The organism is Enterococcus sp. AZ063, assembly GCF_051715045.1.
In the GTDB taxonomy this organism is placed as follows: Bacteria; Bacillota; Bacilli; order Lactobacillales; family Enterococcaceae; genus Enterococcus_D; species Enterococcus_D casseliflavus.
In genome coordinates, this window is the sequence record NZ_JBIOTA010000001.1 from 1990001 (window position 1) to 2105343 (window position 115343).

Consider the following 115343-nt stretch of genomic DNA (forward strand, 5'->3'; position numbering starts at 1 on the left):
CCCCCGAAGGGGAAGCTCTATCTCTAGAGTGGTCAAAGGATGTCAAGACCTGGTAAGGTTCTTCGCGTTGCTTCGAATTAAACCACATGCTCCACCGCTTGTGCGGGCCCCCGTCAATTCCTTTGAGTTTCAACCTTGCGGTCGTACTCCCCAGGCGGAGTGCTTAATGCGTTTGCTGCAGCACTGAAGGGCGGAAACCCTCCAACACTTAGCACTCATCGTTTACGGCGTGGACTACCAGGGTATCTAATCCTGTTCGCTCCCCACGCTTTCGAGCCTCAGCGTCAGTTACAGACCAGAGAGCCGCCTTCGCCACTGGTGTTCCTCCATATATCTACGCATTTCACCGCTACACATGGAATTCCACTCTCCTCTTCTGCACTCAAGTCTCCCAGTTTCCAATGACCCTCCCCGGTTGAGCCGGGGGCTTTCACATCAGACTTAAGAAACCGCCTGCGCTCGCTTTACGCCCAATAAATCCGGACAACGCTTGCCACCTACGTATTACCGCGGCTGCTGGCACGTAGTTAGCCGTGGCTTTCTGGTTAGATACCGTCAAGGGATGAACATTTCACTCTCATCCTTGTTCTTCTCTAACAACAGAGTTTTACGATCCGAAAACCTTCTTCACTCACGCGGCGTTGCTCGGTCAGACTTTCGTCCATTGCCGAAGATTCCCTACTGCTGCCTCCCGTAGGAGTCTGGGCCGTGTCTCAGTCCCAGTGTGGCCGATCACCCTCTCAGGTCGGCTATGCATCGTTGCCTTGGTGAGCCGTTACCTCACCAACTAGCTAATGCACCGCGGGTCCATCCATCAGTGACGCAAAAGCGCCTTTCAACTTTCTTCCATGCGGAAAATAGTGTTATACGGTATTAGCACCTGTTTCCAAGTGTTATCCCCTTCTGATGGGCAGGTTACCCACGTGTTACTCACCCGTTCGCCACTCTTTTTCTTTCGGTGGAGCAAGCTCCGGTGAAAGAAAAAGCGTTCGACTTGCATGTATTAGGCACGCCGCCAGCGTTCGTCCTGAGCCAGGATCAAACTCTCATAATGATTTGTTTGAATGACCATACGGTCATTAAGCTCATAAAAATTAACTTTGCTAGCTATTGCTTGCATGTATTTGTTTCAATAAATTGAAACGTCCTACACATTGGTTCGTTTGCTTGCTTTGTTCAGTTTTCAAAGGTCTACCGTGCTGTGTTAGCAACTTTTATATCATATCAGAGCGACATTTGATTGTCAACTCTTTTTTAAAAGTTTTTTTCGCTCGTTGTTTTTCAACTTCGTAGCGGCTGTCTCAGCGACTTAATTAGAATAACAAATGATTTGTTATTTGTCAACAACTTTTTTCAATTAATTTTGTTGATGTATCAACATTGATTAACTGTTTTATTATTGCGACTTCGTTATAATATCATCTGTTTCATTTTTGGTCAAGTCTTTTTTGAAGATTTTTCAACTGTTGTTTTGACCCGCTGGCTCAATTGCCAACGTTGAATACTTTATCACTCTATGAATGAAAGAGCAAGCTTTTTTTCTGAAATTTTTCCAATTAACAAAAACAAAGAAAAAAACTACCCAAAAGGTAGTTTAATCAATATCGATCGTACGGAAACGGATTTGATTTTGATCGTCTCGTTTTAAGGTTGTTTCTTCTTTCAAATAAGAGAACTTCTTCTCATCGATCGCTGGATTTTCAAGCATTTCTTCATAACCTGCAAAAATATCATGGATGTATTTTTTATAAGCTTTTTTCTTTTTGATTCTTTTCTTCATTTGGCACCGTCCTTTACGTGCTTATCTTAGCAAGCCGAAAGGATTCTGACAACCATTATCCACATTTTCATACCAAAAATTCACTTTGACACACCTTTTCCATTCTTTCAGCCAAGTGACAAGAATGGAAAAAGAATGTTTAGTTTGTGATCAAACGTTTTTGAAACGCCAATCGCTCTCCATTCGGAAAAGGAAATGTTACCTCTCCTTTATATTGATAGCCAGCTGCTTGGATATTCTTTTGCATCCCAATATTGGCTTTATACGTATCGATACGCAAATCAACGATTCCTTGCTCTAATGCAACCACTTCAAGAGCTTGCAGCAATTTGGCACTTAACTTTTGCCCTTTAAAATGAGAACTGACAACGACGCGATGAATGGATAGATACGGACCGTTTCCATCCCACCCTGCGCCGGTAATTGCGTTGTAGACAGGATCATCACCAGAAACCAGTGCCGCAGACGTTGCGATTTTCCCATCTTTCACTAACACATAGCTTTCGCCTTTTGCAATATCTTCTTTGATTTGAGTTTCTTTTGGGCCATAGCCATTTTGCCATTGTGGTGATCCTTGAGCTTTTAAAAAAGCAATTCCTTCCTCAATCAGCGCCATTAACTCCGTTAAATCGTCCTCAGTTGTTTTACGAAATTTCTCCATTTAACCCCACCTTTCTTCTATCACTTTCTTCTATAAAAAGAAACAGAGGATGATAGAAAGTCGTTTTAATCAATCGTTTTTAGTTTGCCTTGAAATTCACTGATTGATTGATATCCTTTTTCTTTCATGATCGTTTCTAATTCTTTCGTCAATCGTTCAAAGATCGCCGGCCCTTCTTTTTGCAACTCTGTGCCGATCTGCAACATAGAGGCACCACACAACAAATGCTCATACGCATCTTGACCATTACGAATCCCACCTGTACCAATAATTTTGATTTCTGGCTTGAGACGTGTATAGAAAGCCCGCACATTGGCTAATGCCGTTGGTTTCACATATTCGCCTCCGAGACCACCAAAACCACCTTTTGGTTTGATGACTACCGAGTCAGTAGCAGGATCGATGAATAAAGCATTCCCAATACTATTGATTGAATTGATGTAGGTTAACGGATACTTGTTTAATATCTTAGCCATCTCATCAAAGTGAGCCAAATCAAAGTATGGCGGCAATTTGACACCTAAAGGTTTTGTGAAAAAACCAAAGACTGTTTCAAGAATTTGATCGGTCAAAGGAAAATCATAGGCAACTTGTGGTTTTCCTGGCACGTTTGGACAAGAAAGATTCAACTCAGTGATTCCTTCAAAATCACTTTCTTGGATCTTCTTCAATAACTCAATGTTTTCAGCCACACTCATACCAGCGACAGAGAAAAAGAAAGGCGCTTGCTGAGTCATTTCCTGCTGTTTTTTGATGGCATAATCTAAGTAGTAGTCCACCCCTAGATTTGGTAATCCCATCGAATTGATGCTTCCTAAGGGTAAATCGGTATAACGTGGTTCTGGATTTCCGGCACGTGCTTCTAGCGTTGCACTCTTTGTGATAAATGATCCAGCTGCTGATACCGCTAATTCATCTAATTCCTCGATCGTCATACAATGGACTCCTGAGGCGTTCATAAACGGATTTTCGTATGTAAATTTCCCAAAATTCGTAGCTAACATTGATTCATTCCTCCAATCTTTTCAACTAGTTTACCGTTTCATTTCTGAAAATGCAACGGTCCTTTTACAAAGCTCCTCTTTCAATATAATTGTTCATTTTTCGGGATGCTCAGATTGAATGCCTATTTGCAATTCTATTAGTTACACGAGTCGGGTACAGTATCAAACTGTCCGTTAAAAAATTAAAAACACTTTACTTTTGAGAGTACTTCCATAAATTTGTCTGGTTCATCAATAAATGGCATATGAGCGGAATGAGAAAATGTATAGAAATTTTTTTCATTTGCATCGACACTGTGAAAGAATCGTTTTGCCTCTTTATACGATGTTGAACTATCCAATTCTCCATGAATGATATGAATCGGGATTTCAATATTTCTAACTACCTCTTGAAGTGGTGTATCTAGGATTTGACTGATGAGTTTTTCAGAAGCTTGAAACATTCCTTTAAAGAAGCAGATTTTTTCATTAACAGTATAATACGGAAATAGAAAGACCGCTTTTAACAGCTTACTATTTTGATAGCCTTCACGTGTCACTCCAAATCCATACTTTTCTGTATATTTCATACTGGCACTTCCATAAAGCATACTTTCTTTATTGATTTTATATGTATCGAAAAAGTTGTCTGGCAGATCAAGTTTTTCAAATCGGCGTAACGCTATTTTGTCATTTCTTCTACAAGCCTCTTTTAAAATTGCCTGATATTTTTCTTTTTCTGAATTCCTCATACAATTTATTTGTCCCACACCAATATATGCATAATAATATTCTGGTTTTTCTTGAACAGCGAGACTCGCTATGTAAGATCCCCAAGAATGGCCCAAGACATAAATTTTGTCTTGATTAAACATATACCTCAATTGTTCTGTCACTTTGAGGACATCTGTTGTAAGTATTTCAATATTAAAAGCCGCTTCATCAGGCAAACTACAAGACATCCCTACCCATCTCTGGTCCCAATAGCAAGTATGGAAATCTTGATTGAATTTTACTTGCCGCTTCCATATAAAGGGTAAAATTGGTGCAGTTCCATGAACGAATAATAAAACTGGAGCATTTTTGTTCATATTTCTTTCTACAATTAAGCCTTGCTTCACTCCGTTTATTTCTAAATATATTTTTTCAATCATTAGAACCCCATTTCTCTTTTTCATTTATGAGTACGCTATTTTCGTTTTGATTTTTCCACGCCTTGAATTAAAGTTCTATAAGAACTTATTATAACTGCCTTAGTTCCTACTTTATCATAATTCTAACTATAATATCATTACTTTTTATAAAGTTTAAATACCATAAAATAACTACTAAATTTTCCGATATCCAACTATTCTCTTTTTCATTTTCGTTTATTCACCTTTTTCTGAATAAAAAAAGACACTCAATTTCTTGAGCATCTTCAATGGTTCTTTATTATTTCTATCATTATCATGCTTATTAACGAATCCCCAAAGCAATCCGTGCGTAACGACTCATTTTATCGGTCGTCCAAGCGGGATACCAGACTAGTTTTACTTCTGGATTTTTGACTTCTGGAATATCGCTTAATGCTTCGTGTATCGATTCAGTCAATACGTCGGCTAAGGGACAGCCCATTGTTGTTAAGGTCAAGTGCTGTTATATCAGCATTTCTATCGCTTTTTCCTGCGTTAAAGCGATAGTATCTCATCGATTCCAGTGCATCTTAGAAACCAAAATTCTGTTCTTTTTATTAACTTTTATAGATTCATTATACCTCAAAAAATGGTTGAAATGTCCCTTAAAATGGCTTGGACTACATACTCAATGAGGATTTTTTTACGCATCTCGTCTGTAGTCCAATTAAATTTCTTCAAAAAAACAAACAATTCATAATCTCAAATACTTTCAGAAATATGTCCTTAAATACAGCTCAAAACCATCGCTAATTTTTCATTTTTTTATAACAAAGAGACAGATTTAAAATTGATAAATTTTATTTTAATGGATGAACTTTCTTTTGTCTTTAGGGATTAATTCTATCAATAAAATTGCTGAAGGATAGTATTTTTGCATATATTCCTTTGCACCTAATATATTGGCATCTTCAGAAGCGTATAGTTCTTCTTTTAATTGTCTCATATCTATTGCAATACTACTCAGTAAATCAACTGCATCTGCAAATTCTTTATCTTCATGATAAGCATCGTAAAAGTCGTCAAGCTGTTTACAAATAATTACTCCACTTGCAACAAAATTTAATAGAGATTTATTGATGTCCATATCTACTTACTCCAGTCTGTTTTCGGAAATACTTCTTTTAATTCCTCTACAATTTTTACTCTTTTAGACAAATTTTCATTCATACCAGAATATATAATCTTCTCTACTTCTTTATTTTTATTATTATTCAGATTCTTTCTCCCAGTATTTATGCTGAATTATGTCATAACAATTCTGTTTTTAGCTCTTCAGGCACTTTTCTTCGCATGTTCACCTTTATAACGGAACCTTCTTTTACGTAAAAAGTAGATACTATACCAATGTTATCTAGATTATTCACTAGCTCTACATTTTGAGGCGTATTTTCTATTTCAACTGATTTATTTTTTCCATTTTCATCAATAGTCAATTCAGAGATTGGTTTGTTTTGTGTTCCGAGCCAATATGTTACATTTTTTATAGAAATCTCATTCAACTTTTTATTTTTGAAAAGATTATTAAGTAAATCAACGAATAATTGTGTGTTTGATAAACTTTCAAAAATACAATTATAATCTTCTACTGTAAAATCAGTAATATTATTTACTAAAAACGAACTTAAGGTTTGTTCAATTGTTGATTTATTTAATGTCATCTCTTGTAAGTTAAAGATAAAATATTCTTTTAAGTATTCAACATCTATATTCTCAAACAATTTTACAAACAATGTATCATTAGAAGAAACTCCTCTTTCGAACATAATATCCACTAATCTAGTATTTTGGAAAAAGTCATCTGATTCTTCATTAACAATAGTACTTAGCAACTCTTTAATTGATTCAAGTTTCCAATTCTTTATGAGAGAAAACACTTCTTCTTCTGATAAATCAATCTCAGAATAATTTTCAAGCAACTCATTTGGGTGATTAAGTACTACCTCGACAATTATACCATCTTCCTTAAATTTACTAACGTTTTCCATATTAAAATCAATTAAATTATTTTTAGCTAAGATGTGAGTGCTTTGACTTGAAAGCTTTCCTGCATCATATGTTGTAATCCCTAGTAGCTCAACATTATTCTCTGTAATAACTATCGCTTGATTATCAACCATCTTTTTAAGCAATACTTTTAACTTATCTTTTGAATCAGATTTATCATATTGTTCTTTAAGTGAATTCACTTCATTCTGATTAGTGAATATTGAGTTCATTACAGACAAATCAATTTCTACTTCTTCATAATAATCTTCTATATTTTCCCATGTGATACTACATTTTCTCTTCGCTAATAATGTTGACCAAAGCGAAGAATCCGTTACTTGTCTAATTTTTTCTACTGTAACATTTGATTTATCTATTAGGTCTGTCCTTATAGCTAGTTTATTAAGTTTTTGAGAATTTAATATACTTAAAAAACTTTCCTCTGTTTCAGACAATTCGTCTAATGAAAAGAGAACTTCATCTACAAAATGATATAAGTTCGTATTCGTATTTCTGATTAAATTATCTATCTTAGAATTTAATATATTTGCGTAAGAGACCGCTTTTAATTCATCTGAATTTTTGTAGTTTAAAATTTTTGAATACATATCTTTATCATATCTATACAAATTATATTGAATAAATTTATTGTATTGTTCTTCAGACAAGTTATTTAATTCTAAATCATCAAAATAGATTTTCGCATAATCAAATGCCTCTTTATTATGTTCAGATAAGACTTCCATAATGGTATTAGACTCTACATAATCTTCTATTTCTATAAAGAAATTAGGTCTATTTAAAATGTTCTCACTTATTAAGAATTCATAGTCAGTTGCATCTTCATTGTCTTCAAACTCTTCATTACCTTCATAAACTGGTTTTTGCTTATTTAATACTTGCATTAATAGTTTTTTCCTATTATCTTCACCATAATATAGGGTTATGTTCCCTAAACAGACATAAAAAATCAAGTCAATCAATCGGTTCTTTTCTGAAGCATTGCATTTTTCTATAAAATCATTCGTATATTTTCTTAATAATTCAAAAACTAAATTAGCGATATTCAATTTATTTTCATTTAAAATTATTTTCAAATTTTCTAAATAAGTACCTTCTTCTTGAATAAAAAATTTTTCTAAAACTATATCACGAATCTTATATTGGTCTTTATAGCTATTAGCAAATAGGTACTTTAAAATATTGATGTTAAGTATTCCCTGCTTTTCAAAATCTTGTGGTAAAAGTTCACTAACAAATCCTTCTGGATTATCAAGTTTTTCGTTAAATTCAACACTTTGATTAGATTTCAATTTAACTAATAGATTCTTATCATCAATAGTCATACTTTTTTCATAAAAAATAGAAAGATACGATGAGTAGTCTTCCGCTAAATAACCATTAGATAAAATATACAAAATAAAATCCTTATCTTTATTGTCGTATTTTTCTTTTGTCATTTCTGCATCTATTAATTCCACTAAATCAGAATACTTTTTTAATTTTTGTTCCAAAGATGCTCTGTTGAAACTATTTAACTCATTTCTCTTTAAATCGTACTCTTCCTTTTTCTTCTCTCTTCTTTCTTTTAAAACAGAATCTTTTTCTTTTAATATGTTAATAAAACTGCTTTTTGAAATTGTTTTTATTCCTCGATACGGGGAATTGAAATCAATATTCTCTTCATCGTTATCTAAAATGTAATCAATAATTGTCATATCTAAAGCTGTTAGATTTCTATAATCTCCGTTGATTATAATCTTGTCATTCCTAGAAAGTCCTTGTTCAAATAGAAATTTCTTTATTTCAGATAACTTATCGATACTTAATTGTTGCTCTATTTCTTGAAATCCAGTTTCAATTATTGTTAGCTCTTCATTTACTCCTTCAATTAATTCATCATCAAATTTTCCCTGAACAATTATTTCATAGATAAAGCCTTGTGACTTTTGTAATCCTGTAAATGCAGAAGGAACTAGATTTTTTAATGCTATTATTGAAAATAGGGCTTCTTTATTCATACTCCCAGATAAACTTCCATGTATATCTAAATAAGTAAAAAACTCATTAACGATATTTGTCAATAATCTCAAATCTGAAATATATAAGGAAATGTCTTTTAAAAAGCTCTCAAAGTTTTCATCTAATTTTCCCACTGATTTCTCTTTCATCATAGGTACTAGATATTCCCTAGAATTAAATGTATCTACAACTGGTATTATCGGAATAATCAGCTCAAAAAACTTCGTTCTAATTTCTGATTCATGTTCCTCAATTTTTTCTTTTGAATTTGAAAATATATCCTCTTTCACAGCATATATAAATGTAATTTCCCGACTGATTTGTTTTGAATTATTCAAAAGTAAATTAAGTTCCTTTAAATGTTCAAATACTCTAATGCTTTTAAATCTGTCAACATCTTCAATAACCACTACATCGAATTTATTCGTTTCAAAATAATATAAAATCTCATCAATATACTTATTAAAATAAGAAAAATTATTTTCGTCCTCTTCAAGTGATACATTCGCAAAGTTTAGTTTAGAAAGTTTGAATTGTTTCAAAACTGTCTGAAAAAATTGAAAAAATAAAATACTAGTACTAACTATTAGGACACAATACAAAATCAAATCAAGAAGCTTTGTGTTACTGGCGATATCTTCAACATTACTCAATACTATTTCTTTAAAATTTAGATAATCGTTTAAATAAAAAAAACTTATTAGTGATGAAAGAAAAAGTAAGTATAATGCAACCTTTCTTCTATTCGAAATATGATTTATTTTTTTGAAACGTGAGTATGGTAATTTAGAATTTTTTTCTCTATAAATCATTTGTTTTACCAAACTATTTTCTAATTTTTCATTCAAATCATCAATCTCATCATTTTCCCCATTATCCTTGACCTGTTTTTCCAATTCCTGTTTAGAATATGAACCTAACGATAAATTCAAAACCTTATATTCAGGATGCTTACATTCAAAATTCTTTATTATCGTACTCTTTCCTGAACCATAACTACCCATCAAAGCGATATTAGTAATGTCTGGATTTTTGACCCCATCATCTATTCTTTTAATATATGGATTTATTTTATTTAATTCTTCACCCGTTAAGAGTTTGGGTGACAGACTATCTTGAATAAAACTACTATCACCCAATCTATTCTCAATTTTATTTGAACCTATACGTAACAACACGTTTAATCGATTAAGTATTCTACTCCAAAAATTATTTATTTTATTGATTACTGTATCGGTCTTACTTTTGAAAATTCGAAAAATCTTTTGATGAAAAACCAAGAGAATAATAATTATCATAACAACCATAAAAAAACCATAGACCACTGTTCTCACTTCTTCCATATCTAATTTTAATAATATTATAGCTTATAGTTACGCTTCAGAACAAACATACTATTATTTTACTACAGTGTTTTTTAAAAAGTATGTTCAATAAGATAATTTTTATATTCTTATAAAAGAAAAAGTATCATTCAAAATATTCAGTTCTCTGCTAAATTGATAGGTTTCAAAAAAACTTCACCCTACAATCATGAAAATATTAGCAACAACTACTTCTCTTTTCCAAGCACCACAAAAATTGGTGAAAATGAATCATAGAAATTAATCTAAATTCTGTAATCAAAAATGATGATTTATTTTATCTCGAATTTCATGATAAAAATCATTTGAAAAAAGACCTTAAAAAAAGACAGTATTATCAATGGTTTTATACTTGTTGACAGGAATACAATATTATTGTAGCATCAACGATTTTTACGTCTATTTTTGAAAAAAAACCTCTCAGATTCATGAAAGAAATTTTTATGGGGAATTATCCACTTGAAGATATCTGAGAGATGTTTTGTGTATTAGATGTAAAATGCAAATGCTATGAAATACTGATATACCAACCTTTTTAAATATTCTTGTTTGAAATCTGTCATTGACGATATTTAGTTGAGTCTTTTTACTTTCTTCAATAAAATTTGTTGCATGCTCATTGTTGTAAAGAAAAAAAGTCTATCTATTTATTATTTTCATTAAATTCATTTGGTACAGAACTGCTGTTCAAGTGATAAAATAGATAATATCAATTTCATAATTCGGGAGGCACTCTGTAAATGATTACACCTGAAGTTAGTTCTACAAAAAGATTAAATTACGAGTTTCTATTAACATTATCTTACAAAGAAGCTACTCAACACCTCTTAAATAAGCACGGAGAAGTTTCTGATGATTATTTCAGAGAAAGTTCGTATGAAAGGTTTTTAAAAGGAGAGATTAAGTCAATAACTAAAGGGAAATACAGCAAAACATCTGACGGCTTATATTGTCATCATATAGACGAAAACAAATATTCAAATATGTCTAAACTACCCGTCATAAAAAGATATAAGTACCCTTTTGAATCTCAGAAAAAAGAAAGTTTGACTTACTGTGACTTATTTGAACACTTAATATTACACGCACTTATCATTAAAGAAACTAAAAGTACCTATGGAGTTTCTGGGTACAAGGGATATCTTTATCCAGATGCTGAAAATTGGTATGTGAAAAATAATGAGCCTACGTTAGAATGGATGAGAGTTTGTAAAAATCGTGCATTTTTAGCCCAAAGTGATGCTAAAGAGTTATTAATTAAAGTGGATGAATTTATTGAACCTTTTGTTTCCAAATTTGTTATAACTGAAGATGAGTTAGCTAAAAGAAAAGAACTTTTTAATAAATTGCTTATTGAAAGGAAACAAGAGGAAAAAGAGAAAAAAGAACAGGAAAAAATTGAAGAGATTGCTAGATTAAATGATTTCAACATGAAATACCCTAAACTCAGCGAAATAGGTATTACTGTCGGAACGTCTCGAAAAAAGATATTGAATACATTGTATGAATATAGTTACAGTAATCAATTTCCAAAGAGAAAAGACTTTTACGAATCGAAAATTACTATTATACGGAATGAATTATTAGAGGAACTGAATGATTTACTTTAGAAACTTCCCCTTCAATATACTTAGATTTCTTATAAAAAAATTTAAAATCAAAAATACCAAATAAACGAAATTCTTTTAGTTTCGTTTATTTGGTACATACTATTTATTTGAAATAACTTTTAAAACTTTTTCTTTTTCCATATACATAATATATAGTAAAAAGGTAATCCATGCGAGTATAAAAAATGGATGAATAATAGCAAAGACTCCCATTTATAATCTAAAAGAAAGAACCACTCTGTAAAGTCTTTGTTACTATAAAAATCAGAAAATAGTTCGACTAAAAAATATATCATTTAATTCTGAATTTTATAGGTTTCTATAAAATTCAGAAGTTATACCTTTTGTTGTGTCATTACTATCAAATAGTATGTTTCTTTGTTTGTAGTATTCTTGCCAGACACTGTTAAGATTATAATTATTCCTTTGTCCATGTCGATAAAGTTCAATCCTGTTGAATTGTTCATAAGATTCAAAAGAACCAACATAATCAAAATAATTCAACAGTCCTAAAGAATTGTCAGCCAAAACACCGGATAAAAATGAAATTGCATTGCTTTTAAACAACTTATCCATTTTCTGTATCAACTCGTATTGCAACTTACTTAAGTTAAACCAGTCTCTTTCTAAATCTGCAACGGTACCTAATGCGATTTCTTCATTTTCTCTTCTATTTATTTTCATTGAATTAGAATAAGACCTTAAGAGTTTTCCAAAAAATGTTGCCATCCAGTCAACAAACCTTAAAATCTCGTCTTCCTTAGAATCGGAGTCCTTGACTATCCCAATAGATTTATTACCTTTGACTTTTTCCTTAAAAACCTTAGTAGCTTTTGTTCCTTTATCAAATACGATGTTATACTTTTTCGAGTTTTTTTGATTATCCAAATATTCAATCATCAAATTTGTTTCTAAATTATAGTTCCATGAATAACTTTCTTTGGCATTAAAGCTGATGAATTGTTGTTCAATCATTTTCCCCATCGTTCTACCTACCAAAAATTCATTTTTCTTGAGAGGATACTTTTTCAACATTTTATTAATCCTTAAAATCTCTCTTTTAATCTTGTAATTAGTCTGGCTATTTTTTTCAGAAAAAAGAATTTCTAATAGGTTATCAGTATAATGATTTTGTATGTATTTTGCATAGGAGTATTTCACAGACTCTTCATTATATAATCTATCTATTTTTTTTAATCTCTTAATATCTATAACTAGTGATTGTTCGATAATATATTCTATCTTATTATAATTCACAATTATAAGTTTCATGCTAAATTCTCTTATCATATCTAGGCAGTTCATCAAATGATTGATATATTTATCCTCTACCTGAGTAACCCCCATTTTACCAGTTATTTTTAAACAATCAGTAGCTTTTATTTCATACGATTTATTTGTAGCCAATGGATTTCGTAATGTGTTCTCACTTTCAATAAATCTTTTTTTTAGATTTTGGTTTATCCCAGATGATATCACACAATATGACCGAACATATTCTCTAGATTGATTCTTCTTATCTATATTCAATACAGAAAATGTTTCTTCATTCTTTTTGGTAATTGAACGGTCGTGGTTAGACTCATCTGAATATATTAAATATTCCATCTAACATCCGTATCCCTTTCATAATTTTCAAATGAATATTAATCTATAATTATTGTTGATGTTGTTTACTATGAATTTCCTGTTTATATTGCTTCATATAACAGTTAAATTAGCATATAAATTTTCTTTAACTAGTAGATATATAGACATCATCAAGAAAATCTTTACAAAAATTATAAATTATTTAACACCTCGCATTAAACTACTTATTAAGTATTTACTTCAAAATTCACATCAATAACGATGTTTCACTTGTAGTATCTAAGGTATTGACATTCAAATCCTCAATAAATAAACTCTCAGGATTAAGTAACGCTTTCACCCCTCTGGTAATTGAAATAGAATCTAATACATTTCTTGAGAATCGACTAATACTTTTCACCATAATCAAATCAATCTTATTTATTCGGCAATCATTCAACATACAATTGAATTGTTCTCTATTTTTATAGTGGTACCCGATGCTCCTCTATCGGCATAAATACCGATAAACTCCCACGCTGGATTTAACAATATCTTTTCTTTATACGATTGAATTTGCAATTCAAAACTACCAGATTAAGCTTCGGCATAAGTACTTACTCTGCAATATGCAGCTACCCTTTTTTTCTGTATAGAAGAATTAGTTATTTTTGCAGGAACAACTTCTACTTCACGCTTATTATCAAACGCATCGTTTATTTCCTTTTGTTGCTTAGTTACTTTCTTCTTCTTTCCAGAATCATTCTTATTCATCAGTATCACACCTTAAATTGAAAAAACTACATTTCCATTATATTATGATAGTCTTTTAATACCAAGTAAAATTAATAAAAAGACAAGTAGATTAAATTTACTTGTAATCTACTTGTCTTTTTATTGTAGTCACAAAAATCCCTTTGCTTTTTTGATGGGGAAGTAAAGGAATTTAAACAGATATGTCTAAAGAGATTTTCATTAGATGACATCGGTTTCGTCAAGATACTTTTATTAAAGCCACCCTTTTTAAGGCTTATCTAGTAAAACAATCGTCGTTATTTGTTTTCATTATACTGAAAATGAACCTCAGTTTTTAGAAGTGTTTCCAGTATGCTGAAAACTATTTCTACTTCTTAAAAATCAAAATTATCATACATGGATTTTTTAGTTCCTATTATTTCTAAAAACACCATAAAAATTTATCTCAAAACTTATGATAAAAACCACTTAAAAAATGACCCTTAAAAAAGCCAGTAAAATCAAGGGTTTTATACTTGTTGACAGAAATACAAACTTACTGTAACATCAACGATTTTTCAATGTATTTTTCAAAAAACACCTCTCAGATGCAACGAAACTTTTTTTATGGGTAATTCTACGCTTATTTTTGTCTGATAGGTATTTTTTATTATAGATTTAAACTGGAAAACCAATAAATCGTTGACATATCAATATTTTACTAAATATTTCAGAAGATATTAGTTGGATGTAACTTTCTATAAAAATCTAAAAAATATTCATACTTAAAAATCTGGCATGGACTGCTTTTCTATTTCTGAAGATTTATCTTTTACTTTTTTTAATAGAATTTTTTCTCTTTCTTCAATAGAACTCGTTACATTTTCTAGAAATTCTTCTATTTCAGTTTTATTTTTTGGAAGGGAGCCTGCCTTACCGTATAAGTGACCATCCCATAATGAAATCGGAGAGTATTTTTCACTCTGATTTTCATCTAAATTTAAGAACGACTCTAAATGAAACTTGGTTACATAATCTTCCCAAGCATTAAATGAATCCAAAAATGTCCTTAAACTTTTTAATGCAAAATCTCCATAGTCATTCGCTCCTCGACCAGTATTAAACCCTTTAGGAACAACAATAATATTTCCGATGCTATGAGTTAATTTTGCAAAATCTTTTAGTTTAGGATACTTGTCATATACTTCACTAAATTTATCATTGTTGTATAGTAGAAAATCTATCCATGTGTATTTTTTAGGAACTTCATTGGGTAAATACTCTGGAAAATAATGCTGATAGTATTCAATATATTTTTTGTGAATAACTGAATACTTATCGGAAGCATGTGGTGGAAATCCATTATCAATTTTAGGTAAATTCCTTTTATCTGGTTTTTCTAAAGGTATAAAATTGTCCTTTTTTAAAGAACCTGAAGGTCTAAATAAATCTGGTCTTTCTAATTGCATCATTGTTTTATATGTATGCCAGAAAGAGTGCAATACATCAGTATGTTCGATAGGTTTTCCGTCAGTTAATTTTTCGAATGCCTTATCAACTACTCCATATTTTTCTATATGACCTTTTATTACTTTTCCTTCTTTATCCTGATAATATTTTCCTTCCTTTGCCATTAGTATATTTTTGATAGAATTATTCTTTCCAGTAATATAATTGCTACCTAATAGTTTTTTCTTCAAATCTTTGAGGCAATCTAAATTTTGTTTATTCATTTTCCGACTCCTTTTTAAAATTTTAGCCATTACAAATTTCATTATTAAGGATAGCACTTAACATCTAAAATATTTTTAAATTGTATATAACGTTATTTATTAAGCACTAATACATAAAAATTTCATGATGCTGTTAACGTTTTAAATTCTAATTTAGAATTTAAAGTCGTTATTACTTCAAAGTATTTAGAGAGCAATTAATTGGTTATATTTACAGGTAATTTGATAATATTTGAGTTTTTCATGTTAGTATTGTAGTAACGATAAAAAATAGAAAGTTGGGACTCAAAATGAACACTCACCAGATGCAATTTGGATGGACTATCGAAGCACCTAAGTATTTGTCTATACTAACGAACAAAAATGGCTTAGTTGCTATTGTCTCGGAATATGCTACTTTTGGCGACAATCAATCATTATTAATTACGTTATCAGAAACATCTGCTGAAGTGGCAGTAACTCCTCACTATATTTCATCTTTAACGATTTCAACAGAGAAAAAGATTAAAATAGCTACCTCGCCATTTTATGAACAACAAATGGTTGAAATTGAAAAAATGAACTCTGATAGTCAAATCACAGATTAATACTTCTAAAATCTTATTGACTACTAAAATCAATGGTACTTTCTTTGCTAAAATTCAAAATAAATTCTATGCTGCTTAAATTGCGTTCTAAGCGATTATAAATTTTTAAGTATAATTCATCGAAAATCATTCCCAAGACACTCAGGGATGAAGATAGACTGTTCAAAACACTTTTGTCGTTATTTATACACATGGATATTTAATACACAATAAAATATATCATTAAAGATATATTATTGGTTTGATGATGTTTAGGGATGCTTTCCTCAAAATATATTCAGACTTGAATTCATGATTAAAAATCGCTAACTTGTTATACTAATAAATATAAAGAACAATATTGCTGGAACTCAAAAATACGAACACTGGTATATCAACGTTTTATAGCTATGTCAATCACACTACTACCAAGTGTAAAGTTAGTTTTGCGTAAAGATATATGTGAAAACAGGTAAATCCCCCTAGATTCTATTGACTTTTTTTGACCTTCCCATTATACACATCTAGAGGGAATATCCTTATAGATGTGTATACTGATTTCTATCAATTATGCCAGTATTTTCTAGGGAAAAATATACGTATTTTTCTTTTTCAATACGCAGTTTTGAAGTGATATAAAAAGAGATAATATTCTTAATACATAGAAGTAATCCTTTACTATCATAGGTTATTAACAAAAAAGACAGATAGAAATACTACCTGTCTAATATACTAACTTAATTTATATATAACATTCTTAGATGAATACTTCTCCTTGATTCCTAACTGATTATACAGTTCTTTATTTAGTCTACACGTGTTTAATCCATATTTATTATATATATCAGCTCTTAGTTTCTTGAACCTTTCTGTATTATCACGAACCTTTAATCTCCTTGCTTTATCTACCTTAGAAATAACATCCTTTTCGTATACATAACCCTTTTCTTCAATCTCTCTCATAATTATACTAACTGCTGATTTTTCTAACTTCTCACTTGCTTGACTTAGGTTATTGTCTGTTTTACTCATCTTTATTTTTTTCTGTTCAACAAGTGGTTTATAGGATTGTGGAAAATCCTGATTAGCTTTTTCTTCTCCGAATAGTCAGCGAACCAACGCATTGCGAATTGGTTCTCAAACAAGAACGATGGCTGGTCGAAACGGTCTTTCGCTAAAATGTTACGACTGGAGCTCATACGCTCATCCAAGTCTTTCGTAGTAAATATATTGATTTAACAGTATTTAAATGAATATATTGGTTAAAAAATTAGAATTACTTCGGATTTGAATTCCTTTTTTATAGGTCCCCATCTTACACAGTTAAATTTGTTTATCAACAACTTTTTTTAGACAAACCAACGTATTATTGATATAGTTTTTCTCCAGTTTAACCTAATACCCCTGTCAATATCTTTTTGTAAAAAGATTTATTCTTCCAGAAACGCATATTATAAATTCGATATCCGTTTGTTATTAAATCAAATCATATTTATTGGATAAAGAATATAAAATTTATTGGGCATAAGTTGCTAAATGTCCATTTTCTCGATAAACGTGAAATCTTTTATTATTACTATTATGTTTATTATCCATAAGTTCATTTTGAAGTTTTGGCATACGTAACAACAAAGTGATAGTTCTTGAATAATGTTTAGATAGGTATTCATCTACTGTGATAAACCCTTCTTTTATATAGTTCTGTTCATATTCATCACTTAATTGAACAATATCAATTGCTTTATCAGAAAACGCAGAATCAATCATTTCATCTGAGCATTCCGATAATTTAGACTCCCATTCGTTCAATTCCTCAAATGTTAAACATGAATTGATTTGAAAAATAAAGTCAATTAAATGCTTATCATTTATAGAAACCATAAAATATCTCCTATATATTTTTTCAAAGTGCTTCCAATATATACAATAATAACTATACCAATTCAATTTTCTAAATCAAAAAATTTTACAGATTAAAAGCTACTGCAATTATGCCTACATAAATTCATATTCTATTGATAAGTAAAATTTCTTACGGTCTTTTAACCCAGCAATCTCTATATTCATATATATTAACAACTTCAAAACTCTCATTAAGATTATTTACCGCAGTAATCAAGTCATTATTATCGCAATCAATGTTTGCTACTAGACATAGCTCATCCGTAAATCCAAAACAATCTTTGTATTCTATAACGTAGGATATCACATCCCCCCAGTAATGTTCCAATTTAACATAATCATGAATGTCTTCTAATTCTGAAATATTTACAATACTGTATATATCCTTTGTTGTATAGTGGATAATATTTATATTGTCTATAGACTCTTCTAAGTAATTCAATACATCTTCTATTTTCTCATCCACATCTATTATCAACGCTCGTTCTAAAGTATTTCCAGCTTTATCACTAAAAAATCTTACATTAACCATTCTAGCTTTTCTGATTTTTTCTAATGTTTGTTTGTTTGTTTTCAAATTTAACATCTCCTATATAGTTTCTATTATTTCAATATTTATTCTTGATTTTACTTTCCAATCATTGTTAGATTTTTATATATACATTTTTCCATGATAAGAGATTGGATTAGTAAATTTAATCTCTCCCAATTCTCTTTTTTTTGTATACAATCCATAAAAACAACATTTACTTCTTTTGATGTATTTCCTATAGCACAATCTGATATTACGATATCAGCTTTTACAACATTAGTCGTGAATTGGATAAAATTATGAGAGTACATTTTAGACAAAATATTCTTAACAACGTTGATATATTCTGGCTGATTAATTCCAGTCACTGCTATATAAATTAAATCATCCTCTTGAAACAAAATATTGGATGCAATAATTTGTGTTAGTTTCTTAATATAAATCATATCTTTTTCATCAAGGATACCTGTTTCATTTGCTGATTCTAAGACTATTTGTTCTATATCCGTCATTCTTTTTTGAGTACTGCTTAGAATTTCTCTTGACAAAAAATTCTCTGTAAATAAATGAGTGTAACTCCATGTATTTATAACAATCTCATAAAAGATAATATTTAGCGTTTTAGTGTCTACAAAATATTTATTACGAAGTTTGTTAGTTACTTTTTCAGAAAAGTCAACAATGGTAATATGATTAAGCGATTTTAACTTTTTTCCTCTGTTACATTTTTCATCATCACTAATGAACTCAGGAATAAATATATATCCCCAGAAACTGTAATACACTAGCTCTTTTTTAATTGTATCTGTATTTTTCAGAGGTAACTTTTCTATAATGGGAAGACTATCATCTACATTTTCCATACAGCTTAAAAGCTCCAAATCATGATTTTCCACATTCTCCACAAAATACCCCTGAGATATTGCATTTTCCATTATAGAAAACATTAGTTGGTGATTTGCTCTTGTTGTATCCATCGCGTCATAATTTTCAGAAACAGGGTCTTTAATTGAAATAAAACTGTTGTTCAAATAAGTATCGCAAGCCATCAATTCAAACAGATAGTGATACATTCTTATGCATGCTTCAGCCCCTGAAATATGTATCCAATCTGCATTCTTCTTTATGAAAATAGGAATCTTTTGTGTAGTAAATACCCTTTTTATATATTCGAGCAATTTGTAACAATACGAAACACTGAACATCAAATCTTCTGATATATCTACAATCTTTGTTTTACGATGTTTAAATAAGTAATTTATCAACTGATAATATTGAGAGTATTTAAAATAAATTTTTTTTATTTTTCCGAAAACCTCAATTTTTTTCATATTATCTGAAGCTAATTCAAAGTATAATTTGCCATCATTTTCTTTCAAAAAGAAAATATCTTCCTCAATAAATCTATCAGCATCATGATTTATTTCTAAAACTAGGTGTTTAATTTGTGTGGTACTCTTATTCAGTTCTTCACATAAGCTTTTGACAGAAACCTCATCATTAATAAGTGTTTTCTTCAATATGATTAATTTGTTTACTTGCTTCTTTGTTATGAACAAGCTATAGACTTTTTCAATGTAATACATTTCAAATCCTCCGATTATTGTAATTTCCTTATCAAAAAAGAACTTAAAGCTTGTAAGGAATATAAGATTCAAATAATTATTAGATTTGTCATCTTAGGCACATACACTCCACTACTAAAAAAAAGCAGCTATACAATTAAATTTCAACAATCCATATATCTTTATCATCCAATCTATAAAAATTATCTTCTTAAATACTATAACACTATAAACAACCTATGGATTATCCTCATTTTTATGATTTTAAACAAAACATAATAAAATAAAAAGTTGACAAAAAAAAGTCTGAATATTTATTATTCAGACTTTTTTTGTTTGCGATACAGCAAAATAATGGTGATAATAAGAAGAGCAACGATTGCTGTTAATAAAACAATTACCCATATGTTTGAGTCTTGACTTACAACTACATTATTTGAATCTTCTGCTTGCTTTGATATTTCTTCCAATTCTTCCTTTGTGTAATTAAATTTAGTAATTTTTTCTTCACCATCAACAGTTATTTTGAACTGATATTCTCCAGACATTAATTCCGCATCACTAACTAAGGGAATGTTTAATTTCGTTTTTGTAACAGGAGTTAAAGTAAGTACTTCTTCTTCAAATTCACCTTCTGAAATTATATCTCCTTTTGGGTTAATGACTTTGTAGGGACCACTTTCTGCATATTCCACTATGGGATTATTATTAATTACAGAGAAACTTAAAACTATAGAATTCTGTGAATTGATAAATTCAAATTCACCATAGTCTTGCTCTTTTTCAGAATCTAACTCATTCATTTTGAGGCGAAACAAGACTACCTTTTCATAAACATGGACAATATCTGCAGAATTCTCGTTTTTTTGCTCACTCAGTGTTTGAGAAAAATTTAAACCACCTAGAATTTCTCCATCAAGTTCTTTGTTTAAGTTAACAACAACGGATATATCTTCACTTTGATTAGCCTTGACTTGGACTATACCATCTTTTAATTCACCGTTATCATTAGTTATCTTCACATACTTACTAAAGTCATAATCTTTATCCATTAGATTTTCTGTATTTTCCACATAAGTTATTCCAGCCATCGTCGATATAGCAACTGATGTATATACATTAACGTCTAAATCTTTATTACCAATATTGGTAATCGTCGCTGTAAACTCATAATTGTTGTTAAGTTCAGGAGTAAATTGCATATAGCTATCTCTATACTCATATTCTTTAGGATGAACATCTACTAATATTGATGCATCAGTATCCTCCGAAGCAACAACTTCCTGTATGTAAAATAAACTACCTATTACTAAAACGAATATAAGAGAAAACACGTTAACAAAAACGCGTTTTCTCATTTTACTTTTATTTTCCATCATGACTCCTGTTTTCTTATATCTTTGTTGTATTAATCATTTCAATCCTCAGGGCGTTACTGTGGTTGAATCAATTAAACTTACTGTAATCTTATACAATTCTTTCTGCTCGTCATTATACAATGTTGGGTCAAGAGTAGCTTCAATAGTAACATCACCTGTATTTTTAGTTCCGCTATTTGTTTCAGAAATATTTGAATCACCTGCATTCACAAAGGTTGCATCTAAACCAGCACCATCAGTTGATACTGCTATTGCGAAACGCTCTGCAATATTAGCAAAAGTTCTATTTTCAATATTATACGTAACAGAAAATGGTTCAGGGTTAAGTTTTCCGTTAGGCTGTTCTGACTCGAAATCAATTTGTCCAAAATCGAAATCTACAGAAGTAACATCTGGATTAGTTAATGCAAGACTTGCACTTACATTACCTTCTTTAACGTCTACTGTCTTTGTTGACTCCTCAGTCGCGTGAGCTGTATTCGTAAATCCGATTGCAGATAGAGCAAGTATTGCTGTTGATGCTAAAAGAGTTTTTTTCATAATAATATCCTCCTATTTTTGTAATTGTGAAATCTATTACAATTAAAATTATACAGGAAATCTCTAAGCTATCTTATCTAATATTTTCGCAATCTCAAAAAAAAGGGATAATAACCTCTCATAGCGTTATTCATTAATACATTTACTTCTTTTGATTCATTTTATAATGATAAAATTCAAGAAACCTATCTTATGAATTTTCACCAGAATTATCTTGGTCTGATATATTTTGATTGTCATTGTTATCTTCTTCATCTAAGTTACTTTCATCATTTTCACTTTCGCTCATATCCTTAACATCTGAATCATCTGGTTTTTCATCAATAATTTCCCCAGATGAACTAGTTGAGTTATCGTCCTTTTTATTATTGCTCAAAGTGTTTTCATCAAGAGAGCTACTTGTTTTGTCATTTTCAAACTCTGAAATATCATCAAAACTATCTACATTTTTTTTCACAAAAGTAAATGTAATGGCAGTTTCATTCTCTGGTGAATGTTCATATTCATCCATGCTCAAAACGACTTCATAATTTAAATTTACTTCTCCTTGGTTTGATGTTGGTAAAAGGATTCCAGAATAGGTATTGCTTAAAGTATCTATAAACCTAGCAGTAAGCCCCTTACCTTCAGTAGATATTACCAATGAATAATCTAAAGAAGAATTTACATCATATTTTATCTTCACAGTTTCAATTTGTTTTACTGTTCTAGTTGAAAAGTCTAAATCGTTCAATGATAAAGTAACTTCATCAGCCTCAATGTTTATCTCATCTTTAATTTCATTAGCTAAACTTTGTTTGCCGAAAATTATTAACACAAATAGTATACAGCAATTAAGAAATATTATTTTACTTTTTTGTAAAAACATAAAAATAGTATTCATATTGTTTCTCCTTTACCAATACTACTATCTAATTAATGGGACGATTTTCTATATTGTTTGCTATTATCTCACAGGTTTTTTCTAATAAAATAAAATCCGCTCTATTTTTCCTAGCTATTTTCACTTTTTTCATAAAGACTGATTTTTTCTTAGATTCATTCACTGTTTCACGAATATTATTTTCAACTAGATATTTCAAGCTATTCAAGTCACATTCCCTGAGTAAATTTTCACTTGTATTGTCATTTATTGTCTGAAAATGATACTCGAGAAATCTACTATTATTCATGACTTTTCTATATCTGTTTCTACTTACTAACAATTTCCCCCAACTTTCTTTTGGTAACCCAGATTTAAAATATAAAATTTGTTTTAATGAAAAAATATTTTAATATGATTAATAGAAGCTATTTTCTTAATCTCTGCACATAATTATTCCCCATGCTTTTCACATTAACCACATCTCCAATTTATACTTTTAAGTAATTCACATCCTTCTAACTTGGTAGAATCTATATTCTATAGTTTAAATGACAAATGTTAACTAAAACCACTTTAATCTCCTTTGGGAATTATCTCACATTTATAATACTCCACCTTTATATTGGACACTTATCTTCTTTTATTTATAATATTTAAATATTAGAGAATTATAATCTTTTTTGCGTACTCTTAAATAGAAAATTGTAAGTTGTCAGTATTTAATGTAAAAACAAAGTTATTCTTCCATGTCTTTTGAACTCAATGAATTCTTCAAATTTTAGATTTTTTTCAGATATATGAGTTTGTACCATAAAGATGTTATTTCCTAATCCTGCACATATTTTTAAGTTTGTATTTAGTCTAAATATATTATCCTAGTTTTGATATAATTCTTGCTTGAACCACTGAATTTAAATTATCCCAATGGTCCTTATTATGTATATCCCTAAAAAAAGCAAAATCCTGCGAATTGTCATGGTTTAGAATACCATCCGAGACTAATATATCTGCTTCATTATGATTAGAACTAAATTTAATGATTTTCTCATTGAAAATTGCAAGCAATTTATTTTGAATAACAGGTACATATTCAGGATGATGTAACATAGATATGGCAATAACCACAGTTTCTTTATTTTGAACAGGTAAAAAATAAGATAAGATGTGGGATAATTTATTTGCAAAAAGTTCTTTATCTCCAACTTGTAATTCGAAATTTAAGACTGTATTTAAAATAATATTTTGAACTTCATGAATTCTGTTATCATTACTATATTGACTAGTGGTGCCATTTAGATTTTCAAAATAAATATTTTGATAAGCCCAAGTATTAATAATACATTCATATAAAATAATATTTTCAACGTCATATTTTATATGAAACTTCTCCGACAATGCCTCTAAAACAGCAACTGAGAAATCAACTATTTTGTTACCTTTTATAGATTTAAATTTCTCCCCTAAAAAAACTTTGTCTCTTTTACTTGTAGTTTCTGGAATTAAAAGCTGTCTGCAAAAATAAAAAAAAGCAAGCTCGTTTTCTTTTTCTTCCATATTATTAATTGGAATTAATTTTGTTAATGAAATATCTTCATATAATTCTTTCATAATATTAAATATTTCGAGGGATTTTTTATCTAGGTCTTGAACTAAATACCCACGAGAAACGGCATTTTCTAGGATTGATAAAAGAATTTCATGTTTCACTTTAGTAGTTTGTAGACTTTTATAATTTTCACCAACTAAGTCGATATTCACCCTTGTTTGTCTATCTGCAAAAACATTATATGCCATCACTTGTACTAAATAATGATAAGTTCTTATATACTTCTCATTACCTTCCAAGGAAATTGATTCGAAATCGCTGTTTATAGTGATTGGAATTCTTTGTGATTCAAAAATATCTCTTAAACGGCTAATCAATTTATAGCTATATGATTTACTAAACATTAATTTTTCTGAAATATCTACCACACGTGTCTTGCGATATTTTAATAAATAGAGCAATAAACGAAAAAAAGGTGATTCATCAAAAAACTTTTTCTTAAGATTAACAAACACATTCAGTAAAAGTTCTTGACTAAATCCTTCGATTAATCCTATAGTATTTTTTTCTTGAAAAAACAATGATGAAAAATCATACTCCAATTGTCCAACATTCTCTTCTAATTCAACCAATAATATTTTTGTTTGATACATTGTTATGTTTAATATTTCACTTAATTTATTCAATGAAATATATTTTTCTGTTACTACAACCGTAAATAATTTCAACTTTTCATTTTGCTTTCTTGTTAGATAGTGACTGCTAAAAGTATTCATTATATATTCCATTCATTTTACCAACCTTTATTTAAAAGAGACTGTATTATTAAGCTTTTGTTTAATTATCTGTATACTTATTTCACGATTTTACATAACGATTTCACAGCGTTAAAATCACATTAGTTATATTTAAGAATGCAATATATTACAAACCATTTGAAAATAAGGAATCATTATAATCATTATCATATAAATCTTATTATTTTTATTAAATGTATTATTTATCACGTTACACTATGTGATTTTTTCAGCAAATCTTTTTAGCTATTCATAATTGTGTTTAATATTAGAAATACTATTATCAAACATCAGACGTTGTAGAAATTTCGTTTAACTCTAGAATTCACAAAGATAGTGACCAGATTAATGGCTAATTTTTTCATCTAAATGAAAAGAACAAAAGAAGGAACACTAATTCAATAACCAAAAACAGAAATTGTTATTGATTCGATTAGTGTTACTTCTTCTTCAATATTCTATGTGCTGTCCAATTAAACTACATTCGTTTTCATTCACTGTATAGCAATCTAACTCATTTTGTAAAAATTTGCAAACTTAAACTTTTTTCTATTGAAGATAGACCAAAGTCTATAAATTTACTTTTTAACTATTTCTCAATTGCAATTAAAATTATATTACCAAGGATTGGGTACTTCTTGAGCAGACAAAATAATTCTCACACTGCTATCTCTATTTCCTCTCCAAACATAAGCATCAGCATCAAGGATAACATCGAAGTCTTTCTCAATTTGCTTAGAGGTCATTCTTTGTACCATGTCTGCTTGCAGGTATGGATTTGAAGGTTGAACATCAATACCGTTTCCATATTGGTCAACCCTGGCAAAAATATTTACATACGCGTCATCTGATTTTGTATTATTTACGGTAGCTACTGCTTTCAAAACTTGAGTCTGTTTTCGAACGTCTGAATTTAAGTCAAATTCAGATAATTGGAAATCAACTCTACTAGTTGTTTCCCCATTAAAACTTATATCTACTATACCTTCTTGAATCTCTACAGGAACTTCTTTTTCACTACTTAATTCTGTTGCATTTGATAAAAGCGGGTTACTACCTACTAACAACAAAGTTGATAAAAAAGTTGTCGCTAATATATTTTTTTTCATTGTTCTAATACCCTCCAAATTTAAATAGTATTGTTACAAAAATAGTTTACAATATAATATTGGCGAGTGATTATCCGAACATTCGATTTTATTTCGAAAAAAGGGATAACGATTGTATTAATTTGTTGTTTTATGACTTAAAAGCATCTGATTATTTAAATATCTATTGTTTTAAAAAGTCTCCAAGACTCAATTAAATATTGATGATTCAAATTCATTGTCTAAGATGATGTTAAAATCCATCGTATTATTTTATACAAATAAAGCTTAGAAAAATCAAAGGTTTAAAGCACTACTGTCAAAATCCCTATAAAAACAAATGCCATTGCAACTAATATTTTAATAATTTAAATAAAGATTAGTTTTGAACAAATAAGAACAATAAGCATCTTTCATATAAATATATGTACTAAGCCTTGTACACCATAAAAAATATCTACTAATCAATATTGAAAAAACATACGGAAGAATCAAGTTTTATCCAGTTAAATAAATAGTAAAGTGCTTTCAAATTAAGAGAAAATTAATGTTAAATAATAATTTAAAGTATGATTTGCACTCCAAATAACGAACTTTTCTATAATTACTAACAAAGGAAAACGACTTATAAACGATTGTTCTATTTTCTTGAAACATTGGTATAGTCAATTTTTGTAGAATTAGATTAATGATTACACAAGTATAGGCTAGTATCGTTCAACAATATATTTCCATGAATTTTAATACCGACAGTATTTTTTTATTTATTAGAAAAAAATAGTCATTTAGATAAAATCCTAATAAGTGGAATGATTTTATCTGAATGACATAATTCATGAATTTTTAGTTATTTCCAAGACTCTCAATTTGCTATTTGTTTTAAAAATAAGCGTAAGTACTTCAACATTTTAAATTTTATCAACCTTTGAATTAGAAGACAAATGTGAATTCTGCTCCTGATTCAACTCTAAGATAATTTTAGATACCACTTCTATTAGTTCCGCTCTATCCCGAAATTATCGTCAAGAATCACTTAAAAAATGACCTTAAAAAAAGCCAGTAAAATCAGTAGTTTTATACTTGTTGACAATAATACAAGATTATTGTAACATCAACGATTTTTATATCTATTTTTCAAAAAACACCTATCAGATGCAATGAAAAAATTTTTGTGGGGAATTAACCACTATCTTTCATCTGAGAGATGTTTTTTGCATTTACAATTTACATGAATACTGATTGAGCACTTATTTATCAATGGTTATATGTAAATTCTCAAATCTAAATCTAGCACAACTAAAATCTATTAGTTTCCAATTTAACAATGAATAAAAATAATTTTAGTATTTAAAGGCTTTGAAGTATTTACTCTATAATTAAAATCAATCCTACGCTGCCTAGAATGCGTTCTAAGCGATTTTAATTTTTTGTGTATAATTTATCAAAAATAATTTTCAACACTCTATGGGAATAAAACAGGCTAATCAAAACGAATCACAAGTTATTTTAATATAAGAATTATAGTTTGGAATAAATTATATAGTTTATGATATATTCTTGTTTTGATGATGTTTATAGATTATTTTCTCAAAAGATATTTAAATTACAATCCATGAATAATTATCACTGTTTTGTTATATGTTAAATTCTAAGCAGCAAATTTTAGCTATTTTACTGAACCTATAATTCTCTGTTTAATACGGTGGTAAACCACCGATTTATCAATGCTTAATAGTAAAAATTCAAAAAAATGAAAATAAAGTCGCTCAAAAGTCGCTTTCTTCTAGGGAAAAATTGCAGTTCGTTTTAGCGGTATATAATATTATAGAAAAAAATAGAATTTTTTTGAAAAAGACCTTTAAAAACATCCCCTTTTTCTAGGAGAAAATCGAGATTCATTTTAGGTGTATAAAATAGAATATACTAATATATACCCCTATAATGAATTGATAAAAACCTATTGATTTTATTGACTTTTATTAACCTATTTTTTCAAAAATTAAAAAAATTAGATGAAATTCAAGAGAATATTATTCCTAATTCTCTCTATTAATTAAGCAAGATGTAATCTTGCTGGCACCAAAAGATAAATATTAATATATCAACGTTTTACAGCTGTTTTTATCACACAATTATCAAATGTAAATAGGTTTTTGCGTAAAGATATGTGTGAAAATAGGTAGATTACCCTAGATTTTATTGACTTTTTTTAACCCCATCGTTTTGAAGAATAAGTATAATAAAATTTTTTACACGATTTTTAGAAAAAACATTCAAATTTATCAGGAAAAAAGGGGCAAAATTAAGGGTCGCGTTTTATAACAATAGAATAGAATATATATATCTATTATTATAAAACGTTTTGGTCAATAAAAGTTAGATTTTATAGGGACTTTCTTTATGTATCATATTAGTTTTTATGTAAATAATCTATTGACAATAAGGAATTGTCTGATAATACTTAACTAAAAAATAGAAAAAACAGGTATCAATTCCTACCTGTTTCATTAATACCTATTCTCTTCTAAATAATATTACTTTCGGTGAATACTTCTCAACAACACTTAAATCTCTGTATAAATCCTTGGTTAATCGTTCTCTACTAATATCATATTTATTATAAATATCAGCTCTAATTTTCTCATACCTTTTTTTGGTATCCATCACTTTCATCCTTCTATTCTTAGCTAATTTAGAAATAAGCTCTGATTCAAAAAAGTAGCCTTTAGTTTCCAATTCTGTTACAAGAATTTTTACAGCTGCTTTTTCTAATGCAATACTTGACTTAGGTAAATTCTTATTCTGTTTACTCATGGTTATTAACCCCTTTTCTTCTAAAGGAGTGTATGCCTGTGGAAAGTCACGCTTAGCTTTTTCTTCCCCGAACAATCTATAAATCAATTCATAACCTAGTCCAGAAATCGTTACTCTATTTTGAACCATTTTTTTAGCTATCGCTTGGGCATTTTGAATATCTATAGTTGGAACATAAACATTACTAGTTCTAATTTGTTCTGAATCTTTTTTTTGTTTATCTATCAAATCATCAAATATATCTTTAGGAATCTTATTAGTTTCAACTTTATGAATTAGTTCTGTAACAGTGACAACATTTAAAATATTCCACATTTTCCCCTCGGAAATATTATATCCTAAATTATCTTTCACTAGTTTTGTATATGACTTTATCGAAAGAAAATTCATATATTTTACTTCTCTTGTCTGTTTATCAATATATGTGTAATCAAATATTAAATCTAACAGGATGCTAATTTCTTTTCTATATCTACTCAGATATGTATTCAATTCAGGAAAATTTAAAATTAATGTATTTTTTTCTAATGCTTTTTGAAGTTCCAAAGCATTAAGCCTTGCTTCACCTATTTCACTACTCCAAGAAATGGTGCTACTAGTGATATTGATTAAAATTTCAACAATTTTCGTATATGATTTGATTCCTAATAGTTTTCCAACAACCCTAATAATATCTCCCTGAAAAGGAGAAGTGTTACTAAAGCATTTGTATAAATAAGTATCATATTCTTTGTTTAAGAAAACACTCGCACTAGGACTTTCCTCTTCATGAAAAATATCCATAAAGGGATTTCCTTCAGGCAATTCTAATAGTTCCTGCATATCTAAAGATTTAAAATAATTCCCTGCAACAATAGCATCAGGAAAATCTCCTGCAAAATTATTCCCTAATTTTTCTTTTACTAAGTCATACTTGCCTTTTTTCAGTAGTTCATAATTTGGTAAAGACTCCTCGATTACATCACCACTTATAGTTTCTACAACCTCAGACACTTCTGTATTTGCTGTCTGTAACAGTGCAACAGTATCTAATCGATTATCCCAATCAATCACTTCATATCCACTATTACTTCCAAAGAACATTCTACTTGTTTGCCCAACACTACTGTCTGCTTGAGGATATAATTTAAATAGTTCTTGATATATTTGTTCAATTTCTTTATTAGAAGTAACCACTTTATCTAATCGAAAAACCACACGAAATTTATCTAGGTTAGAATTTTTATCACTAAACGTTTTATATATAAAACAAGCATATTCTTGCATCAACGAATCAGATTCCAAGTCTTCCAATGTATACAAATTATTTTCATCTTTATTATCAAAATCGAGCATTATTAATTCTTGACCAATAATCTCTGTATACTTAGACAACTTAGGCTCTTTTAATTCAGCTAATACAACAGTTTTACCGTCCACAGCGAGTTCTTCTGCAAATTCCTGCATTGAAATATCTACTAATGTATTCATTACAGTGTTAGATATTTTGCGGATGGTTATTGGATTGGGTTTTTCTTTATTCGGAATATTACTTAGATATACTTTCATACTCTCTGTCCTCCAACATTAGTAATCTACCGTATTTTAAAACGATTACTTTCTCTAATAATATCGTTTTTTCTTCTGTCAATCCACGTTTTCCTTTTCGAAAATTATGTAGATTTTGATTGTGAATACCAATGGCTTTAGAAAAAACGTTCATTTTTACCCCATAAATTTTGTCCAATATATGTAGCCAAGCCTTTACTTTTTCTTGTTTCTCAGTCAATTCCTCTGCTGTTAATTTTTTTGAATTCATTTAATTTATCCTCCGAAATTATTTTATTAATCAATTTAGGTCCGGACTATATCATCAATTATCAACTGAAGTCAAGAATGGATATCATTTTCGGACAACAAAAAATAATTAGTGTATTTTTATTAAAAGAATGCTCTTATTTTCTTGTTCCGTTCTTAGATATATCGAAACCATTAAAAACATTGATATATCAACGTTTATTTTATTTTCCATCTTAAATTCGACCTAAAAAACACCTTAAATTGAACATGAAGTGGATAATTCCCCATAAAAATTTTTTCGTGAAGTCTGAGAGGTATATTTTCAAAAAATCCATTGAAAAATCGTTTATATTACAATAATCTTGTATTTCTGTCAACAAGTAGAAAACCCTTGATTTTACTGGCTTTTTAAAGGGTCATTTTTTAAGTGGTTTTTGACAATATTTTTGAGATAGATTTTTGAAAAAAAAGAAGAGACATGACTTTACTCACATCTCTTCTAACAATTCTTTTTCAACTTTATCCATGTGCTTATTCCACAATTCCAGCACTAAATCCTTGGAAAATAACAATTCTTCCTGCTCTTTATCGGATAATTTTTCAAATTCACTATATAATTCAACTGATAATCTGTTTAAAACAACTTGAGGTATAATTACGTGGGCTGTCACAAACGTTCGTTTCACCTTATTTTTCACATATTTTTTTATTGACAACTGATTCAAATTACCTCTATCCTTCTTTGAAATTAATCTGCTTTCTTATAAGTCATGTAACCATTTTGATAGACAATTGCTGTGCCTGCTCGATTTGTAACTTCTTCACTGCCTTCAGAATTAATACGTATATTAAATTCATACATTTCCTTTTCTTCAGTAATAAATTCATAAGAAACTTTCTCTGGAAGTCCTATCGAATCTTTAAATTTGCTGAAATAGATTGTCGCATCATCTTTAGAAGCTATTTCCATTGCTGATGTATCAAATGCTATTTTTTTCATTGCATCTACTTTCGCACTTGGCTTATTTTGGAATACGTTATATGCTTCAACCTGTTCAGGGTCATACATGGCTATTTGATTATTAATAGAAATCGTATCTTTATCTATTAGGGTGATAGGCGTGATTGTGGTATCGTAAACTGTCTTATCCATGCTGATAAGGGGTGTGACAATATAATAAACTTTATTTTTCATATCATACTTTACTGCATTCATATATCCAGTCATACCACTTCCTTGAAAAGCACCCCAACTTAATTGATTTTCAGGATAATTAAAGTGATAGATATCACCTAATTTATTATCTGAAAGATTAAAATGCCAGCCAACATGCTCATTAAAGTAATCTTCAAAATCCGTTTTTATCGTCACGATATCTTTTGCCAATTCATTGGCTTTATCATTTAATTTTGTATCATTGATGCTTTGAATAGAGTTTTCTAGTGTGTCAATGTCCGTTAAATCAATCATAGCGATATTCCAACTATTGATTGTTTCTTCCACACTTTCAAGCATATCAAATTGTCGGTTATAATAATTAACGATTGAACGTAATCCTTTGGAAAAAGTATCATCTCCTTTAATTTCAGGTGTTTCTTCACGAGTACCTGATTTAATGGTCAAATACGTAGAATCGAAATTATCTGGAATAGCTTCATCAAATAGTTGATTGACTTTATCCCGAATATTTACTTTTTCTCTTACTTCAGCCAATTGCCTTTTATACTCTAACTTATCTCCTGATACTGCCCAAAGACTTTTCCCCATTTTCTTTACTTTTTGTTCATCTAAATCCATATTTGGAACCGACTTTGTGCTATCAGAATATAGATTATTGTAATTATCAATAAATTCACTTTCTACATGTTTTTTATAAAACCAAAAACTGCAACAAATAATAATAATGCCAACTAAACTAATTAACACAGATTTTCTGTTAAAAAATCTTTTTGATGGATTTTCTTTACATTTCGGGCATTGATTATCTACTAATTTCTCTCCGCATTTACTACAAAATTTCATTTATCATACTCCTTAATCACATTCCATGTAGGCGTTACTATCATCAGAATGATTCCAATCACTACAAATAAAATCCCAAATCCGATAGAATTTGAACCACTTATATCCAAATACTCTGAGGAAACTGAATAAGTTTTTATTTCAGAAATTATTTTAAACAAAAATAAGCCATTCGCTATGAGTAGTAACATTTGGAAAAATTTACTAACTACATGGTTGATGAACAACAGAACAAATGAAATCATCGGAATTATCAGAATAACAATTAATAAAAACTGATAGCCACCATCCATCTTAGAAAGAAACGTTAGATAATCATACAAAGTAATGGTAGTGTCTATCCCATACCCAAAACCATTAATCTCACCTTGAAGTATTGGTGCTAAGAAAACGCCTGTATAATAGCACACTATGCCGATTAACGAGACGACCCAGCTATAATAAATCTTACTTGATTCATTATCCACTTGTGTCTCACCTGATTCGCCCTGATATTCATTTTCATCATCTGAAACTTCACTCTTACTATTTAATAGTGGTTCTATATTTTCCTTTGTAACCGTTAGATTTTTAGTAGCGGTTTGAATCAGACCATTGGCAAACTCTCGTATTTCTTCCTTATCAATTGTTTTTACGGTTTCTTTCACTTTCTTGTTCCATGAATGTTCTGAACTATTTTTGCTATTGGCATACCAGTAACTAAAAATGATAGCTAAAAAAAACAATAGCCATCCTAATATTAGTTGTATAGATAATATCAACATAATAATCACTATAAAAGCAAAGACAATAACAAGATTATTTTGAATAAAAGATTCTAAATACTGAGCTTTTTTTTGATTCAAGCGAAAAATATTTAATTGTGTCTCAAACTGTCTTCCAATTTGTTCGCCTTTCAAGCTCTTGCCACATTCTTCACAAAAATTCGAACCTTTCGCTAACTTCTCTCCACACTGACTACAATAATTCATTTCTGACACTTCCTTATTTTTTACTTGTTTGAATGATTATTTTTATCCCATCTTTTAAAGCCATAAAATCCACCTTTTTTTCATGTAGTAAGAGGTAAATAATCAAGGTTTTTGCCACGTCAAAAAAAGCCTGCTTTATCAACTTCAAATCATTGATAAGACAGCCTTTACCTGTTCGTTATTTTTTTATTTGTTCATCGGTAAAAAACCTTGATTTATTACCGGTCATAATCTTGCTTCCCTTTTCTATGTTACCTTCAGTCGAAAAATTAATCAAGGGTTATTTTCTGGATAAACCCTCATTTTTAGCTACATTATAAACTGTTTTCACGCTAACATTACATTTCATAGCAATTTCATTTAGTGATAGCTCTTTTTTATCATACAATTTAATAATTCTCTTTTTTACGTTATTTTTAATAGGTGGTCTGCCCAATCGTTTATCTGTATTCGCTAGTGCTTCTTTTGTTCGAATGCTGATGTTCTCTGCTTCAAATTCAGCTATTGCTGCAAGCATCGTATAAAATAATCTACCTTGAGCAGTTTTAGTATCTACATTTTCCTGAATACTTTTTAAGTAAACACCCCTTTCGTTCAATTCCGACATTAAATTAACTAATTGTCTTGATGACCTGCTCAATCTTGATAGATTATATACAAGTAACGTATCTCCTTCACCCAAACTATCTAGAGCTTTTTGAAATTCACTTCGATTCTCTTTTCTTCCAGATATTTGTTCTGCATAAATAATGGACGGTGAAAACTTTTCTATCGCTTTCTTTTGGACTTCCAATCCAAGTTCTTGTCTATTTGTTGACGTTCGAATATAGCCGATAATTCTATTATTCATATATATACCTCCTTTTTTGTTCTTAGTTTAGTTCAAATTAGCTACTTTATATACGAAAATACCCTAACTTCAGGGAAAGTTAGGGCAATTGAAAAACATTTAAAGATTTAGAGGTCATTATAAATGGTTTTTCGTCAAGGTAACTATATTATCTCATCAAATATAACGATTGTCCACAAAATGAATCATGCCTTTACTTTTCTATTATATCCCCTTAACCAAAGCATTATTTGCTTATTTATCAACTTATACACAGCATTTCTATACTCTGGAAATTTGTAATAAAAACTCAGATTCGATATAATAAAGAGGTGATAAAATAACACAAATGAGGTATTTTTAATGACAAATGGAAGCTCACAAGGACTATTTGTAGTTGTAGCAATCGTAATATTCGGTATTTTTGTATTCTTGAGTTATTTACTGTTTAGGGACATTATGAGTCCTAGTTTATCAGGGATTTTCAAGGATGGTTTAGAGCAAGCTGAAAATAATTTGATAAATACGGCAACTGACAATCCCATAATAAATTCTGAAATATCCATTGAAATCAGCGACTTGAATTTCAATTTTAACAAATTGGATTTTGATAGCCCTACTTTCCCGAGGCTATCAGAGAATATCAATGTGACAATCAAAAATCTAACAGACAAGGAATTATCATATAAAGTAAAATTTTCAGCTGAGGGTAAAGGTTTATTTATCGGAGATATAGATACAACTGATATTAATTCAATTTATGCAACCGAATTAGAAAAAACAATAAAATTAAAGCCAAACGAAGTACATCAATTTGATTTTATTGGCATATTAAATGCTCATGAATATGAGTCTAGTAGACCTGAAACTTATAGTATCAACTCCTCAGCAACCAAAATATAAATTATTAAATTTTTTTTGGCTAGTAAAGAGCCGTTATGCTAGACAAACTCCAAAATCATCATGTCGGTCAATTTTTATAAATAGGAATAAAATAATCAACACATTTTTTTTATACAGAGAAAGGAGGTTAATAATGTCAGATGGGAGTTCACAAGGACTATTTGTAGTTGTAGCAATCGTAATATTTGGTATTTTTGTTTTCATAAGTTACCTATTATTTAAAGATACTCTTAAGCCAAGTTTGGCAAATATTTACTGTGATAGTTTTGAACAAGTTGGTGAAGATACTAATTTATTAGATGGTAGTGAAGGTAACTGTGTAGGGAAATTTCATAATTCATTTGAAGTTAAAGGTTATATAGGTGTTTGGTTTCAAAACGTATATGCCGGTCCAGATATTTGGACACCTGATAATACAGGTATGAGAACAATTAATTTGAAGAAATTGAGTAGTGTTAGTATGCCTATTATAGAAGATGGTTATGTATTGATAGATGCTATTTCAGACAATAACGTTGGCGTTAAACAGGAAGCCATAGACAAAGGTTTTGGAAACAACCAAAATAGAAGCACCACTATTGACATAAACGGTGTTAGTTATAGATTTAGTGAGGTATCTTACGGTAATGGTTATTATAAATTGAGTGAAGGTGCTAGGATGAAGGTTAATGCAATAAATCATATTAAAATTACTTATACAAATGTTCATGGTGGAAAAACTACCTATAACATTCAAGTTAGAATAATAAATGAGTAAAGTCTATTAATAAGCTAAGACGAGCAAATAATGTGTATAGGGGTATGAATTATTTGTTCGTCTTTCTTGTCCCCAAAGTCAAATACCTTTCTTTCATATCACCATTTTCTTTGTCAACAATTCTAACTATGTCATTCAAATTTCCATCATTAGTTTCAGGATGGTATAATTTAGATATATAGTAAATTGAAAATGGATAATTACGAGATGGATACTTAAGAGAAATTTCTCTTTTTTCTCTCAAGTTTTCTCCCCCTACATTATCCTTACATCAGCAATTTTCATACCTTACATTATCCCTGCATCAACCCTACATAAAGTGCTTTTTCGATTTTATGGATGATAACTTTTAGATAACTTTCGTGATAACTTTTTGAAAACTCGGTGATTTTTGATGAAGTTTTACAAATTTTGAATGGAAACCTCCGTGAATTTTTCGAAACAGCAGCTACCTAAAAAAATTTCTAAAATTTGAACAAGAGATTCCTTACTATGTAGGGGTCACAAAATTGGATTATTTCGACCTTTCCCAACTATGTAAAAATGGATACTTTTGAGAATGAAAATTATTGAAAAAAATATGCAAAAAATTATTGGAGGGAGTGAATTTGAAAAAAATATTGTCAACAAAAGAGCGATTGATAGTGATGAATTATTACAACTAATTGTCGAATCTAACGGAATTTATGAATCCGCCTTGGAAAAACTACTACAATGCAATAGAATCAGCTTAGAAGCTCGTTTAAGCACTTTAAAGAAGCATAAATGGATTTCTAAGGAAAAGTTGTCCAAGCACTTCTATTATTCTAAGAAGTTTGATTTAGACAATTTAAAGCACTTGGACTTACAAGCCAATGCCTTACAAAAAATGTTAGCACTAGGATTTAGAACAGCTAATCTTTCAATAGCTACGAATCAACAAAAACAAGTGACTGCTTCTTTTTATAGTTCTGTAAGAAATATCTATAATCATAAAAATTTCAGTCAGAAGCCACAAGCTTCCCAATTGTTTAATCAATGCTTATCCAATGAGAATAAAGAATTTTATATGAAATTCACAGAATATCAACACGTTCAAATACCGATTCAATTTTCTAGTGCTATTGATGAGAATCAATTACCCCACACTCATTCTTTAGATACTTTAGATATTATTGCAATCCCTACTAAAGAACAATTACCTGCTATTAGAAGTAAACTCAGAGATTTTAATATGTATAAAGTGCAGAATAATACAGAATTTATTCGTGATGACATCCTAATCTATATTCAAAGCGAAGACTGCTTCTTTTTCTATGCGAAAAACGAACAACGACAATGGATATTATATAGAATTGAAAGACTATTTGCATTCATTTATTATTTGTCTAATTATTTTAAATCCAATGAGAAAATTACTTTTTCAAATGATGTAGAAAAATATACCAAGTTAGAAACTTTATATGCAAAAAGCAGTGAAAATAGAAAACAATATAATACAATTGCTAAAAAGAAAGCAAAAAAGAAGCACAGTCTTAGTTGACTGTGCTTTTACTTTTATAACAATACTTATTGAAATGGATTAAAATTATCAAGACTAGATTGAAGTTCTTCTTCCTCTATACCAATATATCGGAGAGTAACACTCTGAGAGCTATGGTTCAAAATCTTCATTAAGCTTGTTAAATCCTTTGTTTTTTTATAGTAACTATATCCAAACGTTTTCCTTAAGCTATGCGTTCCGATATAATCTAGATTGAGTAATTCAGCAGTCTTTTGCATAATCTTATAGAACTGATGTGTAGCTAAATGTTTCGTATTATCCCTAGGAGATGGAAATAACCACTCGCTTTGTCCATCGTGCTCTTCATCTAGATATATAATGATTTGATTAGTCAACTGCATCAAGTTAAGTGTTCGCTTCTTTCCTGTCTTTTTCTCAATAATATCAGTCTTGAGCTTTCCTTTCACGTCATTAACTTTTAGATTGAGTATATCCGAAATTCTTAATCCTGTAAAAACACCAAACACAAAAATCGTATAATCTCTTTGTCCATGTTTATTTCTTAGTAATTCAGATGCAAAATTCTTCAATACCTCTTTATCTTTAATTGGTTTGACATTAATTTTTCTTTGTGCCATTTTCCTCCCTCCATAATTTAATAAATATGGATACTTTCACCATCATACACCCTTAAACCATCCAAATTTACAAAATCACAGTCTTAACTATTGGTAGAATAGGATTTACAATGGATAGAAATTACAAAAGTATCCCTTTAAGGTCCTTTATAACATCGTTACTAGTAAGTTGCAAATTTGTGGAACAAAAAAGAGTAGCTATTAGAGCTACTCTATATAAATATTTCCTAATATATATTCAATCATAAATTCATACTGATTTTTAATATCAAAATTAGTTGATTTAATATTAATAAACCTTACGTTTGTTGTCTTCAATAGTTCATCTTTTTTCTGTCTATCTCCATTAATCATTACATAATAATTTGTGCAATACCCCTTATTAGACTCACAGATTTTCCCAAATTCATCACTAAAGTATGTGTCATCCATAGAAAAGCCTAAAAATAACATAGAATGTTTATTTATCAGACCAGAAAGGATTCTTTTTTTCTCTTCAGAATCATATAAATTATTATAATCTTCATTAGTAACCACCATTGAATCATAATTTTTAATAGTACCATGGATATGGAATATATATTGTGTTTCATCCAAAGATTCAAATCCTTGGAATGAAGAAATGTCTCTTGATTCTTCATATCCTGAACATAGTAATAAACTCGTTTTTTCTAGTAAATCATCATAATTTGTTGTAATAATATATTCTGCATCCAATTTTAATATATCAGGTATTATTGAATTCAGTAAGATTTCATTAGGAATAGTTTTTTTTATTTCAGGAGCTATTATTTCTTTTTTTAAATCTTTATCATCCTGAATCAAAGGATGCACTCTTTTGACCATTTCTATAATTTTATCAATATTTTTTGATTCATATTCTAAATCAAAGTAAGGTATATACTCATCAGATATCTTATCTTTAGCTTTTTTAAAAAGCTCTAACCATAATGGCATCCCTACATTTTTACTTATACCAGAACCAACAAATGGAATGACTCTATCAATATTACTTCTTACATCCTCCATAACAATTTTAGAATCTGAATCATAATAATCTTTAATTAATTGAATATTATTTTTCGAGAGTTCACTTAAATAATTTGGGGAATATAGCTCAAAATATTCATGTTCTATAACTTTAAATCCACATATTTCACACTTTTTTTCTAACAGTTCAGCATCATAAATATCATCATCACATTCATATGAAAATTTTCTTTTAAACATTTTTTTTCCCAATAATTCTTTAAAAATTTCTACAGAATCTTCTTCTGGCATATATTTTTTTATCAAGTCCAAATAATGTTTTTCCCGAAAGTATTTATCTCCATTCAAAGCAGTCATATTTAACAACTTGTTCCATTTTTGATTATTAATAAATAGCGTTTCTAATTTCTCTTTCAATATGCTCGGTCATCCCTTTATTCTTATATTTTGAATTTTTTAAAGTTAATGAAAATATTTCCTCAGTTATTTTAATTGTTGTTTGACTTACCTCTAATTCTGAACGTTCGGCAAAAAAATCAGTATCAAACCAAGCTAAAGTAAATTCATCTAGTTCTCCCGCAATTTCTATATCAGTATTTAAGCTATAAAAAATTGATTCAAATGTTAATGGGAACTTTCTACCTCTTGTTGTTGCTTTTCCACGGGCTAACTGCTGTCCTCTGAAGCTAATCTTAGTAGGATAGCATACTGCACCTGCTTCTTTCGCTTTTTTTACCAAATCACGTTCATTGTAGCCAGTTGTAATAAATTCTCCTAAATAATTAGAAAAAATTCGTTTAATTAACATTTCAGTTTTCTCAGTGTCTAACTTTACTTTACTATTCATTTTATTCATTTCACTAAATATTTTTCGAATTTGTCTTTTTAAAATAGGAGATAAAGAAGCATTCAACTCTTCAGAATAATCACCTATCATTAGGCTATTCATTTTATTACAAAAGTTAAACATTTTAGCTCTATTTATACAACAACTATTCTTATAAGAAACAAAATCAAAAGAAAAAAAGCTATTTATTAATGTTCTAATGTGCTTAAAAAAAGCAATACTTGAGGATATAGAGACGTTGTTATCATTCTTAATTTTAAATCCTCCCACCTTTCCATTAACATAGAAAGTAGTATATCCAGTTTTTCTATCCAAATATATGATACAAACTCTTAATGAAGAATTTTCATCCTTATCTAAAAATTTTACACTTGCCATTATGTGAACACTATTTTCATCATAATCTATTACAGGAAAATATAACTCGTTCAAATTTTTTGAAGAAATTCTATCCAAAAGATTGTATCCTGAGTCAGAAAAATCATCATGATAATTAGTTGGTGTGTTATTCAAACTATATTTGCTAGAAATATTTCTAATTCCTGATTTAATATTTTCATCTGTAATATTTATAGACGACCTCTCTAAGAAAATATTGCTACAGTTAAATTTAATATTTTCTATAATAAGTTTGTTAAGTTCTATAACTGATAACAACTTTTTTTCTAATATATAATAAAATATATTATGCAATGTGTTTAACTCATCAAATAAATTATCATCTAAAGTTTTTCCTTTTTGTTCAATAGCCTTCAGCAAAACTTGTTTTAATTCTTTTTCATGGATTACATTTACATAAGATGAAGCCCGATAATCAATACTTTGATTAATTACTTCAAAAACTTCTTCCATAAGAAATAACTCCCTACTATAATATGAGATTTTAATTTAATTATATCATATTATGTAAGTAAACGCTTAAATTCTATTGATTTAAATAACACCACTAAAAATTCACATTAATTATTAAACAACGTTTTGTACTTTTTCCGTTAAGTATAGGTAATTCATCGCAGATATTTAATTTTAATTCTATACAAAAATATACACGAGAAGTTAGACAATCAATCTATCTTCTCGTGTATATTTAATTTCCTCTCTATTACTTATTATTAAATAAATAAATCGCCCAAACCTAGTAAATCCGCAGCAGGAATAGCTGATTCATCAGCTACTGCAGTATTTTCTTTTACAGGTTTTTCATCTGGAACTGTTACTGTTTCAGTAGCTTCTTTTACTTCAGTTCCTGAAGTATTACCATCTTCATCTTTTTTGAATTGGTTATTTCCTTTGGCAGTTTCTAACACTTTACGAGCAAATTCAACATCGTTTTGAGTTAGATATTGTTCTTTCAATGAAGTAAAGTAAGCTCCTTTATCTTCCATATAAGATTGGTATTCATCATTTGTAAACTCTTGTAAGTTTGCATGTGATTTTTCCCAAGCCAAGTCTGCTTTTTCGATTAAATCTTTAGATTTTCCTAAGATTTCATCTACAAATGCTTGTGTAATACAAGATTTTTCAGTAGACATCGCACGAATTTCTAAGTCTGCTGCTGAATTCATTTTTTCATTACGGACAGGGAAGTCTAATTCAAAGTCAATAAACGCTGTTTTAACTTCTTGACCAGTAGCATCAGTAAATGAATGAATCATTTCAGGTGCTAATTGACGATTACGTCCTGCATCTTGTAATGCTTTGGTGAATTTTTCAATACGTTTTTGAGATACTTTCATTAATAGTGGTTTCCAAATTGGTAAACCGTTTGTTCCTAATTTTACAGTAGAAACTTTTTCTATACCGAAATCTCCTGCAACTTCTTTTGTTTCAGATTCAAAACGCAACACTAACATGTATGTTTCATAGTTTGTTTCTTTACGTTGGTTGTTGTAAGAAGCACGAACTCGGTCACCTTCATTTAAAGAATCAATGAATGCTTTTTTCTCAGCATTATCTTTAGGAATTGCTTTAAACTCTTCCAAAGAACCATATTTTTCTTCAATTTTAGCGAAACGAGCAGTTGTTTGCAAACTTGCTAGGGTACACAATGCACAATATTGACCACGTTCAGCAATTTCTTTCCCTTTTTCAAAGTCAACTTGAGATAGTGGGTTCATACAGCGGATAGAGTATGGAGAATAAGTTCCACCTTTAGGTCCTTGTAATTTAATAAATCCACGTTTTTCAATGTAATGAATTGGTGCTGAATAAATCAACATTTTGGGTTGACCGTTTTCATCCAACACATAAGGAATTGTTAAACGTTGTAAATCACCCATTTCATAATCTAAATCTCCACGAACAAAAAATCCTCCACCAGTTCCACCTGAACCAGTTCCTTTAGCACGTTTGTTACTTGCAACTTCTCCCCAAGACCATGTTTTAGCCATGTTGTGTGTCCTATAAAAATATGAATTTAAAATTCTTACATAATCTGATTCTATATTTACTTTAGATTTCTATTAGTTGATATTAAAACTACCAACAACACTTTTAAATCGTCTGCAATGGTGAATAATTGACCGCTTTACTAATTTCATCCTCAATATTTAAACTTCTCAGATACACCTCAGTCGTTTTTATTGAAGCATGCCCTAGTAGTTTTTGAATTCTATAGATATCAGTACCATTCCGAACCAATTTTTGGGCAAAATAATGCCGAAAACTGTGTGGACTTACCCGAATAGATTTTCTAATCTTGCATTGATTCCCAATTTTTATGATTGCTCGTTCAGCTAAGATATAGTTGTATTGTTTACCTTCTCTTGTTAAAAATACATAATTCTCTATATTCTCTATTTCATTATATTCAAAAAAGGAATTTGCTACTCGCTTGTATTTTATATATTCTTTATAAATCAATGGTGAACAATGAACAATCCTATCTTTCTTCCCTTTCCCATTTTTAACAAATAACTCTTTATTAGTGATGTGAACAACTTTTAAGTTCATTACCTCACTGATTCTTAGTCCTGTATCTATAAGAATTAGTAAGAGCAAATAATCTCTTTGATTCGTGAATTTTGTTTGATAGCCAGTGTGTTGCTTATCCATTTTCTGAGGTTTAAAGAAAGTTAACTTCTTCGCTACTTTCAACATTTCTTTGATTTCCATATCATTAAATGTCTGAATAATTACCTTACGCTCTTTTACCCACTTAACACGCATACAGGGGTTTCTATCGTATCGGACATAATCTTCATCCACACAATACTTAAAATACGCTCTGATGCTTCTTAGATGACTATTCACATATGTTTCAGCACAGCCCTCCTCTAATTTCATCAACATGAATTGCCGAATGCTTTTTGGTGTCACGTCTTCAATAAAGTATATCTGCTCTTTTTTCAAAAATTCAAAAAACAGTTTCAAAAACTTCTGATGCTTCTTTATCGTCTTTTGTGAGATTCCTCTGGCTTTTTCGTTGAATAACATTTCTTCTAATAGTTCCTCTAACCTGTAATTTTGCAAAACAAAAACTCCTTTACCAACTTTTTCTAAAAGTTAATAAAAGAGTTCAGAAATTATCGTCTCATTAAGTATGGTATCCGTATCGAAAATACCCTCATTTTATCTGGTATCCGAAGTCCGAAAAATCGGCTTAGACTACATACTAAACGAGTGAGAAACGTTGTTAAATCAACACAAATCCTTAACGAATCCCCAAAGCAATCCGTGCGTAACGACTCATTTTATCGGTCGTCCAAGCGGGATACCAGACTAATTTTACCTCTGGATTTTTGACTTCTGGAATATCGCTTAGTGCTTCGTGTATCGATTCAGTCAATACGTCGGCTAAGGGACAGCCCATTGTTGTTGTTGTTAAGGTCATTTTGATTACGGTATTGCCTGTTTCTGCATCAAATTCGACTTCATAAACTAAGCCTAGATTGACAAGTCGATAACTAGTTCTGTACTTTCCAATTATCTTTTATAGGTGAATTATATCTTATAAAATAGCTAAATCGTCTCGTAAAAAAGGCTTGAAATACATACTAAATGAGTTTTTTCGCATCTTGTCTGTAACCTAATTGAATTTTATAAAATATAATTTCTAGAATATTTAATTGAATCAGTATCTTTTACTAGAGCCAAAACTATACTAGAAAAAAGATCTGCTTTCTGGCGCTTGTTAAATATAAGTATAAAAACAAAACTTGGATTGAACTAGCACTAGAAAAAAGAAATCTAAAAATGGATATCTAAATTTTTTCACAATTTTATTTTAATAGAGTTAACGGTCAAAATTTCTAAATAAGTCAATATTATTTTTCTAATTTTCTATAATCCTCGAATAAATCATCATAGTCATACATTCAAATAATAAGAAATGTAATCACTAACTAAGTCGCTCAATATAAGTACCCCTTTAAAATTCTAGAAAACTATTTATCTTTTTCGTTACGTTTTCTGTTAGAGAATGTACAAAAAAAGTTTTAAATAACTCACTTAACATAATATTTCGCATAATTATCTCAAAAAACAAATAAATACATCGAAAAAGAGAACCCTATAATTTCCTTTTAACAACATTATTCGCTAGAGCAGAAACACCCATGAGTATTGCGCTACCTAGAGCTGCTGTTACAATTTTCCCTTTTCCTTTCAAATCCCTATCATGTTCTATACAAAATAATGATTTTTCTGATGGTACTTCTTTCAAACATTTAGGATATTTACAAGTCTTTATTATCGATTTTTTCATTTTCAAACACCTCAATCTTATCTTTATTATATGATTCAAATATCAGTTCGATTGTATTAGATATATTGTTTGATAACTCAACTATTCTTCCGTCATTACCAATATGTCCATTGTCAAGCAACCATGCAACGGTTCTTCCATCATTGTTTTCTTTTATAAGTTCCTGTTGAATAAAGGAATGATAATTTGCTAATGTAGCGTACAAAGACTTTTGCTCCGTTAACACTGTATAAGCTATCAGATTTAATTGAACACAAGAGTTTAAATATCCTAAAGAATTCTGCAATAATTCATCAATTCTTTTAGCATCTCTCGATTTTAGTTTGGTATCTATTAGTGCTAGAACATCCTCATGAATAGAATACATTAATTTACCAACTGTCTCATTACTTAGTTTGATTGCTCCTAATAATAATTCATATTTAATTGATTCATTTTCGGATGCCATCCCCTCTATTACTAATTGTCTTGCAGAGAAAAAGCCAGCAAATCTATCGTTATATTGCCCTTTTTCTATACGTTGAATATTACGGTTTAATACTTCAATCTGTTCAGATAACGAAGCTAGTTGCCCTTGGATAGCTGACAATTCTGGTAGTATCCCTAAGTCCTTCACTACTTTTTTATCGATAGTTAGAAAGCTTTTATTTTTCCCAGTCAACGTATCTTTTATAACCGCATAAGTTTCACCCGTTTTCTTTCTCACTCCAAGTGACCATTCTCCCGAAGCCAATTTCTCTTTAGCAATATCTGATAAATTTGCTACATATTCTTTCTCGCTTTGATTAGATAACTTATTGACTAAGCTAATTTTTGAAACACTCGAAAATAAATCAGCTCTTAATGTTTTGTTCGACATTACTTTCTCTCTAATATTTTGATTAATTGATTGAGATGCTAGCTTTTGTAGAGGCAATAATGAAAATGCATTAAAATCGTATCTATACAAACTATAATCAGTTACATTTATTGATAGTATTCTTTCATTTGGTAAATCAATTTCGAAATTATCCACAGTAGTATCCCCCAAATAAAAATATGTTTACTAACGTTTTAAACTTTTTATTTAAATTATACCTTTTCTAAAATATTTCTAGGATGCTTTATAGTTTTTTTCAAATTCATCCCTTGTAAAAAATAGACAACCTAGAGTTAAAAAAGTTTTTTTATCTTTTTCATTTTTTCACAAACGTTTAATTAATGATGATCAATAGATTCTGATTCCAAATTCATTAAAATTTGAGTACTTTTTATTAATTTGTAGGAATCGTACTCATGCTTTCTTTTAAAAGAATTTTAAATATGTCAAAGTTTTAAAGATTCTTTGATATGAAATAAAAACAAGAAATAACGTTCCCAATTTTAAAGTAAACAACTACAAATTTTATCTTTAGTGACAACTCTAATATTATTTACCTATCAAGTGAATTAAACCTTTTTCTTTGATACCTCAACACTCCAGTATCTCCGATGACGTATAATTTGTATTTTCCATACCCTACTTTAAATTCTAATCTTTCGCCACTTGCGATTTCAAATAAAAGATAATAGGTAATGGATTGATTCGTAAAGCCGTTTGCAGCAATATTCGTGCTACTAGTCATTCGTTTGTCTACTAGCGTGGCAAGTACTGCCACTTCTGGCGTAGATTGATCCTTTAAGAATTCGACAATATGATATAAGATAACTGCGACGAAAATAAAAGCAAATAAAGTAAATAGAAAATCCACAAAACACACTCCTTTTTTGTTTTTATGATCAAGGGAATCAACCAAATCATTTTTACAACTTAACTATAATTATACATTAATTCAATTAATTAATCTCGAATCTCTAATAAAAATATGTAACTCGCTAAATGATTGACCGAAACTGTAGTTTGGCTATCGTTTTCCTATATGTATGGTTGCATAGAACACATTTGTATATTTGTTAACCAAGAGTCAGTTGCTAGGATGAAATCACATGACCTTTGAAAAAACATTCCTAGAATCATCCTTCTTCATTCTACATTGACTCCTTAAGGAAAATTCATCGTATCCCAAAGTCTCTGACTAAATTCAGTAACTTTTCTTTAGACATGTTTTCTGGGATGCACCTTAAGGTTATCAATGTGGATGAATAAGAATTTATTCTGTGCTCTTTTTTTGTCAAAATGATCGAAGGTTTATAGAAAGTATTACTATTTCGGCAAAGTTAAATACTAACTCACTTTGAGTTGTCATATGAATGGAAAATACGTTGAGCTTTCAGGTTTAAAAATATATGATTTTCTTTAATGCTTTTAGTAAAAAAGTATAACTTTTTCACCAAGTAACTGTTTATTTAAGAAAGTATTCTAAAAAAAAACTCTTCTACCAACTTTTTCAAAGTTAATAAAAGAGTTCTGTGTTTATATCCTCATTTTGCCAACTGTCCGACACCTAAGAAAACAGCTTGTTCCATCTAGTTAACAAATATGAAACAACTTTCTATGATTGAAAATCCTTAACGAATCCCCAAAGCAATCCGTGCATAACGACTCATTTTATCGGTCGTCCAAGCGGGATACCAGACTAATTTCACCTCTGGATTTTTGACTTCTGGAATATCGCTTAGTGCTTCGTGTATCGATTCAGTCAATACGTCGGCTAAGGGACAGCCCATTGTTGTTAAGGTCATTTTGATTACGGTATTGCCTGTTTCTGCATCAAATTCGACTTCATAAACTAAGCCTAGATTCACTATATCAATCCCCAACTCAGGGTCAATCACGGTTTCCAAGGCAGCCAAGACACGCTCTTTGATTGCTTCTGCTTCTACTTCAGTATATGCCACGGTTGAAGACCTCCTTTAATTCTTGTTTCAAATAATACCTTCTTTTGCAAGATTTGTAAATGGACGATCCTTGATTATGGCCGGCTTTTCTTGTGTATTTTCAGTTCTGGGAAGACCCCTGTCGTTTTAAAGGTCCGTTGTTCATCATCTGTCGCAAAACGGCCTGTAATCGATTGGGTCGGCACAAAATTAATAAACGCATTGCCGTCAGCTTCTAAAACGGCTTGTTCTAAATCGTAGATCTCGTAGCGCGTCACGACCATCATGATCATATTGCCAGGTACGCCTGAATACCCTCCGACTGAGGGGAACAAAGTCATGCCGCGAAACACATGCTTAGAAATATTTTTCCCAACAGCTTCCGCATTGGTCGTAATAATCATTGCCGTTACCTTTTGATGACTTGTGTGCAGCATGTCCACAACGTAGCTCATTGCGAAAATCGAAATGATCGTGTACAACGCACTTTCCCAAGAAAAGACGAAACCTGAGACCATGACAATGATGCCGTTTAAAATAAACATATATTTACCGACCGTTTTTCCAGTCGTTTTTGATAATATCAACGAAAGGATGTCCATTCCGCCGGTGGTAAAACCCATTTTCAGTGAAAACGCAACGCCGACGCCTAACAGTACGCCACCTAGCAAAGCGTTAACCAAAATATTGTCAGTGATCGCTCCTTGCGGAAGGATCATCGTTAAGACGGAAACGACAACGACATTGATAAAGCTCAATAGTGTCGATGATTTCCCGAGTTTGATGAACCCGAGAACAAAGATAGGCAAGTTTAAGAGGAAAATAAACAGCCCTGTACTAAGGTGAACGCCAAAATGTTCCAAGGCAAGTGCCACGATCAATTGGGCGACCCCGTTCATCCCAGCAGAAAGAACGTTTGCGGGAATCAAAAAGAAATTTAAAGCAATGGCTGCAGTGATACCTGACAGCAAAATAACCCCTATTTTTTTCAATCGTTCTGATTGTTCGTGCTTCGTTAATAACTTACTCACAATGATCTAGCTCCTTCACTAAAAATCTCCTTCCAAAGAATAGCAGTTTGTGTGAAAAAATGAAACAATTATTTGCAAAAATTTACTTTTCATTCCCGCATCGTTCGCCTCCATGTTAAAATCATAGGTAAGAGATGAGAGGAGTGATTGATTTTGGCAAAAGAAGCAAGTTTTGATGTCGTATCTGAGATCAACACAGAAGAAGTGAAAAACGCCATTCAACAGGCGGAAAAAGAATTGAAAAACCGATTTGATTTTAAAGGCTCCACGGTAGAAATCAAGATGACTGAGGGCAAACTGACGATCGTTGGAGATGACGAATTTAAGTTGGAGCAAATCAAAGATGTGCTCTTTGCGAAGCTGATCAAACGGAATGTACCAACGAAAAATATTCAATTTGGCGAAACGGAGCATGCCTTGGGGGCAAAAGCTCGTCAAACGGCAGAATTGATCAATGGCATCGATAAAGAAAACGCAAAAAAAATAACGACAGCGATCAAAAACGCCAAGCTAAAAGTTAAAACCCAAATTCAAGACAATCAAATTCGGGTAACAGGCAAAAGTCGTGACGATCTGCAAGAGGTGATCCAATTGTTGCGTAAACTGCCCCTGACGATCGATTTACAATTTACAAATTATCGCTAATCAAAAAAACTAGAACAGAGTCTAACGTGATGGTTAGGCAAAATCAGCTTTATCTACTGATTTTGCGCAACCGCTCTTGAAAGCTCTGCTTCTAGTTTTTTTCTTGCCAAAAATGAGTCAATGCCTTTGATAACTCTTGCGACCGACGAATCTGCAAGGCATGCTGCCAATGTAGTGGGAAAAGTTCTTGGTAACGCGGTGTCCGAAAGCGCTGATCCAGCAATAACACCACGCCACGATCGCTGACATCCCGAATCACTCGACCGGCTGCTTGCAGGACTTTATTCATCCCTGGCAGCTGATAGGCATACGCAAAGCCAGCTGCCTTTTTCTCATCGTAATATTCCCGAATCAATTCTTGCTCGTGATTGATTTGCGGCAGTCCGACTCCTACCACTGCTGCACCGATCAAGCGATCGCCTTTTAGGTCGATCCCTTCAGAAAAAATTCCTCCAAGGACACAAAATGCCACCAATGTTTTTGGTTGACTCTTTGGTTCGTCTTGACTTTTATCCACCAAGGATGATTGTTGCGGGTCAAAAGATTGAAACTGCGCAAGAAACGCCTCGCGCTCTGCTTCGTTCATAGCAGTCCCCTGAATCAAGACCTCCACCTTTGGCGCCTGTTGAGAAAATGCTGCCGCCACATCATCCAAGTAACGATAAGATGGGAAAAAGACCATATAGTTTCCCGCTTTCGCTGCCGTCATTTGCTGGATCGCATCAACGATCGCAGGAATGCTGGCTTCACGTTGGCGATACGTCGTTTGGATATAGTCCGCAATAAAAATCCCCTGATTTTTCGGATCAAAAGGACTTGGCAAGCGATAGCGCAAAGCTTCATCACCGCCACCTAATACTTCTTGATAATACGACAAAGGGGTAAAGCTCGCAGAAAACAACAGGCTGGCGTTGCCCTTATCTAACACGGATTCCAAAAACGGCGCTGGTTCGATGCAAAATTGCCGTAGTTTGATATCATAGCGGTCGATCTCCACCGTCGTTTCGTAGTGATCATCATAAAATTCACTGATCTTCAAATAATGGTTAGCTTCAAAATACACTTGCAGCACTTCTTCTTGCAATTCATGCTCAGGATTTGCCGGCAACCATTCCTTCATCAATTCAGCTAATTTGTATAGCTGATTGACCATTGTTTCATGGGGAGCTGCTTGATGGTGGTATGACCATCCTTCCTCTTTTGCTAATTGAGCTAAAGCCGCAAATTCTTTATCAACTCTGTTTAGTGCGCGTTTTAATTTCTGTTGATCCTTCGGCAGCTTCTTCTTTAATTCCTTAAATGGTTGTCGGGAGATCGTTGCGGAATACATTTCTTTCGAACGATTAACTAAGTTATGGGCTTCATCCACTAAAAAGAAATACTCTTCGTCTGGCTCTTCAAAAAATCTCCGTAAATAAACGGTTGGATCAAACAAATAATTATAATCACCAATAATGACATCGCAAAAGACACTGACATCCAGTGAAAGCTCAAAGGGACAAACCGTATGCTTCATTCCATAAGTCTCGATCACTTCTCGAGTTATTTGGTTTTCGTGATGCAACAGATCCCACAAAGCTTCGTTGATTCGATTGTAATAGCCTTGTGCATAAGGACAATGCTCTGGCGTACAGTTTCGTTCATCTAGAAAGCAAATTTTATCTTTGGCAGTGATCGTGACACTCTTGGTTTCACTACCGTTGTCTGCTAACTTGCTCAACGCATCTTCAGCCACTTGTCTGGTGATCGTCTTCGCCGTCAGATAAAAGACCCGATCTGCCCCTTCTTCCCCGAGAACTTTTAATGCGGGAAACAGCGTTGACATGGTTTTTCCAGTTCCCGTTGGCGCTTCCGCAAAAAGTCGCTTGCCATTTTTTAGTGTTTTATACGCCGCTGCTGCTAACTCTCGCTGCCCTTTGCGAAAGGTTTCAAAGGGAAAAGACAGCAGCTGCAAAGACGTATTGCGGACACGGCGCCAATTCTCTTGAAAAACTAACCATTTATGATATTCCTGAAGTAATTCTTCATAAAAAACAGCTAATTCTGAGAACTGAAATGTTCTTCTCGTACGGGTGGTCAGCTTTTCAGTGGTTTGATAATAAGTCAATTGTACGGCGATCCGATCGATGGGTCTCCTCGGATCATTTTCTCCATCAGCAGTAGCTTCTGCTTCTGCTTCTGCTTCTGGTTTCTCTTGTTTTTCACTGTCATTAAGCGCTGCTTGTTCATTTTCTTGTAGTAAAAACAAATAAGCATAAACCATTCCCTGGGCAAAAAACAAATCGATTTGATCTTCAGGGATATCTTCGAAAGCTGGTTCTGAAGTTTTGATCTCATCGATCACCCAAGAATTAACAGCTGCATCAAAAAAGAGACCATCGGCACGTCCTTCGACAGTGATCGAATCTTTCTCAATTTGGCTTTCTCGTTTGAAAAAGACTTCTTTTTGATACGCATCCCCAGCCTCTTTTTGTAGTTGGCGATGGATACGGGCGCCTTCTTGTGCGGTATGATTACTGACTTTGCGGCTATCAATATCGCCTCTGCGCAAAATAAATTCTACGATTTTTCTAACCGCAACTTTTCCTTTATACACGTGTTCACCTTCTCGTTTGCCATTATAGCGGATAGATCACTTTTGGAAAAGCGAACAGAAACAGCTTTTCATCCTCTGCGGAGAGTATCCTATCCAAACAGGTTTGATCTCTAAAAAAACCACTTGCGGCAAAATGCCTTCTCATCAAGAAATCAACGCCATTTCCACTTCCAGAGAATGGGTTTGACGAAAGGTTACCAAAAAAACCTACTCTACTCACCTAAGCAAGTAAAGCAGGAATATTTTTTTAAGAAAATTTATTGATCGACCTGAATGTCATAGCTAACACCATTTTGATCATAGGCCTTCTGATTATGGGGATCTAAGGTGAACTCAAAGGTTCGCCCATCTGCCATGATCGTCAAACGTTTTCCTTCGACGATGTATGAGGCATCTTGATAGGTGATCTCATAAATTTGATAAGGATCGTTGGACAACTGTACCTCTGAATGGGAAAAATGACGCTGAAAATCACTTTCGATTTGTCCTTTATACAAGGCAACATCACTAGAGCTGGCTGAACTATCTTCTAAGTCTGCCATCGGCAAATACTGCTTAACGATCGTCAACTCATTCTCATGGAAATCATAAACCCCTTGGCTTTGCGGAAAGATGACACTCTCATCTTGGATCAACATCAAATCAAGGTCGCCATTTTCAACCGCTTTTGAGGCGGAAGTAACGGTTTCAGAAACTTCTTTCGAATCATCGATGGATAGCTCTTCCTCACCACAGCTCGCTAAAAGAAGCACAGCAAAGCATACAGTGAAAAAGAATTGGAGCGATTTTTTCATAAAAAACACCTTCTTACAAAAAGTTGATGTATACCAATCAAAACGAACACAAGGTCCTGAACACTTACTTTCCCCGAACTTAGTCACGACGAAGGTTTCTGCTGCAGGAAAAAATTAGACCAGTTTCAGACGAAACACGCGCTTTCTTATTTTAATTAGTATAACAGCAGTTTTTTGCTAATGCGGTTTCTTAGAAAAATTTTCGAATTCCCACAATAATTCTGAGCTTTTCTCTCATCAAACTATTGGTTAGCCTTATCCCCCGCCTGCCAAAGGGTGGTCACAGCATCTTCACGAAATAAAGCCTATCCGTGCCAAGTACAGGTGTGTCAGAAAGCACAGCAAATTGTTCGAAGCCGACTGCTTGATAGAACTGTGGCGCTTGGTAGTCTTGGGTGGTAACTGTCACGGAACGACACCCCGCTTTTTTACCGTGATCGAAAAGTGCTTGCATTAATTGTTTCCCCACCCCTTGATTCTGATGGTTTGGATCAACTGCAAACAATTGAATATGAATCGTATTACCTGTCCGTTTCCCAATCAACCCACCAAGTTGATCGTGATTGTCAAAAAATGCAAATGAAAGCTGCTCTTGATCGGAAAAGGCACTCACTGCCTCTGTTTTTTTCGTTGAATAATTGAGCCATTGACAGATCGCCTGACGATTGTCTTCTGTGTTCATCGTTTCTATCATTAATTTTTCACTCCTAAAAACCTTTCTTTGTTTCCTCTTATACTTTAAGCTATACTTATAGTCAGACACAAGTATTTGTGATCCTAGGAGGTTTTAGCATGAAAATCATTGGTTTAGTGACAGGACCCGTTCAAGAAAATTGTTACCTTATTTGGAAAGAAGATTTTTTGTTGATTATTGATCCTGGAGCAGAAGCAGCGAGATTGATCGCTGAGATCGAAAAAACAGGCGCAAAACCAGCAGCGATTTTATTGACTCACACTCATTATGACCATATCGGCGCAGTTGACCATTTGCGGGATTATTATCAGATCCCCGTTTACGTTAGTCCACTTGAGCAAGAATGGCTAAGTGATCCTATGAAAAACCTTTCTGGTCGTCATCCTGAATTAGGAACCATCACCGCACGTCCAGCAGAATTCGAGCTAGAATTGAAAGAGTACGAGATAGCTGGCATGTCCTTTAAGGTTGTTGCAACCCCAGGTCATTCCATCGGCAGCGTCAGTTTTATTTTTGACAAGTTTGTCGTTTCTGGAGACGCCTTATTTAAAGGCAGCATCGGTCGGACCGATCTACCAACTGGCAACCTTGAGCAATTGCTGACCAGCATCCAAACGCAACTTTTTGTTTTACCGAATCAGATGGCCGTTTATCCTGGCCACGGGGAACCAACAACGATCGAGATTGAGAAACGGACCAATCCGTTTTTTAACGCATAAACGAATTACGAACCAAAGGAGGAATTACTACTCATGGCAAAAACGGAATTGTATGTCGTGCGTCACGGAAAAACCATGTTCAACACATTGCAGCGTGTACAAGGCTGGTGCGACACCCCATTGACTCGTACTGGTGAACAAGGCATCCATTATTTAGGACTCGGGTTACGAGATGTGGATTTTGTGGAAGCAGTATCCAGTGACAGCGGCCGCGCAATCGAAACGATGCGTCTGATACTGGGTGAACATGTCAGAGGACCAGAGATCCCTTATCATATCGACAAACGGATTCGTGAATGGTGCTTTGGCTCACTTGAAGGTGCCTATGATGCAGAAATGTGGGGCGTTCTGCCACGGATTCTTGATTTTCCTGATTACGATGATATGATTGCCAATCATGTCTCGTTTGAGGCGATCGCCAATGCGATCTATCACGCAGATACAGCCAATTGGGCGGAAACCTTTGATGTGTTGACCGAACGTGTCAAAACAGGGTTTGAAGATATCGCCTACCGCGTTGAGAAAAAAGGCGGCGGCAATGCGCTAGTTGTGTCTCACGGCTTAACGATCGCTTTTCTTTTGCATCTGATCAATGATGAGAACAATGTTCGCATGGATATTGAAAATGGCTCGGTCACTCGACTGATCTACGAAGATGGCAGCTTTACGATTGCTGAAGTGGGCAATACCGATTACATCAAAAAAGGCTTAGCACTCTCTCAAGAACTTTTATCCTAAGAGAAACCTTTGGCAGTTGATCAATTTCTTTAAGAAAGGAGCAGTTTTTGTTTTAAAAACTGCCCCCTTTTTTTAGGAAAAAGATTGGTATTCGAATCAGGAAACGGTATACTAAGAGTTGTATTTTGTCATAGAAAGGACTGAACCAATGTTTTTTACAAATTTCATAAAAGCGATTTTATTTGGGATCATTGAAGGGATCACGGAATGGCTGCCAATCAGCAGCACGGGTCACTTGATTCTAGCCGACGAATTTATCGGATTGAATGTAACTCCCGAGTTTATGACGATGTTCAATGTTGTCATACAACTGGGTGCGATTTTAGCAGTCGTCTACTTATATTTCCATAAACTAAACCCTTTTTCACCGCAGAAAAATGAGTTAGAGAAAAAAGATACATGGACGTTATGGTTTAAAGTCGTCGTGGCGGTCTTGCCATCGGTTATTATCGGATTACCGTTAGATGATTGGTTAGATGCGCACTTCTACAACTTTTTCTCCGTTTCGATCGTCTTGATCGTTTATGGGATCGGCTTTATCGTGGTAGAAAAACGCAACAAAAATAAAGCACCAAAATGTACCGATTTGAACAAGTTCACCTACAAAGCGGCATTGATTGTCGGCATGTTCCAGGTATTGGCATTGATCCCAGGAACTTCTCGTTCTGGTGCTACTATCTTAGGTGCTATCATGATCGGCGCTTCTCGTTATGTTGCTGCTGAATTTTCATTTTTCTTAGGTATTCCCACCATGTTTGGTGCCAGTGCCTTGAAAATCTTCAAGTTTTTGAAAGATGGCAATGCCTTTGATTTCCAAGGAACCGTCATCTTATTGACAGGAACCATCGTGTCATTCATCGTTTCGATCATCGCGATCCGTTTCTTGATGAACTACATCAAACGGAATGATTTTACCGTATTTGGATGGTATCGCATCGTTTTAGGAATCATTTTGATCGGCTATTGGCTGATCCAATTATAAGCAAAAAGAGCAACTCTTGCGCAGGTAACTGCCACAAGAGTTGCTCTTTTTTTTCGTTTGAAAGCTCTCTAGTTCCTCACGTGTTTTTGATCACCATACCATCGATGATATCAACCGCACTTTCGGTGTCGTTGATAATCGATTCAAAGCGATCATAAATATCTTTCCATTTAATGATTTCCAGCACTTCTTTTTCATCCGTAAACAACGCTTTTTTCATTTTTGAATACAAAAGATCTGCTTCTGATTCAATCGTATTTACATCGTTGATCATTTGACGCAATGTTTTTGAATTTTTGAACTTCGGAAACTCTTTTAAGGCCGTTTCAACGCCTTGTGTCGCTTGAACGATCATTTCAGCAAATAAGTTCGTCTCAGGGCGGATCTTCGTAATGACCAAATTCTCAAATAAATATGTCAGTCCCATAATGCCATCCAAAATATCATCTAAGCGCTCAGAGATGACCAGGATGTCTTCGCGATCGATCGGTGTGATAAATGAGTCGTACAACTCATTCGTTAGCTCAGCGATCACCTGATCACCTTCCTTTTCTAATCCATGAATCTCAGCTGCCGCTTCACTTAACGCTGTTTCAGAGTAATCATTGATCAACAGCGAAAAACGTTTCGCAGCTAGATGGCCATTTGTTGCCAACTGCTCCATTGCCGCAAAATAATCAAATCCTTTTTTTCGTGCCATTACTTTCTCTCCTCACAAAATTAGCAATAAAATTTTCACCATTAGAAACGCAATCAACCCACAACCAGGAAACGTTAAAATCCAAGCATAGATCATTTCTTTAACGAGGCGCCAATCAACGCTAGAAAAACGTCGAGAAGCCCCTACCCCCATGATGGCAGTCGTTTTTGTATGGGTCGTTGAAACTGGGATACCAAATACGGAAGACAAGAACAAACAGATCGCAGCGGTAACATCTGCAGAAAAGCCCTGGTATTTTTCCAGTTTTACCATATCCATCCCTACTGATTTGATGATTTTCATCCCACCGACAGAAGTACCGATCCCCATGGTCAAGGAACAAAGAACCATCACCCAGAGTGGGATCGAAAAGCCATTGCCGGTCTTTTCAGCAAGATTGTTGTAGAAAAGCCCTAACATGAAGACACCCATAAATTTTTGGCCATCTTGTGCACCATGTAAGAACGCATTGGCACCAGCCGCAATGGCTTGACCAACTGTAAAAATTTTGTTGGCTTTTCGCCGTTGGGTATCGCGAAAGAGCCATACGATCAGTTTCGTGATCAGAAAGCCGCCAATGAAGCCCATCAACGTAGAAACGACAAGACCGATCAAAACTTTCAGCCACTCCTCGCCATTGACTGCATGTAACCCACCAAGGGCCATGGCTGCACCAGTCAGTCCTGCGATCAACGCGTGGGATTCACTAGTTGGGATCCCAAAATACCAAGCTGCGACCGTCCAAACAACAATTGAAAACAAGGCAGCGGCTAATGCGATCTGTGAGACCCGAAAACTCCCGCCTGAATCAAAAGTCACAATGTTGCTGATGGTTTCTGCAACTTGCGCATTAAAATACGTCATCACTAGCACACCTAAGAAATTCATGACGACTGCCATGCCAATGGCGATATTCGGGCGTAAGACTCTCGTGGAGACAGCGGTTGCAATAGCATTCGGCGCATCCGTCCAGCCGTTGACGAAAATCACCCCTAATGACAACACAATCGTTAGAAACAAAGCGATATTCACATAGATTCCCCCATTTAAAAATTCCGAAGTAATCATAGCATAGAAAGCTGTTTCTGTGTAAACTTTTTATAACTATTCAGTAAAAAATGTGTAAAGAAGCATTTTTAAAATCCATAAAGCAAAAAATAGCACGGCCAAAAAACAAATTTTTGTGTTAAGTAAAATTTCTTTACAACTTTTATTGCAATCACTCTTGGCATTAGGTATAATGACTAGTGTTGATTTATACGTTTTCTAAACGTAATTGAACTTTTTTTTCGGAGGTGAAATACATGCCAAACATTGAATCTGCAATCAAACGTGTTCGCACAAGCGAAGCGGCTAATGCTAAGAATTCATCTCAAGTAAGCACAATGCGTACAGCAATCAAAAAATTTGATCAAGCTGTTGAAGCTGGTGCTGATAACGTAGATGCGTTATATAAAGATGCTGTTAAAGCAATCGATATGGCTGAGACTAAAGGATTGATCCACAAGAACAAAGCTAGTCGCGACAAATCTCGTTTAAGTAAAAAAATTGCAAAATAAGCAAATTAAGAAAGGCGCAGCAATCGATGATTGCTGCGCCTTTCTTTTTGACTTACTGTTTGCCATGTTTTAAAACAAATAGCTGGAACAAATACTCTTTGTCCATCTGACCACTTTTTACTAAGTAATCATTTTCGATCAATTCACTATATAGTGCCGCTAATTGCTTTTCTCCAAACCCCCGAGCTTGCTGCATCGCTAACTTCACTCGGTACGGATGAATCCCCAACGTTTCTGCGATATTGGCTTGCTGGTAGCCAATTTTCATCAAAATCGCCGCCTGTAACAGCAGACGGACTTGGCTGATCAAGATAGCATTGATCTTGATCGTCTCTTCCCCTTGCAATAATAGATCGTCATACAAGCGCAACGCATCCGATACGTTCCCCTTTAAGACATCGCTGGTTAATTCAAAGACATTGTGTTCCAACGTCTTAGGGATCAACTGCAAGACGATCTCTTTCGTAATTTTATTACCATTTCCTGCATACAGCCGTAGTTTCTGTAACTCCTGCATCGCTTTTGATAGGTGCAAATCCGTTAACCGTAAAAACAAATCAAACGCCTCTCGGCTCATCTCGATGCCATCATTGGCCAACGACTGTTGGAGATACTGACGCACGTCGGCTTCTTTCATAGGTGCGACATCAATCACAACTGCGGCTTTCTTCAATTGCTTAGTAATTTTTTTCCGTTCATCTAATTTATCGACATCTGCAAAAATCACCATTACCGATGATTCCAATGGTTCTTTGATATAATTCAAAAAATCATCTAAGTCATGCTCAGGTGCATGGCTCTTTTTTTCAGCCGTTAAGAAAAATGGCCGCTCAACAAACAGTAATCGCTGATCGCCAAAAAAAGGCAACGATTGAGCTTCTTGGATCACCATATCAAGGGGATCTTTCTCCATGTCAAAGGAAGCAAAATTCAGATCATCTTTCCCAACGGAAAAACGCTCCAAAAAGGCCGTGCGAACTTGCTCTTGTAAAAACATTTCACTGCCGATGACTAGATAAATCGATTGCAACTCCTTGGTTCGAATTGCTTGCAACGCTTTTTGTAATTCCATCGTTCCCCCCGCTTTCATTCTTATCCTACCATTAGTCAATCGGATAGTCTAGCAGCGTTTTTATCAAAAATGATTGTTGTTTTTCAGACCAAATAAATTGGATCATGCCTTGCTGATCGGTTCGCAAAACGGTCTGATTTACCAACGTTTCAAGCACCTCTTCATGAGGATGCCCGTACCGATTGTTCCGTCCACTTGAAATGATCCCGAATTGGGGATCGATTGCCGCAACAAACTCAGGTGCCGTCGAGGTTCGACTGCCATGATGCCCTAGTTTCAATACATCAACTTTAAGATTCGGATAATCATGAATCAACTTTTTTTCCCCTGCTTGTTCGAGATCGCCAGTAAATAAAAATGTTTTATCCCCTACCTTGGTTTTAATCACCAGCGAATCTTCGTTTTGTCCTGCACCTGATTCTGGTGCCAATACTTGCAACTGAAGGAAATCACCCACTACTTGGCCAACCGTCGTCCAAACAACGCTTGTCTGCTTAGGCAGTTCATTTAAAAGCTTGGCGATGCGGTGATCTTGTTCACTTCCTGGTACGAGATATAACGTTTCAACGGGGATCGCCTTCATCAATGCTAGCGCATCTCCCATATGGTCCGTGTCGCCATGAGTTAGAAACAAACCGGTGATCTTCCTGACTCCCTCCCCTTTCAAAAAAGGAATCAATGTAGATTCCGCGGCAGCTTGTCGTTTGCGCTCTTGCCAGTTTTCTTTCGGAAAAGACAGAGAACCTCCAGTATCGATCACATAAACTTCGCGATTTTTTTCTGCCTGTAAAACGATACTATCGCCTTGACCAACGTCGACATAACTAATGGTGGGTAAAACGCGATTCTTCTGAAAGACGATTGGTACAACAAGCGAAAAACAGATCACCAGCAGCCACCGTTTCTTTTGGTAACAGAGCAAGCTGAGCAAACAACAACTAGCAGCCAATCCTGCAGGAACGGCACCCACCGTTATCGACACGCCTCCTACAGCGCCCACGACAACTTCCATAAGCAGCAAAAGCCCTTCAAAAAGGGCAATCAGCCCACTGATGGTTGGGAAAAGCGTCCCAGCAATGAACATTACGAAACAGGCTGGTAGCAAAACCAATTGAAAAAACGGTAAAAAGACAAACGTCAAAAAGCCCCCAAATAATGGGAATTCATAAAAGAGCGAGACAATGACAGGCGCAGCCAGCACCGTGAGGAACTGACAGCGCCAAAACCACGTCAATCCGATTGGTCGCTGCATTACTATCAAGAAGGTCATCAAAAGACTTAGTTGCCCCGATGTTTGAAGCAATACTTTGGGATCAACGAATAAAAGAGCCGTTAAGACGATCCCATAATGATCACTTGCCGATAGCCGTTGTTGATAAAGAGTGGTCACTTGAGTAACCGACAATGCCAAGACAGCACGCCAGACACTAATGCCGCCACAAATCCCAATTACGACCAAGAAAAAGACCCCCATTGGCAACAGCATTTCTTTTTGCGTAAACCCCAATCGGCAGAAGCATTCGCGAAACCATTTGAAAAATAAGACAACATGCATTCCTGAGATCGTAAAAAAATGCAATAAGCCACTCGCACGATACATTTGACGTACTTCTTGAAAGTCATGGTCTTTAAAACCAAAGAGCAACGCATTGATATAGGCTGCTGAGCGTTCAGGAAAGATTCGTTGCACAGAAGAAATAACCTCTGCTCGAACTTTTGCAAGCGAAAAGCCTGAGTCTGCTTCTTCCATTCCTACAATTTTCTCAATATGGACTGTGCCAATAATCGATCGACTGGCCAAATAGGCAGAATAGTCAAAGCTGTGGCGATTTCGTGGTTTTTCAGGAAGAGAAAAAAATCCATTCACCAGCAGCTTTCTTCCCCAATCGGATCGATCCTGCCATTGCTGTTTTTCAGTCTCTGAAGAAATCGTGTAACGACCAATCACTTTACCTGTCGAAGATTTTGCTTCAAACGTAAGCAGATCACCATTGATTTTGATCGTGTCTGGCAACACATTGACTACCCCTTGATACTCACCTTCTTGTATGTTTCCAGTCCGAGAAAGACAGACGCGGACACTTAACAGCAACAGTCCGACAAAACAAATCATGCACAAAAATGCTTGTCGTTTTAAGACAAGCATTCCGAAATAATAAAGTGCAATGAGTCCCAGTAAGATGGACTGCACATAGTAAGCAGTCACCGAACAAGCAAAAATAATACTAAGAAATAAAAATGAATCAGTTCTCTTTTGTTGGTTGTGCATCATTCAGCACACCAAATGAAAGTTTTTCAAAATACACCGGATCAAGTTCAACTTGGTGGACGGAAGCACCTACTTGTTGAATCAATTCTAGTGCATACTGATTGTTACGATAATCATTCAAATAATGGATCTTTTTAACCCCTGCTTGCAAAATTGCTTTCGTACAGGGAAGGCAAGGAAAATGCGTCACATAGATTTCCGCATTGTCTGTTGACACCCCTAATTTTGCACATTGCAATAAGGCATTCATTTCTGCATGAATCGTCCGAATACAATGGTCATCGACAACATAACAGCCATCGTCGATGCAGTGTACATCGCCACTGACTGACCCATTGTAGCCTCCAGCGATGATTCGGCGATCTTTGACTAATGTAGCGCCGACTTCAAGTCGGGAACACGTACTGCGTAAAGAAAGTAAAACAGCTTGCGCCATAAAATACTGGTCCCATGGGATTCTCGTATTGCTCATTCGTTTGCTCCTTTGCCATTGATTAGTTCTATTCTAATCGAATTTCTTGAATTTTCAACCGTCATTTCTTAGTATTTCTTACTTTTGTTTGGTTCAGTCCGTCACTGTAATCATCTCTTTCAAGGACTCAAAGGTCTTCTCTCCGATGCCTGTGATGTTTTTTAGGTCATCAATCTGTTTAAAAAAGCCATATTCTTCGCGGTAAGCGATGATTGCTTCTGCTTTTTTGGCACCCACGCCTGGCAGTTCTTGCAGTTGCTGCGCATTGGCTTGATTCAGATTGATTTGTGTCACTGCTGTCTGGCTGCTACCTACTCCTGAAGCATTCATCTCCATAAACGCTTGATCCTCTTTATGAGGGACGATCACCATCTGTTGATCTTGCAGCACTTGTGCTAAGTTTATCGCTGTTTCTAACGCCTCTTCTGTCAGACCACCTGCTTGTTCGATCAATTCATACATCCGCGCACCTGATTTTAAACGATAAATGCCCGGTTGGTGCACTTCTCCTTTGACATCGATAACGATCTCATACTCTTCATCGTGAAGACCATCTTCTTGAAGGGTTCCACCTTCCCCCATTTTAGACGATTGACCTGCTGCATCTGCCATTGATTGCCAGTTTGTTTCTTTGTTTTGCGAGAACGGTACAAACCAGATGATCAGCAAAACCATCAAAACAGCACCACCAACTGCAAATCGCCAATAGTCTTTGAGCAGCTTCCATTGATCCATTTTCACCACCTCATAGATGAAATACGCAAAAAGTAATCAAGGACAGAAAAAAAGTCAACACTTTCCACGTGTCGACTTTTTCACCAGCTAAGAAGTAATCGTATAGTGACAGGTAACTTTCTTTCGGCTCCCCTCATCCTCTATTTTCTCGCTGACTTTTCTAAAACCTTTCATCTGACTGATTTCATAGCCACATGTTCGTGGCAACTCCACCGTTAAGCGAACGGTACGATCAGTCTTTTCCCAGCTTAAAGTTACTAATCCAAACGTACTTTGTAAGGAGCCTTTGACATGGGCTACAGGTACATCGAAGGCTGGTTGTATCAGTATCCCAGCGCTTGTCATCTGAATGCCTAATAAATGACGGACAAACCAATACCCATAAGAAGCAAACATGGCATGATTCAACGAACCCTCGTAAGTGGCTGAATGTTGCGGCGTTGGAAAATGTTCCATCAAAGTGCCGTTTCCGCTTGCCAGCATTGCAGCATAACTAGGCGCAGATTTCCTCGTTAACCAATCAAAAATAATATCATTATAGCCAGCTTCAGCCAGCAACTGATAACTCCATGCCATCCCGAAGATGCCGAATGAGAAAATACCCTCTTGCTGCTTGATCCTTTGTACTAATTTTGGCAAGATTTGTTTTTTTTCACTGAGTCCTGTTTTCATTGCAAAGATCATGCTAGACAAGGTATCCGCACCGTATTTCTCCTTTCCTTTAGAAAACTGCTGTTTGATTTGCTGTGTCGTGTACTGGATCGCTGCTGTCACTCGCTGACAATAGTCCTCGTTACCAATGATCCTCAAGTCGATCAATTCTTGGTAACGCTGTAGTAAAAGCAGATACATGCAGGCAGAGCAAAAGGACTGATCTGGCGAAGTAATGACCCCGTTTTGCTGAGTTTCATCAATTGCTCCCCAATCACCGAGGCAGCACTGGGCGATATAATCAAAATCAAAAGCGAGTAAATAGTTGAGATGCCGTTCCAAGTGTGGACGCAGCTTGGCAACCGCTGCTTGTTTCCCATAGGTCTTCACCAATGCCAAAGCAAGCTCTGGAACTACCAATTGCCACCCTAACGCACCACCACCATTTGATGGACCATTTGTCATGATTCCTACAAATGGCGCAGTTGCAGTCATTGCACCATCCGGTCGTTGGTCGTTGGCAAAATCCCACAACACTTTTTCCAACAACGGCTCAATCGCCAGATCTGCCATCTGTGTTGGCAATAAAGCGACGATGTCTCCGCCATATCCGAACCGCTCACGGGTGCAGTCCTCAAAATACGAGTGGATGTTGTTCAACCGCGTGGCTTGGCCAACCGCCCATAACTGATTCAAGAAGGGATCGGAGGTTTCAAGGGTTACCAACGATTTCACATCCGTATGCAGGCGATAGGCTTTGATTGCGCCCACAATCGCTTGAAGGTTGTCAGTAGGTTTCGTCTCGATCAACGCATAGCGAAAGGAATGATACGTGTAGCGGTTTTCAAAAACGAACGTCTTCGCTGCCGTTTTCTCAATGATGTCTCGTTGAACGATGGGATCATCTGGCTGCTTCCCTTCATAGGGATCGTAGACGCCATAAGTTCCACTGATCGTAGATGTATAATCAGGGTTGCCTTGCTCATCTAATCTTTCTGCATAGCTGATTCTGATCTGACCAATGAAATCTTTCTCAAGTGTACAAGCAAATTGACCGCTGATGATTTGACCGAAGTCAATAAGCAGTCCCGCTGCAGTTTCGGTCATTTTTTGGGGAACGATCGATTGTGTGCGCTTGATTTTAGGAATAAAGCTTGGCTTAAAACGTCCCGCGGGACCAGCAATTTGTACCGTTTTTCCTTCTGGACGAGGATCAGGTACATCGGTAACGATTTCTCCTATATAAAGATTGTTTTGCAAATAAGGCCCAAAACTACTTTGCCACTGATTGTCTGAGTAAATGTAGCGATTCTCTCCTCCGTCATTTAACTGAAGCTCCCCCCAGAAACAGGGTTTACCGATCGCTAGTTGTTTGCGGATGTTATACCGACCTAAAATCTCAATCGGAGCTGGGTTGTACCAGCCATTCGCAAGTTCAACTTCGATCCGATTGTCTCCCTCCTGTAAAAAATCAGTTAATTCATAAGTATCATAGTAGACGACTTGATCATAGTTCGTTACATCACTGTTTAAATAAACATCTGATACCGTTTTACCATTAACAGACAAGCGATAAAAACCAAGCCCGCAGCAATCGATCACTGCATAGGAAGGACACTTTTCCAGTGTGAAGGAGCGGGACAAGCAGCTATTTTTCTCTTCTGAAAAGTAAAACCGTTCTTTTTTAATTGGATCATCTAAGCGAGTAATCCACTTGCCCATGGTTTCTTTAGGTTGCTCACGCTTTTCTATCGTGAAAAACACACTGCTGTAAACGGTGACATCGTTTCCTGCTCCTGCTGTCAATTTGACTTGATATTTTTTTCGCTGCGGATGCTGTGGCAAGTGGACCGCCAGTTTATTCTCAGAAGCGGCTATGTTGGAAACGTCATACACTGCTTGCTGCTGTTCATTGAAAAGTTGCAATCGATAGCCTTGGTGATTGGTCATCGACCACTCAATAAGGACCGGATCATTTAAATCCACTGTTAATGGCTTTGTCTTACCGTTGATGGTTATCGTTTCTTTCATACGCTGCTCCTTTCGTGGGTTATTGTGCTTCTTCAATACAGATCTGCTTATCAGCAACTTTGATAAATGGCAACCAAATCATTGTTGCGATCACGATCAAGACGATTTGTAACAATGCGCCCATGATACTACCAGTGACGAAATAGCCGCTAATGATCGGTGGCGTCGTCCACGGAATTTGCGCAAGCCCTGTTGGGATCGGGACTAGCCCGAAATAAAAGGCAAAGTAAGCGACGGTCGTTGTGACGGCATTCGCAAAAACAAAGGGAATGAGAAAACTGAAATTCAACATCAACGGTATCCCGAACAAAGCTGGTTCACCAATATTGAAAATATAAGGAACACTAGCAATTTTTCCAACCTCTTTGTACTGTTTGCTTTTTGCTACGATCAAAATAGCAATGATTGCACCAACGACGCCAATCGAAGCAAAATGATTCCGAAAACTCATACTGATAATATTCGTTGGAATCTCTCCCGCCACTGATGCCACACGATTTTGGTCTTCAAGGACTTGATGGATTGGGTCCATCACTGCTTGAATGATCGAGGTTCCATGAAGGCCAAAAAACCACAAGAATTGCTCGAAAATTTTCACAACGACCATTCCAACTAGGGAGCCACCTAACATAGTTAATGGAATCCCAAGGGTCCCATTGATCAGCGTCATGGCATCACTGTTAAATAAGGCTTCGATGATGAGTCGGATGACCCAAATCGTCGTGATGACAAGAAAAGATGGAATCACCGATTCGAATGGACCAGAAACAGCTGGTGGTACCGCTGCTGGCATTTTGATTTTGATTCCTTTGCCCTCAATTTTTTTATAAAGAACTGTACTAAAAATACCGACAATAATCGCTAAAAACATCGATTGCGCGCTAACACGGGTGATATCTAAAAAAGTCCCTGCTTCCATTGCATCCAACGGTGTTAATAGTAAAAAGGAAACAAAAGCAGTTAAGACACATTGCAAAATGTTTGTTTCAAGTTTTTCTGCCAGTGATTTTGCGAGGGAAATGACAACTAGCAAACCACCGATTGCGAGTGTGGCATTGTTGACATAGAGCAATTTCTCTTGCCAGACACTAGCATCTTCTGTTCGCAACACCATAGTAATAAAATCGGTCACTTGTTGGATCGGAAAAAAAGCAATAATTAAAAAGATCGACGCAATAAAGGTGAATGGCATGTAAGCTAACATTGCATCCCTAACTGAAGTAATATAAATATTCCCATTGACTTTACTTGCAAATGGACCAAGGGTACTTTGGATCTTATCCCCTAATGATGGTTTGTCGTGGTTCATGGTGATTCCCCATTTCTTTCGAATTTGCTGGTACTATTGACTATTATTATCATCCGGATTATGATAATTGATAACGCTACCATACAAGTATTATATACTATCTCTACCTGTCTTCAATGACGATACTCTACTATTTCATTGACTATTTTTTACCTAAGGAGAAAGCGATGGATAAACAAAACATTCTGCAGCAGTTACAACAATTGACGACTACTGAAGAAATAGCCCTTAAAAAGACGCAAACCCTTCCATACAATTATGAGGATTTCAAGAAAGTCTACACTGAGAAAAATGAGCCAATTTACCAATATACCTTCGACAAACACCTTTCTCGTCTCATACGAAAACGACCGCAGGATAGCGGATTTCTTAAGACAAGCCAGCTCTTGATTTTAAAACATGCACGCTTTTCTTCTACACCACTACATCAGCATGATTTTATCGAAATGAATTATGTTTTTTCTGGAACAGTCACGATCATGATCAATGAGAAAAAAGTGATCCTAAAGGCAGGTGACTTTTGCTTACTAGATACTGGGGTGATCCACCAAATTATCGAAACAAATCAAGACGACATTGTTATTAACTTTTTGATCAGCAAAGAGTACTTTTCCACGCAGATGCTCAGTCGGTTAGCATCCAATAGCATGATCGCCGATTTTGCCATCAATGCGTTATCTGAAAGTCAAAAGCACAATCAATACTTAGTGTTTGAAACGAGTAACAACGACTATTTGATTGATGCGATTTTCGGGGTCTTGGCCCAGTTCTTCAATCCCTCCTTCGGTTCTCATGAGGTCATCCATTCCTATATGATCATTATTTTTTCCGAACTCGTTCGTAACTTCCAGGAAAAACAACGGATCGAATCGCAAAAAAGTGACCAACTGTACCTCGGAGAAGTGTTGGACTATCTGGAGAAACATTTCGCTACTTGCACACTAGCTTCGGTTGCGGAGACATTTGGATACAACCCGAGCTATTTGAGTCGCCGTATCAGTCAGCAGCTTGGTCGATCCTTTGTGACGATCCTTCAAGAATTAAAACTCAATCAAGCCAGTTTATTGTTGAGAAACTCTTCCCTACCTGTGGAACAAATCGCACACCAAGTCGGCTATAAAAATGTCTCATTCTTCTATAAGCTGTTTCAAAAGAAGTATCAGTGCTCTCCTCATGCCTACCGTCAAAACTAAACAATACTGCTGCACACCATTTTATCGACAAAAAAACACTGCTCACTTGATGCTGCTAACGCAGCAATCTCAAATGAGCAGTGTTTTTTAACTAATCAGTTTCACGCAATTCAGGAATTTACGACGCCGATCCTCGGTGATACAACGTTGTATAATATGGCTGTTCGCTGGTATCGATCGCAATACCGATCCCGAGAAATTGATACTCATCGTTTAGAATCGTTGCCCGATGTCCCTCTGAATTCATTAAACCTTGATGGGCGTAAATACTACTGGCTTGGCCAAATGCCAAATTTTCCCCTGCAGCAGTGAAGCTGATCCCGTCTTCTTGCATCCGATCAAATGGAGTTGATCCATCTAACCCGATATGGTCAAAGTATCGATGTTCTGCCATATCTTGGCTATGCTTCACGGCAGTCTCACTGGTTGCTTCGCTGAAACCAAGGGGTGACAAACCAAATTTCACTCGGGTGGCATTCGTTAATTCAAATAACTGTGTTCGTAAACCGCTTAAAATGGCGGCTTGATTTTGGCGAAAATCATTCGCATGGCGTGTTTCTAGGGAGCGATTGATGATTTGGATCGCAGTCACTGTATCTTCAGCATGAACATCATAGAAAAAAGTAATCAATTGATCGTCTTGCAAGAACAGATCATAGTCAGCATCCGAATCGATCCGATACCGTCGTGATCCTCGTTGTAGACTTTCTTGACGCGTCCCCATCTGATTACGAACGCTTGCTTTTGAAGACCCAATACCTAGTGTGTCATCGATAAGAATCGTGTCTTGATTCGTATAGATCCCTTGCGCAATATCATGTTCATCATACATCACCATCATGAAGTTACGAAAATCATCGTGATAGGAAGTCCAGTTCAGTCCATACCGATTCGCTGATTCATTGATCGCTTCCCCAAAGGTTTCTTCGATCACTTGTCGTGATTCATTATATAAATATGTCTGGGCAGGCGTTTCTGCCGCTGGCCTTGCTGAAGTGTCTTGTGAAAGAGAAAATTGGGACGAGAGAGATTGAGTGATCTCGTTGAGTCGGGCATCCCGAAATGTCAAGCGCCCGTCTTGCCATGTGATCATCTGGCTTGCAAAATAAAGAAGCCCGATGAGAAAAATACTTTTGATTAAAAATTTTATTTTTTTCATATGACACCTCCGTCAATGAATCTTTATGTGTTAGCTTTAGCACGATCGTTTATCCATTCATTCATCCCTAGATTGGATCGCTGATGCACTCTTCTTGTCTTTTCTAAAGACTATCATTCCTGTGGGAAGTTGACCAGCTGCATCATGAAATTTCTTAGATGATCTAGGTCTTTTTAAGCTCCTGTTAAGAAACTTTTTTTACTCACGAAAACTTTGCAGCGCCATCGAACGCTCCATCAAGGGATTGGCGATTTTAGCTAATGTATGTCGATCGTATTCTTCTGGTCGCTTGATAGTGAGGTAAAGAATAAACTGTGGATCATCCGTTGGGTAGATGGAGACCGCCGAATAAATATAATCAAACTCTCCCGTCATGTAGCCTTGACCATTCTCATTGGCGATCTGAGCAGTCCCAGTTTTGACAGAAATCTCATGGTTCGTCAGTTGGTATACATCATAAGCGGTGCCATAACGTTCATCCGTCACTACATCGGTCATGTATTCCAATACAGCATCAGCTGCTGCTTGTGAAATAGGCTGGGAAACGACTTCTGGAAAAACTTGGGTCTCTTCCCCTACTCGCCGAATCAATTGCGGACGTATCATCTCGCCACCATTGGCAAATGCACTAAATAGCTGCATCATCTGCATCTGATTGACGCCGATCGCATGGCCATAGGAACTCATGGCATAATCCACCCGATTTCTTGAAGGTAAGATCCCAGGCACTTCCCCAGGAAGCTCACTTCCGGTAACTTTCCCTAATCCAAAATCAGTTAAATACTGTGCCCAATTATCAAAACCGATCCGTTGCTGAAGTCGAACCATCCCAGTGTTGCTTGACCAAGCTAACGCTTGCCGCATCGTCAACTCACCATTTGCTCCGGAGTCGTGGTCATTGATGACTCGATCTTCAATCTGCATACTCACAGGATTGTAGCGTTCCGTCGGATCAAAAACACCTTCATCTATAGCTGCCGCAACGGTTGCCAGCTTCAAGGTCGAACCAGGTTCATACATCTCTTCCGTAAAAAGATTACGCCAAATAAAGTGTTCATCCGTAATCCCTTCTTGGGTCTCTGGATGAAAACTAGGTCTTTGAGCCATCGTTAAAATCTCCCCAGTTTTCGCATCCATCAATAAAGCCGTTAGATTTTCTGGTCGTGTTTGTTCCATAACTTCATCCATCACTGATTCAGTGAATAACTGAAGATGAGCATCTAATGTCGTCCAAACATCATTCCCATCTACTCCTTCTTCTACGGTTTGATTGGTTGCGGGAACAGGATTCCCTGAAGCATTGACTTGAAAGGACTCTCGCCCATTTTGATTCTTCAAAAAGTCGTTCAGTACATATTCTAATCCAGAAACACCGACTCGAATCTCTTCATCATCTGACGTTGTCCCTATCAAATGTGAAGAAAAGATACCATTCGGATAACTGCGACTTGAACGAGCATCGAAATAGATACCGTTGATTCCAGCTGCATCAAACGCCGCTTCGATTTGATTTCGAGTAGTCACACTTAGACCACTGCCAACATTGCCAAATTCCACTTGAAAGACAGGCGGATCTGTTTGATTCGCACCATCTGACAAGATTGACAAAACTTGCTCGTTAGAAATAGGTAAATACTCCGAAAGAATCGTTGCGGTCTCCTCAAAGCGCGCTCTGTCTAGATACATGGGTCGTCCATTGTCAATGTAATCTTCAGAAAGAACCGCTCGAACAGTATAGGAAAGAATATCTTGTGCGATCACTGTCCCCTGCCGATCAAAAATCGCCCCTCGACTTGTTTCGATCGATCTTGAACTATAATACAAATTTTCTATTCTTTCAGACAAAGAGACGCCTGCAATCACGCCGACTTGAACAATGTAAATCAAACGTGCAGAAAACCCCATAAAAAGCGCAAGACTGATTATGTATAACCAATGACCGACTAGCTTACGATTTTTCTTTGCTTTTTTCTTTCTGACCATATGATAGTCATACATCGCCAAAGCGCTCCTTTCGATTGAATATACCTCTATAGTATTGGGTATTTGTGATGATCTTGTGAGGGAAAGAACAATTATTTTTCAAAGAGTCATTTTCCTATTAAATCAGCGATTATGCTGTGATATACTTTAAAAAATATAAATTATTTTTAAGGATGTGAATAAATTTGCAAAAAATATTGATCGTTGATGATGATACTCATATGCGTGCCTTAGTGAAAACTTATGCGGAGATCGAAGGGTATCTATGTTTTGAGGCAGCGGATGGAAAAGAAACTTTGGAAAAATTAACCAATCATTCATTCGATTTGATCCTCCTAGATGTCATGATGCCGGGAAAAGATGGCTTTCAGACGCTTTCGGAAATCAGAGGCAGCTGTAACACGCCAGTCATTATGATTACCGCTCGAAAGGAAGAGTATGACAAACTCTTTGGCTTCAATCTTGGTGCCGATGATTATATTGCCAAGCCATTTAGCCCTAAAGAGCTGATGGCTCGCATCAAAGCTGTGTTGAAACGAAGCAGTCAGTTTCAGTTCGAAAAGATCGTTTTTGGTGATCTCGAAGTCAATGTTTTTTCTCATACTGTAACGATCAATGGGAATCCTCTGCCGCTTACGCCAAAAGAATTCGATCTGCTGGTCTATTTGACGAAAAATAATCATATCGCTTTGAGCCGAGAATCAATTTTAGAAGGTGTCTGGGGCTTTGATTATTTTGGAGATACCAGAACAGTGGATACACACATCAAGTCCTTGCGAGAGCGTCTAGGGGATTACCGTGAGTTGATCCAAACGGTATGGGGAGTTGGGTATAAATTTGATTATGAAGACTAGTCGGTTAGGTTTTACTTACATCAAAAGTAAATTACTCGTGCGGCTTTGGTCCGCCAATATGCTGCTGGTCATCATTGGCATCGCTTTTTTGTGGACTGTTCAAATTTTGCTCTTTGAACCAAATTATATCAATGTAACGAAAGAATCACTTTTAGAAACAGTTCAGGAAACAGCTGCCGCTATTGAAGAAATGGCAGTAGATCCAGATGATTTACCAGAAGAGCCATTACTTTTCCTCAGTAAAACGATCGTTGGGACTCTTTTCTTAGTCGACGCGGATGGCGAAATTCTGGCGGCATTTAACAATGGCCAACAATTAAACATAGATGGGTTGAGCAACGAATACAACTGGTTGTTATCTCACGCACCAACTGTCCTTGATGGTGAGAGCTTGAGTGCTGTAGAAGACTTTGAAAAGTCTTCTGCCATTCTTATTGGCGTTCCTACCACTCTTTTCCAACGCCCAGCTGCCCTTTTGCTCTCCAATACGATCACTCAAATCGAAGCGCTTCAAAGCTTAAATCGACAGCAACTCTTTCTATTCACCATCATATTAACTATTTTTGCGTCAACGATCTCCTTTTTTTTAGCACAGCATTTTATTCGCCCGATCAAAACCATCAAAGAAGCCATCATCCGCTTAACCAACGGCGAGCTTTATTCCGTACCCAAACTTAACCGTAGTGATGAATTAGGTACACTTTCTGAATCAGTTGCGGACTTAAGCACAGAACTTCAGCGAGTAGACGTGTTGCGCAAAGAAGTGATTGCCAATGTTTCTCATGAACTACGCTCCCCCCTCGCGTTGATCACTGGCTATGGGGAGATGGTACGTGATGTATCTGGAAGCGACGAACGCCTTCGAAAAGAACATATGAACCTAATTATCAGCGAAGCCCACCGCATGAGTGCTATGGTCGATGACATCATGGATTTCTCTATCATGCAAGCAGGCTACACACATCTTAAAAATGAAATCTGGAATACATACGAGGTGGTTTCCTCCGTCGTTGCTTACGCAAGAGGGATCGCCAATCAATATGACATCACTGTAGATTTTGAAGCAGATAGTAAGAATGGAAATGCTCTTTTTGATCGCATCAAAATGGAACAGGTTTTGCGTAATTTAATAAACAACGGCATCAACCATACACCTAAAAATGAACGACTCTTAATCAAATTAACGAATACATCTGCAGGAACAAAAGTTGCTGTCATCAATCCTGGAAAAGATATCCCTCCAGAACAACTCGAACTTATTTGGGAAAGATACCAACGCGTCCAACATCAAGCAGGACATAAAGAAGGAACCGGCATCGGCTTAGCGATCGTAAAAACCATTTTGACTTCTCATGCCTTCGAATATGGTGCTGAGTCGAAAAATGGCGTGACTTGTTTTTGGTTTGTTGTGCCGAGACTAGAAGATCATGCAGTTCTTTAATAAATGCAGCTCTTATATTTTCAGGCACATCTAAAAACCTCTTACAACTCATTTCCTGTAAGAGGTTTTTATAATTCGCTGATTTTCACTGAGTTTCAAGGACCTAACCATGAATAAGAGGTCAGAGTTAAGAATTAAAAGACATCCAACGCTTCCCAGAAATCTTGGGATTTTTTAAACAGATTTTTTGATTACTTATTTTTTCTATGTTCTTCCAGACGAAAGACATTCAACAATGACACAGAAACGGGAGAAGAATCAGGATTTGTTTCCATGATATCCTCCATAAATGCCCACCATTTTTGATTGACCTTCGTCCTTGATGCTTGTGCCCAAAGCTTCTCATCAGTTATTTCTAAAATACCAAACAAATCATTTGTCTTAGGATCTAAGTAGATTTCATAGCTTTGAACACCATGCTGGGAAAGCATATCTACCATTTCAGGCCATAACTCGTCATGACGTTTTTTATAAAGTTCTTGATACCCATCAAGCAATTTCATTCGGATCGCTTTTTTGATCATCACATCTTCACTCCTTCACTATTACCTGTCAATTTTATAATATATGATTCTCATATTCTTTTCGACCATACTTCTTTTTGGGGGATTTTAGCCTCTTGATAACCCTTACATTATCCGTTTACTCTTAAAATAGAAAAAATTAGGAGGAAACTTATGTCCTACTGGCAAAATGATCACCGAAATTGGTCACCAGATTCGCTTTATTTAATAGAAACACCTAGCCAGATGTGTAAAGAACTGCTTTTCTACGTTCAAGAAACTGGTCATTTCAAGGCGTCTAAACCTTATTTTACTGAAAGAGAAAATTACCCTTCCTACCTATTGAAATTTACCCATAGTGGGCAAGGAACGCTTTTTTATGAAGGAAGTACTTATACTCTTGAAAAAAATAGTTTCTTTTTGATCGATTGCAAAAGATACCAGCATTATTTCACCTCCAGTAATGAGCCATGGGAGATGGATTGGATTCACTTTTATGGTCTTGGTACAGAAACTTTTTACAACTATTTTCTTCGATCAGGATCAAATAAATGTCAGTCTGCAAATTCAAAAATTCCAGCCATCATACAAAAAATACAAAACCAGCTCTTGCAAAAAAGTGGTAAGAGCGAATTCAAAGTATCTTTGTTGATCCACGAACTCTTAAATGAGGTTATCCTCAACAAGTATCATTCCAATGATTTTGAGGATGACATTCCTTACCATATAAAAGAGATTCGTGCATATTTAGAAGCAAATCTCACTAGAACCGTTACCCTTGACGAACTAGCCACAGCTTTCAATCGTGATAAATTTCATCTCAGCAAAGAATTTACGAAATTTCAAGGAGTACCGCCAATCGAATACCATCTCTTAGCTAAAATATCTTATGCAAAAGAACTGCTGCGATTTACCTCACTCAGTATGAAAGAAATCAGTGAGGTAATCGGCATCAAAAACTCATCTTACTTCAGTCGTCTCTTCAAAAAAAGAACTGGTATGACTCCATTAAACTACCGTAAATCAGATTAAGATGCAAAAAGGTGCTTGTTTCCCTCAAGCACTCTTTTTGCTATTTTTTTAATAGACTTCTTTCCATTCGTCGATGTTGCTGCTATCAAATCGGAACGGCTCTCCTAGGAAGGACTCTGTGCCGCCATCAGGTGCTTCGGTGATTTCTTTCGTTCCTAAATCTCCTGCTTCAAATGTTTCCCCTACGGAACCGCTAATGTCTTCTTGTGCCAATGCTGTCAACAAATAACCGGTCATATAGCCAATATCGATAGGATTCCAAAGATACATATATGGGCAGACATCATTGTCAATGTATGCTGCCATTTCAGAAGGAAGCCCCAGTCCTGTGACTTTAATATTGTCCGAAACGCCTTTGTCTTGAACAACTTTAGCGGCAGCTGCGATACCGACGGTAGAAGGTGACATGATCACCCTTAAATCAGGAAAAGATTGCAATAATGCCTCTGTTTCAGAAGTAGATTTATCTCTCAGGTCATCTCCATAAGCAATTTTTACAAGCTCAAGTCCGGCATATTTTTCATCTTCTGCCATCAGTTCTTCCATCCCAGCAATCCAAGTATTTTGATTCGTGGCAGTACTGGTGGCGGAAAGAATTGCAAATTGTCCCTCTCCTCCTGCCAGATCTAAGACAGCATCCATCATTGCAACAGCAATCGCTTTCGGGTCGGCTTGATTTACATGAGCCTGTCTTGATTCTTGGTTGACTGCAGAGTCAAAGCTCGTGACAGCAATGCCTTGATCCATTGCTTGCTTTAATGCAGGCTGCAATGCGTTCTCATCGTTTGCTGCGATGGCGATTCCATCCACGCCTTGTGTGATCAACTCTTGAATTATATTGATCTGCTGCTCTGCCGTGGGCTGATCTGGTGTTTTTTCAATGACTTGATACCCTTGCTCTTCAATCGCCATCTTGAAGCCCTCAATCTGTTTCTCATTAAACGGGTTGCCAGCACTTTTAGCCACGATTGCGTAAGTTCCTGATGAATTCTCTACATTTCCAGCACTTTCCTGCCCATCGCCGCAAGCAGCTAAAAACATGACAGCTGTGGCGATTGATAAACCGATCCATTTACTTAGTTTCATTGATTGTCCCTCTTTTCATCCATTTAGTTGAGATTTTTGATAGATCAAACCTAGTAATTAAAACGCTGATAATCAGCAATACACCTAAAATCATCGTAATCGTCTGCGCTCGCAGATTGATGATTCCCAAACCATACCTTAAGAAACCAATGATAAAGGTTCCTAAAATCGGCCCAAAAACTTTTCCTTTGCCTCCACTAGTACTGATTCCGCCAAGGACACACATGGAAATCACTTCCAACTCGTAACCAGAGGCAATATCTGCCCGAACGCTAGACATTCTTGAAGACAAAAATAAAGCGGTGATTCCAGCCATAGCCCCCATTAGTGTATAGACGATTAAAAGATTCTTTTTCGTTTTGATTCCTGAAAACAAACTTGCTTTTTTGTTGCTTCCCATCGCATATAGTTCTCTTCCAAAAGCTGTCTTCGTCATAATCAAACAAAAAACAATTGCTGTAAAACCAAAGGCAAGAGCAATCAGCGGTATCTCCCCTAATTTTCCCCATCCCAATTGTTGGAACCAATCCGGAAAGCCTGAGATCGACTGATTCTCCAATAATATATAAGCAAGCCCTCGGTAAATCGTTAGCGTTGCCAAAGTGATGATCATCGTTGGCAACTCAGGAAATAAATTGACGAGGATCCCGTTAAGCAAACCACAGACAGATGCCAGTATAAGACAGGCAACGATGGCAATTACCATAGATCCGGTCTGCTGATAAACCAGTCCCATGCCGACCGCTGATAAAGCAACGGTTGAACCGATAGAGATATCGATCTCCCCCAGAAGTAAAATCATCGTCATAGGAAAAATCATAAAAGATTTATCAAGGAAATTCATCATCGCTGTACTTATGGAACCTGCGTTTAAATAATTTGGTGAAATCATACTGTTCATTATCTGGATCCCCACCAGTATCAAAAGCAGAATAAATTCCCAAGAAAAAAGAAATCTCATCCATGGGGATTTTTCATAATCTGGAACGGTCTCTTTTCTTTTAGCCATTACAATTCTCTCCTTTTCAGTGCGGCAGCATCCGACCGGCGTTTCATTAATACATTCATTACAATAGCAGCAACGATGACCACTCCTTGAATCGCATCCTCCCAAAAGGTTGACGCATTTAACAACGGCAAAGCATTATTCAAGATACCGAAAAGTAATGCCCCCGTAATCAAGCCAGAAATTTTCCCTACGCCTCCATTAACACTAACACCCCCTAATACGCAAGCTGCAATCACGTTTAATTCATACCCAGAAGCAGTATCTCCTTGTGCAGAAGCAAACTTACTGACCCATAAAACACCCGCTAAGCCAGCAAGCAAACCATTGAGCATGTATACAAGAATCAACGTTCTTTCTTTACTGATCCCTGTGATCGCCGTAGCCTCTTCATTGGATCCCACAGCATACATGCGACGTCCACTTCTAGTAAAATTCAAAATATAATAGAAGACTGCCAGAACGATGAAAGCTGCCCAAATCAAATGATTTATACCTAAAAATGAACCTGTTGCGATCTCTTTAAAAGCATCAGTCATTTGAAAAGCACTGACCCATTGATTATCACCAACGATGTAGGTTAAACCGCGATAGACATTCATCATCCCCAGTGAGGCAATAATCGGCAGGATCCTTCCTTTGGCAATCAAAAGGCCTAAGACCAGTCCTGAGAAAAGCCCCACGAAAAGCCCCACGAGCACGGCAACTATAACCGGGATGTTCGGAAAATCTCGGATAAAAACCGCTGAGGACATCCCAGATAAAGCAACGACTGCCCCCACAGAAAGATCGATTCCGCCTGTGATCAAAACCATCATCATTCCCACAGCCAAAATAGCCAAAATAGAAGTGTTGGTCAACATATCGGTCAAATTGACCATTGTCAGAAAACTGCTGTTTTGAGTTTGGATAAATACTGATGCTACTAAAATAAATAAGATCAATCCAAGTTCCCGTGAATTAGGAAGTTTATCTTTTAATCGCTTGATACCAAATCCGTTTTGCTTTTGCAACTCATTAAGTTCCATTACAAAACCTCCTTTATTTTTTCAGAGTTGCTGGACACCTTCTCAACATCCTGGGCGATCATCGCAAGGGCCAGAATACGTTCTTGTGTGGCTTCTTCCACTGACATCTCGCCAGTGATTTTCCCTTCCTTCATGACATAGATACGATCAGCCATGCCCAAAACTTCAGGCATCTCCGAAGAGATCATTAGAACTGCATAACCTTTAGAAGCAAGATCGCTAACAATTTCATAGATAGCCGCTTTAGCTCCGACATCTACTCCTTTCGTCGGTTCATCGAGAATGATCAGCTTCAAAGAAGAGGTAAGCATTTTTGCAACAACGATTTTCTGCTGATTCCCTCCTGACAACGTGGAAGCTTTATCTGAGATACTTCGACACTTAATTCCCAGCTTATTCGATAACTCCTGAGCCAACTGATTTTCTTTTTTGGGCGCTAGCCAAATTGAATTGCTAATTTTTCGCATGTTGGAAAGAGTAATATTATCACCGATCGAAAAATCTAAAATCAGCCCTTCTTTTTGACGGTCTTCCGGTAGCAGACCGATTCCATGAGAGAGCGCATGGTTTGGATTTTTCGGAACGAATTTTTCCCCATCCAGATAAATCGTTCCCTGATCCGCTTGGCTGATTCCAATAATCGATTCCACTACTTCAGTTCTTCCAGCCCCTACTAAACCGGTCAGAGCTACGATTTCTCCTGCTCGAACACTGAGATTAATATTTTTGTAATAGCCAATCTTCGACAGCTGCTCCACACGAAGTACTTCTTCTTTGGGAGTCAGCGTTTGTTTTGGAAAGAGTTGGTTGATTTCTCTGCCAACCATCGCCACGATTAAATCATGGTTGGCGATTCCGTTCACATCCCAACATCCAATATATTGTGAATCCCGAAAAACGGTGACTTTTGAAGCAAGGCGATACATGTCTTCAAAACGATGAGAGATAAAAATGATCGACTTACCCTCATCTCGCAAGCGTTCCGCCAATTGATAAAGCTCTTCACTTTCAGAAGCAGTCAAAGCTGCAGTAGGCTCATCCATGATAATGATATTGGCCTTCTGCGAGAGCGCTTTTGCTATTTCAACGATCTGCTGCTGGGCGATTGAGAGCTCTCCCATCCGATCTTTTGCAGAAAAATTAGCTTTCAGTCTTTTGAGAAGACGATCCGCCTGCTCATTCATTGCCTTCCAGTTAAGTGTTTTTAGTAAACCGTTCGTCACCTCATGCCCCAAGAAAATATTTTCTGCAGCAGTCAAATCAGGATATGCGACGATGTGTTGGTAAATGGCAGCAATTCCCGCTTCTCTTGACTCGGTGGTATTTTTAAAACATACTTTCTTGCCGTTAAGATAGATATCACCTTCATCCGGCTGGTGGACGCCAGTAATTACTTTGATAAAGGTTGATTTTCCTGCACCATTTTCTCCCATCAGTGCATGAATCTCGCCTTTGCCTAATTTGAAATGGACATTATCAAGTGCTTTGACACCAGGGAATGTCTTAGTGATACCTTTAAGCTCTAAAACTGTTTCTGACATCTTCTTTCATGACCTCCTTTGAAATCGTTTTCTATAACGAAAAGTATAGACTGTATATGGTGAGGAAACGAGGGGGATTCTTTGGTTCAGTGAGTGTTTTTTTTTCGAAAAATCAGCATAAATGACACTTTCTTGGCATCATATGTTCCAATATTGTCAAAGCGCTTTCAACGAAAATTATCCTTTCTAAAATTTGCTATAATTTCACCTGTACTGAGTGGGAGAGATTAGCAAAGGGGTGCATATAATGAACGAGGAGAAAAAAAATCAGCCACAAACCCTTAAAGGCGAACAGTCCTTTAAAATGACTAAATTGAAGGGTTCCCCTACAGTGATTCAAAGAAAATACTACGAGGAGGCCATTTTTATTTATGTAAGAAGTGGTCAGGGTTCGTTATTTATTGAAAATACTTGTATTAAAATCAATCGGTATGACTTCGTAATGATCTCGCCTTCCATTCCTTTTCATATCGATCAGTCAGACAATGATGTGATCATGATTATTCAAGCACCACCTAAATTTATTAAAAAAGATCTTTTTCCAGCCTTAAAAAATAACGAACAAGTAAGTCCTTTTTTCTTTCCATTCGTTTACGAGACACCAATGAAAACACCTTACATATATTTTAAAAGCCGAGACACCTCACCGTTAAACTCTTTCAACAATTTTTACTACGAGTGGCAAAAAAAAGACAAAAACCCTCGAATCATTACTTTGTTTTTGGCAATCATGATTGAAGACATCAGCCAGTCCTACGAGATGATTACATCCTGCAATCTTTTCAAAAAAGAATCGGTGGATATTCAAGGAATCATTGATTATATTGAGCTACACTTAAATTCGATCACACTAAAAAAATTGGCACGTCATTTTCATTACAATCCCACTTATCTATCCACATTTTTCAAAAAGAATACATCCATGAAATTTTCTGATTATGTCAAGATGCAAAAAATGAAAAAAGCTAAGGAATACTTGTTGCATACTGATCATTCGATCGATCAAATTGCTATCTTGTTAGGTTACTCTGATCGCAGTCAATTCTTTCAAGTCTTTAAAGCCTATTATGGTATTTCACCCAGCGATTTTAAAAAAAGTCGACGTTCTCATACCTTTTGTGACAAGTAACTTCATGATCGTTATCAATGAACAGGAAAGAACATTTTTACCACAAAAAAAGCCTTGATTTCTCAAGACTTAATGATTTCTTGTATTTCAGCCATTGATTGGACGGTATGGTCGGCAGATACATCTTTTAAGAGACCTTCTATATCATAAAATATCGTCTTGACACCTGCTCCTTGTCCTGCAAAAACATCCATCGTGCGATCGCCGATCATGACAGTCTGATCTTTATCTAGTTGATACTTTTCAACAAGATAAATCAGGGAAGTTGGATCCGGTTTGCGGGGGAAGTTGTTTTCTGGGCCAACGATCTCAACGATCAGGTCTGCCATCTGTTCTTTTTCTAACAACTCTTTCGTTGAGACGACATCGCGGTGGGTCAAAATGTAGTTCTTGCCCCCAGCAGCAACCACGGCTTCTAATGTTTCTTTGGTTCCTGCAAAGGAAAGCGGCAAACGATCATCCAGCGCTTCATTTGCTTTGAATGCTTTAGTGAACTCTTGAAAATCTAAGTTGTATTTTTCAGCAACTTTTTTGGAAGATGAATCTTTCAATATATAATAAATCTCCGCTGGATCTGGATCGAAGCCATACTCCTTCAATGTCTTGATAAAAGCTTTTAACATGATTGGGTAGCTGTCGTAAAGTGTTCCGTCAAAATCCCATATGTAAGATTGGTACATGATATCCCTCGTTTTCTCCCTTTTTCAAATGAATGAAAGTTCCATTCATTTTCAGTAACTCTAAAAAGTTTACCACACTTTGTTTGGTTTGTCTTATTTATCAAGGGATTTCCTCTACAAGAAAAAACGCCATTGACCATACAATCCTTCCGCTTGCACAAACCTACATGCAAGCGAATGTATTGCAGAACAATGAACGTTCTTCCTTACGAAAAATTACCAGCTACCAGAAACACCGCCACCGCTGCTGCTTCCTCCGCTAAAGCCGCCAAAATCATTCGAAGAACTTTGCGTATCGGCAATGACTTGTTCTTGATGGGTCACATGATTATTCATCATCACAAAGAACAACGCCATATTCATACCATGGGGGTCATACTCTTGGCGAGCATTATTCAAAACGGCTGCTCGATCAGAAGCATCAAATGAGGATAATTTGTTCGCTAAATCTGGGTGATTTTGATAAACCTGTTTCAAGTCAACTTGGAACAAGGCATCTGTTTTCACTTCCGCTAGAACATCAGAAACTTCTTTTGGAATGGCTTGTACCATCTCAGGATAGGTCGCTTTTTCCGTCACAAGTTGAGCTAAGTATCGCCCTTGCTCATTGCGTCTTCTGATCTCTTCTTTGGCTTGCTTGGCTATTTCTGCTCGATAAGCATCTGCTAAAGGCAGATTTTCGGGTAACACCGCATCAGTCAAATCGTAGTCTGCCATCCGTTCAGTCACTTCCCTGCCTAATTGGGCTTCATAGGTTTTTAAGGTGTCATGTTGGGTAAGGATCACCTGACCGAAATGTTTGACCGTGGTTTGTTTCTTCATCAGCAAGTTTGAAAAATAGGCGCCAATTGCTGGATTCGTCAAGCCGTGTTGGATGACTCGTTTATCCGCTGTCGACAATCCAGTGACCGAAGTCAATTTCGCTGGCACATAAGTCCTCGTCACATACTGCGTAAATGCTTGTTGACAATCTTTTGCTGTCTGATACTGATGGTAACGCTGATAGTTCTTTCTATTGCTAGCCCATTTCAAGAAATCTTTCTGTTGGAAGTGACTATCTTCTAACAGATGTTTCGGCAATGGCAGGTGCTCTTCAAAACGCCGTTTGGTTTTAAGATGGCGAAAACTGATGAACCCGACAAGGCCTGCAGCTGCTGCCGCTACGACACCACTGACGATTTTACCAATAGTGAACCACATCTGCTTAGTGGCTTCTGCTTCTTGTGCCTGTTTTTCTGCTAACATTTGCTTGCCATCTTGATAGATCGTCCCTAAACCAATCGTTTCATCCGCTTCTTTCATTCGCTGATAGACTTCATTAGAAGCTGCCAATATCGCTGTATCATAATCTTCATCTCGTAATGCGTCTTTGGCATCTTCATCCACTAAATCATCTTCCGATAGATCACTGAAGACATAGGATAGTCCATCGCCATAACCCAGACGAAATTCACGATCGTCAATGGCAAAGAGAAACAATAGTCCATTATTGTCCTCTGGATTTCCTAAACCATACTCATTGAACAGTTCCAAATTACGCTCTTCAATCGATTGCCCATCTAAAGAAGGGATCGTGATCACAGCATATTCTGGCGCTCCAGTCAATGATTGGAAGCCCTCTTTATTCAAAGCATCGATCTGTTTGATCGTCTCTTGTGAAAGGACCCCGGCATCATCACGAACAAATGTCTGTCCAAAGGCAATTGATGGTTGAAGGACAAAAAATCCCATCAAACCAACAAAAACCAACATCCCAAGTTGGAAGATTTTCTTCATTTTACCACCCCTTTTCATCGTGTTATCTTTCATTGTATTCGATTTCAAATGATAAAACATCCGCCTTAAGCATGAAAAAAATAGTTAGATGACTAAAAAACCTTTAAAAGACAGCATTTTGGTCGGTCTTTTAAAGGTCATTTTATCATATTTTCCTAGTAAAGGAGTACAAATTAATTTTTGAATGAATGGATCGGAGCAGGAATACGTCCCCCACGTAAAATGAAATCAGTAGACTGCGCAGGATTGGTTTTCATCACTGGCGCCGTTCCTAATAATCCACCAAATTCAATGCGGTCGCCGATTTTTTTGTCTTTCGCTGGAATGATTCGGACAGCTGTCGTCTTGTGGTTGATGACACCGATCGCTGCTTCATCCGCAATCATTGCGGCGATCGTCTCAGCAGAAGTATCTCCTGGAATCGCAATCATATCCAAACCGACAGAACAGATCGCCGTCATGGCTTCAAGTTTTTCTAAATTCAATAAACCAGCTTCTACTGCTTTGATCATCCCTGCATCTTCAGAAACGGGGATAAAGGCACCCGACAGACCTCCAACATGGTTACATGCCATTACGCCGCCTTTTTTTACTGCATCATTTAACAAGGCCAAAGCCGCTGTCGTTCCGTGGGTACCGACAGATTCTAGACCCATTTCTTCTAAAATCAATGCCACACTATCGCCGACTGCAGGAGTTGGCGCCAGCGAAAGATCGACGATCCCGAATGGAACGCCCAAGCGCTCTGAAGCCACGCGCCCGACCAATTGCCCCATCCGCGTGATCTTGAAAGCTGTTTTTTTGACTGTTTCCGCCACAACATCAAAGGACTCGCCTTTGACTTTTTCCAAGGCACGTTTGACGACACCAGGTCCGCTGACACCAACGTTGATTTCCACATCAGCTTCACCGACCCCATGAAAAGCCCCTGCCATAAAGGGATTGTCTTCCACTGCATTGGCAAAGACGACGAGCTTCGCACAGCCCATATCTGATGCCTCAGCCGTTTTCTTGACTGTTTCTCCCATCAGACGTACTGCATCCATGTTGATCCCAGCTTTCGTTGATCCAATATTGACCGACGAACAGACAAAATTGGTTTGAGCCAAGGCTTCTGGAATCGATTCGATCAATGCAAGGTCGCCGCCTTGATAGCCTTTTTCTACTAGTGCGCTATAGCCGCCGATGAAATTGACTCCAACTTCTTGCGCCGCTCGATCCAAGGTCTTCGCAACTTTGATACAGTCTGCGGGTGTCGGCTGGCAAGCTGCCACTACGATCGCTACAGGGGTAACCGAAATCCGCTTGTTAATAATCGGAATGCCATATTCACTTTCGATCTCTTCGCCGACTTTGACAAGATCTTTCGCTTTTGTTGTAATTTTTTGAAAAATTTTCTCACAAGTACGATCAATGTCGGCGTCAATACAATCCAATAATGAGATCCCCATTGTGATGGTACGAATATCTAAGTTTTCTTCTTCCACCATGCGAATGGTTTCAAGTATTTGATTTGTCTCCATAGTGCCTCCTATAATTTGTGCATGGTATCAAAAATCTCTTGATTTTGAATGCTGATTTTTACACCTAATGTACGACCAATTTGGTGAAGCTCCTCACGAACACCATCAAAATCCTGATTGGCATCCATGTTTAAAAGCATCATCATCGTGAAGTAATCTTCCATGATCGTTTGGGACACATCTAAAATATTGATTTCTAGTTCTGCTAATTTCTGGCTAACACCAGCAATGATCCCAACCTTGTCTTTTCCAATAACGGTTAATACGGCTTTCATATCCTCCCGCCTTTCATAAAATTTTTCTTATTATAGCACAACAAAACCACATTTTCGATGTAACATCAAACGAAAATGTGGTTTATTCTTTAAATGTTCGTTATTACGCCCGTTCAATCAAGTTTGCTTGGCTATCAAACTCATAAATGATCGGCTGTGCGTTAGGAATATCGATCGTATCCATGGCATCTTTTGGCACGTCTTCCAAGTATTTGACTAACGCCCGCAAGCTGTTCCCATGACCAGTAATGAGAATATTCTTATGATCTTTAAGTAACGGAACCACCTGGTCTTGCCAAAATGGGACTACTCGCGCCACCACCATCCCCAGATTTTCTCCCTTAGGTATCAAGCGAGGGTCTAAAGAATCATAGCGTCGGTCTAAATCATTTTCCTCCACATATAAAGGCGGTTCATCATATCCACGTCGCCATTTTTGCACCTGTTCTTTTCCATACTTTGCCACCATCTCATCTTTATTGACCCCTACTAATTGGCCATAATGACGTTCATTTAGGCGCCATGTTTTTTTCACAGGGACCCAAAGCTGATCGCTGGCTTCCAGAACGGCATCGCAGGTGATGATCGTTCGCTGCAGCACAGATGCAAAGGCAAAATCAAAGGAAATCCCTAATTCTTTGATCTGTTCCCCCGCATCCCAAGCTTGTTGTCGGCCTTTTTCGGTCAGAGAAACATCTAGCCAGCCTGTCCAGTAATTTTCAAAATTTGCTTCGCTTTCACCATGTCGAATCAATACGACCTTCACTCTATCGCCTCCTCTTCTCTTTTATTATCGCAAGAAATCCAAAAAATGTCTTATGTTTCGTTTTTGCCGCTTTGTTTCAGACAACTTTTTATTTTGTCATTGCAGATCCTGTTTCTCGTTTAAGCGAAGCTGCTTTCTTTCTTCACTATCCGTTATTTTCTAAGCATCCTTTCAAATAGATGTGTATAGAAAATGGCTGCTGTTCCTTCTCCACTTTGTTCTTCCTTGGATTGCAAATAATTTGAATAAATGGTTTTACGCTCTACAACAATTTTTGACTTTTTTTCTCTGACTTATTGACTTCAACTGATGTTATGCTATGATAGTTTCTATCACTTATATGTATTTTTATACATTTATTAGTTATTATTTGCATTTTTAATAGATGCACAGAAAAAGTTAAAGGGGCGTTTACATGAAAAGGTTTAGTAAGGGTACTGTTTTATTGGGGATCATCACAGCGTTGCTGCCGTTTTTCTTTGTCGGACAAGCACATGCAGAAGAAACCGATCCAATCTATGAAAAAGTCAAAGAAAATGGTGTATTGGTCGTGGGTTTATCTGCCGATTATGCACCATATGAATTCCGTGCCAATGTTGATGGAAAAAATGAAATCGTGGGGATCGATATCTCGATTGCCCAAAAAATTGCAGATGACTTAGGGGTCGATCTGAAAATTGAGGAGCTTGGGTTCGACGCGCTGTTAGGGGCTCTAAAAACGGGTAAAATCGATGTCGTCATCTCTGGGATGGCTGCTACGGATGAGCGCCGTAAAGAAGTCAATTTCACTGATACCTATATGGAAGTCCAACAGACCGTCCTGGTTCGAGCAGAAGATGCGGATCGTTTCCAATCGACGGCTGATTTTGATGGTGTAGCTGTCGGTGCACAACGACAAACCACACAAGAAGAGCTGGCAAATACAGAATTGACTGGCTCGACCGTCACCTCTTTGCAAAGGGTGCCTGATTTGATCACCAATCTAAAATCACGCAAGATCGATGCGATCGTGATGGAAGGTCCCGTCGCCGAAGCTTATGTGACGGCGAATGATACCTTGGCATTAGCCGAAAATGTCACGTTTGAAAACGGCGTGAAGGAGACCGCGATCGCCATCTCGAAAGAAGCGCCAGTTTTACTGGAAAAACTCAATTCCTCCATTGAAACTATCATTAGTAATGATCTTTTAAGCCAATACAAAGAAGATGCCTATCGATTGATGTTTACCGAAGAAGGCACGATCGATGAAGAGCAAAGCTTTTGGGAAAAATATCTGCCTTTTTACATCACTGGAACTGGCTATACGATCTTCCTAGCCTTGGTTGGGGTATTATTCGGCTCTATCGGTGGCAGCTTGTTAGCCTTTATGAAGCTTTCTAAGTCAAAAGCATTGAAAGTCATTGCCGCTGTCTATATTGAATATGTTCGGGGAACACCTTTGTTAGTACAAATATTTATTGTATACTTTGGAACAGGCGTGTTAGGCTTAGAGCTTTCGAAGTTAGCTGCTGGCTGTATTGCCTTAGCACTAAACAGTGCCGCCTATGTGGCAGAAATCATTCGTGCTGGGATCAATGCCGTCAATAAAGGACAGCTGGAAGCCGCTCGTTCATTAGGCATGAATCAGATCCAAGCGATGCGCTTCATCATTTTCCCGCAAGCCATCAAAAACATCTTGCCTGCTTTAGGAAATGAATTTGTCACGGTCATCAAAGAGTCTTCGGTCGTATCGGTAATCGGTGTGTCTGAACTGATTTTCCAAACAGGCGTCGTTCAAGGGGCCAGCTTCAAACCATTTTTACCATACGTTATCGTATCATTGATCTACTTTGTATTGACCTTCGCCCTCTCACGTCTATTGGGTGTTGCTGAAAGGAGAATGAAAACTAGTGATTAAAGTTGAAAAATTAGTGAAAACATTTGGCGAGAATACCGTCTTAAAAGAAATCGATCTTGAAGTGACACCTGGTGAAGTCGTTGTGATCATCGGACCCTCAGGAAGTGGGAAAAGTACTTTCTTACGCTGCTTGAATCTACTTGAACAGCCGACTGGTGGGAAAATCACCTTCGAAGGCAATGATTTATTGGCAAAAGGGGTGAAAATCGATCAGATTCGTCAAAAAATGGGAATGGTCTTTCAAAGCTTCAATTTATTCCCTCATAAAACGGTGTTAGAAAATCTGACTATCAGCCCGATCAAAGTCAAACAGCAAGAGCAAGCTGCTGCCGAAGAGACAGCGAAAGGATTGCTGGAGCAAGTTGGCTTAGCTGAAAAAGCGGATAGTTACCCCTCTAGCCTTTCTGGCGGGCAGCAGCAACGGGTGGCGATTGCTAGAGCGTTGGCAATGGATCCTGATGTAATGCTCTTTGACGAACCAACCTCAGCATTGGACCCAGAAATGGTTGGAGAAGTGTTGACGGTCATGCAAGCTTTGGCAGAAAAAGGCATGACGATGGTCGTCGTTACCCACGAAATGGGCTTCGCAAAAGAAGTCGCCGATCGTGTCATCTTTATGGCTGACGGTATCATTCAAGAACAAGGAACACCAGAACAGATCTTTGAGCATCCGCAAAATGCGCGGACACAGGATTTTTTAAGCAAAGTTTTATAGAAATTGGAGATGACAAAATGAACCGTCCGTTGATTGCAGAACGTTTTTTACAACCAGAAGAAAATCTTTTAATGGAGATCGCCACTCTTGCGAAGAAAACCCCAAATTTGATTGATTTGTCGATTGGTGATCCTGATTTGATTACAGATGCGACAATCATTGATGCAGCTTTTGCTGACGTCAAAGCGGGTCATACAAAATACACCGCTTCAGACGGCAGTGCTGATTTTATCCAAACCGTCGTTGATTTTTATCAAAAGCAATACCAGCTTACTTTTTCTCCTAGCCAAGTACGAGGAACTGTCGGTGCATTGCATGGCATGTACTTAGCTTTGGCTGCCATCATTGATCCCGGTGATGAAGTGATTATTCACGAACCGTACTTTTCGCCTTACAAACAACAAGTCGAACTAGTCGGTGGTGTGCCAGTCTTTATTCCGACCTTTGAAAAAGATGGCTTTCAAATCGACGTCGAGGTTTTAAAGGCCGCTATCACTGAGAAAACCCGGGCAATCATTATCAATTCACCCAACAATCCTACTGGTGCTGTTTTTTCTCCAGAAACTTTTGAAAAAATCGCAGCAGTTGCCATTGAACATGACTTACTAATCCTCTCAGATGAAGTCTATGAAGCCTTTTGCTTTGATGACACCTTTGTACCGATGGCAGCCTTCGCACCTGAGAACACCATCACATTCAGCAGTTTCTCAAAAGCCTTTGCCATGACAGGCTGGCGGATCGGTTACATGATCGCACCTGAATCGATCAATCTTACGGCAAAACTGATCAATGAGTCGATCGCCTATTCGGCACCAACTCCTTCACAACGGGCAGGTATTTACGCATTGAATCACTATGATACCCTCGTGCCGCAAGTGGTTGCTGTCTTTAAGGAACGACTGACCTACATTGAACAACGGGTTGCTGAGATCCCCTTCCTTTCCTTATCCCCAGTCAAAGGAAGCATGTATGCCTTCATCAACATTAAACAAACGGGGTTGGACTCTGTCAGCTTTGTCGAGAAATTATTAAAGGAAACCAGTGTGCTGATGATCCCTGGGAAAGCCTTTGGAGAAACGACCGGCGATGGCTATGTTCGCTTAGCTGCCACCCAATCGTTGGACTTGTTAAAAGAAGCTTTCGACCGCATTGCCGCGTGCTCATTTGACTAAAGAAAATCCCACTCACTTCTAGTGTGTGGGATTTTTTTTGGTGGTAGCCGTTTTTCAAAAGTATCACGTTCCATATAAAAAGGGACAGAAGAATCCGATTTGATTCTTCCATCCCCTGACTATCTGCTCGTTTTTACTTTTTTGCTTCTTCTAGTAATTTTGCCATCGCTTCTTTTTGATAAGCTTCTGTCAATTCAGCGATTTTTGCTTTTTGGGCTGCCTCATCCATAGTTGGATCAGCCATTAATGCAGCTTGCATTTTTTCTTGGACATAGGCTTGTCCTTGTGTTTTCATAGTGTCTGCTTGTTCTTTCGCTAAAGAAGCCAGTTTTTTTGCTTGATCCACACTCAAGACTTCCCATGAATCTGGCAATGAGAACGTATTGGTACGGCTGACATATTGGCCATCGTTATCAGCGATCCCGAACAAGAAGCGTGATAGGTCACTTTTATAAACCCAGCGCGTCGTTTTTGTTTCTAATTGAGCTGAATCAGCCCCTGTTTCCACAACATTAGTCACTTTATCAGTACCGGTTTGTTTTGGTTCCTCTTGATCAGCATCCGTTTTATATAGGTAGATTTTTTCCGTACCATCTCCTAATGGCTGATACAATAGCAAATCAAAATTCTCGTTATCGGCACTAGAAACCAGTGGGGTTGTTTTAGCAGTCGTTTCTTTTTCCATTCCAAAATGATAGGTCAAATTGGCCATCAGTGCGACGACACTTGCCACGAAGACTAGACCTAAGACCAATGATAAACCTGTTTGCAGCTTGTTTTTGGCAAAGACATTCAGTACCGCAAACCCTAACACGCTAAGAACGATCAAAAGCAAGATCATTTGTCCGCACCTCCTTCAAGAACCGTCAATCGCGGTTCTTTTTTCTTTAAGGAGAAGGCGATCAAGAATCCTAAGAAGCTAAAGACCGCTGCCACATAAAAGGCGGCATGGTAGCCAGATAAAGTCGCTTCGATTGCTTTTTCTTTGTATGCCAAAGGCGTTGCATCCAGCAAAGAATCACTTGGCAAGTTGCCCTTAGTGACGTTTGTCAAGACACTGATCAAGATAGCCGTACCAATTGAGCTGGCTACTTGACGGAACGTATTGTTTACCGCGGTACCGTGACTGATCAAATGACCAGGTAAGGCATTCATTCCTGAAGTCGTTACTGGCATCATCACCATTGAGATCCCGAACATCCGAATCCCATAAAGAATGATGATATGCAAAATCGGTGTATCTTTTGTTAAGAAAGCAAATGGTAAGGTTGCGGCAGTCAAGATAAACATCCCGGTGATAGCTAAACGTTTTGCACCATACTTATCAAAGATCGCACCAGTGATCGGCATCATGATCCCCATGATCAACGCACCTGGCAATAACATCAATCCTGAATGAAACGCTGACTCACCACGAATGTTTTGGATATACAATGGGAGAACCATTTCAGCACCGATCATCGCCATATTCGTGACCCCTGAAAGGATCGACGCCAAGGTAAAGGTCGTTGATTTGAACACGCGCAACTCTAAGAACGGATGCTCAATGTGCAATTGACGCCATGCAAAGAAAGCAATGAAAAAGACACCGGCTGCTAGAAAACCGATTACTTCCATACTGCCCCACCCTTTGTCGCCGACGCTTGAAAAGCCATAGAGCAATGTACCAAAACCAAGGGTTGATAAAATCGCTGAGAACAGATCGATTTTCGGATGCGACAATTCAATCACACTCTTCATTAGAAAGAGCGCTAAGACTAAGACTAAAACGACGATCGGAATGACCATTCCGAACAAATAGCGCCAGTCATAATGATCAATGATCCAACCAGATAACGTTGGGCCTAAGGCTGGTGCTAACCCAATAACGATTCCTGACATGCCCATGGCTGAACCGCGTTTTTCTGGTGGGAAGATCGACAACATGATATTTTGCAAAAGCGGCATCGAGATCCCTACACCGGCAGCTTGCACTAAGCGGCCAATCAATAATGTAGAAAAGTTCGGTGCAGCAAAACAAGCGATCGTTCCTGCAAGGAAGATGCTCATTGCCGTTAAGTAAAGACTTCTCGAGCTGAACTTGTTGATCAGCCATGCGGTGATCGGGATCATGATCCCATTGACCAGCAAGAAACCAGTGGTCAGCCATTGAACATCAGATGCTGAGATGTCAAAGGCATCCATCAAAGTTGGAAAAGCCGTTGTTAACAATGTTTGGTTCAAAACAGTACAAAACGTACCGATCAGCAAAACCATGACCAGTAAGGAACGGTTGTAAGGTTTGCCGTAGATATCTAAAGGACGACTCGTTGACATATTTCACACTCTTTTCAGTATATTTTTCATAAAACCTTCTTTACTTTAAATCTTTCCCTGAAATTTGTCAACCTACTTGACATAAAAGTAAAACAAGTTACAATATTAACAAATACCTTTACAAGAATGGAGTCCGTATGTCTCATCTTTTTCGAAAACTCGTTGATAATGAAAACTTGTTGGTCGGCATCAGCGAACTTAGCCAAATGTGTGATATCTCCCCTCGCCAATTGCGTTATTGGGAACAAAAAGGATTTATTCAATCGGTCCCACAAGAAGAAAATGCCCCACGAAAATACCGACTGCCCACGGTCGTCAAAGTGGAAATGATCAAAACGTTTTTAGATGAAGGCTTTACGTTGGCCAAGGCTGTTGAAAAAGCGGACAAAAAAATCAAAACCGCCCATCATATTCGCAAAGTGTTTTCTGGGGTTTTACAAAATTTAGAAGTCATCAATGAACGCTTTACGATCATCAGTCTGGGACCAGTAGATGACGAAGGAAAAATCCTCCATATCATTCACGATGAAGAAACAGAACGATTGCAATACGAAGTGCTGCCTGCTAATCAAACGATCGATTTTGAAAAGTTCAAGCAATGCACGTCAAAACAAGCAGAATAAAAAATCTGCCTAGCCTATTCGTTACGTGCAGCAAGTATCCATGACAATGATGCTTGCTGCACGTTTTTTGAATGTCTTGCCTTTGATTCAAAGAGGTGTTGATTCATTTACAAGCAAAAAACCTCATGATATAGTCGAAGGGAGAAACGAACCTTTAGTAGAATGGGAAGTGTCATATAAATGGAAAAAGAAGTCTTTACCCAACAAATCAAGGGCGGGTTGATTGTTTCTTGTCAAGCATTGCCTGGAGAACCCTTGTATACCGAAAACGGCGGTGTCATGCCCCTATTGGCAAAAGCAGCTCAAGAAGCTGGAGCTGTTGGCATCCGTGCCAATTCCGTTCGCGATATTCGCGAAATCCAAGCCGCTGTTGATCTGCCGATCATCGGAATCATCAAAAAAGACTATCCACCTGAAGAACCATTTATCACAGCGACCATCAAAGAGGTGCACGAATTAGCAGCTTTACAGATTGCGGTGATCGCTTTGGACTGCACCTTGCGCAAACGTCACGATGGCTTGACGGTCAATGCCTTTATCAAACAAATCAAAACTCTTTATCCCCATCAACTACTCATGGCAGATATCGCCACCTATGAGGAAGGCATCAATGCCTTTGAAGCGGGCGTCGATTTTGTTGGTACAACTTTGTCCGGCTATACGGCGAATAGTCCCACCATTGACGAACCAGATTATCATTTGATCCAGCAATTGGTTGCGGCAAAGGTTCCAGTGATAGCCGAAGGCAAGATCCACACCCCGAAACAAGCAAAGAAAATCCAAGATATGGGTGTGACGGGTATCGTGGTTGGTGGTGCCATCACCCGACCAAAAGAGATCGCCAGCCGATTCGTGCAAGAGCTGCGCAACTGAGTCGTTCATTTCCTAAAATAAGTCTTTCACTGCGCCTTGTGACAGAAGGCGCATTCTTTGTTGTCTTTTTGAGAAACGTTTATACTTAAAAGAGAACGAATGACAACAGAGAAAGCGAGTGAAGAAAATGACAAAAATCAATGCTGGTATAGCAATGATCAAGGTTTTTGAAGCTTGGGGCATCGACCATATCTATGGAATCCCCGGTGGCTCTTTCAACTCAACGATGGATGCTTTGTACCATGAACGGCAATCGGTCAAGTATATTCAAGTACGTCATGAAGAAGCAGGTGCGCTGGCAGCAGCGGCTGATGCCAAGCTAACGGGAAAAGTCGGTGCGGTTTTTGGTTCTGCTGGTCCGGGTGCCACCCATTTGATCAATGGCTTATATGATGCTCAAATGGATAACGTGCCCGTCGTTGCCTTGTTAGGACAAGTAGCTTCGAGCTCGATGAACTACAATGATTTTCAAGAAATGAATGAAAATCCGATGTTCGCTGATGTCAGTATCTACAATCGCACGGTCATGTCCCCTGAAAGTTTGCCCCACGTGGTGGACGAAGCCATTAAAGCAGCCTACAAATTTAAAGGAGTCGCTGTGGTAACGATCCCGGTCGATTACGGGTTTGCAGAAATCGACAAACAGGAGATTGCAACCGCAAAAAATCATAAGACAGGTGTTCTCCAGCCTGATGAAGAGGATTTACAGGCTGCCCTTCCTTATTTTGAACAAGCAAAAAAACCCGTCCTTTATATCGGACAAGGTCTCTTTGGTCATTTTGATGCCATCGATGCTTTTTCTAAGCATTTCTCGATGCCTATCGCATCTTCTGTCTTAGCCAAAGGCATCGTGCCTGATCTTTATGAAAACTTTCTTGGATTTGCTGGACGGGTGGCGACAAAACCTGCCAATGAAGCTTTGGCAGAAGCCGATCTCATCGTTTTTGTCGGCAGTGACTTCCCTTTTGGCCGCCGCTTTTTCAATCCTGGTGCCAACTTTGTCCAAGTTGATATCGACGCCTCGAAATTTGGTCGTCGTCATCAGACGGATGTCTCCGTTTTAGGAGATGGTGCGACCGCTCTTAGAAAATGGACAGAGATGGCAGCCCCTCGTCCTGCAGATGCTTGGTTAAAAGCCAATCAAGAAAACTGTCGCAATTGGCATGAATGGCGCCATCGTTTTTACCATGATTCGCAAGTTCCTTTGCGTCCTGAACCTGTCTATCGAGAAATCAACCGGATTGCAGCTCCTGATGCCCTGTTTGTCACGGATGTCGGTAATGTGACGATTCACAGTATCCGTCATTTAGAAATGACGGGTGAACAGCGTTTCACAACGTCTGGCTGGTTTGCGACAATGGGCAATGGTGTACCTGGTGGGATCGCAGCTCAATTGAGCTATCCGAATCGCCAAGTATTTACCTTTAGTGGGGATGGCGGTTTTGCGATGCAAATGCAAGACATCATCACCCAAGTGAAATATGATTTGCCAATCATCAACGTGGTCTTTTCCAATGACTCATTCGGCTTCATCGAAGCGGAGCAAGAAGATACCGAGCAAACCAAGTTCGGTGTCCAATTAGCCGGTGCTGATTTTGGTAAAGTTGGGGAAGCATTGGGTGCGAAAGGCTTCACGGTAACGAAGGAAGAAGAATTAGCATCCGTCTTTACACAAGCTAAAGAAAGCCACGGACCTGTGGTGATCGATGTCAAGATCGCTAACGAACGCCCTCTTCCTGTCGAAGAACTGAAACTTGATCCGAACCGCTTCAGCGCTGAAGAAATCGCAGCTTTTAAAGCAAAATACCAAGTCCATGATCTGCCAGCTTTGAGTGAGTTGTACGTGGATTCTCAAGAGTAAATAAAAAAGAGAGAAAGACAGAAATCCTGTCCTTCTCTCTTTTTTTCATCAACCATTTCATGTTTCTAATGCATCGCCTTACTTATTATAAATTTTCGGGCCTTTACGCATGTTTTTTCGATCGTTTTTTGGGGATTCCATTTTTTTTGAACGGCCGCCGCCTTGTTTTTTCTTGATTAGTTCTAACATTTTTTCTTTTTGATCCATCGATTCCACCTCTATTTCTTAGCAATACTGTCGGTTGAAAAGAAGTGTTCCTGACTTCTTTTATGTTTGCGAACAACTACCTTCGATCTATGGTAATAGAAAATAAAAGCTGCCTCTTACGATTCAAATCATCTGCAGCTAATTTTGCCTTTTTCTAGTACCCTGATTTAATCTACTTGGATTTTCCTGGTTTGTCAATGGCTGATGAAAAAAAGCTGATTTTTGATTGGCTCTTTCAAAAAAATAAACCTCCCTTTGTTGTACTATTTGTTCAATTTTACTATTTTATTTAATTTTTTTTATTATTTATTGGTATAATTATAACAGAACACCTATTCCGTTCTTTTCCTTCCCTCGTTCTTCTTTCGATTGTTTCTTAGCTTTCATTGTTCTTACAAATCACTCTATTTGAAAGGAGGTGGATACGTGCTGCACACTTACGCACCTGATCAGATTTATTTGTATGTATTGATTGGCTGTGCCATTTTAGCCTTTTTGCTGCTTCTGTTTGGCGATATCTTCGATTTTGATGGTCCAATTGATCCGATGTTGATCATCCCCTGGTTTGCCTTTACGAGTCTTTTCGGTTACTTAGGGGAAACTATTTTCCCAGGCTATTCGATGATGCTTTTCATTGGTAGCGGTTGTCTTTCTACAGGGCTCGTTTTTCTCTTGAATTTTTACGTGCTGATTCCCATGAGGAATGCTGAAGCGACGCTTTCGAGTTCCGAGAAAGACTTTGAAGGTCGAATCGCAACGGTGCTGACGCCGATTCCTTGTGAAGGAATGGGTGAAATTCAACTCACAAGTGTCACTGGTTCAAGTAATCGTCCAGCCTCGGCTTTTCAACCTATCGATGAACCATTAGCAGCAGGATCAAAAGTGTTGATTATTGAAGTCAAAGAGCGTATTTGCTACGTCGTTCCCTATACAGAAAAATTTTTGGGCAACTAAAATAAATCACTAAAGAGGTGCATCTATGGATATTTTCTTATCACCAATTGTCTTTCCGATCGCAATCGTGGCGTTCATTTTACTGATGCTTTTGATCATCTTTGTCACGAAATATCAAACAGCCAAGCCCGATGAAGCGTTGATTATCAGCGGAAGTTACCTTGGCAACAAAAATGTTCATGCGGATGAGAGCAATAACAAAATCAAAATCGTGCGTGGTGGCGGAGCCTTTGTTTTGCCAGTGTTCCAACGATCAAACCGAATCAGCTTACTTTCCAGCAAGCTGGATGTTTCAACACCAGAAGTATATACGGAACAAGGAGTTCCCGTTATGTGTGATGGAACTTCCATTATCAAGATTGGCTCATCCGTAGAAGAAATCGCAACGGCAGCGGAACAGTTTCTAGGAAAAACCCGTGAAGAATTAGAAAATGAGGCACGAGAAGTCTTGGAAGGTCACCTGCGTTCGATCCTTGGTTCGATGACCGTCGAAGAAATCTATCAAAATCGCGACAAATTCAGCCAAAGCGTGCAAGAAGTGGCCTCTGTCGATCTAGCGAAAATGGGCTTGATCATTGTCTCCTTTACGATCAAAGAAGTACGAGACAAAAATGGCTATTTAGATTCTCTTGGAAAACCTAGAATCGCCCAAGTCAAACGGGATGCTGAAATTGCGGAAGCCGAAGCGCTGAAAGAAACCCGCATCAAAAAAGCCCAATCGGAACAAGAATCGCAAACAGCGGAATCAAAACGCATGACCGAAATCGCTGAAGCATTGAAGGAAAAAGAATTGAAGTTGGCGCTTTATAAGAAAGAACAAGACATCGCCAAAGCCGATGCCGATCAAGCCTATCATCTGCAAAGTGCCATCATGAAACAAAAAGTCCGAGAACAAGAGATTGAAGTCGAAGTCGTTGAACGACAAAAACAAATCGAATTGGAAGAAAAAGAAATCTTGCGTCGAGAACGCCAATTTGATTCTGAGATCAAGAAAAAAGCCGATGCCGATCGTTATGCGCTTGAACAAGAAGCATTAGCGAAAAAAGCGTCTGCGTTAGCAACCACTGAAGCTGAGCAGTTTCGAACAGAGTCGTTGGCAAAAGCTGAAGCCGATAAAATTCGTCTGATTGGTTTGGCAGAAGCCGAGACGACCTTGGCGAAAGGAACGGCGGAAGCTGAAACGAAGGAAAAAATCGCTGAAGCCTTCAAGAAATATGATGAAGCAGCGATCCTTAGCATGATCGTTGAGATCATGCCGCAATTAGTCAAAGAGGCTGCCGCCCCATTAGGCAATATCGATAAAATTTCGGTCGTTGATACAGGATCAGGTGAAGGCGGTGGTGCCAATCGTGTCACCAATTACGCCACCAATCTCTTATCGACCACACAAGAGACTTTGAAAGAAACCCTTGGTCTTGATGTGAAATCGTTGATCGAAAACTTCGCCGGTTCCAATACGAGCGAGCCGCCTCAAGAATAAGAAAACTGCTGTTCGTCTTCATCGCTTCAAAAGCGACAAGGCGAACAGCAGTTTTTTTCTTACTCATTGCTATTGTGCTTACTCAGTGACCTCTTTGACATAGTTTGCAGGTACACCAGCCACGATCGTGCGTTCAGCGACATCTTTGGTCACCACTGCCCCAGCAGCAATGATCGCATGGTCACCGACGGTCACACCCGCAACGATCGTTGCATTTGAGCCAATCCAGACATTCTTCCCAATCGTAATGGGTGCTGGATAAAGCGTGCTACGATCTTCAGGGTGAAGGCCATGATTCAAGGTAGCTAGAACAACGTTATGCCCAATTAGGGTACCATCACCGATCGTGATCCCTCCTTGGTCTTGAAAATGACAACCGGCGTTAAGAAACACCCCTTTACCAATTTGGATGTTTTTGCCATAATCTGTATAAAAAGGCGGAAAAAGCGAAAATGTCGGTTCAACTGCTTTCCCAGTCAATTGGGCAAAAAGTTCTTGTAATTCATGAGGTTCATGATAAACCGTATTGATTTTCATGGTCAATTTTCTCGCCTCAGCACTCAAAGCCACCATTTGTTTTGAAGCTTGCGAACCGGCAAGTAAGGGTTCACCACTTGCCATAAGTTTGTTTAATTGATCGATCGTCATTTGTTTTTCTCCTAATCATTCGTTACTCACGAGTATTTTCTAGCGAAAAGACAACCTCCACGTCCTCTTCCCCCATTGCTTCTCTTAAGCCTGCTGGATCTTCAATAACGCCGATACGACTATAGCCACCATAAGAATTGGTAAAGGTCTGATAAAACAGCACCAACGTATGACTATTCCAGCTCATGATTTCTCCTGCGTGAATGATCTCCGGCCGTTCTGTAGTCATTTCTGGCAAATTCTCAGAAAAACGATAATATTTCTCGTTGTTGTTCAAGTCACTCATTGTCAACGTGAAGGGCATTTGATTTATTAGGTGTTTAGACGCCTCATTTTCATAAAACTTCGCTATAAAATCCTGTTGACCAACCGTAATGACGACAGCTGTTGCTGATTCAATCGTCGGTTGATCATGATCCTGACTTGCTTCAGAGGAAGTTTCGCTGGCAGACAGCGCATGCCTCTCCTCTGTTCCACTTGTCCCACAGGCACTTAGTAGGAACAGCAAGACAGCAGGGATGAGTTTTATCAACATGGCTTCGCTCCTTTCTGCTGATGATTCGATGTAGCGGCGGGCAACGGAATGCTTATTTTCTAAAATACGACTGCTCAGCAGAAGATATGGGACTGAACAGTCGTGCAGCTGGTTGTTGCTGTTTAATTCAAATGCTCTTGGAAGAATTCGGTCATTTGGTCAAAAGGAATCACCTCTGTTTGGTCGTATAGATCAACATGCGAAGCATTAGGAATGACTGTCAGCTCTTTGTTATCACCTTGCAATTGCTCAAAAGCGTCTTGACTGAAGTAAAGTGAGTGGGCTTCTTCTCCATGAAGCAATAAAACGGCGCTTTGGATCTCATCAATGTAAGACAAAAGTGGCATATTTAAGAATGACAGCGAAGACGTGACATTCCAACCATCATTAGAGTTCAAGGAACGTTCGTGGTAGCCTCGTTCTGTTTTGTAATAATCAAAGTAATCCTGCATAAAGACCGGCGCATCTTCTGGCAGTGTATCTGGTACCCCACCTGCTCGTTCGTAGCTGCCATTGGCAAAATCAACTGTACGTTGGGCGTTCAGCTGCTGGCGCAATTCATGGCGTCCTTCAGCCCCCATTTCATCAAAATACCCTTGAGCATTGACTCGCGACATGTCATACATGGTGGCAGAAACAGTCGCTTTCACACGGGTATCGATGGCTGCGGCATTCAAAGCTAGACCACCCCAGCCACAAATCCCGATCAAACCGATTCTTTCTTCATCTACGTTTTCTTGGACAGATAGAAAATCGACGGCTGCTTGAAAATCTTCTGTATTAATGTCTGGTGAAGCCACATAGCGTGGTTCGCCACCGCTTTCACCTGTATAGGACGGATCAAAAGCGATCGTAACAAAACCACGCTCTGCCATCGTTTGAGCATATAGACCAGATGTCTGCTCTTTGACTGCTCCAAAAGGTCCGCTAACGGCGATTGCTGGAAGTGGTCCTTGCGCATCAATTGGTTCATAAAGATCCGCAACTAAAGTGATCCCGTAACGATTCTGGAAAGTCACTTTTCGGTGATTCACCGTGTCACTTTCTGGGAAAACTTTATCCCATTCATCTGTCAATGAAACATTTTCTGTCATCGTTTCTCCTCCTGAGCTGGCTTGCGGCTCTTCATTCGTCTCCTCATTATTGCTGCTACAAGCACCTAAAACCAACGGTGCCAGCACAACTAAAGACACAAGGGCCTTCTTTTGCCATTTTTTCATTTCATTCGCCTTCTTTCTCGGTCAACTATCCTGTACCTTAGGGCGATTCTCCAATGTTTTTCAAATGATCAAGGTCTGGATGATCGTTTTTTCTTGATCGCTTGAGCTATTTTTGGATAAACCTATTGTACTTGCCGCATCTTTCTATGTAAAATACTAATGTTAAATACCTAACTATTCATATATAGCATAGAAAAAGGAGTATAGACCTATGGAATTAAAAAGTTTAACCACGTTTCTAGCAGTTGCAGAAAAAGAAACGATTTCAGCTGCCGCAAAACATCTGCATCTCTCGCAACCATCCCTGTCACGACAGTTAATGGAGTTAGAAAAAGAATTAGGTGTCACGCTGTTCACCAGAGGCAATCGCAAAATTACGCTGACGGAAGATGGCCTCTTGTTTCGTAAGCGGGCGGAAGAAATTGTAGAATTGTTAGAAAAGACCCGTTCTGAATTTTTGTCGCCTCGAGATACGATTGCCGGTAACGTGTCGATCGGTGCTGGAGAAACCTACGTGATCCAGCTGTTGGGAAAAATCATCAAGGAGATTCAAGTTGAGTACCCTAACGTCAAATTTCATTTATTTAGCGGCAATGCTGACGAGGTCAAAGAACGGTTGGACAAAGGATTGTTGGATTTTGGCGTCGTGATCAGCCCCGTCGACGTCAAAAAATACCATTCCTTGCGCTTACCTGCCAGAGACACCTGGGGCGTCTTGATGCGAAAAGACAGTCCCCTTGCTAGTAACGAAGTCATCACACCAAAGGATCTCTGGGAGGTTCCCTTGATTACTTCACGACAAAGTCTGGTCAGCAGTGAGCTTTCTAAATGGTTGAAAAAAGACATGAACAAATTGACTGTCGTTGCCACGTATAATCTCGTGTACAATGCGTCAAAATTGGTTGAAGAAGGCGTCGGCTATGCATTGACCCTCGACAAATTAATCAACTTCACCCCTGACAGTCCTTTATGCTTTAGAAAATTGAGTCCCACTCTTGAATCAGATCTTGCAGTCATTTGGAAGAACACCCAAGTTTTTTCAAAAGCCTCTGGACTTTTCTTGGAGCGGATGAAGGAACGCTTTATAGAGGAATGATTTCAAATAAAAAAAGATTTATCTCAAAACAATTATGAGATAAATCTTTCTTTACGTTTTCTTCTGATTCTTTTTGTATGTGAACTCTTTAGACACCGCCATCCTCCAAGCTTAGCAAATTTCCTTCTGGATCGCGGAAATAGGCAATATGAAAAGCTTGGTCCCCTTCCCCCAAAACGGTTTTACTCACTTCAAACACTACACCAGCATTGTTCATTCTCGTATAATCTTCTTCAAAATCCGTGGTGTGAAACGTTGCCGAAAGCGTATCAGATGAAATCCGATTATCCGAAATCGGATAGCCCTCCATTTGATCGATCACGGCATCCACTTGGAACATACCAAAAAAAGGCGCCTCCTCTTTCTTCGATGCAAAGCTTGTATAAGGACCTGACTCATCGCCATAAGTTGGTACCAAACCAACTTTTTCCGTATAAAAATGATAACACTTCTGATAGTCTCCTTTGACTTGAACGCAAGCTGTGATTCGTTGAATAGTCATTTGTCTTTTCTCCTTTTCCAATGTGTCTTCCATCAATTCAAAAGTAATTAAAGCATATTTTACCCATAATAGCATATTTAGCGAGTAAAATTTATTTCATTGTGAATTTTATCCGATAATCTAATCAAAATTAGCGTTGGTTTTCCCAAGAGTCACTTATATTAAAACCCAATCAGAGGAAAGGCGATAAACTTAGAGTCTTCTGATTGACTTTTACTTTTCTTAACCTAAAAAATGGGTAAACTATAACAAAGATTCCTTTTTGATAGATGTAATAAAATCAGACTATCCAAGTTAAATAAACATACTCTTACTTTATTTACTTTTTTTGAACACGATCAATTCGGTGATATCTTCAAAGAGTGGTGGATTAGCGACATCAAAAATCACAGAAAAAAACTTCATTTTCGTGCCATTAGTTAGCGCCTTATGAATGGTTTCCTTTGTCTCTTCACTGATTGGTAAAGACAATAACTGTGTTCGGACTTTCTCGCTAAAGTGAAAAGAGACTTTGAAGAAGTCCTCCCACATCGAGAGCCAAAAAATTGGTTTTACTTTATTCGTTCCACGAGTCGTTGTCCATTTGTATTCGCCTTTGGACAACCACGCTTTTCCATCTTTGTAATAGCGCCAATCCATAAGAGAGATGCCCTCGTTTTCAAGGGTTTCGATAAAACGTTGATAAATGACATATCCTTCACCCAAAGATTCTGCAATCAGCTGCTCTGTTGGTTTCACGTTTTTGTCTCGAAACAATTGCTTTTTGCCTTCCATCCTTCCACTCAACTCCTTTGCGCTTCGTTTTTTAAGGTTTTCGCTACGTTACAATTTGATTTTGTTGATATCATCTGTGATGACCCAATCATCCATATTTTTGTCACGATTGTACTGAAATGGTGTTATTTCTTCTAATTCAGCGATTTCATAGACCGCTAGATACTTTTTCCCTGCCCAACGATCGACTTGTTTTTTCGATAAATTCAACTCTTTTTCATAGCGTTTTACAAAATCTATGGATTCTTCTTTCGTCATCTTTTCAGATTCAATCACGTTGGCAATGCTGCCCCGATGAGTGATGGTCAAATCGCCGCCGGTCTCCACAAAATACACAAGATCGTTGATTTTGGCTCTTCCTCCTAAAGGTGATTTTCTGCCGGCTGCCCCCCGAATGATCATTGTTTTGTCACCGTGAATCAGTTTCTCAAGCTCTTTGGCTTCCTTATTTAAATAGACCAAATGTTCTGCCCGACCGACTTTTCCTTGATACCATTCTGCTGGTTTTGTCATAAGAAGTTCCTCTTTTCATATGAATTGTTTTTTGAGCTGTTCATTCCATAGTGGCTAGTTATTGGAACGTTTTTTTAATGGTGTATAGGTGAGAGGTGCAACTGTTTAGATTGATGAATGAATAAAACTTTTGTGCAAAGGCATTAGGCGTGCCGCATCGGGCAAATGTTTCCGCATCTTCTTTCGTTTCGAACTTGGTGATGTCCGCCCAAGTTTCTCCATCTACGAATAATTCAAAAGAAAGGTATCCTCTTTGTTTGGAAATGTATTCTCGGTTTAATTGTTCAACGACACGAACAAATTCCGCTGTTGAAACGCCTTTTTTTAATTTGTACGAATTATGAAAAGCAACCTGTGCCATCGGGGCTTCCTCCTTTTAGATTCCATCAAGTAATAGAGCGTTTAAAAAAAAACTAACAGTTCTCCATTCAACCGTTCAAATGACTTTTTTAACGTCCGTTGTATTTCTACCCTGTCCTTTCTTAACAGTTGCAACAAAAAGTCCGTTCAGCAGGAGAGCATTTGGTACTAAAGCGAGCACTCAAGAACTTCCCCCAATAGTTTGTCGTGGGGAACGATCAAACATTTCTCCATTGCTTTCCAGTAACTTTCATACAACTTTTTTTGAGCTTTGCCATAATTTTCTTCGCTATCAAACTCCCAATAGTGAGCATATTTCACACATTTTATGACTCTCGTCAATGGATCTGGCAGGCGACCTTCCTTGATGGTCCTCATTTCTTTGATGTAATGGGTTCGTTTCATTAATCGAAAGAACAAAGCCCCCTCCATGGCCTTCATTGCCTCTGTTGCTTCCTGCATGACTGCTTCAAAGGTCTCAACACTACTGGGTTTCACTTGATAGATACTGATTTCTGAAAACACCCCGACCGCTCCTTTCACTTGTGATTTTCTTCTCAATTATAGTATACCAAGTTTACGTCGTTGATAGTTTGGTCATTTTATTCATTTCTCATTTATCTTCCGTTTATTATTGATTTAGCCTCCTACCTGCGGGATCAAATTGCTAAATTATAATTTCATAAAAAGGCTAGCAGCCGAGCTTTATCAGTAGGTCACCTGCCTGCCATAGTCACAAAAGGGATCATTAAGCTTTCGTCTACAAAAAAAGCAATCAACTTTTGACAGCAGACTGCTTTTTCTTAACGCTCATTAGTGCAAAAGGAACGGTTTTAGCTCTGTCTCGATAAAGTCGATGCGATCAAAGACAGTTGGCTTAAAATACGCCGTAATGGCGATAACAGTCTCTGATTCGGGATCAATATAAAGGACATTTCCACTATTGCCGATGGCGGCATAGGTGCTTTTCTCAGCATCCAAGATCCACCATAAATACCCATAACTCATATTTTGAAATTTCTCTATGTTTGTCTCTAGCGGATTGACCATTTCAGTGAGCCATTGTGAAGAAATCACTTGTTGTCCTTGATGGATGCCTTGGTTCAAGCATAGCTCACCGATTTTGGCTAAATCTTTTGCTGAAAGACAAAGCCCGTAACCTGCAGTGCCAATATTTAAAGGATCGCAAAACCAAACCGGTTTTTTTGGTGCCTTGCTCATCGTAAAGTGCTTATGCTCTTGTGCCGTTTCCGCATAATAATTGGTCAGTTCGGCTACACCAAGAGGTCGAAATAAATAATGGTTCGCATAATCAACGGTCGTCATTCCAGAAGCTTTCGCTAACAAACCAGTGAGGATTTGCAGACAAACGGTTTGATAATTGAATTCATTTGTCACTCCTTTTCTTCCTCCCAATAAATCAAGCGAGGCGCTGGTCCAGTCGTCACTCGAACAAACCTTTGTCCATGGATCACCTTTGCATTTATACGGGGCTCGCATCGTTAATAGGTGTTTGATCGTAATATCCTGAATCGTTTTTTCGCCCCGTTTTACTTGATAGTCTGGAAAATAATCGAGTACTTTGTCATTGACACTCCGGATGACACCTTGATCGATCGCTATCCCAACTAGTAGAGAAACGATACTTTTCGTAGCGGACATAAGGTGGCAAGTATCCTCTGGCTTATACTCATGCCATTCATCCGTGTAAACTTCCTTTCCATTTTGGTAGGCAGCAATTTGGCAAATATTAGGCTGGTTTTTACTGATACATGCATGCAGTTCTTGTCTATTCATTTGTGAAGCCTCCCTTCAAAGATAAGCATAATACCATTAAAAATTGTTTTCAATGTTATTTTTAAAATTGTTTTTGAAGGGTCTTTTAAAAGTCTATTAGCGGTGAATACGCAAAAAAAGGCCCTCAATGATAGAGGCGCCTTACTTAAAACTTTCGAATATCGATTTTTGATTTCTATCCAGATTTTTTGAGAGGATCGTTATCAGCAATTCTTCTAATGCGGAAACAGTGGCGATGGTCCCCAAAATCAAGATAACAATTTTTTCATGGAACATGATGAGCAACAACGGGAAAATACATAAAAGAAATCCGACTGCTTTGTTGAGCCATGTATGCAGACTACTAAAAGACCGATATTTTACATAGCCAATCAGATAACTGACAAAACGAATCATAGCAATCATTAGTAGCCAGACCCAAAGCGTATGTACCGCCAACAGCTGTGGTAGAAAAGAAAGAAAAACTGCGAGAAAAAAGCTTACATCTGCGAAACTATCTAGTAAGGCACCCACCTCACTCGTAAGATTCAACCTTCTTGCAAGCAGCCCATCAACGAGGTCGCTTACAAAACAATAGGAATAGAGCAGCCAAAACCAGCCAGACATTGGCTGAAGGAATAGTAAAAGTGGTGCGAGAATCAGTCGAGTAGTGGTAAGGATATTGGGTAAATGATTCATTTGTTCTCCTTGCATTTCATTTTCTTCACAAATTTTGAAAGCCTAAGATTATTTTACATGCATAAAAGAAGTCCAAAGACTTTTAAACGTTTTTTCTTTTGAGCGTCCTACAAGCCCTGATGCAATGTTTCAAAACTGGTCCTTAGTATTCCTTCAACAATCGTATCCGATCCGTACTTCCTGGTATCCGATTCTGCACCTTTGTCCATCCCCTTGCTTGGTACACTTCATATTCTTGAAAGCGGCAAGGAAGACCTTTTGCATGGGCGATATCACTTGTGTCCATCACTTGAAAATGCAGATGAGGCGAAGTCGAATTTCCTGAATGGCCAACGCTTCCGATCACCATCCCTTTGGTGATGTTTTGTCCTACGGAAACATTGACAGATCCATTTTGTAGATGGACAAATGCCATATAAACGCCCTCAGAAGCTTTTATCACAATGTAGTTTCCAGCTATTTGTTGATAATCATCTTTTTGTTCATTAAAAAACAAACCATTTTTTACAGCGATCGAAAAATCTCTGATCCAGTGAACGATTTTCCGTTCCCGATAGCCATCTCTTGCAACAATTACTTCGCCATCACAAGGCGCATAGATTTTTTCGCCCCAACAATAACAGCTCTCCAGCGGAACCCCTAAGAAGAAATAGCGCAGAAAGCTTCGATTATGAAAAGCTTTGGTTTTCCCCTCAAAATTAACTTGTAAAAAATCAAAGGCATAACGCAACCCCATTCGATCGGTACCATGGCTAGGAATCTTCTCGGCTGGTGTAGTCGGCGCAAGCCACTCACCTCTTAAGGGGAATCCAATGGTTATCGGCTGCTCTTTCATAGGGCTTTCTCCTTTTTGGATCACATGATCTCTTTTATTTTGAAATGACTATCAATCGCGCGGCACTCTATACCCGTGCTTTACTCCTTTTCACTATAGGTCACCTAAGGATTTTTTTCAACTCTAAAAAGTGGGCTAACGGGCGTGCCTATCAAAAAAACACCTCAATCATGTAGTGATTCCAAACTGTTAGACCAAAAATTCTAACTTTTGAGCGTCGCTTCATGGATGAGGTGTTCTTACATTTTATTTTTTTGTAGCTCTTGGCGGTGACGGCTAATCCATCTAGCTATCGTCTGACTAAATAGCATTTGTCCATCCTCTACTGTTTGCGCTCCACCAATCGATAGTAGACTCTTGCGGTGATGAAATACACCAGCAGATAAATCATTGTAAACAACAGGACAGAAATAATCGTTACCGTAATCAATAAGTTACGATCCGTCAGACCAAAAAGAATCAGTAATTTTCGAATCATTGGTAAAGCAAACGCCAAATGGATGATCGCTGCCACCAAAGGAAATGAGAAGATCATCAAAACTTGCTGCTGGATCACTTGCTTGACTTCCTTATGGCTTAACCCAACTTTTTGCAAGATCTCGAAACGTTCTTTGTCCTCCATCCCTTCGGAAACTTGTTTATAATAAATGATCAATGCAGCAGCTAAAATAAAGATCACACCAAAAATCAAGCCTAAGAAGAAGAAGCCGCCGGTAAAGGTTTTTGTCTCAACTTCAAAAAGATCTTTTGATTCAACGCTCGCCTGAGCATCTGCTGCCAGAAGTTCGCTGCGAATCTGTTTTGCGATGGCTTCGCGATCGCTTGCTTCTTCTGTTTGAAAATTAAAGACTGTTGTTGTCACTGGTTGCTGGTAAAGTTGAAACTCTTCGTTTTGATACCAAGCGCTTAGCTTTTCGGCAAGCCACTGATCATCCACCACGAGAACAAGATGCTGAACGGGGTTTTCTGTTTTCGTGAATGTTGGCAGTTCTTTCAATTCCCGCAAGCGAAATTGACGATCATCGATCGTCGTCTTTTCTGGTAACGCTTGATGCGTCCAGGTGGCGGGAAAAACGAATAGTTCGTCGTCAGCGGGTCCTGTTTTCCCAGTGATTTCATGGTATTCAGAACTGGTAAGAAAAATAAGATACACGGCTTTATCTAAACTACCGCTATTTTCTTCAAAATTGGTTGAGGGAACAAAATTTGGTTCCTCAAAGGTAAAAAGCAACGGTCTTGTTGTAGTGACTTGCTGGCGCTCTTTGATCGATAGCTTCTCCTCAAGTCCATTAATTGCTGTGTTGATTTGCTGGGAATCAGCCGCTGACTCAATTTGAACATCGTAAGGAAAACGGGTTTCGATCACATTCTTTTGTCCAAAATAAAGACTGGCGGTCGTAGCAACGGTCACTAACACCATCGTTGATAAAATACAAATACTTGCTAAACCAGCCGCATTTTGCTTCATCCGATACAACATGGTAGAGACATTGATAAAATGGGTCGTTTGATAATAATAGGTCGTTCGTTTTCTTAAAAACTGCAATGCTTTGATACTGCCCGCAATAAACAACAAATAGGTAGCCAAGATTACGAGGACGACGGCGACAAAGAACAGGCCTAATGCACTGATAGGAGATTTGATCGTCACAGAGATCGTATAGCCTGCCACTAAACAAAGGACACCTAATAGTGCCAAAATACCTTTTGCTCGTGGTTCTTTTTCATTACGCTTGCTTCCCTGCAGTAGTTGAAGTGGATTGGTTTTGCGGACTTGCAGTATGTCAAATAAAAATAAACAACCAAAGACGAACATAAAATACAGGATCACCAAGCCAATACTCTCAAATGACAGTTTGAAGACAAAGAACTCGCCTACGGCTAAGATTTTCTTCAGTATCAAAAATCCTAATCGTGCAAACAATAAGCCACTGATCAATCCGGCGGCAAGGCTAATGAGAAAACTGTAAAAGAGTTCCCAAAAGACCACGAAGACTATCTCACGTTTTCCTAGTCCTAAAACATTGTAGAGACCAAATTCTTTTTTTCGCTGCTTGATCAAAAAGTTATTGGTGTAAAAGGAAAAGATCGCCGCAAAAATCATGAGGATGATATTTCCTAAACGAAACATGAAGATGGCGCTTTGACTACTAGGAAGTTCCTTCATTCCTGGATTGTTCACGATGATTTGCGTCATCATCAAAACAGCCACCAAGAAACTCATGGATAATAAAAAGGGTGTGTAAGCTTTGGCATTTTTACGCAAATTGGAGAAGGCGATTTTTTGAAAGAACATTGGTTACTCCTCCTTTGCAAAGACAGCAGTCATTGTTTCGGCTATTGCTTCTAGAAAAGCGGTATTGCTGCGATCCCCTCGATACAGCTGGTGAAACACATACCCGTCTTTGATAAACAAGACGCGTTGTGCGCGACTGGCTGCGATCGAACTGTGAGTGACCATCACGATCGTCTGTCCATTTTGATTGATCTGTTGAAATAATGTCAGCAGTTGATCAGAGGTTTTCGAATCCAGCGCTCCGGTTGGCTCATCTGCTAATAGCAGTTCCGGTTTTGTGATGATTGCTCGTGCGACAGCAACTCGTTGTTTTTGTCCGCCAGACAATTCATACGGATAGTGCTGCAATAAATCGGCGATCCCTAAAGTTTGTACGATAGGTTGAAGCTGCTTTTCCATTTGTTTGACGGAAACTTTTGATAAAACTAATGGCAATAAAATATTGTCTTTTACCGAAAAGGTGTCTAATAAATTAAAGTCTTGAAAAACAAAGCCTAAGTGATCCCGTCGAAAACTCGCTGCGTCTTTTTCTTTGATCGTGGTCAGATCGATGCCATTCAGCTGCATTTCACCCGCTGTTGGTTGGTCTAACGTCGCCATCAAGTTCAGCAACGTACTCTTTCCCGAACCTGATTCCCCCATGATAGCGACATATTCCCCTTCTTCTACCATAAAGGTAATATTTTTCAACGCTTCAACGGGTTGTCCGTTCAGCTGGCTTTGATAGATTTTTTTTACTTGTTGAATGTTTAAAAGTGTCATCTTGTTCCCTCCTTCCTTTTTAGAATAAGCTGACTGGCAGAAAAAAGCGACTTACAATAAAAACCGCAAACTTACAGTGTTGAAAGTTTGCGGCTATCGGTTATTTGTGGTGGGAAAATGAAGCGTGACGATGGTTCCCTGTCCCACTTCAGAATCAATCGCTAAACGGCAGCCGATTTTTTCAGCCGCTTGTTGACTCATATATAAGCCTAGCCCGCTCGCTCGTTGCTGAAAGCGACCATTTTTTCCCGTATATCCTTTCTCAAACACCCTTGGCAAGTCTTCCTTACGAATACCAATGCCGCTATCTTGAATCACTAAGGCATTGTCTTTAGTGAAAACGTTGATGCCACCAGTTTCGGTATACTTCAAGCTATTGAAAAGAACCTGTTCAAAAATAAAAACGAGCCACTTTCGATCGGATGTCACCGTCAAATCCACCGCCATGTCCAGTTGCAGATTCTTTTTCGAGAAAAACAAGGCATACTTTTTGATCGTTTGACGAACGAGGGGCGCTAAAGCAATCGACTCAAAGACAAAATCTTCATTCGCTAAATTTTGTCGTAAATAATTCAACATCATTTGCAAGTAATCATTCACCTTAAATAATTCCGCTTTGACCTCCGTCGGTGACAACGAATCGCTTTGGACCAAAAGATCCAGCGCAGCTAGAGGCGTTTTGATTTGATGAAGCCACAAGCCGAAATCTTCATAAATTTCTTCTTTTTTTAACGCTGCCTTGTAATCAGAAGTGGTTTTTTCTCTTGCCAATTGTTTAAGAAGGGCTTGGTATTCGTCTTCTAAACGATTTCGAGTGGCAGGCAAGAACGCCAACGCCGCTTCCGTCATACGTTGTTTTCTTAATAAATGCTGCAGCTGCTTTCTTTTTTGTGCGTAACGAAAATAATGAAAAAGGGAAAGTCCCCCTAAGATCACCCCTGAAAAGACCACATAGTCAATGAAGGGCTCCAATGAAAGGCTGTGGAGAAAGAATAGCCCAAATAGGCCCGCACTAAACAGCAGGTAAACGAGATAAAACTTTCCATAAAGGACGAAATATTCTTTCACGTTAGTCATAGGCGTGTTCCTTTTCTATCAAATACCCTTTATTCTTTACTGTCTGGATCAAATCGGATAGTTCGATCTGGCTTAATTTTTTTCGCAAGCGGGTCATATTGACCGCTAATGTGTTATTATCGATGAATTCTTCACTATTCCAGAGCATTTCAATGATGGTCTCTTTGGCTACGATCTTCCCTCGATGCTGCAAAAGCAAGGAAAGAATCCGAGCTTCATTTGGAGACAGTGGCAACTGTTCCCCCTGTTTTTTTAATACATTTTCTGTGGGATAAAAGGTTACTTGCCCTATCTCAAAGGTCAGCGCTTGTTGGTGGCTATACTGATAGCTCCGCCGCAGCAATGCTTGGATTTTTGCCAAAACGAAGGCTAAATCAAAGGGTTTTGTTAAATAATCATCTGCTCCCATGTTCATCGCCATGATCTGATTCATCTGTTGATCCATCGACGAAAGGAAAATGATCGGCACTTCTGACTTCTTGCGAATTTCTTGGCACCAATGATACCCGTTGTAATAAGGCAGCGAAATATCTAAAAGAACGAGATCCGGTTTGATCTCATGAAACTCTTGCAAGATGCTAGCAAAATTCTTCGCGGAAACACATTCGTACCCCCATTGCTGTAAATATTCTGCTAGAACAGAGACGATCGTTGCATCATCTTCAACAAGATATATTTTTTGCATGTCTTTCTCCTCTCTGTTGATTAATCACTTGCTTCTTTACAGACAGTGTACCAGAAAAGAAAAAGAATCGTCTAGATGGGGGGAACCTTTCAAAGGGCTGTTTTTCCTCAATCCTCTGCCAATCGAGCAAGAATTTCTTGGTAACGCTGTGTGGCAAAGGGACTGATATGCCCTTTTTGGCAAAAATTCAGTTTCCCCAGTTTGGGTACGACCCGTTCTACGATGACATTGCCATTTTGAACTTTCGATTCAAACTGCTGCAAAGCCTCCAAAAATCGTGCGTCTTTTCTGGCAGAAGGATAAAAAGACAAGACATACAGATAATAAAAAAGATTGTATCCTCTAAAGGGGTATTCTGTCTGCATAAATAATGTACCCATCCCATAATGACAGGGACTGATTGGCTGACGGATCTCCCAATGAGCAAGCAAAAATTCGCTTGCTTGCTTAAGCGTTTCCATTTTTTCACGATCATGAATATAGCGAAAAGCATCAAGGACCGTTAACGTCGTCATTGGCGTGGAAAAGTGGGTCTCCGGGCCGCGACCAAAACTATACTTATTACACTTCCAGCCGCCATCTGCTTCCTGAGTAGCAAGAAAATAGTGAACGGTCTGTTGCAGCCGCTGGTCCCTTGTGTAACCAAGAGCACACAGCGTTCGCAAAGCCAACGCCGTATGACATGGATAGATCCCCCCTGACGGAGAAATTTTAAATCTGCCATCTTCTCTCCATCCTTGAAAGATCAATGCGGCTGTCTCTTTTAATAAGTTCTCCTCAGGAGACATACCAAGTTCAAGTAAATAAAGAGGACTTTCTAAGGTCGTAAAGGGTGCTCCTTTTAGTAATTTATGGTCTGGCGTCGACCATAAATCGGCGCCATGATCATATTGATGGGAAATGATTGCTTCGATGTCTTGCTGAACCCTCTGATCCATATTGATCTTCCTCCCTCTCTTAAGTGTCGTGCCATCAACCCAATAATCCTCATTGACCCACGGTGCACTCGCTTCTAGAATGATAAAAATTCGAACGTTTTTTAACACACGAGTTAGGTTTTTATTTGTGAATTGTCCAAATGAATTTTAGAAATCAAATAGTTTTTTCCAGACGGACGTACTTTTAAAAAGAATGTTCTAGTTTTCCTGATGACAGGTTTTAAAAAAGTTTGTCTCTGATATCACATGGTTATACGAACCCCACAATGAAAGATCACCTGAATAGGAACACGTTCACGCAACAAGTTCATGCCACGCTCTTTTAGTAAAAGGAATCAGGCATAATGAAATAGTTCAAAACGAATGCCTTCTGGGCTTTCAAAGAATAAGGCATAGTAGTTAGGAGCGATGCGCTCTTTGTACTCCATTGGTCGATCGTGAAGGATCTTTACCCCTAAAGCTTTTATTTTGGGAAAGATCGCATCTACTACTTCGCGGCTTTCCGCCTTAAATGCTATGTGTTGACAGAGCCAAGTTTTCTTGAATCGATTTTCTCGTTCTTCCATTCTTTTCGTGGGGAACAAATGCCGAAATCAAATGAATCGCCTATATATTCTACTACTTCCATATCAGCATGTTCTAAGTACCCAGAATATTTCTTCTGAAGGTCAAAACCTAATAGTGCAAATAATTGATCATAAAAGCCTTCTGCTTTTTTTACATCATTGACTGTGATTTGGATATGGTGAAACTGAATGTTCATATTCGCTCCTTTCTGGCTAACAAAATAAGTGTTTCAGGAAAAAAGCCGCTTGCGGAAGTTTGATTCAACTAAATTAGCTAGGAAGCTCACTTAATGTAGAAATCACCTTTTCCATTGCCGTTGCTACTTCTTTAGGCAACTTATTATAGCCATCATTTTCTGTCTCTTGAGCCAAAATAAAGTCCAGCCGTCCTTGCATCCGCTCTCTTAAATGAGCAACATAGGAGGCATCTTGAAAATCGACTTTAAAGCCTGTTACTGGCAGGAAACTCATTTCGGTGATCCCACCGAAATTTTTAAATTCAGCCTCGCCTTCCACAATTTTTTCAATCGATGTTAGTGTGACTTCAGGCGTGACTTTCTTGCCTTTGTAAAAGCCTGTATTTAGAATATAACAAGCCGTTTGGTTTTCTTTAAACAAGTGCATGAAATGGGCAAAATCTTCCCCTAAAGGATAGACTCTAAATGGATTGGCATAAGGTTCGATGACCAGTTTATCTATATCCGTGGTCTCGACAATATGTTCAGCTGTCGTGCGCTTCGTAGCTAAGGTCAAACCAAAAACAGCGGCTAAAATCGGATCGTCAATTTTTACTACCGGAGGCAGCGTGTTATCTTTCATGATCCAAAATACGGCATCGATCGGCGAATCTAAATGGTCTACCCGATTAGGTGTGACATATCGTGATTTGACGGTTCGACCATTCCCATTACGAATATCTTGGGTCACGAGGACCTTTTTTCCTTTCTCGTCTAAAGTAACCCCAACATTTTGACAGGTGATAAAGTAGCGGACATTTGGGTTGGTTAGTGGATAGTCTTGCGTTTTATCAAAATAAGAAGGCTCCAGTGCAGTGGAGGCACCATTTGTTTGATTAATCACAAATGCATCGTCATGCAGAACCTTGATCTCATATTTGCCATCATGTTCTGCCAATGTGATAGTCGATTTTCCTGATCCTGAAAGACCAAAAGCAGCCATCGTAAATGTTCGATTCGGTAACTGATACTGCTTCATTCCCCCATGACACGCCACAAAGCCATGGCGATGCGCGGTAGCCCAAGCCAAAGTTAATGTCGCTTTTTTCAATTCACCAAAATAGTTTAAACCTAAGACTGCCGCAACATTGTGTTCAGGATCAAAAAGAGACAGCCCGTAAGGAAAATCAGGATGAGACCAGTCTGGATCAGCGTACAAAAAAATGTCCGTCTCTGGATATTCTTTGGAACGTTGGTATCTTTCCTCCCATGATTTCGTCATCAATTGAAAATTCAACAAATAAGAGTAAAAATTGGTTTCATAGTGCTCTGGTATCAACAGGTGAGCTTTGACCATAAACGCTTCGTCTAATCCTACAACAACTTCACCACCATAAAATTGCTTGCGGGTTCCATGATATAAGGCATCTCGCAAAATGTCTTCATATAATTCTCGCTGGATTCCAGGATGTCCGATGATGCGTCGAGCTGACGCTGTTCGTCCAACAACTTTTCCGTCATTAAACACGATGACTTTTGCATCCTCTGGTAGTCCTAACTCCTTGGTGTGTGATACCGGCATATCCGTAAGAATAGCCCCAGAAGATTCTTTTGCTAAGTGATAGGCAGTGGCTAGATCATCAATCCAAGTGACATTGTTCCCATAAAAAGCTGACTCTATCAACACTTTAAAACTAGACAAATGCGTATTTTGCGGTGTAATCTCTTTGTGTGAAAATGCACGAATCGTTGCCATGTGCAATCCCTCCTAACAAAAATTTTCTATTCACTACGTTTATTATAATACTTTCTAATCACTACACGCCATATTTTTATACACATTAACTATAAATTGCCGACAAACCATTTTGTTAAAGGA

102 protein-coding genes, 1 rRNA gene and 5 pseudogenes (1 of these 108 cut by a window edge) are annotated in these 115343 nt (G+C 36.9%); 24 read left to right on the forward strand and 84 right to left on the reverse strand.

Annotated features, from left to right (window positions below; genetic code table 11):
• The 8 genes and pseudogenes from IGK61_RS09205 to IGK61_RS09240 all read right to left on the reverse strand — a co-directional run.
• Positions 1–1054: ribosomal RNA gene (locus IGK61_RS09205) — 16S ribosomal RNA — on the reverse strand; it reaches 505 nt to the left of the window's first position.
• Between the two features lie 540 nt (positions 1055–1594).
• On the reverse strand, positions 1595–1780 hold the full coding sequence (locus IGK61_RS09210) for a hypothetical protein (RefSeq protein ID WP_005230211.1): 186 nt from the start codon (positions 1778–1780) through the stop codon (positions 1595–1597).
• A 139-nt stretch (positions 1781–1919) separates the two neighbouring features.
• Positions 1920–2441 carry a GNAT family N-acetyltransferase gene (locus tag IGK61_RS09215; RefSeq protein WP_074535282.1) on the reverse strand — a complete coding sequence of 174 codons (522 nt, stop codon included), beginning with the start codon at positions 2439–2441 and terminating at the stop codon, positions 1920–1922.
• A 65-nt stretch (positions 2442–2506) separates the two neighbouring features.
• Positions 2507–3445 carry a dihydroorotate oxidase gene (locus IGK61_RS09220; protein ID WP_074535281.1) on the reverse strand — a complete coding sequence of 313 codons (939 nt, stop codon included), beginning with the start codon at positions 3443–3445 and terminating at the stop codon, positions 2507–2509.
• Between the two features lie 182 nt (positions 3446–3627).
• Positions 3628–4578 (reverse strand): alpha/beta fold hydrolase, encoded by a 951-nt coding sequence (locus IGK61_RS09225; protein WP_240934879.1) that lies wholly within the window; start codon positions 4576–4578, stop codon positions 3628–3630.
• Between the two features lie 304 nt (positions 4579–4882).
• A pseudogene (locus tag IGK61_RS09230) lies at positions 4883–5056 on the reverse strand (iron-sulfur cluster assembly protein); the annotation flags it as partial.
• 348 nt (positions 5057–5404) lie between these two features.
• Positions 5405–5686, reverse strand: coding sequence for a hypothetical protein (locus IGK61_RS09235; RefSeq protein WP_438844799.1), 282 nt, complete (start codon positions 5684–5686; stop codon positions 5405–5407).
• A 163-nt stretch (positions 5687–5849) separates the two neighbouring features.
• Positions 5850–9935, reverse strand: a complete 4086-nt coding sequence (locus tag IGK61_RS09240; RefSeq protein WP_438844800.1) for a YobI family P-loop NTPase — start codon at positions 9933–9935, stop codon at positions 5850–5852.
• A gap of 779 nt (positions 9936–10714) precedes the next feature.
• Here IGK61_RS09240 and IGK61_RS09245 point away from each other — a divergent pair.
• Positions 10715–11584, forward strand: coding sequence for a hypothetical protein (locus tag IGK61_RS09245; RefSeq protein ID WP_438844801.1), 870 nt, complete (start codon positions 10715–10717; stop codon positions 11582–11584).
• A 309-nt stretch (positions 11585–11893) separates the two neighbouring features.
• On the opposite strand, the gene IGK61_RS09250 is transcribed toward IGK61_RS09245, so the two are convergent.
• The 3 genes and pseudogenes from IGK61_RS09250 to IGK61_RS09260 form a co-directional block, all read right to left on the reverse strand.
• Positions 11894–13192, reverse strand: coding sequence for a hypothetical protein (locus tag IGK61_RS09250; protein ID WP_016620803.1), 1299 nt, complete (start codon positions 13190–13192; stop codon positions 11894–11896).
• Positions 13193–13430: 238 nt separating this feature from the next.
• Positions 13431–13927: pseudogene (locus IGK61_RS09255) on the reverse strand (recombinase family protein); the annotation flags it as partial.
• Positions 13928–14673: 746 nt separating this feature from the next.
• Positions 14674–15621, reverse strand: a complete 948-nt coding sequence (locus tag IGK61_RS09260) for a hypothetical protein (RefSeq protein ID WP_438844802.1) — start codon at positions 15619–15621, stop codon at positions 14674–14676.
• A 305-nt stretch (positions 15622–15926) separates the two neighbouring features.
• Between IGK61_RS09260 and IGK61_RS09265 the strand changes: the two genes are divergently transcribed.
• Positions 15927–16208: a hypothetical protein gene (locus IGK61_RS09265; protein WP_229080291.1), complete on the forward strand. Its 282-nt coding sequence runs from the start codon at positions 15927–15929 to the stop codon at positions 16206–16208.
• A 711-nt stretch (positions 16209–16919) separates the two neighbouring features.
• Here IGK61_RS09265 and IGK61_RS09270 read toward each other — a convergent pair.
• From IGK61_RS09270 to IGK61_RS09350, 17 genes and pseudogenes are all read right to left on the reverse strand, one after another.
• Positions 16920–17219 carry a hypothetical protein gene (locus IGK61_RS09270; protein ID WP_016620808.1) on the reverse strand — a complete coding sequence of 100 codons (300 nt, stop codon included), beginning with the start codon at positions 17217–17219 and terminating at the stop codon, positions 16920–16922.
• Between the two features lie 2 nt (positions 17220–17221).
• Positions 17222–17404 (reverse strand): annotated as a pseudogene (locus tag IGK61_RS09275) (hypothetical protein); the annotation flags it as partial.
• A 298-nt stretch (positions 17405–17702) separates the two neighbouring features.
• Entirely contained in the window at positions 17703–18068 is a 366-nt protein-coding gene (locus IGK61_RS09280) for a hypothetical protein (protein ID WP_438844803.1), read from the reverse strand.
• Between the two features lie 151 nt (positions 18069–18219).
• Complete coding sequence (locus IGK61_RS09285; protein ID WP_271773263.1) at positions 18220–18675, reverse strand: hypothetical protein; 456 nt, start codon at positions 18673–18675, stop codon at positions 18220–18222.
• 41 nt (positions 18676–18716) lie between these two features.
• Complete coding sequence (locus IGK61_RS09290) at positions 18717–20207, reverse strand: helix-turn-helix domain-containing protein (RefSeq protein ID WP_438844804.1); 1491 nt, start codon at positions 20205–20207, stop codon at positions 18717–18719.
• Between the two features lie 296 nt (positions 20208–20503).
• Entirely contained in the window at positions 20504–21562 is a 1059-nt protein-coding gene (locus tag IGK61_RS09295) for a WxL protein peptidoglycan domain-containing protein (protein WP_271773261.1), read from the reverse strand.
• Positions 21563–21610: 48 nt separating this feature from the next.
• Positions 21611–22105, reverse strand: a complete 495-nt coding sequence (locus IGK61_RS09300) for a hypothetical protein (RefSeq protein ID WP_128489884.1) — start codon at positions 22103–22105, stop codon at positions 21611–21613.
• A 190-nt stretch (positions 22106–22295) separates the two neighbouring features.
• Positions 22296–22988, reverse strand: a complete 693-nt coding sequence (locus IGK61_RS09305) for a hypothetical protein (protein WP_438844805.1) — start codon at positions 22986–22988, stop codon at positions 22296–22298.
• A gap of 28 nt (positions 22989–23016) precedes the next feature.
• Positions 23017–23196 (reverse strand): hypothetical protein, encoded by a 180-nt coding sequence (locus IGK61_RS09310; protein WP_229080283.1) that lies wholly within the window; start codon positions 23194–23196, stop codon positions 23017–23019.
• 644 nt (positions 23197–23840) lie between these two features.
• Positions 23841–25304, reverse strand: a complete 1464-nt coding sequence (locus IGK61_RS09315) for a helix-turn-helix domain-containing protein (RefSeq protein WP_016620816.1) — start codon at positions 25302–25304, stop codon at positions 23841–23843.
• A 626-nt stretch (positions 25305–25930) separates the two neighbouring features.
• A complete protein-coding gene (locus tag IGK61_RS09320; RefSeq protein ID WP_438844806.1) occupies positions 25931–26422 on the reverse strand; it encodes a hypothetical protein in 492 nt (163 codons plus the stop codon).
• 2493 nt (positions 26423–28915) lie between these two features.
• Positions 28916–30763 (reverse strand): hypothetical protein, encoded by a 1848-nt coding sequence (locus IGK61_RS09325; RefSeq protein WP_438844807.1) that lies wholly within the window; start codon positions 30761–30763, stop codon positions 28916–28918.
• Positions 30744–31013 (reverse strand): hypothetical protein, encoded by a 270-nt coding sequence (locus IGK61_RS09330; protein WP_010736902.1) that lies wholly within the window; start codon positions 31011–31013, stop codon positions 30744–30746. Before IGK61_RS09330 ends, IGK61_RS09325 begins: the two co-directional genes overlap by 20 nt.
• Before the next feature lie 469 nt (positions 31014–31482).
• Positions 31483–31719 (reverse strand): hypothetical protein, encoded by a 237-nt coding sequence (locus tag IGK61_RS09335; RefSeq protein WP_271773251.1) that lies wholly within the window; start codon positions 31717–31719, stop codon positions 31483–31485.
• Between the two features lie 23 nt (positions 31720–31742).
• The gene (locus IGK61_RS09340; RefSeq protein ID WP_438844808.1) at positions 31743–33017 is read right to left on the reverse strand and encodes a zinc ribbon domain-containing protein; all 1275 of its coding nucleotides are present in this window, start codon (positions 33015–33017) and stop codon (positions 31743–31745) included.
• Positions 33014–33988, reverse strand: coding sequence for a zinc-ribbon domain-containing protein (locus IGK61_RS09345; RefSeq protein WP_271773247.1), 975 nt, complete (start codon positions 33986–33988; stop codon positions 33014–33016). The genes IGK61_RS09340 and IGK61_RS09345 overlap by 4 nt, the downstream gene beginning before the upstream one ends.
• 280 nt (positions 33989–34268) lie before the next feature.
• A complete protein-coding gene (locus IGK61_RS09350) occupies positions 34269–34838 on the reverse strand; it encodes a recombinase family protein (RefSeq protein WP_271773245.1) in 570 nt (189 codons plus the stop codon).
• Positions 34839–35180: 342 nt separating this feature from the next.
• Between IGK61_RS09350 and IGK61_RS09355 the strand changes: the two genes are divergently transcribed.
• Positions 35181–35720: a hypothetical protein gene (locus IGK61_RS09355; protein WP_016620825.1), complete on the forward strand. Its 540-nt coding sequence runs from the start codon at positions 35181–35183 to the stop codon at positions 35718–35720.
• 133 nt (positions 35721–35853) lie between these two features.
• Positions 35854–36477 (forward strand): hypothetical protein, encoded by a 624-nt coding sequence (locus tag IGK61_RS09360; protein WP_270787940.1) that lies wholly within the window; start codon positions 35854–35856, stop codon positions 36475–36477.
• 49 nt (positions 36478–36526) lie between these two features.
• On the opposite strand, the gene IGK61_RS09365 is transcribed toward IGK61_RS09360, so the two are convergent.
• Positions 36527–36721 carry a hypothetical protein gene (locus IGK61_RS09365; RefSeq protein WP_271773242.1) on the reverse strand — a complete coding sequence of 65 codons (195 nt, stop codon included), beginning with the start codon at positions 36719–36721 and terminating at the stop codon, positions 36527–36529.
• Positions 36722–37057: 336 nt separating this feature from the next.
• On the opposite strand from IGK61_RS09365, the gene IGK61_RS09370 reads away from it, so the two are divergent.
• Positions 37058–37999 (forward strand): hypothetical protein, encoded by a 942-nt coding sequence (locus IGK61_RS09370; protein WP_438844976.1) that lies wholly within the window; start codon positions 37058–37060, stop codon positions 37997–37999.
• A 26-nt stretch (positions 38000–38025) separates the two neighbouring features.
• Here the strand turns inward: IGK61_RS09370 and IGK61_RS09375 are convergent, their stop codons facing one another.
• From IGK61_RS09375 to IGK61_RS09425, 11 genes and pseudogenes are all read right to left on the reverse strand, one after another.
• Positions 38026–38598 (reverse strand): site-specific integrase, encoded by a 573-nt coding sequence (locus IGK61_RS09375; protein ID WP_438844809.1) that lies wholly within the window; start codon positions 38596–38598, stop codon positions 38026–38028.
• Positions 38599–38805: 207 nt separating this feature from the next.
• A complete protein-coding gene (locus tag IGK61_RS09380) occupies positions 38806–40005 on the reverse strand; it encodes an SIR2 family protein (protein WP_438844810.1) in 1200 nt (399 codons plus the stop codon).
• Positions 39974–41287, reverse strand: a complete 1314-nt coding sequence (locus IGK61_RS09385; protein ID WP_438844811.1) for a hypothetical protein — start codon at positions 41285–41287, stop codon at positions 39974–39976. The genes IGK61_RS09380 and IGK61_RS09385 overlap by 32 nt, the downstream gene beginning before the upstream one ends.
• 260 nt (positions 41288–41547) lie before the next feature.
• Entirely contained in the window at positions 41548–42825 is a 1278-nt protein-coding gene (locus tag IGK61_RS09390; RefSeq protein ID WP_438844812.1) for a hypothetical protein, read from the reverse strand.
• A 103-nt stretch (positions 42826–42928) separates the two neighbouring features.
• Positions 42929–43906, reverse strand: a complete 978-nt coding sequence (locus IGK61_RS09395; protein ID WP_438844813.1) for a tyrosine-type recombinase/integrase — start codon at positions 43904–43906, stop codon at positions 42929–42931.
• Between the two features lie 181 nt (positions 43907–44087).
• Positions 44088–44333 (reverse strand): annotated as a pseudogene (locus tag IGK61_RS09400) (metal-sulfur cluster assembly factor); the annotation flags it as partial.
• Positions 44334–44945: 612 nt separating this feature from the next.
• A complete protein-coding gene (locus IGK61_RS09405) occupies positions 44946–45140 on the reverse strand; it encodes a hypothetical protein (protein ID WP_074535278.1) in 195 nt (64 codons plus the stop codon).
• On the reverse strand, positions 45112–46155 hold the full coding sequence (locus IGK61_RS09410) for a hypothetical protein (RefSeq protein ID WP_074535277.1): 1044 nt from the start codon (positions 46153–46155) through the stop codon (positions 45112–45114). The genes IGK61_RS09405 and IGK61_RS09410 overlap by 29 nt, the downstream gene beginning before the upstream one ends.
• A gap of 397 nt (positions 46156–46552) precedes the next feature.
• Positions 46553–46870, reverse strand: a complete 318-nt coding sequence (locus IGK61_RS09415; protein ID WP_015509816.1) for a DUF2500 domain-containing protein — start codon at positions 46868–46870, stop codon at positions 46553–46555.
• Between the two features lie 757 nt (positions 46871–47627).
• Entirely contained in the window at positions 47628–47957 is a 330-nt protein-coding gene (locus IGK61_RS09420; protein ID WP_005231940.1) for a metal-sulfur cluster assembly factor, read from the reverse strand.
• Positions 47958–48031: 74 nt separating this feature from the next.
• A complete protein-coding gene (locus tag IGK61_RS09425; RefSeq protein ID WP_005230189.1) occupies positions 48032–48967 on the reverse strand; it encodes a YitT family protein in 936 nt (311 codons plus the stop codon).
• A gap of 153 nt (positions 48968–49120) precedes the next feature.
• Between IGK61_RS09425 and IGK61_RS09430 the strand changes: the two genes are divergently transcribed.
• Complete coding sequence (locus tag IGK61_RS09430) at positions 49121–49612, forward strand: YajQ family cyclic di-GMP-binding protein (RefSeq protein WP_005230187.1); 492 nt, start codon at positions 49121–49123, stop codon at positions 49610–49612.
• A 91-nt stretch (positions 49613–49703) separates the two neighbouring features.
• Here IGK61_RS09430 and IGK61_RS09435 read toward each other — a convergent pair whose 3' ends face one another.
• The 3 genes from IGK61_RS09435 to IGK61_RS09445 all read right to left on the reverse strand — a co-directional run bounded on the left by IGK61_RS09435 (position 49704) and on the right by IGK61_RS09445 (position 53696).
• Complete coding sequence (locus IGK61_RS09435; RefSeq protein WP_438844814.1) at positions 49704–52208, reverse strand: ATP-dependent DNA helicase; 2505 nt, start codon at positions 52206–52208, stop codon at positions 49704–49706.
• 257 nt (positions 52209–52465) lie between these two features.
• Complete coding sequence (locus IGK61_RS09440; protein ID WP_074535275.1) at positions 52466–53002, reverse strand: hypothetical protein; 537 nt, start codon at positions 53000–53002, stop codon at positions 52466–52468.
• 280 nt (positions 53003–53282) lie between these two features.
• Positions 53283–53696 carry a GNAT family N-acetyltransferase gene (locus tag IGK61_RS09445; RefSeq protein ID WP_254777437.1) on the reverse strand — a complete coding sequence of 138 codons (414 nt, stop codon included), beginning with the start codon at positions 53694–53696 and terminating at the stop codon, positions 53283–53285.
• Between the two features lie 98 nt (positions 53697–53794).
• Between IGK61_RS09445 and IGK61_RS09450 the strand changes: the two genes are divergently transcribed.
• From IGK61_RS09450 to IGK61_RS09460, 3 genes are all read left to right on the forward strand, one after another.
• Entirely contained in the window at positions 53795–54415 is a 621-nt protein-coding gene (locus tag IGK61_RS09450; protein ID WP_005230178.1) for an MBL fold metallo-hydrolase, read from the forward strand.
• A gap of 33 nt (positions 54416–54448) precedes the next feature.
• Positions 54449–55153 (forward strand): histidine phosphatase family protein, encoded by a 705-nt coding sequence (locus tag IGK61_RS09455; RefSeq protein ID WP_005230175.1) that lies wholly within the window; start codon positions 54449–54451, stop codon positions 55151–55153.
• A gap of 148 nt (positions 55154–55301) precedes the next feature.
• On the forward strand, positions 55302–56135 hold the full coding sequence (locus IGK61_RS09460; protein WP_005230172.1) for an undecaprenyl-diphosphate phosphatase: 834 nt from the start codon (positions 55302–55304) through the stop codon (positions 56133–56135).
• Between the two features lie 76 nt (positions 56136–56211).
• Here the strand turns inward: IGK61_RS09460 and IGK61_RS09465 are convergent, their stop codons facing one another.
• Positions 56212–56835 (reverse strand): DUF47 domain-containing protein, encoded by a 624-nt coding sequence (locus tag IGK61_RS09465; protein ID WP_005230171.1) that lies wholly within the window; start codon positions 56833–56835, stop codon positions 56212–56214.
• A gap of 12 nt (positions 56836–56847) precedes the next feature.
• Entirely contained in the window at positions 56848–57903 is a 1056-nt protein-coding gene (locus IGK61_RS09470; protein WP_074535273.1) for an inorganic phosphate transporter, read from the reverse strand.
• A gap of 236 nt (positions 57904–58139) precedes the next feature.
• Here IGK61_RS09470 and rpsT point away from each other — a divergent pair, with 236 nt between their 5' ends.
• On the forward strand, positions 58140–58394 hold the full coding sequence (gene rpsT, locus IGK61_RS09475) for a 30S ribosomal protein S20 (RefSeq protein WP_005230162.1): 255 nt from the start codon (positions 58140–58142) through the stop codon (positions 58392–58394).
• Positions 58395–58446: 52 nt separating this feature from the next.
• Here the strand turns inward: rpsT and holA are convergent, their stop codons facing one another.
• The 6 genes from holA to IGK61_RS09505 all read right to left on the reverse strand — a co-directional run bounded on the left by holA (position 58447) and on the right by IGK61_RS09505 (position 66933).
• The gene (holA, locus tag IGK61_RS09480; RefSeq protein ID WP_074535294.1) at positions 58447–59466 is read right to left on the reverse strand and encodes a DNA polymerase III subunit delta; all 1020 of its coding nucleotides are present in this window, start codon (positions 59464–59466) and stop codon (positions 58447–58449) included.
• A 31-nt stretch (positions 59467–59497) separates the two neighbouring features.
• The gene (locus IGK61_RS09485; protein ID WP_438844815.1) at positions 59498–61738 is read right to left on the reverse strand and encodes a DNA internalization-related competence protein ComEC/Rec2; all 2241 of its coding nucleotides are present in this window, start codon (positions 61736–61738) and stop codon (positions 59498–59500) included.
• Positions 61710–62207, reverse strand: a complete 498-nt coding sequence (locus IGK61_RS09490; RefSeq protein ID WP_074535271.1) for a ComE operon protein 2 — start codon at positions 62205–62207, stop codon at positions 61710–61712. The genes IGK61_RS09485 and IGK61_RS09490 overlap by 29 nt, the downstream gene beginning before the upstream one ends.
• Positions 62208–62300: 93 nt before the next feature.
• Positions 62301–62942: a helix-hairpin-helix domain-containing protein gene (locus IGK61_RS09495; RefSeq protein WP_074535270.1), complete on the reverse strand. Its 642-nt coding sequence runs from the start codon at positions 62940–62942 to the stop codon at positions 62301–62303.
• A gap of 87 nt (positions 62943–63029) precedes the next feature.
• Positions 63030–65624: a family 78 glycoside hydrolase catalytic domain gene (locus IGK61_RS09500; protein ID WP_074535269.1), complete on the reverse strand. Its 2595-nt coding sequence runs from the start codon at positions 65622–65624 to the stop codon at positions 63030–63032.
• A gap of 19 nt (positions 65625–65643) precedes the next feature.
• Positions 65644–66933 carry a PTS sugar transporter subunit IIC gene (locus IGK61_RS09505; protein WP_074535268.1) on the reverse strand — a complete coding sequence of 430 codons (1290 nt, stop codon included), beginning with the start codon at positions 66931–66933 and terminating at the stop codon, positions 65644–65646.
• Between the two features lie 167 nt (positions 66934–67100).
• Here IGK61_RS09505 and IGK61_RS09510 point away from each other — a divergent pair, with 167 nt between their 5' ends.
• On the forward strand, positions 67101–68126 hold the full coding sequence (locus IGK61_RS09510; protein WP_175445275.1) for an AraC family transcriptional regulator: 1026 nt from the start codon (positions 67101–67103) through the stop codon (positions 68124–68126).
• 118 nt (positions 68127–68244) lie between these two features.
• Here the strand turns inward: IGK61_RS09510 and IGK61_RS09515 are convergent, their stop codons facing one another.
• The gene (locus IGK61_RS09515) at positions 68245–69285 is read right to left on the reverse strand and encodes a CAP-associated domain-containing protein (protein ID WP_074535266.1); all 1041 of its coding nucleotides are present in this window, start codon (positions 69283–69285) and stop codon (positions 68245–68247) included.
• Positions 69286–69483: 198 nt separating this feature from the next.
• Positions 69484–71283 (reverse strand): penicillin-binding transpeptidase domain-containing protein, encoded by a 1800-nt coding sequence (locus IGK61_RS09520; RefSeq protein WP_016611115.1) that lies wholly within the window; start codon positions 71281–71283, stop codon positions 69484–69486.
• A 170-nt stretch (positions 71284–71453) separates the two neighbouring features.
• Between IGK61_RS09520 and IGK61_RS09525 the strand changes: the two genes are divergently transcribed.
• Together IGK61_RS09525 and IGK61_RS09530 are read left to right on the forward strand one after the other, a co-directional pair.
• Complete coding sequence (locus IGK61_RS09525; protein ID WP_005230154.1) at positions 71454–72122, forward strand: response regulator transcription factor; 669 nt, start codon at positions 71454–71456, stop codon at positions 72120–72122.
• Positions 72112–73563 (forward strand): sensor histidine kinase, encoded by a 1452-nt coding sequence (locus tag IGK61_RS09530; protein ID WP_074535265.1) that lies wholly within the window; start codon positions 72112–72114, stop codon positions 73561–73563. The genes IGK61_RS09525 and IGK61_RS09530 overlap by 11 nt, the downstream gene beginning before the upstream one ends.
• Before the next feature lie 191 nt (positions 73564–73754).
• Here the strand turns inward: IGK61_RS09530 and rhaM are convergent, their stop codons facing one another.
• On the reverse strand, positions 73755–74087 hold the full coding sequence (rhaM, locus tag IGK61_RS09535) for an L-rhamnose mutarotase (RefSeq protein WP_074535264.1): 333 nt from the start codon (positions 74085–74087) through the stop codon (positions 73755–73757).
• A 153-nt stretch (positions 74088–74240) separates the two neighbouring features.
• Between rhaM and IGK61_RS09540 the strand changes: the two genes are divergently transcribed.
• Positions 74241–75098, forward strand: coding sequence for an AraC family transcriptional regulator (locus IGK61_RS09540; protein WP_074535263.1), 858 nt, complete (start codon positions 74241–74243; stop codon positions 75096–75098).
• A 48-nt stretch (positions 75099–75146) separates the two neighbouring features.
• Here IGK61_RS09540 and IGK61_RS09545 read toward each other — a convergent pair whose 3' ends face one another.
• The 4 genes from IGK61_RS09545 to IGK61_RS09560 are packed head-to-tail and all read right to left on the reverse strand — an operon-like array spanning position 75147 to position 79759.
• Positions 75147–76184, reverse strand: a complete 1038-nt coding sequence (locus tag IGK61_RS09545; protein ID WP_074535262.1) for a rhamnose ABC transporter substrate-binding protein — start codon at positions 76182–76184, stop codon at positions 75147–75149.
• A complete protein-coding gene (locus IGK61_RS09550) occupies positions 76171–77193 on the reverse strand; it encodes an ABC transporter permease (protein ID WP_074535261.1) in 1023 nt (340 codons plus the stop codon). Before IGK61_RS09550 ends, IGK61_RS09545 begins: the two co-directional genes overlap by 14 nt.
• A complete protein-coding gene (locus IGK61_RS09555) occupies positions 77193–78218 on the reverse strand; it encodes an ABC transporter permease (RefSeq protein WP_270290279.1) in 1026 nt (341 codons plus the stop codon). Before IGK61_RS09555 ends, IGK61_RS09550 begins: the two co-directional genes overlap by 1 nt.
• On the reverse strand, positions 78218–79759 hold the full coding sequence (locus IGK61_RS09560; protein ID WP_074535260.1) for a sugar ABC transporter ATP-binding protein: 1542 nt from the start codon (positions 79757–79759) through the stop codon (positions 78218–78220). The genes IGK61_RS09555 and IGK61_RS09560 overlap by 1 nt, the downstream gene beginning before the upstream one ends.
• A 247-nt stretch (positions 79760–80006) precedes the next feature.
• Here IGK61_RS09560 and IGK61_RS09565 point away from each other — a divergent pair, with 247 nt between their 5' ends.
• A complete protein-coding gene (locus IGK61_RS09565; protein WP_074535259.1) occupies positions 80007–80888 on the forward strand; it encodes a helix-turn-helix domain-containing protein in 882 nt (293 codons plus the stop codon).
• A 62-nt stretch (positions 80889–80950) separates the two neighbouring features.
• On the opposite strand, the gene IGK61_RS09570 is transcribed toward IGK61_RS09565, so the two are convergent.
• The 5 genes from IGK61_RS09570 to IGK61_RS09590 form a co-directional block, all read right to left on the reverse strand.
• Positions 80951–81568, reverse strand: coding sequence for an HAD-IA family hydrolase (locus IGK61_RS09570; RefSeq protein WP_005230151.1), 618 nt, complete (start codon positions 81566–81568; stop codon positions 80951–80953).
• Between the two features lie 216 nt (positions 81569–81784).
• A complete protein-coding gene (locus tag IGK61_RS09575) occupies positions 81785–83377 on the reverse strand; it encodes a TPM domain-containing protein (RefSeq protein WP_074535258.1) in 1593 nt (530 codons plus the stop codon).
• Positions 83378–83517: 140 nt separating this feature from the next.
• Complete coding sequence (locus tag IGK61_RS09580; RefSeq protein ID WP_005230144.1) at positions 83518–84867, reverse strand: PFL family protein; 1350 nt, start codon at positions 84865–84867, stop codon at positions 83518–83520.
• Between the two features lie 8 nt (positions 84868–84875).
• A complete protein-coding gene (locus tag IGK61_RS09585; RefSeq protein ID WP_005230142.1) occupies positions 84876–85142 on the reverse strand; it encodes an ACT domain-containing protein in 267 nt (88 codons plus the stop codon).
• A gap of 103 nt (positions 85143–85245) precedes the next feature.
• Positions 85246–85908, reverse strand: a complete 663-nt coding sequence (locus IGK61_RS09590) for a 2,3-bisphosphoglycerate-dependent phosphoglycerate mutase (RefSeq protein ID WP_074535257.1) — start codon at positions 85906–85908, stop codon at positions 85246–85248.
• Positions 85909–86323: 415 nt separating this feature from the next.
• Between IGK61_RS09590 and IGK61_RS09595 the strand changes: the two genes are divergently transcribed.
• From IGK61_RS09595 to IGK61_RS09605, 3 genes are read left to right on the forward strand one after another with little or no spacing between them, the layout of a single operon-like run.
• Positions 86324–87805 (forward strand): ABC transporter substrate-binding protein/permease, encoded by a 1482-nt coding sequence (locus IGK61_RS09595; RefSeq protein WP_005230136.1) that lies wholly within the window; start codon positions 86324–86326, stop codon positions 87803–87805.
• Positions 87798–88520: an amino acid ABC transporter ATP-binding protein gene (locus tag IGK61_RS09600; protein ID WP_005230134.1), complete on the forward strand. Its 723-nt coding sequence runs from the start codon at positions 87798–87800 to the stop codon at positions 88518–88520. Before IGK61_RS09595 ends, IGK61_RS09600 begins: the two co-directional genes overlap by 8 nt.
• Positions 88521–88537: 17 nt before the next feature.
• Positions 88538–89692: a pyridoxal phosphate-dependent aminotransferase gene (locus IGK61_RS09605; protein ID WP_074535255.1), complete on the forward strand. Its 1155-nt coding sequence runs from the start codon at positions 88538–88540 to the stop codon at positions 89690–89692.
• A 133-nt stretch (positions 89693–89825) separates the two neighbouring features.
• On the opposite strand, the gene IGK61_RS09610 is transcribed toward IGK61_RS09605, so the two are convergent.
• A complete protein-coding gene (locus tag IGK61_RS09610; protein ID WP_005230129.1) occupies positions 89826–90533 on the reverse strand; it encodes a DUF4811 domain-containing protein in 708 nt (235 codons plus the stop codon).
• On the reverse strand, positions 90530–92008 hold the full coding sequence (locus IGK61_RS09615) for an MDR family MFS transporter (protein ID WP_010749631.1): 1479 nt from the start codon (positions 92006–92008) through the stop codon (positions 90530–90532). The genes IGK61_RS09610 and IGK61_RS09615 overlap by 4 nt, the downstream gene beginning before the upstream one ends.
• 137 nt (positions 92009–92145) lie before the next feature.
• On the opposite strand from IGK61_RS09615, the gene IGK61_RS09620 reads away from it, so the two are divergent.
• From IGK61_RS09620 to spxB, 3 genes are all read left to right on the forward strand, one after another.
• Positions 92146–92631: a MerR family transcriptional regulator gene (locus tag IGK61_RS09620; RefSeq protein ID WP_005230125.1), complete on the forward strand. Its 486-nt coding sequence runs from the start codon at positions 92146–92148 to the stop codon at positions 92629–92631.
• Positions 92632–92811: 180 nt separating this feature from the next.
• Entirely contained in the window at positions 92812–93504 is a 693-nt protein-coding gene (locus tag IGK61_RS09625) for an N-acetylmannosamine-6-phosphate 2-epimerase (RefSeq protein WP_074535254.1), read from the forward strand.
• 127 nt (positions 93505–93631) lie between these two features.
• Complete coding sequence (spxB, locus tag IGK61_RS09630; protein WP_074535253.1) at positions 93632–95365, forward strand: pyruvate oxidase; 1734 nt, start codon at positions 93632–93634, stop codon at positions 95363–95365.
• Positions 95366–95443: 78 nt separating this feature from the next.
• On the opposite strand, the gene IGK61_RS09635 is transcribed toward spxB, so the two are convergent.
• The gene (locus IGK61_RS09635; RefSeq protein WP_005236316.1) at positions 95444–95572 is read right to left on the reverse strand and encodes a hypothetical protein; all 129 of its coding nucleotides are present in this window, start codon (positions 95570–95572) and stop codon (positions 95444–95446) included.
• Positions 95573–95980: 408 nt separating this feature from the next.
• Here IGK61_RS09635 and IGK61_RS09640 point away from each other — a divergent pair, with 408 nt between their 5' ends.
• Positions 95981–96526: an NfeD family protein gene (locus IGK61_RS09640; RefSeq protein WP_081116908.1), complete on the forward strand. Its 546-nt coding sequence runs from the start codon at positions 95981–95983 to the stop codon at positions 96524–96526.
• Between the two features lie 25 nt (positions 96527–96551).
• A complete protein-coding gene (locus IGK61_RS09645) occupies positions 96552–98006 on the forward strand; it encodes a flotillin family protein (RefSeq protein WP_005230116.1) in 1455 nt (484 codons plus the stop codon).
• 78 nt (positions 98007–98084) lie between these two features.
• Here the strand turns inward: IGK61_RS09645 and IGK61_RS09650 are convergent, their stop codons facing one another.
• The 3 genes from IGK61_RS09650 to IGK61_RS09660 form a co-directional block, all read right to left on the reverse strand.
• Positions 98085–98654: a sugar O-acetyltransferase gene (locus IGK61_RS09650; RefSeq protein WP_074535251.1), complete on the reverse strand. Its 570-nt coding sequence runs from the start codon at positions 98652–98654 to the stop codon at positions 98085–98087.
• Positions 98655–98676: 22 nt separating this feature from the next.
• Positions 98677–99189 carry a cyclophilin-like fold protein gene (locus tag IGK61_RS09655; RefSeq protein WP_074535250.1) on the reverse strand — a complete coding sequence of 171 codons (513 nt, stop codon included), beginning with the start codon at positions 99187–99189 and terminating at the stop codon, positions 98677–98679.
• A gap of 122 nt (positions 99190–99311) precedes the next feature.
• Complete coding sequence (locus tag IGK61_RS09660; RefSeq protein ID WP_074535249.1) at positions 99312–100409, reverse strand: alpha/beta hydrolase; 1098 nt, start codon at positions 100407–100409, stop codon at positions 99312–99314.
• 211 nt (positions 100410–100620) lie between these two features.
• On the opposite strand from IGK61_RS09660, the gene IGK61_RS09665 reads away from it, so the two are divergent.
• Positions 100621–101505 (forward strand): LysR family transcriptional regulator, encoded by an 885-nt coding sequence (locus tag IGK61_RS09665; protein WP_074535248.1) that lies wholly within the window; start codon positions 100621–100623, stop codon positions 101503–101505.
• A gap of 88 nt (positions 101506–101593) precedes the next feature.
• On the opposite strand, the gene IGK61_RS09670 is transcribed toward IGK61_RS09665, so the two are convergent.
• The 15 genes and pseudogenes from IGK61_RS09670 to IGK61_RS09740 form a co-directional block, all read right to left on the reverse strand.
• On the reverse strand, positions 101594–102007 hold the full coding sequence (locus IGK61_RS09670) for a VOC family protein (RefSeq protein WP_034858575.1): 414 nt from the start codon (positions 102005–102007) through the stop codon (positions 101594–101596).
• A 315-nt stretch (positions 102008–102322) separates the two neighbouring features.
• The gene (locus IGK61_RS09675) at positions 102323–102781 is read right to left on the reverse strand and encodes a DUF3788 family protein (protein WP_438844816.1); all 459 of its coding nucleotides are present in this window, start codon (positions 102779–102781) and stop codon (positions 102323–102325) included.
• A 48-nt stretch (positions 102782–102829) separates the two neighbouring features.
• Positions 102830–103294: a hypothetical protein gene (locus IGK61_RS09680; RefSeq protein ID WP_074535246.1), complete on the reverse strand. Its 465-nt coding sequence runs from the start codon at positions 103292–103294 to the stop codon at positions 102830–102832.
• Positions 103295–103352: 58 nt separating this feature from the next.
• A complete protein-coding gene (locus tag IGK61_RS09685) occupies positions 103353–103655 on the reverse strand; it encodes an antibiotic biosynthesis monooxygenase family protein (protein ID WP_074535245.1) in 303 nt (100 codons plus the stop codon).
• Positions 103656–103822: 167 nt separating this feature from the next.
• Positions 103823–104197: a hypothetical protein gene (locus IGK61_RS09690; RefSeq protein WP_005230091.1), complete on the reverse strand. Its 375-nt coding sequence runs from the start codon at positions 104195–104197 to the stop codon at positions 103823–103825.
• Positions 104198–104467: 270 nt separating this feature from the next.
• The gene (locus tag IGK61_RS09695) at positions 104468–105451 is read right to left on the reverse strand and encodes a serine hydrolase domain-containing protein (RefSeq protein WP_074535244.1); all 984 of its coding nucleotides are present in this window, start codon (positions 105449–105451) and stop codon (positions 104468–104470) included.
• A gap of 141 nt (positions 105452–105592) precedes the next feature.
• Entirely contained in the window at positions 105593–106144 is a 552-nt protein-coding gene (locus tag IGK61_RS09700; protein WP_438844817.1) for a CDP-alcohol phosphatidyltransferase family protein, read from the reverse strand.
• 127 nt (positions 106145–106271) lie between these two features.
• A complete protein-coding gene (locus IGK61_RS09705) occupies positions 106272–106964 on the reverse strand; it encodes a M23 family metallopeptidase (protein WP_074535242.1) in 693 nt (230 codons plus the stop codon).
• 322 nt (positions 106965–107286) lie between these two features.
• Positions 107287–109260 (reverse strand): ABC transporter permease, encoded by a 1974-nt coding sequence (locus tag IGK61_RS09710; RefSeq protein ID WP_074535241.1) that lies wholly within the window; start codon positions 109258–109260, stop codon positions 107287–107289.
• Between the two features lie 3 nt (positions 109261–109263).
• Positions 109264–110022 carry an ABC transporter ATP-binding protein gene (locus IGK61_RS09715; RefSeq protein WP_010749611.1) on the reverse strand — a complete coding sequence of 253 codons (759 nt, stop codon included), beginning with the start codon at positions 110020–110022 and terminating at the stop codon, positions 109264–109266.
• A 93-nt stretch (positions 110023–110115) separates the two neighbouring features.
• Positions 110116–111099, reverse strand: coding sequence for a sensor histidine kinase (locus IGK61_RS09720; RefSeq protein ID WP_074535240.1), 984 nt, complete (start codon positions 111097–111099; stop codon positions 110116–110118).
• Positions 111092–111784, reverse strand: a complete 693-nt coding sequence (locus tag IGK61_RS09725; RefSeq protein WP_010749609.1) for a response regulator transcription factor — start codon at positions 111782–111784, stop codon at positions 111092–111094. The genes IGK61_RS09720 and IGK61_RS09725 overlap by 8 nt, the downstream gene beginning before the upstream one ends.
• 107 nt (positions 111785–111891) lie before the next feature.
• Positions 111892–112722 (reverse strand): prenyltransferase, encoded by an 831-nt coding sequence (locus tag IGK61_RS09730; protein ID WP_074535239.1) that lies wholly within the window; start codon positions 112720–112722, stop codon positions 111892–111894.
• A gap of 335 nt (positions 112723–113057) precedes the next feature.
• Positions 113058–113485, reverse strand: a pseudogene (locus IGK61_RS09735) (VOC family protein).
• A gap of 73 nt (positions 113486–113558) precedes the next feature.
• A complete protein-coding gene (locus IGK61_RS09740; protein WP_074535238.1) occupies positions 113559–115220 on the reverse strand; it encodes a phosphoenolpyruvate carboxykinase (ATP) in 1662 nt (553 codons plus the stop codon).
• Positions 115221–115343: the final 123 nt, after the last annotated feature.

What these genes read in the sequence shown, in the direction of transcription:
- IGK61_RS09210 (WP_005230211.1), bottom strand. Translation starts at nt 1,780, where the DNA reads ATGAAGAAAAGAATCAAAAAGAAAAAAGCTTATAAAAAATACATCCAT.
- IGK61_RS09215 (WP_074535282.1), bottom strand. Translation starts at nt 2,441, where the DNA reads ATGGAGAAATTTCGTAAAACAACTGAGGACGATTTAACGGAGTTAATG.
- IGK61_RS09220 (WP_074535281.1), bottom strand. Translation starts at nt 3,445, where the DNA reads ATGTTAGCTACGAATTTTGGGAAATTTACATACGAAAATCCGTTTATG.
- IGK61_RS09225 (WP_240934879.1), bottom strand. Translation starts at nt 4,578, where the DNA reads ATGATTGAAAAAATATATTTAGAAATAAACGGAGTGAAGCAAGGCTTA.
- IGK61_RS09235 (WP_438844799.1), bottom strand. Translation starts at nt 5,686, where the DNA reads ATGGACATCAATAAATCTCTATTAAATTTTGTTGCAAGTGGAGTAATT.
- IGK61_RS09245 (WP_438844801.1), top strand. Translation starts at nt 10,715, where the DNA reads ATGATTACACCTGAAGTTAGTTCTACAAAAAGATTAAATTACGAGTTT.
- IGK61_RS09250 (WP_016620803.1), bottom strand. Translation starts at nt 13,192, where the DNA reads ATGGAATATTTAATATATTCAGATGAGTCTAACCACGACCGTTCAATT.
- IGK61_RS09260 (WP_438844802.1), bottom strand. Translation starts at nt 15,621, where the DNA reads ATGAATAAACAAAATTTAGATTGCCTCAAAGATTTGAAGAAAAAACTA.
- IGK61_RS09265 (WP_229080291.1), top strand. Translation starts at nt 15,927, where the DNA reads ATGCAATTTGGATGGACTATCGAAGCACCTAAGTATTTGTCTATACTA.
- IGK61_RS09270 (WP_016620808.1), bottom strand. Translation starts at nt 17,219, where the DNA reads ATGAGTAAAACAGACAATAACCTAAGTCAAGCAAGTGAGAAGTTAGAA.
- IGK61_RS09280 (WP_438844803.1), bottom strand. Translation starts at nt 18,068, where the DNA reads ATGGTTTCTATAAATGATAAGCATTTAATTGACTTTATTTTTCAAATC.
- IGK61_RS09285 (WP_271773263.1), bottom strand. Translation starts at nt 18,675, where the DNA reads ATGTTAAATTTGAAAACAAACAAACAAACATTAGAAAAAATCAGAAAA.
- IGK61_RS09290 (WP_438844804.1), bottom strand. Translation starts at nt 20,207, where the DNA reads ATGTATTACATTGAAAAAGTCTATAGCTTGTTCATAACAAAGAAGCAA.
- IGK61_RS09295 (WP_271773261.1), bottom strand. Translation starts at nt 21,562, where the DNA reads ATGGAAAATAAAAGTAAAATGAGAAAACGCGTTTTTGTTAACGTGTTT.
- IGK61_RS09300 (WP_128489884.1), bottom strand. Translation starts at nt 22,105, where the DNA reads ATGAAAAAAACTCTTTTAGCATCAACAGCAATACTTGCTCTATCTGCA.
- IGK61_RS09305 (WP_438844805.1), bottom strand. Translation starts at nt 22,988, where the DNA reads ATGAATACTATTTTTATGTTTTTACAAAAAAGTAAAATAATATTTCTT.
- IGK61_RS09315 (WP_016620816.1), bottom strand. Translation starts at nt 25,304, where the DNA reads ATGGAATATATAATGAATACTTTTAGCAGTCACTATCTAACAAGAAAG.
- IGK61_RS09320 (WP_438844806.1), bottom strand. Translation starts at nt 26,422, where the DNA reads ATGAAAAAAAATATATTAGCGACAACTTTTTTATCAACTTTGTTGTTA.
- IGK61_RS09325 (WP_438844807.1), bottom strand. Translation starts at nt 30,763, where the DNA reads ATGAAAGTATATCTAAGTAATATTCCGAATAAAGAAAAACCCAATCCA.
- IGK61_RS09330 (WP_010736902.1), bottom strand. Translation starts at nt 31,013, where the DNA reads ATGAATTCAAAAAAATTAACAGCAGAGGAATTGACTGAGAAACAAGAA.
- IGK61_RS09340 (WP_438844808.1), bottom strand. Translation starts at nt 33,017, where the DNA reads ATGAAATTTTGTAGTAAATGCGGAGAGAAATTAGTAGATAATCAATGC.
- IGK61_RS09345 (WP_271773247.1), bottom strand. Translation starts at nt 33,988, where the DNA reads ATGAATTATTGTAGTCAGTGTGGAGAGAAGTTAGCGAAAGGTTCGAAT.
- IGK61_RS09350 (WP_271773245.1), bottom strand. Translation starts at nt 34,838, where the DNA reads ATGAATAATAGAATTATCGGCTATATTCGAACGTCAACAAATAGACAA.
- IGK61_RS09355 (WP_016620825.1), top strand. Translation starts at nt 35,181, where the DNA reads ATGACAAATGGAAGCTCACAAGGACTATTTGTAGTTGTAGCAATCGTA.
- IGK61_RS09360 (WP_270787940.1), top strand. Translation starts at nt 35,854, where the DNA reads ATGTCAGATGGGAGTTCACAAGGACTATTTGTAGTTGTAGCAATCGTA.
- IGK61_RS09370 (WP_438844976.1), top strand. Translation starts at nt 37,058, where the DNA reads ATGCAAAAAATTATTGGAGGGAGTGAATTTGAAAAAAATATTGTCAAC.
- IGK61_RS09375 (WP_438844809.1), bottom strand. Translation starts at nt 38,598, where the DNA reads ATGGCACAAAGAAAAATTAATGTCAAACCAATTAAAGATAAAGAGGTA.
- IGK61_RS09385 (WP_438844811.1), bottom strand. Translation starts at nt 41,287, where the DNA reads ATGGAAGAAGTTTTTGAAGTAATTAATCAAAGTATTGATTATCGGGCT.
- IGK61_RS09390 (WP_438844812.1), bottom strand. Translation starts at nt 42,825, where the DNA reads ATGGCTAAAACATGGTCTTGGGGAGAAGTTGCAAGTAACAAACGTGCT.
- IGK61_RS09405 (WP_074535278.1), bottom strand. Translation starts at nt 45,140, where the DNA reads ATGAAAAAATCGATAATAAAGACTTGTAAATATCCTAAATGTTTGAAA.
- IGK61_RS09440 (WP_074535275.1), bottom strand. Translation starts at nt 53,002, where the DNA reads ATGAAAAAATCGCTCCAATTCTTTTTCACTGTATGCTTTGCTGTGCTT.
- IGK61_RS09445 (WP_254777437.1), bottom strand. Translation starts at nt 53,696, where the DNA reads ATGATAGAAACGATGAACACAGAAGACAATCGTCAGGCGATCTGTCAA.
- IGK61_RS09450 (WP_005230178.1), top strand. Translation starts at nt 53,795, where the DNA reads ATGAAAATCATTGGTTTAGTGACAGGACCCGTTCAAGAAAATTGTTAC.
- IGK61_RS09455 (WP_005230175.1), top strand. Translation starts at nt 54,449, where the DNA reads ATGGCAAAAACGGAATTGTATGTCGTGCGTCACGGAAAAACCATGTTC.
- IGK61_RS09460 (WP_005230172.1), top strand. Translation starts at nt 55,302, where the DNA reads ATGTTTTTTACAAATTTCATAAAAGCGATTTTATTTGGGATCATTGAA.
- IGK61_RS09465 (WP_005230171.1), bottom strand. Translation starts at nt 56,835, where the DNA reads ATGGCACGAAAAAAAGGATTTGATTATTTTGCGGCAATGGAGCAGTTG.
- IGK61_RS09470 (WP_074535273.1), bottom strand. Translation starts at nt 57,903, where the DNA reads ATGATTACTTCGGAATTTTTAAATGGGGGAATCTATGTGAATATCGCT.
- rpsT (WP_005230162.1), top strand. Translation starts at nt 58,140, where the DNA reads ATGCCAAACATTGAATCTGCAATCAAACGTGTTCGCACAAGCGAAGCG.
- holA (WP_074535294.1), bottom strand. Translation starts at nt 59,466, where the DNA reads ATGGAATTACAAAAAGCGTTGCAAGCAATTCGAACCAAGGAGTTGCAA.
- IGK61_RS09485 (WP_438844815.1), bottom strand. Translation starts at nt 61,738, where the DNA reads ATGATGCACAACCAACAAAAGAGAACTGATTCATTTTTATTTCTTAGT.
- IGK61_RS09490 (WP_074535271.1), bottom strand. Translation starts at nt 62,207, where the DNA reads ATGAGCAATACGAGAATCCCATGGGACCAGTATTTTATGGCGCAAGCT.
- IGK61_RS09495 (WP_074535270.1), bottom strand. Translation starts at nt 62,942, where the DNA reads ATGGATCAATGGAAGCTGCTCAAAGACTATTGGCGATTTGCAGTTGGT.
- IGK61_RS09500 (WP_074535269.1), bottom strand. Translation starts at nt 65,624, where the DNA reads ATGAAAGAAACGATAACCATCAACGGTAAGACAAAGCCATTAACAGTG.
- IGK61_RS09505 (WP_074535268.1), bottom strand. Translation starts at nt 66,933, where the DNA reads ATGAACCACGACAAACCATCATTAGGGGATAAGATCCAAAGTACCCTT.
- IGK61_RS09510 (WP_175445275.1), top strand. Translation starts at nt 67,101, where the DNA reads ATGGATAAACAAAACATTCTGCAGCAGTTACAACAATTGACGACTACT.
- IGK61_RS09515 (WP_074535266.1), bottom strand. Translation starts at nt 69,285, where the DNA reads ATGAAAAAAATAAAATTTTTAATCAAAAGTATTTTTCTCATCGGGCTT.
- IGK61_RS09520 (WP_016611115.1), bottom strand. Translation starts at nt 71,283, where the DNA reads ATGTATGACTATCATATGGTCAGAAAGAAAAAAGCAAAGAAAAATCGT.
- IGK61_RS09530 (WP_074535265.1), top strand. Translation starts at nt 72,112, where the DNA reads ATGAAGACTAGTCGGTTAGGTTTTACTTACATCAAAAGTAAATTACTC.
- rhaM (WP_074535264.1), bottom strand. Translation starts at nt 74,087, where the DNA reads ATGATCAAAAAAGCGATCCGAATGAAATTGCTTGATGGGTATCAAGAA.
- IGK61_RS09540 (WP_074535263.1), top strand. Translation starts at nt 74,241, where the DNA reads ATGTCCTACTGGCAAAATGATCACCGAAATTGGTCACCAGATTCGCTT.
- IGK61_RS09545 (WP_074535262.1), bottom strand. Translation starts at nt 76,184, where the DNA reads ATGAAACTAAGTAAATGGATCGGTTTATCAATCGCCACAGCTGTCATG.
- IGK61_RS09550 (WP_074535261.1), bottom strand. Translation starts at nt 77,193, where the DNA reads ATGGCTAAAAGAAAAGAGACCGTTCCAGATTATGAAAAATCCCCATGG.
- IGK61_RS09555 (WP_270290279.1), bottom strand. Translation starts at nt 78,218, where the DNA reads ATGGAACTTAATGAGTTGCAAAAGCAAAACGGATTTGGTATCAAGCGA.
- IGK61_RS09560 (WP_074535260.1), bottom strand. Translation starts at nt 79,759, where the DNA reads ATGTCAGAAACAGTTTTAGAGCTTAAAGGTATCACTAAGACATTCCCT.
- IGK61_RS09565 (WP_074535259.1), top strand. Translation starts at nt 80,007, where the DNA reads ATGAACGAGGAGAAAAAAAATCAGCCACAAACCCTTAAAGGCGAACAG.
- IGK61_RS09570 (WP_005230151.1), bottom strand. Translation starts at nt 81,568, where the DNA reads ATGTACCAATCTTACATATGGGATTTTGACGGAACACTTTACGACAGC.
- IGK61_RS09575 (WP_074535258.1), bottom strand. Translation starts at nt 83,377, where the DNA reads ATGAAAGATAACACGATGAAAAGGGGTGGTAAAATGAAGAAAATCTTC.
- IGK61_RS09580 (WP_005230144.1), bottom strand. Translation starts at nt 84,867, where the DNA reads ATGGAGACAAATCAAATACTTGAAACCATTCGCATGGTGGAAGAAGAA.
- IGK61_RS09585 (WP_005230142.1), bottom strand. Translation starts at nt 85,142, where the DNA reads ATGAAAGCCGTATTAACCGTTATTGGAAAAGACAAGGTTGGGATCATT.
- IGK61_RS09595 (WP_005230136.1), top strand. Translation starts at nt 86,324, where the DNA reads ATGAAAAGGTTTAGTAAGGGTACTGTTTTATTGGGGATCATCACAGCG.
- IGK61_RS09605 (WP_074535255.1), top strand. Translation starts at nt 88,538, where the DNA reads ATGAACCGTCCGTTGATTGCAGAACGTTTTTTACAACCAGAAGAAAAT.
- IGK61_RS09610 (WP_005230129.1), bottom strand. Translation starts at nt 90,533, where the DNA reads ATGATCTTGCTTTTGATCGTTCTTAGCGTGTTAGGGTTTGCGGTACTG.
- IGK61_RS09615 (WP_010749631.1), bottom strand. Translation starts at nt 92,008, where the DNA reads ATGTCAACGAGTCGTCCTTTAGATATCTACGGCAAACCTTACAACCGT.
- IGK61_RS09620 (WP_005230125.1), top strand. Translation starts at nt 92,146, where the DNA reads ATGTCTCATCTTTTTCGAAAACTCGTTGATAATGAAAACTTGTTGGTC.
- IGK61_RS09625 (WP_074535254.1), top strand. Translation starts at nt 92,812, where the DNA reads ATGGAAAAAGAAGTCTTTACCCAACAAATCAAGGGCGGGTTGATTGTT.
- spxB (WP_074535253.1), top strand. Translation starts at nt 93,632, where the DNA reads ATGACAAAAATCAATGCTGGTATAGCAATGATCAAGGTTTTTGAAGCT.
- IGK61_RS09635 (WP_005236316.1), bottom strand. Translation starts at nt 95,572, where the DNA reads ATGGATCAAAAAGAAAAAATGTTAGAACTAATCAAGAAAAAACAAGGC.
- IGK61_RS09645 (WP_005230116.1), top strand. Translation starts at nt 96,552, where the DNA reads ATGGATATTTTCTTATCACCAATTGTCTTTCCGATCGCAATCGTGGCG.
- IGK61_RS09650 (WP_074535251.1), bottom strand. Translation starts at nt 98,654, where the DNA reads ATGACGATCGATCAATTAAACAAACTTATGGCAAGTGGTGAACCCTTA.
- IGK61_RS09655 (WP_074535250.1), bottom strand. Translation starts at nt 99,189, where the DNA reads ATGTTGATAAAACTCATCCCTGCTGTCTTGCTGTTCCTACTAAGTGCC.
- IGK61_RS09660 (WP_074535249.1), bottom strand. Translation starts at nt 100,409, where the DNA reads ATGAAAAAATGGCAAAAGAAGGCCCTTGTGTCTTTAGTTGTGCTGGCA.
- IGK61_RS09665 (WP_074535248.1), top strand. Translation starts at nt 100,621, where the DNA reads ATGGAATTAAAAAGTTTAACCACGTTTCTAGCAGTTGCAGAAAAAGAA.
- IGK61_RS09670 (WP_034858575.1), bottom strand. Translation starts at nt 102,007, where the DNA reads ATGACTATTCAACGAATCACAGCTTGCGTTCAAGTCAAAGGAGACTAT.
- IGK61_RS09675 (WP_438844816.1), bottom strand. Translation starts at nt 102,781, where the DNA reads ATGGAAGGCAAAAAGCAATTGTTTCGAGACAAAAACGTGAAACCAACA.
- IGK61_RS09680 (WP_074535246.1), bottom strand. Translation starts at nt 103,294, where the DNA reads ATGACAAAACCAGCAGAATGGTATCAAGGAAAAGTCGGTCGGGCAGAA.
- IGK61_RS09685 (WP_074535245.1), bottom strand. Translation starts at nt 103,655, where the DNA reads ATGGCACAGGTTGCTTTTCATAATTCGTACAAATTAAAAAAAGGCGTT.
- IGK61_RS09695 (WP_074535244.1), bottom strand. Translation starts at nt 105,451, where the DNA reads ATGAATAGACAAGAACTGCATGCATGTATCAGTAAAAACCAGCCTAAT.
- IGK61_RS09700 (WP_438844817.1), bottom strand. Translation starts at nt 106,144, where the DNA reads ATGCAAGGAGAACAAATGAATCATTTACCCAATATCCTTACCACTACT.
- IGK61_RS09705 (WP_074535242.1), bottom strand. Translation starts at nt 106,964, where the DNA reads ATGAAAGAGCAGCCGATAACCATTGGATTCCCCTTAAGAGGTGAGTGG.
- IGK61_RS09710 (WP_074535241.1), bottom strand. Translation starts at nt 109,260, where the DNA reads ATGTTCTTTCAAAAAATCGCCTTCTCCAATTTGCGTAAAAATGCCAAA.
- IGK61_RS09715 (WP_010749611.1), bottom strand. Translation starts at nt 110,022, where the DNA reads ATGACACTTTTAAACATTCAACAAGTAAAAAAAATCTATCAAAGCCAG.
- IGK61_RS09720 (WP_074535240.1), bottom strand. Translation starts at nt 111,099, where the DNA reads ATGACTAACGTGAAAGAATATTTCGTCCTTTATGGAAAGTTTTATCTC.
- IGK61_RS09725 (WP_010749609.1), bottom strand. Translation starts at nt 111,784, where the DNA reads ATGCAAAAAATATATCTTGTTGAAGATGATGCAACGATCGTCTCTGTT.
- IGK61_RS09730 (WP_074535239.1), bottom strand. Translation starts at nt 112,722, where the DNA reads ATGGATCAGAGGGTTCAGCAAGACATCGAAGCAATCATTTCCCATCAA.
- IGK61_RS09740 (WP_074535238.1), bottom strand. Translation starts at nt 115,220, where the DNA reads ATGGCAACGATTCGTGCATTTTCACACAAAGAGATTACACCGCAAAAT.